Below are 115,343 nucleotides of genomic sequence, written 5' to 3'. Positions count from 1 at the left end.
AACCTCTTCTACACCAAAAGATTCAATCATCTTGTAAACCCGTGCATGAGCTGTCATCGCCGGCGTCGGGTCTTTCTTGAGTATCTCAATATACTCTCTAAAAGTGCCGCTCCAGGCCAGACGGTTGTTTTCCGCCCGGTACTCCGCAACGCGTTCAAAAATATTCATGCTCGGTTCCTCCCATGACTGCGTAATGACTATCCTCCACTCCGGATGATTATGGCTACACTCGTCACGCCTTTCAGGATATGATGCAATCCCCTTAAAAAAAGTGTAATACATACCTATGCAGATTGATTTCAGAATTGACCTATTTTTTGTGACAGGTCTCTCTGCTTTATCGAAAAAACCAAGGGATACACTGTGCTAAAATATACAACAACGACGCGGACCTGACGCATTATGGTACAATATAAGCTCGGAATAATGGGATAAAGGAGCGGGAGAAATCATGGCGGTTCGGCATGAGACGGAGCTGTACGCTCCGGTGAAAGCCTTTTTTGAGAGCTTGGGATATGAAGTCAAAGGAGAGGTGCGCAACTGCGATTTGGTGGGTATCAAGCCAGGGCAACAGACACCACTGATTGTAGAGATCAAAAAGACGTTTAACCTGGCGCTTGTGCTGCAAGGCATGCAGCGTTTGAAACTAAGCAGCAATGTATATGTGGCTGTAGAACGGAATCGTGCCAAAAAAGGGGCCGTGAATCAGCGCTGGAACGAACTGGTGGGACTGTGCCGCCAGTTAGGACTTGGCTTGCTTACCGTCACCCATTTCAAAACGAAGCCGCCGCTCGTTGAGGTACTGTGTAACCCTGCGCTACCTAGCGACAATACCCGCAATGCAGCAGCGGTACGCCCGGGCTCGCGCAAGGAAAAGCTACTGCGGGAATTTCACGCACGCAGCGGTGACCACAATACTGGCGGCAGCACCCGACGCAAGCTGGTCACTGCCTATCGGGAAAAAGCGCTGCGCGTAGCGGCAATCTTGCAGAGCTTGGGGGAAGCCGCTCCGGCGCAGCTCGCTCGCATAGCAGCCGTCAGCACAGCTGCTGCCGTGCTTCAGCATAACTACTACGGCTGGTTTGAGCGCGTATCCCGCGGCCGCTATCGACTGACTCCGTTTGGCGAAGCTGCCCTAAATGAGTATGCGGCAGTACTGCAAGAACATGGCATTAAAACGGCCGCTGGAATGGACGCAGAGCTTGACGAGGATAGTGGACAGCGCCAGATTGCGGAAGCGCCAATCACTTACTCCACCGTTGCTGCGGAAACGGAGGATGACTGACATGGGGCGATGGTTTTTTCTAGCTCCGTGCAGTAAATTCACTAATCGTCTCACCGATCAGATTCATGCCCATAAGCAATTGCTCACGGCCCGGATGGCTAAAATTGAGGCGAATATGGGACGCGCCTTCACTACCAACCGCACATAGCGCACCTGGCATAAAGGCTACGCCTTTGGGTAACGCCGCCTTTAGCAGCAATGCGCTGTCCAGCCCCTCGGGCAACTGCACCCATACATACATGCCACCGGACGGAATATGATACGTCACGTCTTTCCAAAACGGACGCTTGAGCAACTCCAAGATTAATTGAAGTCGAGTCGAATATTCCTTGTTCAGCATCGCTAAGTGCTCGTGCCATTGAAAACGCGAGCTGGTCAACAATTGGAACAGCAGCCGTTGGTTCATCGTACTGGATTGCATATCAGCCAACTGCTTCAAGGCGTACATTCCTTCAATCAGCGGCGCAGGACCAGCAGCCCAACCCGTTCTCAGCGCAGGAGCAACGGTTTTATTGAACGAACCGATATAGAGCACTTGACCGCCCTGACCCGCATGATCCAGCGCAAATAGTGAGGGGTAAGTCTCTGCGAATTTTCGACTCTGACCATGCGGACTCTTGTCATGGGACTCATTTTTTTGCTTCAAATGCAATTCACCATAAGAATCGTCCTCAACTACCAGTACCTCATGATGCCTACACAGGTCCAAAATTTCCTGCCGCCTTGCCGCGCTCCACAAGGAGCCCGTGGGGTTCGTAAACGTTGGCGTGGCAAAAAAAAGCTTGGGTCGATAACGGATCATTAAAGCTTCAAGCTTATCAGGAATGACACCTTCCCCATCTGATTCTACAGGAACGATCTGTGCACCCTGCATAGATAGTACTTGTAAACATCCAGGAGATGTAGGATTTTCGACCAATACCGGATCACGCTCATCCACCATCAGCCTTATGATCAGGTCAATGGCCTGCTGACTACCTGTCGTGAGAAGGATTTGACCTGGTGGTACTCTTACTCCTTTACGCTGTTCCCACTCACCCGCAAGCCATGCTCGCAAAGGGAAATAGCCCTCCGGTTCACCATACTGGAGGGCATCAGGGCCGGAGCCAAACACATCATGGGCCGCTTCTTCCAGCAACTTCACCGGAAACAGCTCTTGTGCAGGCAATTCTTCAGCCAGAGATATAAAGGAGTGTCTTCTCGCATTTTCCCGGATATGACGCACTGGAGAAGCCAACATCGCAGCCGTTCGTGAAGCAAAGGAATATTGCATGAACATCCTCCTTCTCCTGAAAAATAGGTCATGATCTCCGGGCTGACGCATCAGGCATATAGCTGCTTCCTCTGACGCGCATATAAGGCATAACGTTCAATCGCCTGCGCCCGGCTGGACACGCCTAATTTTGCATAAATTTTACGTAGATAATTATCAATGGAGCGCCGGCTAACTTCGATCTCGATAGCAATTTTGTCATATGTAATTCCTTGTACAATACGTTCCATAATAAACACTTCGGTTTGTGTCAATTCGTCAAAAGGCTCGGATGCCATTAACGGCATAAAGGGCCAGTTTCCATACCGAATCCAATCCATCGGCAAGGAAGCAAATCCTTCGCGTAAACCGTTGATCAGATGGATTAACTGGCTCGGTGATGCCTGTTTGGATAACATTCCATTTGCTCCGAGCGAAATTAGCTGCTGAAACAAAGTAATATTATCCTCATCCGTCATAATAACAATATGGCTGTCCGGAGACAAGGCCCGCATTTGTGTCAAAAATGGTTCCGCCGTTCCCTCAGGCAACCTGTAGTCCATTAAAACGATTTCTGGTCGAATGGAGCAAGCCAGCTCCAAGCCTTCCGTTCCGGAGGAAGACATCCCTCTGACAAGCAAATCCTGCTGGTCTTCCAAAATAAGCTTTGTTCCCAGCATACTTGTAGGATGGATATCTATGATGACCACCTGCCATACTTTTCTCATATCTAAACCTCCTGATTTTACAAAAAAATACATAGTGAATAGCGAAAATAATCCTAAAATTGGTGATTGCATATGTAGAAATTGCGCGAATGTGAACGTATAGGAAGCGAAAAACGTTTAAGGAAATTGTATCCTAGGACTTCCTTCCGATGCAATCTCTTTTTCCAATATTTTTATACGACTATTTCGCTTTTGCGAAATAAATAGGCCCATGATAGAATTGGAACTGCAAATAAAGACTGGAAATTTGACTTTACACGGGAGTTGAAAATCGTATGCAAGCTTCACCTGAACGTCCTTCTGCCGAAGCTCGGCGGAGCAATTCAAGAAAGGGGTTACCCATAAAGGCTTTTCTGCTATTTTGGTTCATTCTTATTATACTAGGTGCTCTAGCAACCTATCTGTATAGCAATCACTTGAAGCAGCAAATGCTAAACGAGATGCAAACCCATACAGACCAACAGATTCAAGCACTCAATTCTGACTATGAAAAGCAACTGACTGCTCTTTCCAAGGAAGTTAGCGGATTGCAAGGCAAAGTCCAGTCCTTCAATGAACTACTGACCTTTACGAAGGATAATGCAAACAATAAGACCGATAACAGCAATAAATTGTATACCCAATTAAACGAAGTTAAGCAGCAACTTAATACACTTCAGAAAAAAATGGACTTGCTAAAATGAATGTAGACGCAAAACAAGTGAACCGGTTCTTTATGTTGGCCCTTGCTCCTTTTATCGGTTTGTTGGGGTGTATTTTGTTAGTGCATCCCTCATTGAGCTTTCCTGGGTCTACTTCTTCAAGTCTGCAAAAAGCTGAAGTCACTCTACAAACGCAATCAGTAGGCAAGCAGCTTGATGAAGCCAAGCAAAAGGCAACGTACACCTTATCTACAATTCGCCGGACTTCTGAGCTCTACAAGCAAACGACCCAAACGATGAATCAGCTTGTCGTGACTGCCTCTACGCAGTCCAAGCGGCCCGCGGTCATCTATGATCGACGCATCACCGCCAAACTGGGAGTTCCCTATGAGCGGGTAGATAGCAACCGGATTACCATTGAATTGTTTAAGGTAAACCCGGGAATTTATCATGGCTACGCTATGAAGGTCAAACTTAAAGATCCTACTGCTATGAAAATGTCTTTGGGAAGTGACAAATTGGGTGGCTCCGAAACCACCATGCGTGCAGTCTTGAGACACGGAGCTATTGCAGGCATCAATGCAGGCGGCTTTGCGGATGGAGACGGCAAACGCTATCCATTAAGCACTACTGTCTTGAATGGCCACTACCTTACTGGCTTTCAGTCCAGTTTTAAGGATTTATCCTTCGTCGGATTGAGTAACGATGGCAAGCTTATCGGTGGCAAATTTTACAGTCAAGGTGCACTTGACAGCTTAAAGCCTACCTTTGGGGCTACCTTCGTTCCCGTCCTGCTGCAAAGGGGACAAAAAATGCCTATTCCTGACAAATGGAAAGTCTCCCCCAAGCGGGCCCCACGTACGGTCATTGGCAACTATAAAGATGATCAGTTGCTCATTATTGTCGTAGACGGCTACAATGAAAGCGGGGGTTCGGGCGCGACGCTCGAAGAACTGCAAGGAAAAATGTACAATCTAGGTGTTCAAGATGCCTATAATTTGGACGGAGGCGGTTCCTCGTCGCTTATACTTAACGGTCGAGTCGTAAACAAACCGTCAGATGGTAATTTGCGTCCAGTCCCTACTCATTTTTTGTTCTATAAATAGTTATGTGTAGTCTGCTACCAAATTAAATATGCTTGCCGACGTACGTCTCTATCCGAAAAAAAGCATCACGAACGAATGTCGTGATGCTTTTGCCTCATTTAGGAGGAATACTGTGTCATTTCTGTCAGGCATTGAGCACAAATATAACGGTCTTTGAAATCGTTCACTTGTTCTACTGACCCGCAGAATACACATTTTGGACGGTAACGCTCCAAAATAATGTGGTCACCCTGAACCAAAATTTCGACAGGATCTCCCTCATTCATTTGATATCTTTTACGCAGTGACTTAGGCAAAACTATTCTCCCCAGCTGATCAACTTTACGTACCACACCGGCAGGTTTCATCGTGATCGTACACCTCTCCTATTGAGTAATAACTTACAATTTCTTACCATGCGAAAAACTAGGTACAAAGACACTATTCTTTATGTAGTATTCGCTGTCTTTTTGTCGAATCCTGCTGATCACAGGAAATTTTATTACATTTTTTCATAAAATCATGAACCATATCAAAGTATGGTACAGAATGTCTATAATATTTTTATCGACCGGAAAGCCAATTATTATTAGCCCTAGTTGAGAAATTTCGCAAATTTTTGACCATACAAGCTTGATTTAAGCTCCACTGTCATATACTTTTGAGCAATAAAAGTGAAACTTTTATTAGCAACTAAGGTCCTGGTTCTTTATTCGCATTTATACTTGTTCACCTGATGCTCTTTATGATAAATCCAGAAAATCCATTTGTCTCAGCGCTTCATATACGATAATTGCAGCGGAATTCGACAAGTTTAGAGATCTTACTTTATCAGACATAGGCATCTTGATACATGTATCTGGATTAGCAGCTAACAATTCAGGAGGCAAGCCTTTCGTTTCCTTACCAAATACCAAAAAATCTCCATCCTGAAATGCAATATCACTATACCGCTGATTTGCTTTGGTCGTCGCATAAAAAAAGCGACCTTCCTGATATTTCTCCTGCACTTCAGCAAAAGACTCGTGATATTCAATGTGGACAGCGTACCAATAATCAAGTCCGGCGCGTTTTAACGTGGCATCGTCGGTACGGAAGCCGAGTGGCTTCACCAAATGCAGATGAGTTCCGGTTGCAGCACACGTTCTGGCAATATTCCCTGTGTTGGCCGGGATTTCCGGCTCGACAAGCACAATATGTAATGGCATCTCGTTTCGTTCCCTTCATCATTAAATTCATCAGACAAATAACCTACAGTTTAACCAAAGTGTATACATTGAAAACATACACATTCTTCTATTTTAACAAAATCAGACAGATATGAACATCAAACGACAAAAATTTCAACCCACACCACTAAAAGCCTTCCCCTATACACATTCAGGGAAGGCTCTACATTTACTTTTTCGATTTCAAATATCGTGTATCGAAATATATGTCGACGTAATCAACTGTTACGTTGCTTGAATCCGTCCATAAACTCGGCTAATGCTTGACAGTTCTCCAATGGAACAGCATTGTAGATCGAGGCGCGAAGCCCTCCTACGCTGCGATGTCCCTTCAGTCCGATGAACCCGGCCTGTTCGGATTCCTTAATAAATTGTTTTTCCAGATCCCCATTCGCAAGGCGGAAGGTTACATTCATAATAGAGCGATCAGCGCTGTCCACACAACCACGATAGAAGCCTTCGCTACTGTCAATACGGTCGTATAGCAAAGCAGCCTTCTGCTGGTTCACACGCTCAATACCTTCCAAACCGCCTTCTTCCTGAATCCATTTCAGCACTTCATTCACCATGTATATGGCAAAAGATGGGGGGGTATTGTAGAGAGAGTTATTTTTTTCATATGTGCTATAACGCAACATGGTAGGAATATTGTCCGGTGAGGAAGTCAGCAACTCTTCACGGGCAATCACGACCGTCACACCAGAAGGTCCCAGATTTTTTTGTGCGCCAGCATAAATCAATCCAAATTGAGTAACATCAAAAGGCTTGCAAAAAATATCACTGGACATGTCCACAATCAATGGTACGGAACCCGTATCCGGAAATTGCTTAAATTGTGTACCTTCAATCGTTTCGTTGGACGTCATATGCACATAAGCAGTATTCTCAGGCAAGTCCAAGGAATCCACATTCGGAAGACGCATGTACTTCTCATCAGCAGAGGATGCAGCAATATGAGCCTTGCCCAGTAGCTTGGCTTCTTTATATGCCTTGTCCGACCAGCTACCTGTCATTACATAGCTCCCAGTCTGTCCTTCGCGCAAGAAATTTAAAGGCAGCATTGCAAACTGCGTACTTGCGCCCCCTTGTAGGAATAACACCTTGTAGCCCTGTGGATTGCCCAGCAGAGATAACAGACGTTCCTGCGCCTCATTATGAACAGATTCATACACAGCTCCACGGTGTGACATTTCCATGATCGACATCCCTGTTCCCTGGAAATCTACGAATTCAGCTTGTACACGTTCCAGTACTTTGAGCGGCAATGCCGCTGGTCCTGCATTAAAATTGTAGGCTCTCTTACTCAACAAATTCCCATCCCTTCTCTACTCTGGTGTGGATATTATCGCTATGATAGCAGTATTCATAAATGCGTTCAAGACTTGTATAAAAATGTTTTCAATTTCATTTATGATGTGACAGAGTTGTGAATGTTAACATATTTAACATCTTTATTCTGTGATTTTCACTTTAATATTAAAAGGTCCCCGGCATAAGACCGGAGACCTATTTTGAATAACAAGTGTTACCCGTAAGCTAATGTTTTTTATTCAAAGCAGCTATGCTATCGACTTATTAGCAGTCGAAATACAGGCTGTATTCGTGTGGATGAACACGGATGTTCACCGATTTAGCTTCAGAACGTTTGAGCTCTACATAGTTATCAATAAAGTCCTTCGTAAATACGCCGCCTTCAGTCAAGAATTCGTAGTCAGCTTCCAGAGCGTCCAGAGCCTCATCCAATGAACCAGGTACGCTACGGATTTTACCTTTTTCAGCATCAGACAGCTCGTAGATGTTGCTGTCAAGTGGACCATATCCCAATTCGATTGGGTTCAGTTTGCGCTTGATGCCATCCAGACCCGCCATCAGCATTGCTGAGAAGGCAAGGTAAGGGTTAGCCGTGGAGTCCGGTGTACGGAACTCGATCCGACAGCCTTTAGGAGTAACAGCTGCTACTGGAATACGTACAGCCGCAGAACGGTTACCTTTGGAGAATACCAGGTTAACTGGTGCTTCGTAGCCAGGAACGAGACGTTTGAACGAGTTGGTGCTTGGGTTGGTCAAAGCGATCAACGCAGGTGCGTGGTACAGAATACCGCCAATGTAATGAAGAGCCATTTCGCTCAGATTAGCATAACCACCTTTTTCGTAGAACAAAGGAGTGTCCCCATCGAAAATAGATTGGTGAACGTGCATACCGCTTCCGTTATCCCCAAAAATCGGTTTCGGCATGAATGTTGCCACTTTACCATATTGACGAGCTGTGTTGTGTACAATGTATTTATAAACGAGCAGGTTATCTGCTGTTTTCTTGAGTGTATCAAAACGGAAGTTGATTTCCGCTTGGCCTGCCGTAGCTACCTCATGGTGATGGCGCTCAATTCTCAGACCTGCTTCTTCAAGCAAACGGCACATTTCGCTACGGATATCTTGTTGGGTGTCTACTGGCGCTACAGGTACATATCCGCCCTTCACTCCCACTTTAAAGCCCAGGTTGCCGCCTTCTTCCTTACGGTTCGTGTTCCAAGCTGCTTCCTCGGAATCTACGAAGAAGGAGGAGCTGTTCATGCCGCTTTCGTAGCGTACATCATCAAAGATGAAAAACTCGGACTCAGGTGCAAAAAATGCTGCTGTGCCCACTCCTGCCGATTGCAGAAATGCCTCAGCCTTTTTTGCGATGCCGCGAGGATCGCGGTCGTATTTTTCGCCGTCTGGCGTAGCAATGTCACACAGGATATTCAGTGTAGGATGCTGAGTGAAAGGGTCGATAAAAACCGCTTCTGGATCGGGCAGCATAACCATGTCGGATTCCTCAATGCCACGATAGCCGGGAATGGAAGAACCGTCGAAAGCAACACCGTTAACAAATGTCTCTTCATCTACTTCGGAAGCTGGCAATGAAATATGGTGAGCACGACCAGACAAATCTACAAAACGAAAATCTACCCACTCAATATTATTTTCCTGAATTGTTTTCAATACGTTTTCAACGGACATGTCTTCTTCCTCCCAATTTTTCCGAACATTAAGTCTTATACAACCCTGAAATGTTCATGATCGAATGTTTTTTTCTGTCGTCATTATAAATCTCAAACATGACACGGGTCAATAGCTATGTAAGGTATTTTTTAAACTAATGTTAGATATGCTTACGCCCCTGATAACATTTGAATAGCACAAAAAGCCCGAAACATCGGGCTTTTAGGCAATTTAAATCTCATTACTGCGTTGCAGCAAAACTTTTATGCATTAATGTTAAACATTGGTTTTAAGCAATGGTAGTAGGCGTGTGAAATGTTTTCCCCACAGCAGGAGCCAATATTTCCAAATCTTTTAGCAAATCTGAAAATTGATCTGGGAACAGGGATTGTACGCCGTCACCCGTCATCGAGTTGTCAGGGTCTGTATGCATCTCAATAATTAAACCATCCGCTCCGGCAGCGACCGAAGCCTTCGTCATAGGAACAACCAGTTCACGTCTACCTGTGCCATGGCTAGGATCGGAAATGACCGGCAAATGGCTCAACTGTTGCAAAACAGGGATCGCGGACAAGTCGAGCGTATTTCTAGTGTAGGTTTCGAATGTACGAATACCGCGCTCACACAACATAACATTCGGATTGCCGCCTGCCAAGATGTACTCAGCAGCATTCAAGAACTCATCATAAGTCGAGCTGAAACCGCGCTTGAGCAATACTGGCTTGCCGCAAGTACCCAACTTACGCAGCAGATCGAAGTTTTGCATATTACGTGTACCTACTTGCAGGATATCGGCATATTCCGCACAAATGTCTACGTATTCAGGTGTCATAACCTCTGTGATGGTCAGGAGGTCGTGCTTTTGGCCTGCCTCAGCCATCATGATCAAACCTTCTACACCAGTTCCCTGGAAGCTGTAAGGCCCTGTACGCGGCTTAAAAGCACCTCCACGGAGAACTTGCGCCCCTGCTGCTTTGACCAATCCCGCAATTTCATCTATCTGTGCAGCAGACTCAACGGCACATGGTCCACCCATAATGACAAGCTCGCCCCCGCCGATATTTACACCTTTAATAGAGATAACCGTATTTTCCGGATGAAAATCACGGCTAGCCAATTTGTAGGACTTCGATATTTTAACCACATTTTCTACGCCTTTCATTTGACGCAGATGTTCAGCCAGCTTGGGCTCTACGCTACCAATCAGTCCGATGATCGTGCGATCCGATCCCCGTGATACATGAGCCTGCAATCCTTCTTTCTCAATAACTTCAACAATAGCTTGAACTTGCTCTTCAGGTGTTTGAACACCAGCGATAACGATCATTTCTTTCTTCCTCTCTATGAAACATATTTTATTAACCAGTAATAGATTGATATTATGACACTTAGACGCTTGTTCGCTTTTAAGCTTTTATTCGTTAAAGCAACTATACCTGTTTTAGCTATACTCGTCAAGGTTTAATTATCCCGAATTATTCAATATTCAAACTTAGTGAAGCTACCGGATAATATCTATAAATTTAAACGATTGAAAAGCCGCTATCCGGATGGTTGTATCCGAATAACGGCTGTAATCAATTGCATACTATTTCATCGTTTTTGACTTCTCTCGTACAGGAGGCAGCAGTTTTTTCATATCTATGGTTCGCTGAATCTCCCACGTATCCGGGTTAGCCGCATCATACTGCTCCAAATACGTAATAACCTCTTTGGTAATCAGTGTCGGCGTTGAAGCCCCAGAAGTCACAGCCACTTTGGCTACGCCCTCAAGCCACTCTCTCTTCAGCTCGGTTACATCAGAAATACGATAAGCTGTTGTACCAGCAATTTCCTCCGACACCTGAGCCAATCGGTTTGAATTGTTACTGCGTGGATCACCGACAACGATCACCAGGTCCGCCTGTCCAGCTTGCTCAGCTACCGCTTCCTGACGTACCTGCGTCGCCAAACAGATTTCATTGTGTATCTCAGCACCCGGGAACTTCTCCAGCAGCTTCTTCATAATGTGCTTGATGTCCCATTGGCTCATGGTCGTCTGATTCGTGATAAGGATTTTGCCAGCTGGCAACGTAAGGCTGTCGATCTCTTCTTCCTTTTCAATCAGATGAACATGGTCAGGAGCAATACCGATAGCTCCCTCCGGCTCTGGATGATTCTTTTTGCCAATATAAACAATCTGGTAGCCTTCGGCAGACTTCTCCCGAATCAGATCATGCGTTTTTGTGACGTCAGGGCAAGTCGCGTCTACCGTAGTCAGCCCCTTGTCTCGTGCCAGCTTGCGAACCTCTGGTGATACGCCATGAGCAGTAAAGATAACAGTGCCGCTCTCTACCTGGCTTAAAATCTCCATACGGTTCGGACCGTCCAGTGTAATAATCCCTTCGTCTTCAAAGGAATTCGTGACATGACTGTTATGCACGATCATGCCCAATATATAAATAGGCCGGGGTAAGTCCAGATTTCTGGCTGCCTGACGAGCCAATACCATGGCATCGACTACGCCGTAGCAGTAACCCCGGGGCGAAATTCTGAGTACTTCCAAAATGAGCCCCCGCTTTCTTCGACACAGTATACAGCTCCGATAACTCGGTAGCTGTGGGCATCCAAGCCTTTACCGGCCAATTCTATGATGTAGTTGCCTTCCTATTATAGCCTATTCCAAAGGCGCGGAAAAGCTGACCGGAAGCCAGATGACAAATGTCGTTCCTTCTCCTTGACGCGTAACCACTTCCACAGACCCGTGATGTTCATCAATAATCCACTTGGCAATAGACAGCCCCAACCCAATTCCCTCTGTCACCCCGCGCGACTCATCTGCCCGGTAAAAGCGGTCAAAAATAAAGGGAACCTCACTCTTGTCCATTCCAATGCCCGTATCGCTGATCCGTAGCCCCACCTGTCCTTGATAAACAACGGCATCAAATCGGACCGTGCCTTCAGGTGTGTATTTGAATGCATTATCAATGAAAATGAATAGCATTTGCTGTAAATAATCCTTGCTCCCATCCATATAAATACCATTCAGCAACGAAAAATCTCCCACATTCCATTCGGCCGTTCGCTCTAAAAACTGAGCACGACGGGCAACCTCACTTACAAGGGGTTCCAGCGCAACGGGAGTCTTATCGAACGTTTTCCCTGTGTCTGCTCTCGCAAGTGACAACATATCACTCACCAAACGACTCATCCGTTTGCCTTCATCTGCCATGTCATTTAATGCCTCCATAGAAAGCTCACGAATCATCTCTTCATCCATATTCGGTCGCTCTCCTGGTTCGGTAGTCCACATTTTGAGCAAAAAATCAACGTTGCCACGGATCGTCGTTAGCGGCGTACGAAGCTCATGGGAAGCATCAGCCACAAAACGGCGCTGTGCACCGTACGCATCTTCCAACTCCTTGTAAAACACCTCTGTACGCCCCAGCATGTTGTTAACTGTCCCGATTAATTGTCCAATTTCATCTGGTGGTCCGTCATATTCAATCCGAACACTCAAATCATTACTGGATTGAATCTGATTTGCCCCCTCAATTACCTTGACCAGCGGCTTCATAGACTTGCGAGCCAGAAAGAGACCTGAAGTCGCAGCAGCAAGTAATGCAAACAACGAACCATATACAAGCACATTTTGCAACCTGTTCATGAGTCGATCCTGAGAGCCCGTGAATTGTCCTACCTGTAGCAACCCGACTACCAAGCCCAACTCCTCGGACTTAATGGGCTGTTGGTAAATCATAAAGGTATCCCCATTTACGTTCACACGCCGGATTCCCTCATTTTGAACTGCTCCTGTCGCTGTAGATGGAACAGGGAAGGTGATATTGAGGTCTTTCATGTTTTGGGTGGTTTTGGTAACACCTGATGTATAATTGTAAATTTGTACATATAGCTGTGAATCATCAATTCCACGTTCTTGCACTAAACCCAAATCCAGATTGGGGACTTCAAATAACCCCCCTTTAATTGTAAGCAGTAGCTGCTTGTTAATCCGTGGCGCCTGAGTCGTAAGCTGACTTTTTACTTCATTGTATGTGTAATAATAAACCAGTCCGTAAATAGCCAGACCAAAAATGACAAGCACTATAGCCAAGATGCTCGAATACCAAGCTGTCAGCCGCCACCGAATAGACATATTACACATCACCTCTTAAAATGTAGCCAGCTCCCCGAATTGTACGAATGAGACGTTTACCGCCATCCTGCTCCGTTTTTTGTCGTAGCATGGCAATATATACTTCGAGCACATTCGATTCTCCGCTATAGTCATAGCCCCAAATTTTGTCCATAATCAGATCACGCGACAGAACACGCTTCGGGTTTTGCATGAACAAATGGAGCAGTTCAAATTCTTTGGCCGTCAGTTCCAAGCGTTTGCCGCCACGAACCACTTCACGGGATTCGTTATCCAGTTGTAAATCCTCGAAGGTAAGTCTATTTCCGTTATTGCCCTGTTGTTCGGTTTTACGCCGCAAAAGCGCTCGCACTCGTGCCAGCAACTCCTCCAGAGCAAACGGCTTGACGAGATAATCATCGGCCCCTAGATCCAAGCCTTTAACCCGATTCTCAACCTCATCCTTGGCTGTAAGCATTAGGACAGGTACCGTGCTCCCCCCCTCCCGCATGCGACGGCATACCTCAAAACCATCGACTTGCGGCATCATTACATCCAGCACGACTACATCAGGCTCAGCTGTCAGCATTTTATTTAATCCCTCTGCTCCATTGGCGGCTGTCAGCACTTCATAGCCTTCAAATGCCAGCCCTCTGCGCAGCATGGAAACAATTTTTTCATCGTCATCAATGATCAAAATAGTAGAACGCATACACGATCGAACTCCTTTATCTCTTCTTTTCCCTCTATTGTAGCAGGAGTACACGCGCGTAGCATCTTGCTACTTCATACAGCAAGAAACGGAAGGGATCTTCCTTCCGTTTCTTGCGTGCACATGTTCATTTTTGTAAAGTTATCATCTTATTGCTGGAGCGTCGAGCTAAAGTCATTTTTGTTGCCAATTTTCAGTTGAACATCTTTTTTCTGCCCAGCTCGTTCGATGTTAAGCGTCAGTGCTGTACCCACTTTTTGTTTTTGAATGAACTGGATCAGCTCTTGTGATGTGCTATAAGGCGTGCCATTGGCTCCGATAATCACATCGTAAGGACGCAGATCAGCCTGATAAGCTGGTGATTTGTATATAATATCCCGCACAACCGAGCCTTCGGTCAGGGTTGTTCCCAGTTCTTTGGCTACTTCAGGACTCAAATTTAACAGACTTGCACCAATGAAAGGTACAGGTTCTTTAGGGATAGGCTGGTTATTTTTCAGCTTATCGACGACTTCCAAAATCGTATTGGACGGAATCGCAAACCCGATTCCCTGTGCGTCTGCACTAACAGCTACGTTCATACCGATAACTTGCCCTTGCAGATTTAACAGCGGTCCGCCAGAGTTACCAGGGTTAATGGACGCATCCGTCTGAATGAGATGCTTGTATTGCGTCGGTTTTCCAGTTGATTCACTATTAATGGTGATCGTACGTTCTTTCGCACTTAGCACCCCGGCTGTTACCGAATGCTCAAAGCCTTCAGGGTTGCCAATTGCGACCATCCACTCGCCGACTTTAGCGTTATCGGAGTCACCCAAAGTTACTGTCGGAAAGTTATTTTTGCCTTCAATTTTAAGTACCGCCAAATCAAGATCAGCATTTTTGCCCAAGACTTTGGCTTCGTAAGGCTTATTAGTTCCCTCTACTGTAACCTGAACCACACTCGCCCCTTCAACAACATGGTTATTGGTTAGGACGTAACCCGATTTATCAAAAATAAAACCGGAACCAATACCAAGCGGAGTCAGCTGTCCGCTGTTGCTACCTTCATTTTCATTACTGTTACTGCTACTGCCACTGTCACCATACTGATTACCGAAAAAGTATTGATACAGCGGGTCATTGTAATAAGGGCTGCTTTGTCTGCCGCTGCTGCCACTGGTTTGTTTGGCAAGCGTTTCGATTTTGACGACTGCCGGTCCAGCCTTAGCCACAACAGATTGAACATCAGCGGTACCTGAAGGCATCACAGCCGGAACTGCGCTTGGAGTCGAACTGGTTGTTCCCGAATTAGTCGTTTCTCCGCTTTCAGCTGCCGCCGAAGTCAACGCCGTCTCGGGTGTGAACATATTTGTTCGGTCAGCTGTATACATCAATACCGTAATGACCAGCATCCCGGCCAAAAAAGATAAGAAAATTGTTTTCACCTGCGACTTGGGCTTATTCGGTTTGAATTGCCAGTTGCCGCCATTTCGACCCGAACCATTCTGTTGCTCAGGCATAGCACGATGGTATGAGGGAGGAAGGGGTCTTACTGCCTGCGGTGGCGTGATCTCAACATCTTTTTCCACCGACTGCCCTTCCTTACGTTGTCCGTCCGATTGAACTGAAGAAAAAGGGCCGTAAGAATAATAATATGAGGAACCGTTCGAATCGTTTTGCCGAGTTACGTTATCGGTATCAACCTGATCGTTGTCGTTCCGGCGTCCGGAGTTATTATTTTTAAATTCGTCCATTGTATATCTCCTCCCAAACCCTATGCTTCAAGGTGGTGTTGTTTAACTGACTTTATTTTGCACTTTAAACCTTAATTCCACCTTAAAAACAATTAAAAAGGAGATAAAACCTTAGACCTATTTGTACCTAACCACTTTTACTCAAAACGAAATGCCCCGGATATAATCCGGAGCATTATCGATTGTATATGCTTTTTTATTTCGTGTTAAAGTTTTCGTCGAACTTTTCATTCGGTGTTTGAGCATTGTTTTGAATTTTGTTGCGACTAGAGTTTTGAACTTTTTGTGCTACTGCACCTGTACCGCCTTGATCTGTTGCAAATTCTTCATCATACTTCTCATTTGGTGTCTGGAAGTTGTCTTGAATTTTATTTTGTTCAGACTGCTTTACCTTTTGTGAAACAACACCTACCGTATTGTCTTGTGCAAATTCCGCTTTGAACTGATTTCCTGTGCTTGCATTGAAGCCTTTGTTCGTGAAAGAACTTCCGCCTTGATTTGGCATAATTCTCAACCTCCCAGTATGTTTTGTGGGATAAACTCATCCCGCAACATAGTATGTGATGTTGGAAAAAACAATATTCAAGGATTATATGGAAGCATCCAGTGTCGCGGTCGGAATGGTTTTATGCGTTTCTATCGCCTTTTGGAGCGATTTCACCATCTTTTCCGTACATTTTCCGTTACCTTTTTTTATAATTTGAACATCCACATCTTTCTTGCCCCATTCAGAATACACCTGCCGGGTTGTTTTAAAATACAAATCAATTTTATTGCCCTTAATCGCAGAACCTGTATCTGCTACAATCCCGTATCCATAACCAGGAATGTACAATATGCTTCCCAAAGGAAACGTTTTGGGATCAGCCGCAATCGTAGACAGCGTGTTCTTGTCACGACGCACTTTTACACCGGAATACGTAATACCGTAACCGGGATGACTTGGCCGTTTGCCAGTCGATTCATAGCCTGCTGTATATCCTGTTGCTGTGACCGTCATGGTCGTAATAACCTGCTCTTCACGTGGAGCTAAAACAGGTGTGGACTGCCATTTCTTATGCTGGACCGGTTCTTTGTGACCGTAAACTTCATTACCGGGCAATACCAGACAGGTTGCGATTAGCACGGTTCCCAAAATCCGTTTCCATACCAACATGGATCTCATAAAAAACCTCCCCTTGAGGCAAAGGCTTTCCAGAAATCCATTGGTTTATACGAACAGATTATTATTTTTGAACATCCTGACCTGGATAAAATCTGCTCAGCTTCACTTTATCTTCAAAAATATGCAGGAGTGTCCGCACTATGGGGGTGTGCTCATCGTCTGTATGCAATATAATGGAAGCAGGAGAAATCGAAATAAGGGTGCTCACGATTCGATCCTCGACCTCCATTTCCAGTTCAATGCCTGGCATCTCGACAATGATGTCATCTGCATCGGGAGTCGGTATCGGCACCATGGCACTATCCAGAATCGTAAAATTATGTCCGCCTTGGTGAAGTACGTGTACGAGCGGAACTTTGCTTTCCTGAAAAAAAACAAAATATTTAAGCAACCCCATAAATTCTTCGTATTGCCGATCTGCCCAGAATTCTTCCATGGCATAGTCGACGATTTCTTCAAGCTCTTTTTTATACGCATGGAGCCTAAATTGAATCAGTCCTTCCAAATTGATCACACGAAGCTCCTTAAAATCCTTCTCCAGGAGAGTGGTCAGCTTACCATGACGCTTCAAACGACCTCTCGGGCCATCATCGTTTAACAGTGAACGAATCATACTGCGAATTTGCTCTGTATCCTCTTTCTCCAGCAGCGAACAGGCTTTGGTGAGAATGAGATTAAGCAGCCCCCACTCCTTGACCTCGATAATATAATCCGCTATTGCCGAAGACATGATGCTGTATACACAGGGGAGAAAGCTTTCAAACGCCGAATTGCTTTCTGTGCCCTTGCAGGTCCATGCCACTTTGTTGTCCAGCTGTCTGAAAGTGAATCGAAATCCGCGCCGTGACATATGTAGTCCCTTTGTTCTACTTTTGACCACTTCGTAAAACCGGTCGGGTTCCTGATCTCCGTCTGTATTGGTCCACACTGTAAACAGTTCCATTGGCTCACTCCTTTCGATCACTGCTTTCAGTATATGGCGGCCTCTGAAGGGTTATACGAAGTGAACGACTGGAAACAGAAAGACATAGTCAAAAGAGGATGATCAGGTTTCAAAAAGCCGGTTGGCGTGTTATAAACAATTACTGTGGTATAGGAAAAAAACGAAAGACGTTTGAATATTTAGGGTGGGGTATGTTAAGGTTAAATTAATATGAATTTTTCACAAGAGGGAGGAGATAAGATGTCAACGATGCTGAACATGCTGCGTACATTCATGATCGTCATATTGAGCCTCGTTCAGATTTTGTCCCTTCCTGTGACGTTTCATGCGGAAGACACTACTCAATCCCTTCAGTTTACTGCGGGATCTTCTCTCCTGTCTCATGCTGATGTTTCCTCGTTAGAAACCGATTCTCACGGTCTGGAGCACCATCCCAAACCAGCTATACGCAAATCCTCCCCTTTACTTCATCTGGTGATCGCTGCGGCCAAATCACTTCCCTTTGTCATTTTGATGGCGTTTGTGCTGCTATTGAGCATCCCTAAACTACGTCTGCCTTTTATTCCTGTCATTTGCAAACTAAAGAAGCAATTGTACTTGTTCCCCATCAAATTTACCTCTAGTTATGTGGCTTAACCTCCCTTAAGCATGCACATCACTACATTTGCATGTCTATTTGTTAACCGTTCCCAATAAGTGTAATACGTTAAGTATATTTATCAGGTTTTCTATGTTAATTTATAAAATTTAATACAAAAAGAAAGTTTTCATGTCACTCCCAAAGCATGTGATTTATTTCCCATACCATTCATTTAAATAACGTATCGTACAGGAGGCTTTACAAATGGATATTCGAGAGTCTATTTTGCCAGGAATCGGGATTAAGTATCGAATAGATGCAGAGAGTGGCGACCGAATTGTCATTATTATTCATGATGATGGCAGGCGTGAGTTGTATCACTTTGATTACGAGGATTTGGAACAAAGTATTTCTATGACAACCCTGAATGATCAGGAAGCACGATTGGTAGCCTCCATCATCGGGGGTATGACATATAAGCCGAAACAGCTTGAAAGTGTAGAAATGACGTTTGACGATTTTATTATCGAATGGTATAGAGTGGAATCTCACTATGCAAGTGTTGGCAAATCCATCGGTGAGCTGGATATTAGACAAAATTCGGGAGCCACTGTTATTGCCATTGTGGAGAAAAAGGGAATGAAATATGTAAATCCTGGTCCTGAAGTGATTATTAACGATGATGCCATTGTAGTTGTTGTTGGGGAACGCGATCAGCAAAAACGCTTTAAACAAATCCTTATGAACGGAAGCGGGTGATTGGATGGATCATCTGGTATTTGAGGTTGGATTGGCTATTGCTCTCATCGCTGCAGCCGGACTTATTTCCTCCAAACTGCGCTTCTCGGTCATCCCTTTTTATATCCTGATCGGAATGGCAGTTGGACCGCATGCGATGGAGCTATGGCATTTTGATTTTCGCTTTATCGAAAGCGCCCCTTTTATTGATTTTATGGGAAGAATCGGAGTGCTGTTTCTTCTCTTCTACTTGGGTCTGGAGTTTTCAGTAGGTCGGTTAATTAAATCAGGCCGCTCCATTGCCGTGGGTGGCACCATTTATATTGGCATCAATTTCACACTGGGGCTGGCTCTTGGCTTCCTGAGCGGCTTTCCTGTAGCAGAAACACTGGTTATCGCCGGAATTACAACCATATCATCCAGTGCTATTGCTGCGAAGGTGCTGGTAGATCTCAAGCGGACTGCCAATGCTGAAACTGAAATGATTTTGGGCATTATTATGTTCGAGGATGTTTTCCTCGCCGTATACATCTCCATCCTCTCCGGATTGGTTCTTAGCGATTCATCCTCGCTCGGGGGTGTACTGCTATCAGCGCTAATCGCGCTTGGCTTTATGCTTGCAGTCATTATTATCGGTCGTAAGGCCGTCCCTCTGTTAAATCGGTTTCTCCGTATTCGCTCCAATGAGGTATTCGGACTTGTTGTTTTCGGCTCCCTGTTTCTGGTGGCTGGTTTTTCGGAAACGATTCATGTGGCGGAAGCTATCGGCGCCCTGTTAGTCGGTCTCGTACTGGCCGAAACGGAACATGCCAAACGGATCGAGCATTTAATTGTTCCTTTCCGCGATTTCTTTGGCGCTCTGTTCTTTTTCAGCTTTGGGCTATCCATTGATCCACTGTCCCTAGGAGGAAACGCGATATGGCTTGCGCTGGCAGCAGTCGTTCTCACGTTATTTGGGAACATTTGGGCAGGAATGTTGGCTGGGCGTACGGCCTCCTTATCTCCCAAAGCGTCAGCAAATATCGGCCTGACCATTGTGGCACGGGGTGAATTTTCGATTATCATGGCCAACTTGGGTAAAGAAGGTGGTTTACTTGATATTGTTCAACCTTTTGCAGCCATCTATGTACTCATACTGGCCATTCTTGGACCACTTCTCACAAAGCAGTCAAAACCTATTTTTAATATGTTAAACAAAATATTCAAGTTCAAGGACCCCCGCCTACGAAAAGAAGAAAGTAACTCGGCGTAACTGTAAAGCTGGATACGACAATCCATAGGAGGGAAGGCTATGCCGCACGCTATTAAACATGCCGAAACTCTATGAGGCGGCTTGTGAAGCCCGCTTCAGAAGATGCGAGCAGGTTCCCTGTCTTTTATACGGTGATTGGCGGAATTACGGCATCCGTCGGTCTGGAATTGTTTTTGCATCCGCATGATATGATCGCTGGAGGCGTCACGGGGATCTCCAGACTCATGTCGCTTTATACACAAGAGCATTTTGGGTTATTGCTATTCGTTTTGAACTTGCCACTCATGCTGCTGTATTCTTTATCCACTCACAAACCCATGCTGCTCCGTGCACTACCCGGCTTGTTCGCCTTTTCAGGCTCAGCCATCATTCTTTCGCCTTTTCCGGCAGTGAGCGGCCATCCGGTCGTATGTGCTTTGGGCGGCGGAATCTGTATCGGTCTTGGCGCAGGACTGGCAGCTCGTCACGGTGGTCTGCTTGATTCACTAGGACTTAACGAACCAGGCGATGGCCGTCCATCCACATTGTTGCTAACACACCGCAAGATTCCGTTAATACAGATTGTTATGCTATGTAACGGTCTGCTGCTCATTACAGCTGGCTTTGTGCTAGGCTGGGAGCCAGCTCTATATTCAGCCTTATCCTGCCTCGCCGCCTACGAAACGACCCGGCTGATGTTTACCGGTCTGACGCGTATGGTTTGTGTTGTCAGCAAGAAGCAGCCAACCGTCGAGGATGCTATATATCGCAGGTTGCGTATACACAGCACGCCTGTTGAAGGCTCTGCCCAGATAGAGGGCAAGATCAAAAGCGAATCTGAGGATAAAAAAGAACAAATGGTCATCGTTTACAGCGTTCATCTGTTGGATTTGCAGCGCTTTAAGGCAGTCATCCAAATGGCAGACCCGCAAGCTGAGATCATGTATATGAAACGATGGAAAGCATAGCAAAGTAACACATCAAAAAAACGCTTATCTGCACTAATCTATGTATAACGATTAGTACAGATAGGCGTTTTGTAATGAACACTATATTAACGGATATTAATTCTGCATGATAAAATCATGTTCAATACTGCTGGCACTGTCAAAAGTACGAATAATATCATAACGGGTATTACGCTGTGCCGGAATGTGACCCGTCTCGCGGATCAACTGTAAAATGGATTCAATGTTAACCTTATACGTTGCGCCTGCAGCGGAAACTACGTTTTCCTCAATCATGGTGCTACCAAAATCATCGCAACCGTAGTACAACGATTTTTTACCGATTTCAGGTCCCATAGTTACCCATGAGGATTGAATATGCTTGATGTTATCCAATACAAGACGACTGATCGCAACGGTCTTCAGATATTCCTCCGGCGTCTGACGTTCCTTCTTCAGGTTGGTATTGTCTGGCTGGAAGGTCCAAGGAATAAAGGCCAAAAATCCTTCAGAATTATATTTGTTTTCAATGCATTCGTCCTGAGCATCACGAACACGCAACAAATGCAGCGCACGCTCCTCCATCAACTCGCCAAAGCCAATAACCATCGTAGCAGTCGTGTTCATCCCAACCTTATGAGCCGTTTGCATGACATCCATCCAATCACGCCAAGAGCCTTTGAGACGGCTAATTTTGCGGCGTGTGCGGTCATCCAAAATTTCTCCACCTCCGCCCGGAAGCGAATCCAATCCAGCTTCATGAATGGCGCGGATTGTTTCTTCCATAGAAAGACCAGATTTCTCCTTCATTTTGTGAATTTCAGCTGGCGAGAAGGAGTGCATCGTAATATCGGGAAAACGCTCCTTGATACCTTTCAGCAAATCGGTATAATAACTGAACGGCAGATTCGGGTTCACACCGCCTTGCATTAGAATTTCGGTGCCACCTACTTCCTGCGTTTCCTTGATCTTCTGAAAGATCACCTCATCCGGCAAAACATAACCTTCATCAGAACCTGGTCTACGATAAAAAGCGCAGAAGCGACAGTATACGTCACACACGTTTGTATAGTTAATATTTCGTCCGATAACGAAGGTTTTAACGGGATCGGGATGCATGCGATTCATGACTTTATTCGCCGCATGACCGATTTTTTCTACCTCGTCTGATTCGAACAAAGCAACGGTATCCTCTAAATTCAGGCGTTCGCCGCGTAGGGCTTTATCTAAAATATGGTCGATTACACTCATGGTGTATCCTCCTTCGCTGTCACAGGGCGACGAAATGAACGACAGGACTTATGAACGAGAATGCTTTCACAAACCTGCGTTCGAACCCTGCCGTAATGTATGTTCATGACTAGCCTTGTATGTTGTCTGTGCTATTTAGCATAGTAAAACCTAATGATAATACTAACATATCTTTAGGTAAGGAACCATACTTATTCCCGCTTCTTTCTGCTTTTCACCTAGGAAAACAGGCAACTGCCAAGCTTATCTCAACGTTGCATATAGCCAAAAAATAAGAAAACAGAACTGAAAAGTGTCTTTTTTCACACTGTCGTTCATGTTATTTTATAGAAAACAGCAAGCCTCCTGAAATACTGGAAACTTGCTGTTTAGTACTGTACATATTTGCTCTCAGCGTGAAAACGACAAAGATGCTGCGGATGTGCTAACGCTCTAGCGCAGCGCCTCATCCAGATCACTGATCAGGTCGTCAATATCCTCCAAACCTACGGAGAAACGGAGTAGTCCGTTCGTAATCCCGCGCTCCAATCGTACACTATGGGGCATAGCCGCATGTGACATCATCGCCGGATACGACAAGATGCTTTCCACAGCTCCCAGACTCACCGCTACAATTGGAATACGTACGCGACTGAGGACTTCTTTTGCACGCTCACCAGAACCCACATCAAAAGATATCACTGCACCATAACCGCTGGATTGGCGCTCATGAACTTCACGCCCTGGATGATTCTCCAGACCCGGGTAGTATACCGCCTCAATGTCGTTGCGCTCGTTCAGCCAGTTAGCGAGCTTCGCTGCGCTCTTTTCGCTGTGAGCCATACGAGCCTCCAGTGTCTTCATACCGCGCATGAGCAACCATGACTCCTGCGGAGCCAACACGGTACCCAGTCCATTTTGGAGCTGCTTGATTTGTCTTCCCAACGATTCGGTACGTGCTACCGCAAGTCCTGCCAGCACATCGCTGTGTCCGCCCAGAAACTTGGTCGCACTGTGCAATACAATATCAACTCCCTGCTCAATCGGACGTTGATAATAAGGTGTCATAAAAGTATTATCCAATAACGTTAAAAGCCCGTTGTCCTGTGCCCAAGAAGTTATTCCTGCCACATCGGTAATTTTGAGTGTCGGATTGGACGGAGTTTCCATATATACAGCCCTTGTATTCTCCTGCAACGCATCTTTCACAAGGTTGAGGTCCGTCATGTCGACGAAGGTCGTTTCGATATTCATCCGTTTCAAAATGGAGGTCAGCAGTCGATATGTTCCTCCATATACGTCCTCGGAAACAATGACATGATCTCCAGCAGACAAGAGCATAAATGTAGTAGAGATGGCCGCCATACCTGATGCAAAGGCAAAACCGCACGCCCCGCCTTCTAATAAAGCGATATAATCCTCCAAAGCTTGTCGTGTCGGATTACCTGAACGGCTATAGTCATGCTGTGGAGGATTAAAAATATCGTGATGGTGGAAGGTAGAAGCTTGATAGATCGGGACGCTCGATGCCCCCGTAACGCTGTCAATTTCAGAGCCAAAATGCAGCAGCTTGGTAGCGAACTTCCGCTCTTTGTTCAGATCCTGCCCGATCCTCCTCGCATCCTCTATCATTGCAGCTCTCCTCCTTCTACTTCTTGACGTGCCGCTTCCAACGCCGAACGTAAATCTTCAATTAGGTCGTCTGTATGCTCAATGCCTACGGAGAAACGCAACAGCCTGTCATCTACCCCGACTGCATCCCGAATTTCTGCTGGTATGTCCGCATGTGTCTGCACAGCGGGATAGGTCATTAACGATTCCACACCGCCGAGACTTTCCGCAAACGCAATGAGCTTAATGTGACGAAGCAAAGGTTCCACATAACGAGCATCCTTTACTTTAAAGGAAAAGATACCCGTATTTCCGCTGGATTGTTTATTTTGAATCTCACGACCTGGATGGCCTTCTAGAGCTGGATAAAATACTTCCGCCACAGCCGGATGCGTCAGTAAATAGTTAGACAGCACTGTTGCATTATGCTCGTGTCGGTCCATACGCAGCGCTAACGTCTTCATGCCCTTCATTAACTGGTAGCAATCGCTTGGGGAAAGCACTGCCCCTATGGAATTGTGCAGGAATGCAATTTCAGCTGATAGCTCTTTGCCTTTGGTTACGATCAACCCTGCCAGCACATCGTTGTGTCCGCCCAAATATTTGGTTGCGCTATGTACCACAATATCCGCGCCCAGTTCCAATGGCCGCTGGAAATATGGCGTTAGCAGCGTATTATCTACAATGGTAAGCAACTGATGTTGTGATGCCCATTTAGCCACCGCTCGAATATCAGTAATCATCATTAACGGATTTGTAGGCGTTTCTATGAATACAGCTTTGGTATTCGGTCGACATGACTGTTCGAGCGCTTCAAGATCGTTCGTATCCACATAACTGGCTGTCACACCAAATTTAGACAAAATATGCTCCAGCAAACGATACGTCCCGCCATACAGATCCAGCGATACTATGAGATGATCTCCCTGTCCAAACAATGCAAATACCGTTTGCAGCGCCGCCATACCTGAGCTGCATGCAAAGCCTGCATCACCCGATTCAAGTGCAGCAGAAGCCTCTTCCAGTACCTTTCGCGTGGGATTGATCGTCCGAATGTAATCAAATCCTGTGCTTTGACCCAGACGGGGATGGCGGAACGCCGTAGATTGGTAAATCGGGTAATTAACAGCCCCGGTTACTGGCTCTTCTACTGAACCGATTTGTGCCAATCTACTTTCGATTTTCCACTGTTTCTCACTCATATGAATCCTCCTGTTAACTTCCATAGTGGGTGCTATAACCAATCCTGCAAAAATGGATGTCAAAGACTATACTGCTGCGCTACTGCAAGGTGATACTCTACAAAGGTAAACTACATGCTCCTTTTTTAAATCTGGGGCCCGATATCATAAGGTGTTTCTTGGTATACATAATAGTTCAGCCAATTCGAGAATAATAAATTGGCGTGCGCCCGCCAAATTGAGGGGGGGGTGCGCTCAGGATCATCATTAGGAAAATAATTTTTGGGGACTTCAATATCCATTCCTTTGGCTACATCGCGGTCGTATTCCCATTTCAGTGAAAGCGGGTCATATTCAGAATGCCCAGTTACAAAAATTTGTTTACCGTCAAGCGTGGCTACGAGGTACACTCCAGCTTCTTCGGATTCGGATAAAACTTCTAATTCGGCGATATGATCAATATCTTCCCGACGAACCTCCGTATGCCTGGAATGAGGAGCATAAAACAGTTCATCAAAGCCGCGTAACAATTTTACTTTAGGTTTAATCACGGTGTGTGGAAATACACCGAAGCATTTGTAGTCGAGCCCATATTTAGGGACATCGAAATGATGGTATAAGCCTGCCTGTGAGGCCCAACAGATATGCATGGTCGAAGTTACATTCGTTTTCGTCCATTCAAAGATTTGCCGGATTTCCTCCCAGTAGTTCACATCCTCAAACTCAAGCTGTTCAACCGGGGCTCCTGTAATGACCATGCCGTCAAAACGACTGTTCTTGATCTCGTCAAACGTTTTATAGAACATGTTCAAATATTCTTGCGATGTATTTTTGGATACATGAGACTTCATATGCACCAGCGTGACATCCACTTGCAACGGCGTATTGCCGACCAGGCGCAACAGTTGGGTTTCCGTCGTTTCCTTTGTAGGCATTAAATTCAAAATGGCGATACGCAACGGACGAATATCCTGATGATAAGCCAAGCTTTCATCCATTACGAAAATATTTTCGCCCTCCAGCACTTCCTTAGCAGGTAATGTGTCTGGGATTTTAATCGGCATGTAAACTCACTCCTTGTTCGGTAAGTTTTGCGAAAATCGTCTTGTTGAGATGCCGGGCATATAATAAAAAGACCTTTCTCTGGTTAGAGAAAGGTCATATTTGTATCCATATGCGCCTCTCTCATCTGTCAGGGCAACGCGCTTTGTACAAAGCGCGCGTCCTGCAAGAATTAGCACCGTGCGATTAAAATCGCCGGTTGCCGGGTATCATCGGGCTAGTCCCTCCACCTGCTCTTGATAAGATTTCGCTATATTCATTTTGGGTTCACAAAGTTCTTGTTGTTCACTTTAATGCATCGGCTGGGCTTCGTCAAGATGGGACTTGCAAATTTGTAACCTGCATTCACATTTTGTCTACCTTTTCCATAGGTTAAATCATATCCCTCCTATCGCTGAAGCTCTTGCCACTACTGTTGATTTTGCCCATGATTTTGCGCTTGAAAGGCCGTAGGCCGAGCGTTATACTATACAAGTGCTATTAGGCAAAAATATGGAGCAGTAGTGCAGACTTGAGTGTTTCCTGCGATACTGTGGCAATCTAAAAAAAGAACATTTGAGAGGTGAATCCGGAATGGAAGGCGACCCGAGTCCGAATAGGCGGCGATCCCTGAACAACAGCATAGGAATGACTTCAGCTTGCCGAAAGACGGGACGCCAGGCTCTGCATGCTCCAAAAGCCTCCGGCTTTTGATGAGAGTGCACGCTTACCCGCACCGGCTAACTGGCTAACTGAGTCCATTCCTTATGCTTAAGGTAAACGTATTTCCGTTACGGCGGAGCATAAGGAGTGACGTATATGAAAATCCGTTTGGTCAACAACGGGGTTTTTACCCCTGTCGAAGAAATTGAAATGGCGCTTACTGCACCGGCAGAAGGTTTTTATTGGATTGATGCCGATGTCGATGATTTGGCAGTGCTCCAGCCTTTATTTTCCATGCATGATCTTGCAGTAGAAGACTGTTTGAGTGAAGAAGAACAGCGTCCGAAGATTGAAATTTATGAAAGCCATTATTTTATCGTTGTAAATAGCATTCGTTTTGATGATGAAGAAATATTTTTGCGAGCTTTGAACATTTTTCTCGGCCGCCATTTTATCATTACGGTGACCAAGCAGAAAATCAATGAGCTTCGTACCCTCAAGCCTATGCTGTGGGAGCAAGAAGTCAGCCAGCCTGACCGTTTTATGTATCTGTTGGTCGACTTAATTGTTGACAACTATTTTCTGGTTGGTGACCGGATTGAGGTCCGCATTGAAAAGCTGGAAGAAGATATTCTAATGCATACGAAAAAGTCGCATTTGAACGAAATCATCGGCTTACGCAGTGAGATTCTGTGGCTGAAAAAAGTGTTGGGCCCGCAAAAAGAAGTCATCAATACCCTGAACAAGCGGGATTTGCGGCTCATCGACGATCAATTGCAAAAATATTTTAGCGACATTTATGAAAATGCTGTGAAAATTTCGGAGACTTTCGAAACTTACCGCGACTTGATGGGTAACCTTCGAGAAGCTTATCAATCCAGTATCGCCAACCGTGCCAATGAAATTATGCGTGTGTTTACAGCAATTACGACCGTATTTATGCCATTGACGGTCATTACCGGAATATATGGGATGAACTTCGATAATATGCCTGAGCTTCATACACGTTATGGCTATTTTGTCGTCATTGGTATTATGGTGGCATTAGGCGTCAGTATGTTCTGTATTTTCCGTAAGAAAGACTGGGTTTAAAAATAAAAGGGGAAAAAGTATCAAATTGGATACTTTTTTCTATTTTCAAGCTTGGTCATAAAAAGCAGCAGCCGTGTCCTGTGAGGAACTGGCTGCTGCTTTTTAGTATGTTGGACCCTGAATATACTTTAATACCCAGCTTTATCCAACTAGTTCTATATTATCCAACATGTCGGCCGGGTACCTGCTGATGACGAAACCGTATACGGATCAGACGCAGACGCTCATAAATCTGATCCAGTCCTGTTTCGGTTGCCTTTTCTTCCCCATACACTTTCAGCATGACGGGCTTGAGCAACGTATCCCCCAACTCTTCATAAGCAGACCAGATAGCTGCCTGCTCCGCCTCAGATACATTCACCAATTCCTTGTGGATCAGCTTGTCCATATCAATACCATCTCTATCCAAATGCTCCACAGCTTCAATCATCTCTCTACGATGCAAACCTGTCTTCATTCCGATATGCTCCAGTGAAAGACCGTCCGAAATGCCTTCAATAATCGTTCTAGTTAAGCTGAATTTGTTCAGCTCCTGCCTGTACTGGTTCTCTTTTTGCTTGTATAACCATGACAAAAAAACTTCTTCTTCCAGCGTCTCTGCTACCCAGTTCAACGGAAATGGCGTGGTGCGGTCATTTTGTGTCGTAATAGCCAATAGCTCCGTCCCATATTGCGACACCTTACCCTGACCCATACCAGGCAGCTCCAACAGTTCTTCTTCGGTATGGGGAAGATAAACGCTAATGAGTCGAAGCAATCGATTCGTAGCGATAAAATAAGGTGCTTTTCGTTCCGTTGCTGCTTTTTGCCGTCTCCACATCGTCAATTGCTCATACACTTCATCACGTGGAAACAAATCACTGTAGCAATACAGCTTTTGCAGCGTTTGTCCTCGTCCTGATGATCCTTCTTGCTCATGAAATACACCATGGATTAGGGGCCTGTAGCCCTCAGCCATTTTGAGCGCCAGCTCATGACGGTATACATGCAGTAATTCCTGCCACAAGCTTCCCTCATACCAAAGGTCGTCTATACTTTCATCCGGGACATGGTGTGTGCTCCAGCCTGCACTCCATTCCCCTTCATGCTGCCCAATCCATACCTGAGCAAAGTCCTCATAGCCCTGTTCATTCCGTTTGGACAAGCGATTTAAAAATACTATCTCCATGATTTCTTCCTCCCTCATATCGTTGAAAGACAGTCCCGCACAACACAAAAACGCAAAAAAAAGCACCTATCCTGCGTATTCGCAAGAAAGGTGCTTCCCTTTTTGAGCCGTACTATACTGTTGCCTATATAATAACCGTACCTTGGAGTGCCGTCAACCCTAAATTCTAATGATTCAGTTTTTCCTTTGCCAATGCCAGAGCACCGCACAATCCAGCATTATCACCCAATCCTGGAGATACGATATATTGCTCAATACCTGTTGTCAGACTCGAATGCTGCACGTATCCGTTCAAAAGTTTTTGTAGTTTGGTACGAATGAGCGGGAACAATTGGTCTTGCTTCATTACTCCCCCGCCCATAATAATTTTTTGCGGGGACAGGATTAATACATAGCTCATTAAAGCCTGTGCCAGATAGTACGCTTCCATTTCCCAGGCCGGGTGATCGACAGAAAGCTCATGTCCTTTAACCTTCCATCTTTTTTCGAGCGCAGGACCTGCTGCCAGACCCTCCAAACAATCTCCGTGATAAGGACATGTCCCCTCGTAAGTATCTTCTGGGTGACGACGTACCAGAATATGCCCCATTTCCGGGTGAGATAATCCATGTATCAGCTTTCCACCAACCAAAGCACCTGCCCCGATGCCTGTGCCTATCGTGATATACAGACAGTTGTCCAATCCTTTGGCGGCACCCCAAATAGACTCACCAAGTGCTGCTCCATTCACATCCGTATCAAACCCCATAGGCACATCAAAATGCTCTTTCAGTTTACCAATCAGATTGTAATTTCCCCAATGTGGCTTTGGCGTTGTTGTAATATAACCATATGTATCACTACCTTCGATAGGATCAATCGGCCCGAACGATCCTACGCCCAATGCTTCAATGCCCTTGCCTTCAAAAAATGCGATGACATTCTCCATTGTTTCTGCTGGTGTGGTTGTTGGAAAGCTCGCTCGTTCCAGTACCTCTCCACGTTCGTTGCCAATTCCACATACAAATTTGGTACCGCCTGCCTCAATTGCTCCCAATACTGTCATAGTTGCTGTTGTCCCCTTTCGATAATCCGGTTCTCTCTCCACTATATTCACCTGAAATGTACCTGAGGTCAATCCCCTAATCGCAATTGTATATAATCCTTCACAAGACGATATAACTCCGTTAACATAACGGTATACAAATAAGGACACTGACGCATCCAGCCTCAGCATCCCTATATAACTTACTTTACTTAAATTGTCGTACCAAGCCTAATAGCTTCATTATGATCCGGTTGCGACACCCATCAATGTACACAAGCTTTTCATTTCAAGCTGCTCAAACTTGTCTACAATTTGCACGTGATCCAACGTCAGCAGACAACTATCCAAAGCACATGCTACAGGTACACCACAGTGAATTTCAGCGAGTTTGCGTGAAAGATGCAGCATATCCAAATCACTCTCAATTTTTTTGCGGACCGATGGTGTTAATTGATCCAGATTCTCCAGAATGCCCTCAATAGAGTCGTATTCCTGCACCAGCTTGAGTGCCGTTTTCTCACCAATACCTCGTACTCCTGGATAATTATCGCTTGCATCCCCCATCAGGCCTTTAAGATCCACCACTTGGCGTGGCTTAAGTCCTTTTTCAGTCAGCAGGGTCTCCGGGGTATATACCATATAATTGCCGTGGCCTTTTTTCATAATAATGACCCGTGTCCGATCATCCACTAATTGAAGTAAATCATGATCTCCCGAGAGAATCATTACATCCATGTCCTCATTTTGCGAATAATGGCGTGCAAGCGTACCGATACAATCATCGGCTTCAAAGCCTTCCGCTCCAATGTTGGGAATGCCGAGGCTGTCCGTCACTTCACGAATCAATGTAAATTGGGGAATCAAATCATCGGGTGCGTCGGCTCGGTTTCCTTTATACGCAGCAAAATGTTCCCCACGGAATGTTGTTCCGCCCATGTCCCAGCAGCAAATAACATGAGTAGGGTTAAAGGTTTGGACTGCATCCCAAAAATATCGAATAAAACCATAGATGGCGTTCGTTGGCACCCCAGCTTTTGTACGACGGATATAACCGTTTGCGGCGGTTGCATAATAAGCGCGAAATAGCAGGGCCATGCCGTCAACCAGCATTACGGATTGTTCATTGCGTTGTGTCACAGATTGTATTGCTCCCATTCATCATAATATTTAACCCCCACAGTATAACATATCGTGGGGGTAAATTGGGCGTTATTGAGCTCCCCATGTGCCCTCAAATGTTTCCTCTTTGAACCCTACCGTTACTTTGTTACCGTCGGTTACAATCGGGCGTTTGATTAATCTTCCATTTGAGGATAAAAGCGAAATTTGCTCTTCACGGCTCATGTCTCCCAGCTTATCTTTCAGCTTTAACTCTTTGTACACCTCACCGCTAGTATTGAAAAACTTTTTCAGCTCCAGCCCGCTTTTGCGAATCAATTCTTCCAATTCCTCCGGGCCGGGCGGCTGTTCAAAAATAGGAATCAGTTCCGTCTCATGCCCCTTGTTTTGCAGCCATTTCACTGCATTACGGCAGGTACTGCATTTAGAATACTGATATACTTTCAGTTGGCTCATCGCTAGTTTAACCTCCATTTGGTTTTCTCTTAAAAGCTCCTGCATTTCAGCCATATCGTCAGGTAGAGGAGCATAGAACGTCAGCCGCTCCCCGGTTACAGGATGCTCCAAGGACAGCTCTGAAGCATGTAAGGCTTGTCGAGGCATCCTGACATCAAGCTGATCATATCGCTCACGTTGCGCAGCATCATCAGGTGTAATCCGGTACATTTTATCTCCGATCAACGGGCAGCCGATATAAGTCATATGCACTCGAATTTGGTGCGTACGCCCGGATTCCAACTTTAGTCCGATACGGCTTCCCCCGTTCCACACTTCCTCCAGCTTATACAGCGTAAGGGCAGGATAACCATCCGGAGTCACCATACGCAAATGCGGATCATCCGGGTTGCGGTCAATCGGTCCGTCTACCTTACCTTCCTGCAGCTCAGGGCGCCCATGCACCAGAGCCGTATAGCGCTTATCCACCGTTCCCGCAATCATCTGTTCAGAAATATGCTGGTGTACATATGGATTTTTGGCTACGACCAGCACCCCCGTCGTCTCCTGATCAAGACGATGAACAGGACGAAACCGGAACAGCTCCCCCTTGGTCTGCCAATAATGCACAACCCCGTTAGCCAGTGTTCCTGTGTAATGACCATGAGTCGGATGGACAATCATGCCCGCCGCCTTATTCACCACTAACAGATGTTCATCCTCAAACAATATCTCAAAAGGAATGGGTTCAGGTAAAATATCATCAGAACGCTCGCGCTCCATGCGAATTTCTACTCGATCCCCGGATTTCACCTTTACGCTGATGTACACACGCGTCCCGTTCAGCATAATACCTTGCTCGGTCAGCTTGAGTTTGGATATTAACTTTCGAGAAATGTTCATACGTTTTTGTAAAATAGTCTTCAACAGCATGCCCTCCTCCTCCGGAGGGATCGTATATACGATAGGTTCATAGTACAAGCTCATCACAAATTCCCGGTTGCCTCCTTATTTGCGGAACACTTTTTTGCTGCGCACATATTCGACATCGGGTACGCCCTGACGGACATTCGCTGTGCGAGCGACGGCAAAGAAATAATCGGAAAGGCGGTTTAAATACCGACGTACCGCCGGATTGATGTCCGTATGTTTACCTAGTGTAACCGCACGGCGTTCTGCGCGTCGGCAAACCGTACGGCATACATGAAGCGTTGAGGATAATGTGCTACCACCTGGTATAATAAAACGCTCCACCTTCGGATTTTCCTCCTGACATGCATCAATCCAACCTTCCAGACGCTCTGCCAGCTCGTCCTTCACCTTATATTTGCTTTCACTGATTTTAACAAATGCCAAATCCGAACCACAATCAAACAGCTCCTGCTGTATTTCTTCCAATTGAGTCCGAATATCCGCAAACTCTTCCCCTTCGGCAAAGCTGATGGCTTGTCCTACAAAGCTGTTCAGCTCGTCAATTGTTCCGTACGCTTCCACACGATCATCATCTTTGGACACTCGACCGCCGATCACAGAAGTTTGTCCTTCATCACCTGTTCTAGTATAGATTCCCATTCCATTTCATCCCCTTTATCATTCCGTAAGTGCTTTCAGCACCTTGATGGCTTCTTCCTTATTGCTTGTACGAGGCGGAACGGTAGCAAATAATGTTTTGGAGTTATATTTTAGCTCCTTAAACATCTTCATCTGCTCCACCGGAATTCCGAACAAATGAGTTTCCTTGCTCACATCTGTTCCTTCTTCCTCCTGCCCCTTCTTCTTAAATACGCCGCCCTCGAACACGCCCCGGGCATACGTCTTCTTGTCAAAAGCATCATCTAACGGCAGATTCGAACCATTCTGTCCATACAGCTTCATGTCCTCTTCCGGCAAAAGAAACAGATCATGTTCCCCGGCCGCATATTCTACAACCAGCTTCTGCTGGTTATACAGCGGACTGACTGAAATCTCAATAGTCGGAGCCTGTTCACCCAGCTTATCCTTAAGCTTTTGTGCCAGCTCCTCACGGATGACTGAAGCATCCCCTTTATCCATAATAAAAATGGAGAAGCTGTCCTTGTCCCGTCCCCCACATCCAGCCAATAATACAAGTGTCAGCATTCCGATGATCCACGGCGATAGCCTTTTTAGCCCCGCTCTCATATGTACGCCCCCTCTTCCATGCCATTAATATATCATAAGTTGTGAACGCAAAAAAAGAAGGCTCGACGGCCTTCTTCTTACATTTGGCTGACTTCACACGGTTAAACCTTGCATTCCGTACCATACAGCTTCATATATTCATTGATTTTCAAATCGAGCTTGCAGCTGATCTCAATGACAAGATCAGAGGTGAAGGACTGCTCTTTCTGAAACGTCCGCATCATCTCATTGCGCAGGAACAAAATTTCATCTTCCAGAGAAATGTCGTATCCTATTGAACTAGACGAATTAAATCCAACATATGACATGAGCATTCCTCCTACAATTGAAAAATTGAACTTCCTGCTATCGATTTCAAATTATAGCATAGAAATTTAGAAATAAAATACTATTTTTTATGAATTACCCATAAAAAAATAATTTTAACCTTCTTTTCTTACTTTTTCTACAAAATGACCAATCCGATCCAGTGCCTCCGTCAGCTGAGCAACAGAAGTCGCGTATGAGCAACGAAGATAGCCTTCGCCTCCCAAACCGAACACATTACCTGGTACAGCCGCAACTTTAGCCTCTGCCAAAAGACGCTGTGCAAATTCATCTGAGCTGAGTCCCGTGCTTTGAATACTAGGGAAAACGTAAAAAGCCCCTCTTGGCTCATGGCACTCCAGGCCGATTTCCCGAAACCCTTCAACCATCAGACGGCGACGCTGATTATAGGCTTCTACCATACGATCTTTCTCACCCAAACCATTCCGCAACCCTTCCAGTGCCGCAACTTGCCCCATAGAAGGCGCACACATTACGGTGTACTGATGGATTTTGAGCATAGCGGCAATCAGATCGGGATGTCCGCATGTATATCCAATACGCCAACCTGTCATGGCGAAGGCTTTGGAAAAACCACTGACGAGAATTGTACGATCCATCATACCAGGCATAGCCGCAAAACTGACGTGCTTCTCTCCATAATTCAATTCAGCATAAATTTCATCAGAAATGACGATCAAATCATGCTTTTCCACGACTTCGGCAATCGGAAGCCAATCTTCATAAGTCATCGTAGCCCCAGTTGGATTGCTCGGATAGCATAAAATCAGCACCTTGGATTTAGGTGTAATTTTTGCCTCCAGCGCCTCAGCCGTCAGCTTGAATTCATCCTTAGCAAAGGTTTCAATACCTACCGGAATCCCGCCTCCAATTGCAGTGATTGGAGAATATGAAATGTAGCACGGTTCGGGCACGAGAATTTCGTCGCCAGGTACAATTAACGCACGCAAAGCAAGATCAATCGCCTCGCTTCCCCCAACGGTCACGATAATCTCATTTTTAGGATCATAACGGACTTCAAATTGCTCATTCAGATAATCACTGATCGCTTCACGCAGTTCTGGCGTTCCCGCATTAGACGTATAGCTGGTAAAACCTCGCTCTAATGAATAGACACAGGCTTCCCGCATATGCCAAGGGGTTGTAAAATCCGGTTCGCCTACACCAAGGGTAATAATATCCTTGTTGCCACCCACCAAGTCAAAAAACTTACGAATACCCGAAGATGGGATCTCGCGCACCAACGGGGACAAATAGGAACTCATAGCTTTGTTACTGTCGGTAAATGCTTCTGTTTTGAGATTCATCATGATCTTCCTTTACGGCGAAATCATCAGACGATTATCTTCCTGATGGTCCTCAAAGATAATTCCGTCCTGCTTGTATTTTTTAAGCGTAAAATTAGTCTTGGTAGACAAGACCGAATCAATAGGCGACAGTTTCTCCGACACAAAGTTAGCGACCTCACGAAGATTGCGGCCTTCAACCTCTACCAGCAAATCGTATGCTCCGGACATGAGATAGACCGATTTAACTTGCGGATACAAATAAATCCGTTCTGCAATCCCTTCAAAGCCTCTTCCACGCTCGGGTGTAATTTGCACTTCGATCAAAGCGGTAACCTTTTCGTCGTCTACTTTGTCCCAATTAACTACAGCGGCATATTTGACAATCACGTGTTGGTCTTCGAGCTCTTTCATTGAGATGCGTACATCCTGCTCGTCAACCCCCAGCATAGTAGCCAATAAAGTCGGTGTTCTTCTTGCATCTTCTTTTAACAATTCCAGCACTTTTAATTTCAATTCATTCAGCTCTGTCATTCTACATAAGGCCTCCATCGAAAGAGATTACTATACATCATACAATACGCACTTTAAACCTGCAAAGAAAAACCGTCCACTCCGGTAAACCCGGCAGGTGGACGGCTGTTATGGGAATCTGCTTCAAAAACAGAAAATCCCGTTTACATATAATAAGGGTTGTTTTGATGTGTAGACTGGCCTTGCTGGTGCATAGATTGACCATATACTCCCGCGGATGTCGACTTTTGCTGAATGAACTGTTGGCATTCTTGTTGGGTCTTGCGAGCTTCTTGAATCTGTTTGTCCAAATCGATGCGCAGTGCTTTAGTTGGAGTGGCGTACATATTATTTTGGCTCATCAGATGATACAAATCACCTTGCAGACGCAATGTATCATTCGTAAGGTCGGTGAACATCTGACGCACAGACGGACAATTGGATTCTGTCGTCGCCGTTGTGTATTCGCGCACTGTACGTTTCATATCAGCAAGAATGGTATAGAGCAAATCTTCTTCGGGCATAAATGACATATTGTTTTGTGAATACATTCTGTCAAACCTCCTTTATTGGTAAATCCAAATTACTGCTGTGGTTGCATTGGAGCAAGCTGCTGATGCTGTTGAAGAGCATTAGAAAGCAGATTCAAGTGGTGCTCATGAGTTCTTGCCAGTTGTAAACAGGCTTGTTGGATGGCTGGGTGCTGAATAGACGCCGCTGTGGCCGCACATTGTTTGAGTAGTAGTTCTTCATTGGAGATGGAGTCCACGATGTACTCCAGCTCTTTGCCTGACAGGGGTTGCATGTTCGTAGATTGCATAATCTCTGTGCCTCCTTAAAAGTTTTGTTGCACGCTGGTTATCTTGTCCGTTTGGCGAAATACTATGTACACATAAGAAATACTACATATTGCCTATGAGGAGTGCTATTTTATATGGAGTTGATAAGCGGGAATACATATTGGCCGAATACATTGGAGCAGGCGCTGGATTTTCCGCCTTTGGCAGAGGATTTAAATTGTGATGTATTGATCATCGGGGGAGGGATGGGGGGGGCCATCTGCTCCCGGTTATTGGGAGAACGACAGGTAGACACCGTGGTTATTGACAAACGCAAACTGGTAACTGGAAGCTCTTCGGCCAATACTGGCCTGCTGCAATACAGCAATGACAAGACCTTAACCTCTTTCATCAATACGTTTGGTGAAACGAACGGTGTACTGTTTTACCGCATGTGCAAGGATGCACTAGATCAGTTAGATAAGCTGGCTGCCACACTGGATACAGACCCTTCCTTTATTCGGCGAAGCAGCCTGTACTATGCAAGTACACTAGAAGATGTACAGGTGCTTCAGGAAGAGTACAAACAGCTAACCCGGTTTGGATTTCCAGTGGAGTACTGGGATGAGCAACAAGTGGCTATCCGATTTCCTTTTCGAAAACCGGCAGCCTTGTACACACACGAAGATGCCGAGGTTAATCCATTTTTGTTTGCCCAAGGACTATTGCAATCCGCCAGCCGTCTCGGTGTACGCTTATATGAGCATACGGAAGCCAAGCATTTTGAATTCAATGAAAATGAAGTCGTTTGTCATACCAGCGGTGGAATGATCCGAGCGAAAAAAATCATTTTTGCAACGGGTTATGAAACACAAGAGATTAAAACTGATCGGGGAGCCGTTCTGCAAAGCTCTTATGCTATCGCCACCAATCCAATCGGAGATGCTCCCTTGTGGCATGAGCAGTGTCTGATCTGGGAAACGGCCCGTCCTTATCTATATATGCGCTCCACACCGGAAGGACGTATCATTATTGGTGGTTTGGATGAACCTGTATTGGACGCCAACCAACGTGAAATCAGGCTACTACACCAACAACAAAAGCTGCTGCAAGCACTACAGGAGCATTTTCCCAGTGTGCCATTTCAGATCGACTACGCTTGGGCGGCTGTATTCGGCTCCTCTCACGACGGCTTGCCGTATATTGGTCCACATCCGCGTTTTCCAAACTGCTATTTCTTGGAGGGTTACGGGGGAAATGGGACGGTTACGAATATGATGGCCGCACAGCTATTGGCTGATGAACTGACGGGCACACACCGACCTGAAATGGAGCTGTATTCTCTGACCCGTACGACCAAACCCTCGCCAGAAGCAACAAAACCAATGGTTTAACATATGAATACAAAAAGAACCTCCTTTCGCCTATATAAGTGAATTCTGAGGTTCTTTTTGTGTTGAATTTTCCTGTTACTCCGTTTGCTTGCGCCAGCGTTGTGCATGGGAATGAGAATTGCTTCGCTTTGTCTTCTGTTCCATCTTCAGCACATTTCGCATAAAAAACCAGCCGATCACTGGCATTAATGCAAGTCCAATCAACAACCAAATCATCGCTGTAGGAGCCTTGCTGATACTTAGGACGCCCAAGAAAATGAGTGTACCGGTCAACCGTCCTACCATTAAGCACAGTTCACGCAGTACAACCAGTTCCACTCTCTGATTCGCATCTCCTTCACTCGTACCCATTAAATCAAAACTCGCTGAGATCATAGGAATTAAATACAAGGGCAGGAATATAGCGGTGCCGATCCCCATAATCAGTAGCGTGATATACTCCATACGCCACAATAATGGTAACAGCGCAATCACCAACAATACAGCACCCAACAGCATACCAGCCGAGCGATAGTGTGGCTTGAGCCATTTTCCGACAGCCCAAAAGCTGAAAAATGAAACCGCCGAGGTGATAAGTGAAAACTGTGCCAGCTTCCATTCCTGTTGAGTAGCTACATACACGAGCAGCGTAATCAGGAAGGCAAAAACCCCTTCACGAATGCCCTGGGTAACAAGTGATAACGACAAGGGACGCCACATGCTCCCTTTTTGTGACAATCGTTGCTTAGGCTCCTTCCAATTGTAATTTCCTGTCGGCTTACGCTTGCGAAGAAAAAAACTAAGCACCACTCCTACGACATAAAAAGCTAAGGAAATACTGAATATTACTCGATAACCCGCATCATCCTCCATACGAGCAATAATCCAACCAGACAGCCAAGGACCCACGATACCGGAAAACGAACCCAGCAGACCGACCCATCCGTTAAAATGATCGCGACTTGCCTGATCTGTGACTTCGAAAAAAATGACATTAAACGCCAGCCAGAATAAACCTAATGCTGCACCCAATAACATTCCGAGCGGCCATATGTAGTTTACAGCCTGCGGTCCCGTATATAACACGATTAAATAAAACAGACCGGACAGTGCTGTCCCCACGCGCAGGGCATTCATTTTGTTATGTTCCTTGACCCATTTTCCAGCCACCCAGACCATAATTCCCAGCGCAATTTGTTGGCTGACATTAAACCAGCCAATCATCGCGTAATCCTGCCTGCTCTTCCATAAATATACGTTGAGAAATGTGCCTGACAATGCTGCTGCAAACACAAACAATCCATTCAAGCTTAATAGCAGAATGGATTGTCCGTTTAGGTTTGATTTCAATGCAGTTCCCCCTAACCGAAAAATCACCAATCAGCTTGTTTAAAGCCAGCTTGTTCAAAGATTTCTTCGATTAAGATGCCCGTATTGAGCTTGGGCCTATCCGGGGGATTGCTAATTAATTGTTGGAAATACCGCTGAGCTTCTCCAGCATCCGCAGTCGGTCATTCTCTGACAATGTGTGCTGGACATGAAAACAGCTAGGACACACATAAACATTCAAGACGAATGGCAAGTCCAGAACAGGTTTGCCGAGTGCTGGCGACATCGACGGTTCAAAGCCTTCTCTGGTTACGGTTTGCGAACCCGCATGCAGCATGTACTCTCCACATTGGGAACATTCAAGAACTTCATCTTGTCTGTCGAGTATTTGTTCAGCGCCTTGTTCATAAGCCATCAGATCCGCACCGCTTTCTTCAAATTTTTGCAAAGTATGCAGCACCGGCAGCTTATGAAGCTCATTATCCTGCAACAACGGTGCATCAACCGGTTTTTCAACTACGATTTCATCCTCTGCCTCATATAAAATATCCTGCTCTTCATCATCACCGAGCTGAATACTCAATGTACGATAACCCTTCAGGTCTTCTTTTCCATGAGCGTGAGGCGCCGGGGTTACAGAAGTCACATGATCATGTTTCGTCTCTTCATGTCCATGCTCACCGGCATGTCTATGAACAGGTGGAGAAACAGACTCATCTTCATCATCATCAGTGATGTCAGAGTAACCTTTCAGATCATTATGGCAATAGGGACACTCTTCCTCAGGGCCCAATTCTTCATCCCAAATAATTTCCATGTTACACCATGGACAAATAGTCATTTCCAAGCTTTATCATCCTTCCGTTCCAAGCGTATACCAAGCTCTAGTATACAGGATGTGTCAAGTTACACTGGCACCGATCACATAAGATAACGATATTGAAATAATCATGGAAAACAAGCCGACAGCACGGTTATCCTCTTTAATCTGTTGATCGATAGAAAATACCGGTGTCAGAAACTCAAAAAGAAAGTACGCCGCAAGTAGCAGTAAAAAGCCAACGAACGACCAAATCATCGTATCGTACACGCTCGATTTGGCTTCCATTGCAAAGCGGAGCACGTTGCAAATACCGAACATTTTCCCTCCCGTAGCCATGGCTACTGAAACATTGCCGCGCTTGATCTCTTCCCAGCATTTATAGCGGGTTACCAGCTCAAAACACGACAAAAATACAATTAACTCCAGCACCGCCACCGAGAAATAACCCAGCATCATCCCCAACGGATGTGACAGCAATTCATCAATCGCCATCTTCACTTCGTCCCTCCCGTTCTACCAAGCGTTCCCGGGCAAAGCCGCAACCCATAACTATTCCAATTCAGCAACGGTTACGCCTGTACCGCCTTCATTGTAATTACCGATACGGTAGCTTTTCACATGTTTATGCTTACGGAGGTACTCCTGAATACCGGTTCTCAGAATACCCGTACCTTTGCCATGAATAATGTGTACCTGACCCAGATTGGCCAGAAACGCTTCATCCATGAAGCGGTCCACTTCCATCAAGGCTTCCTCCACGTTCGCCCCCCGAAGATCAAGTTCACTTCGTACGTTATCATCCCGTGTCCGTTTAACGCCAGTGACTGGTTTTTGAACTCTTGGAGTCGTTGTTTGGGCAGGTTGCAGTAGTTCCAGATCATCCAAACTGACCTTCATCTTCATGATCCCCAGTTGAACCACAGCTTCCTTGGTACCGCACAGTTCAACCACGTGGCCTTTTTTATTCAGACTGTGAACGGATACTTCATCGCCAGCCATGATAGAACGAGTACGCGTAGCGGCCGGGCGTTTGACAGTACTTTTCTTGCGTTGCTTCGGTTCAGCCTCATCCAGTTCTCTGCGAGCTGCAATCAGCTTGTGCTCCTTAACCGAGGCCCCTTCTTCCTGAGCCAATTTACGCAAATCAGTAATGATTTTCTCAGCTTCGCTACGAGCCTTATCCACGAGAACTCTTGCTTCGTCCTCAGCTTTTTCCAGCATACGGTCCCGTTGGGACTCCAGCTTATCCAGCTCCATCTGATGACGGCTACGCAATGCTTCCATTTCTTTACGCAACTGCTCTGCTTTTTCCCGTTCTTGCTCAGCTGTCAAACGGTTCTGCTCCAGTGACGCAATCATGTGCTCAACGCGCTGGTCTTCTTCTGTTACCTCACCACGGGCATAGTCTAATATGCGCCCTGGCAATCCCAATCGCTCGGCAATGGCAAATGCGTTACTTCGTCCGGGGACACCGACCAGAAGGCGGTAAGTCGGGCTTAAGGTAGCGACATCAAACTCCATGCTTGCATTAATAATTCCTTTACGCTCATAGGCATACGCCTTCAATTCACTATAGTGAGTCGTCGCAACCATACGGCAACCCATGGCATGTATATGCTCCAAAATGGACACAGCCAAAGCCGAACCTTCCGCGGGGTCCGTTCCTGCCCCCACTTCGTCAAGCAATACAAGACTTTTGGGCGTCATATTTTTCAGGATGCTAATGATATTGGTCATGTGACTGGAAAATGTACTTAAGTTTTGCTCAATGCTCTGCTCGTCACCAATATCAGCATAGATTGCATCAAATACACACAGCTGGCTTTCATCCTCAACAGGTACAAACAGTCCAGACATCGCCATCAAACTAAGCAGGCCAATGGTTTTCAGGGTAACGGTTTTCCCCCCTGTGTTCGGTCCGGTAACGATAATGGAGGTGTATGAATTGCCCAGCTCCACATCTATGGGAACGACCTGCTCCAACGGAATTAGAGGATGTCTGCCTTTTTTCAGCTTCAAGTACCCTCGGTCATTCATTAAAGGCAAGGTTGCTTTCATTTCACGGGCGAGACGCGCTTTTGCAAAAATAAAATCAAGATTGCCCAAAATGTCCACATCATACAGCAACATATCCGCTTGTTCTGCGACAAGTGCGGTCAGCTTTTGTAAAATGACTTCAATTTCACGCTCTTCTCTCAGCCTTGTTTCCCTCAGCTTATTGTTCATGGCTACGATAGATTCAGGCTCGATAAACAATGTTGCACCTGACCCGGATTGATCATGAACAATTCCGCCAAAATAAGAACGGTATTCGGCCTTAACCGGGATCACAAACCGATCTCCACGAATCGTAATCAACTGATCTTGAAGCATTTTGGATACAGTTGAGGAACGAATCATGGAATCCAGCTTCTCACGAATACGCACTTCTCCCGAGCGTAGCTCCCGACGGATTTGTGAAAGCTCTGTGCTGGCAGAATCCAACACTTCTGCATTTTCGTCAATACAGCCTTTGATGGAGTTTTCTAAACCTCTCTGCTCCGAAAGCTGCTCACTCCAATACAGCAATGTTTCGACAGGATTTTCTTCATGCAAACTTGTCACGTATACTTGTATACGGCGTGCGGCCTGAACCGTTGTCCGAATGCCAAGCAACTCATGCGGGCTTAATGTTCCACCAATACGGGCACGCTTCACCGCCGGAGTGATATCCACTACTCCGTTAAATGAAGGCACTCCTTTGAGGCGATCAGCAGCATAGGCCTCATCCGTACCTTTCAGCATTTTCTTGATATGCTCCAAATCATCGCTGGGCTGTAGCCGAAGGGCTGTCTGTTGTCCCGTTGCCGTTTGGGCATAGTGACTTAGTTTATTTAGAATTTTTTGATATTCAAGGGTTTTGAAAATTTTAGAGTCCAACTTCACTACTCCTTTCACTTATATCTATATTATACCGAAAGCAGCAAACTTACGCTATTTGCCAACTCTGTTTTACACATAAGAAAGCTCTTCATGCCACACACTAACCTTTGTCTAACCCTGATTCAAAAAACAAAGGAGGTTATTCCGTGAGCATTCTCGGGCACATTGTACGTTTCATCGTTGCCGCTCTGGTGCTGATGGTCGTAAGCTGGATCGTTCCCGGATTTAGTGTAGGCGGCTTTTGGAGCGCGCTGATCCTAGCCATTGTCATTGCCTTGATTGGCTATATCGTCGAGGCGGTGTTTGGTCGACGCGTCTCCCCATTTGGACGCGGTATCGTAGGTTTTCTTGTGAGCGCTCTGGTGATCTGGGTCGCTCAATATGTCGTCGCTCATGTCAGTGTTTCCGTTCTGGGCGCATTGCTCGCTGCATTGGTTATCGGGATTATCGACCTGTTCATTCCGGTATCGACACCGTTTGAAGCCGGTCGCAAAAACGGGAATTAATTTCAGTAATCGCTTCTGGCAAAGCTGTCCCGAAGCAGAATTCATCTGCCAAAGGACAGCTTTTTGTCATTTACACCTCTGAGTGGATACAATAAACAAACAATCCCCGGCGATGAGCAGCCGGGGATTGCCTTACATGTATAATCCGTATCTACTGATCCTGTTCGATAAGTTCAATCCATTCATTATACTCAGTTTGAAGCTTGGTGTATTCTTCCTGTAATTGACGTAATTCCGTAGAAATCTTCTCCGTATTTTCCCGATCTACGTTCTGTTGTACTTGCAACAGACGAAGCTGATGCGCCGCCATTTCATATTTTTGACCCACTTCGTCCAATTCAGACTGCAAGGCCATTCGTTCCTGCTCTATGGACTGCTGTTCAGCCTTCGCCGTTTTGGCAGTTTCAACAGCCAAACGAATCTCCTCCTGAAGCTGTTCCTTTTGTTGAACCGTTACCGCTATTTCCCGCTCCCAAGAAGCAAATTCTTCCTTACGGGCAGCATCTTCAGCTTCCAAACGTTCCGCTTCAGCCTTCAACTGATCGTATTTAAGCTGCCATTCCAGGGATTCTTCCTCAGCACGTTCCAGTTCACTCCGCCGTTCTCGATTTTCCTGCTGGAGCTGCTTGATATTTTGCTCCAGCTGTCCAGCTCGGCTCTTCATGCTTCCATATTGCTCCTGAAGCGATTGATACGCCTTAGTTCCCTCTTGCTCTCGGACTTTGGCTTTCTCAAGCTCATCCTGCACGCGAATCAGCTCAGGTGAAAGCTCCTTGATTCTCGCTTCGAGTTGAACTAGCCGTTGCTGTTGTGAAGCAAATTTATCATTAATAGCTTCGAGCTCAGCCGCTGCGTGCTGTAATTGCACTTGTATTTCTTCCTTCTGCTCACGTGCTTCCAGCAGGGAGAGCTCCAGTTCATCAACTGCCACCTGGCGTTCTTCTGCAAGCTTCTTCCATGACTTCTCGCTTTCAGCTAGCGTAGCCAGCTCACTTTGCAACTTGCGAGAAGATACGTGAGCTTGCTCCAACAGCTTCTGCATCCGCCGCTGTTCTTCCTCCAGCTTAGACGTCTGCTGCTGCTTAGCCTTGGCTTCAGCTTCTAATTGATCATATCGACTTTGCAATTCTTCACGTGCAAGCGTATCTACCTGCTCTCGCTCTATCGCAGCCTGTCGCTGTGTTTCCAGCACAGACTCCAGCTCGGACTGTTGTTCCTTCAGTACTCTTGCTTGCTCTTGAGCCTCTCCCAGACGAGAAGAAAGCTCTGTACTGCCTGCCTGTACTTGTTCTAATTGTTCCTGAAGCTCCTCGACCCGAATCTCCTGCTCCAGTGCGGCTTCATCAGCTCGTTTCTGCGCTTCCTGATGCTGGAGCTTTTCCTCATTCAACGCCAATTCAGCCTGTTTACGTTCCTGCTCCAGCTGCTCATTCAGTCCGGAACACTTGGTTTGCCATTCGCTTACCTTCTTGCTATGCTCTTGCTGCAAAGCAGATCGCAGCTTGTCCAGTTCTGTGCGCTTTTGCTCCTGATGAGTCTTCTCTGCAGCTGACAGCTTGGCTTCTGCCTGTTTAGCCGCTTCAGATACTTCCTTCTTCATCTGCTCTTCTATCTGCCGGATACGCGCATTGGCCGCCTCCTGCTGCTCTTTCAGCTTGCGAGAAGCTTCTTGACGGGACTCCTCCAGTTCACGTTTAGCTTGTTTTTGTCCATTTTCAAGTTCAGCCGCCTTTTTCTCCTGCTGTTCCAGCTTTGCCCTCAATTGGGCAATCTCCTTGGCTGATACAGATTCGGTTTCCATCAGCTTCTTCTGCGTTGCTTCCTTTTCTTCCTTCAGTTGAATAAGAGATTGATGCATATCTGTATTTTTCTGCTGTTGTTCCCCTAGAGCTGTCTGGAGTTGCGCCAGATCTCCCCGGAGCTCTGCTCGTTCCGCTGCTAAGCGGTTCATATGACTCTGAATTTCCTGGATTTGTACAGCTTCTTCTGCCATATGAACCGCAGCCAGCACGGCAATTCGGGGCATATCCAGACGCGAATGAGCTTGAGAAATGCTGTGCATACGCTCATCCACGTAATTGGCAACCTGCTTCATATAATCGGTATTGCTGCCGACGAGTTTATAAGAAGTACCGTAGATCTCTACAGTGACGCGAGTACGATCTGGTGTAGTCACAATTATGCCCTCCTTCAATACTACTGTATGTTGATTCTAAGGTGTGTCCGGTACTATGGTAACCCGCCTTCCGTGAAGCGTTCAACCTTATTAGTCCGGCTTCCCCGCAGCGGGTAATTATCAGAGTAAGAGAGCTTCTATGATGATAGGCCAAAAAGCCGTATCGAACCTCTGTCACTAAGATTCGATACGGCTTCCCGCATTTCCTGCTACTTTCTCAATTCCGCTCCAAAAGTTTGTTCCAGAGACGTAACGACAGGAGTATGCGCCGCATTGATCTCTTCATCCGTCAACGTATGTTCCCAGTGACGATAGGTCAGAGAGATAGCTACGCTCTTCTTATCTTCACCAAGCTTACTGCCTGTAAATACATCAAACACTCGTGCATCCTGCAACAGCTCTCCGCCTGCAGCGTGAATAACACGAAGCAGTTCGCCTGCCTCAACGTCTTTATTGACCACGAGGGCAATGTCACGTTCCACGGATGGGAAGCGAGCCAGCTCTCTGAACTGAATATGAGAGTTTGCGTGTTCAATGACCTGTTGCAACGCAATTTCTGCAACATACGTATCGTTCAGCCCATAAGATTGTTGGAGCTCCGGATGAATCTGCCCAAGGGTACCGATCCGTTGAGAGCTTCCATTCACATCCAGCCATACCGAAGCGGAACGGCCCGGGTGGTAGCTTTGCGGTTGGTCAGCGACATAACGAATGCTGGCACTCAATCCGAAATAGTCAAACACCGTTTCAAGCGCGCCTTTAATATCAAAGAAATCAACCTTTTCAGCACCAATATTCCATTGTTTTTCACGGCGTACCCCAGTCAACAACAGACTCAGCACTTGAATTTCCTGCGGCTGGCGGGTTAATGTTTGTTCCTCTGTATAAAATACTGTTCCCATCTCGAAAATCGCCAGATTGTCTTGCTTCCGGTTCATGTTATACACCGCTGTATCCAGCATCTGCGGAATGATACTCGTACGCAAAACACTACGGTCTTCGCTCATAGGCATAGCCAAACGTACCGGATGGCTGCCTTCTGTCAAGGCATTAAATAACCCCGTACTTTGCGGATGTACAAAAGAGTAGCTGATCGTCTCCTGCCAGCCACCATGAGCCAGCAATCTGCGCAGGGAGCGGCGCAATGATTGTGATGCTGTCAAAGCTCCCGGAGTTGTAGGACCTTCAATCGGCGTGGTCGGGATATTGTCGTAACCATACAGACGAGCAACCTCTTCGATTAAGTCCACGTCAATGGTGATATCTCCACGGCGTGTAGGAACTTGAACTTCCAGTACCCCTTGCTCTGCGTCGCCACATCCGAAATGAAGTCTACCGAAAATCGTTTTCACCTCAAGCAGCGACAGTTCGGTTCCCAAATATCGGTTTATCTTATCTAGCGACAGCTTGATAATGCGGTTTTCAGCTTTTGCAGACGCAGATTCTACGATGCCCTGGTGTACAGTGCCTCCTGCATAACGCTGAATCAGCGCGGCTGCACGATTCACAGCAGGCACAACAGCGCCTGGATCAACCTCTTTTTCAAAACGCAGACTTGCTTCTGAACGCAGTCCAAGTTGACGAGACGTTTTGCGAACTGTACCGCCGTCAAACTTCGCAGATTCCAGCGCAATGCTGACCGTCGCATCCGTAACCTCGGAGTTGGCTCCACCCATCACGCCTGCCAATGCTATTGGTTTCACACCGTCTGTAATCAGCAGCATATGCGGCTCCAGCTTACGCTCCTGATCATCAAGTGTAATCAATGTTTCGCCTGCACGAGCGAGTCGAACTTCAATATTTCCATTTTCCAGCTTATCCGCATCAAAAGCATGCAACGGCTGACCGTATTCCAGCATGACGTAGTTCGTAATATCTACGATGTTGTTGATCGGACGAACACCTGCCGCCATCAGACGGTTTTGAATCCATAATGGGGAAGCCCCCACTTTTACACCTGTAATATAACGGGCCGCGTAGTGCGTACACAGTTCAGGAGTATCTACCTTCACAGACAGATGATCTGCCGCTGCATCGCTAATTTCCACCAGATCCTTAGCCGGATCAGCCAGAGAAATATCACGTCCCAGAATCGCACTCACTTCATATGCTGCTCCGTGCATGCTCAGGCAATCCGAACGATTGGGTGTCAGATCAAAATCCAGCACCTGATCATCCAGCGCCAGCAGCTTCGTAATTGGCATACCAATTTCAGCATCCTCAGGCAGCACCAAAATACCTTCTTGCAATTCCTTTGGAAGCAGCTTGTCATTCATGCCCAGTTCTTTGGCCGAGCAGATCATACCCATGGATACTACACCACGCAGCTTGGCCTTTTTAATGTGGAAATCTCCCGGCAACTTTGCACCTACAACTGCAACAGGAACCTTTTGACCTGCATCCACGTTTTTGGCACCGCACACGATTTGCAGATCTTCCTCCTGACCTGCATCGACAATACATACATTCAGCTTATCAGCATCAGGATGCTTTTCCTTGCTTTTAACATAGCCGACAACGACGCCAGTAATCCCTTGATTGCGCTGCTCGACCTCATCAATTTCTATGCCCGAACGGGTGATTTTCTCTGCCAGATCCTCCGCGCTTACCTGATCCAGCGATACATACTCGGACAGCCACTCGAATGATACTTTCATATGGGTTCACTTCCCTTGATATAGTTGTTTATTGACGCGCAAACTGTTTCAGGAACGACAGGTCACTGTTATAAAAATGACGAATATCATCGATACCGTATTTCAATATAGCAATCCGCTCTACACCCATACCGAATGCAAAGCCGCTGTACACCTCGGGATCAAAACCGCCCATCTCTAGCACTTTCGGATGGACCATGCCACAGCCCAAAATTTCAATCCACACGCGTTCGCCATTTTTCTTCACAAAAGTTACGTCTACTTCAGCACTCGGCTCTGTGAACGGAAAGAAGCTTGGGCGCAAACGGATTTCGGTCGATTCTCCGAACATTTCGCGTGCAAATTGAAGTAAGGTTCCTTTCAAATCACTCATGCGAATGTCTTTTCCAATGACAAGCCCTTCAATTTGGTGGAATTGAAAAGAATGTGTTGCATCGTCATCATCACGTCGGAAAACCGTACCCGGACAGATAACCTTAATAGGTGTTTCGCCCTTCATCGCTTCCATCGCGCGAATCTGAACTGGTGACGTATGGGTACGCATCAACAGATCCTCAGTCAGGTAAAATGAATCCTGCATATCGCGTGCGGGGTGATTTTTAGGCAGGTTCAATGCTTCGAAGTTATAATAATCCGTCTCAGCCTGTGGACCCTCAGCCACTCGATATCCCATGCCTGTAAAAATATCCTCGATTTGCTCAATCACTTTGTTGAGTGGGTGCAGTCCGCCTTGCGGCAGTGTGCGTCCAGGCAGCGTAACGTCGATCTTTTCCGCTTGCAAACGCTCATTCGTTTCCGCTTTCGTGAACTCGTCCTGCTTACGGTTAACGACTTCTTCAATCGCCTCGCGCACCTCATTGGCGACCTGTCCAACAACCGGACGCTCTTCCGCGCTCAGCTTGCCCATACCGCGCAAAATTTCAGTCAGTGCGCCCTTTTTCCCCGAGTATTTGACCCGTAGATCAGCCAGCTCCTTGGGTGTTGCCACCTTCTCCAATACTTCCAGTGCTTCTTCCTTCAAGGCCAGCAAATGTTCCTTCATTTGGATGGTTTCGCTCATCGCCTGTTCAGTCCCCTTTCTTCATATCCAGCTTTTCAGACAACAAAAAAAGGTCTTTCCTCCCGGTAAGGGACGAAAAGACCGTGGTACCACCCTCGTTAGACAATAAGCTCAGCTCACCCGGCGTTCTGCCTTACGGCACTAGTTACAGGTGATTGTTTATGCTGTGCATCATCGTCTCGCTCTGCACGTTGTAACGGTCGTGAACCGGTATCCCCTACTTGCACATTCGCCATTCACATGGCGCCTGAGGTTCAAGGAACTGCTCCGGAGCGAACTTCAACAGCCCAGTATTTGCAGAAACGCTCTCAATCCTACGACGCTTCCTCCCTGTTCAATCGGACACTGTCTACTCTTCTCCATCAAGACATTTTCAAAAATTCGAACTATTGTTCATTATTATATGCAAACTACCGCGCTTTGGCAAGCAGGGCATACGTTTCATTCCTTTAGATATCGAGATCATCCAACCGCTCCAGATTTGCACGAATGCGCCTAATTTCGCTCAACAACTTCTCATTTTCGCCATTCGTGCCCGTCATTCCCATCAACTCTGTAAGACGCAATTGTAATCGAAGCCGTTCCTCACGCCGTTCCTGATCTTCTGGCTCCCGTTGACGGCTCCGTTCATCTTCTTGCTTTTCGTCGGCTGTCCCCTCATAGATTTCATATCTGCCCCCCGGCTTCATATTGAGTAACCGAGTTGCCGTGCTCCTCACCAGCTCCCGATCATGTGAGACGAGCACCAGTGCTCCATCATAGTTACGCAAAGAATCCTCTACAATTTCACGGGTTTCAATGTCAAAATAATTCGTCGGTTCATCCAGCACCAGCAGATTGGCTCCACTAAAGTACAGACGCAGAAAAGCTACCCTGCATTTTTCTCCCATACTAAGTGTCCCGATCCTTTTAAACACGTCCTCTTTCGCAAAAAGAAAGCAGCCCAACACTGTTCTCGCTTCTGTTTGGGTCATCGTCGGAAGCGCAAGCAGACTGTCCAGCAACGTTTGATCCTCTGGGAGCTGCTCCAGCTCCTGTGAAAAATATCCGATGTTCAACTGTGGGTTGGCTGTGATTTTTCCTGTCTGCGGCTCCAGTTGACCTGTTAATAACCGAAGCAGTGTGGTTTTACCAATTCCATTGGGCCCCCGAACAGCCAGACGGTCTCCACGTGCAACGATCAGATTTAGATTTTTCACAATGATACGGTCGTCGTAGCTAAAGTCAACCTGCTCAGCACGCAGCAAATATTTTGCCTGAAACCCGCTGTCACTTAATTTCATGTGCAAAGACGGAGCTTCACGTGGTTGTTCTACCCTGTTAGCCTCCAGTCGCTCCAGTTCTTTTTCTTTCGCATGATAACGGGAGATATTTTTTTTAGCCTTGGCCTTATAGAAGCTCTGTGTAATAGCCACTTCGACTTTGGATGCGCTACGATGTGCCTGGTGAAACCATTCCCTGTAATTTCGAATCGTTTCCTCCAGTGCCTGTTTCGCCAGCTCCTGCTTTCGATAGCTGGCTTCCTGCTCTCGCAGTTCCCGCTCCTTTTGCGCTTTATATTCCTTATAGCCGCCTTTATAGCGCCCAATACCCGTTGATGCAAGCTCAACTATACTCGTAGCCACTCGATCCAAAAAGGCTCTGTCATGCGATACAAACAGCAGCGTTCCCGGATACGTGGACAGCCACTGCTCCAGCCAAAGCAAGCTTTCGGCATCCAAATGGTTGGTCGGCTCATCCAGCACCAGCAGCTTCGGCTGCCTGACCATCAGTCCGGCTAACCGCACTCTCGTCTTCTGTCCGCCACTCAGGTCACCATAAGCAATGGACCACGTCTGGGCAGGCATTCCCATTCGAGTGAGCGCCTTTTCCACCTCAGACTCCCAGGCAAAGCCTTGCAGGTGTTCGTATTCATCCATCAGCTCGCCGTAACGCTCCAGATGATGCTCCATATCCTTCCCAGCATCGGCTAGGTCAGCTTCCAGCTGTCCCAACGCTTGCTTGAGGAGCCAATGCCGAGGGCTGGCCTGCTGTGCGGCCTCCAGTGCGGTTCGAGACCAATCCACCGTATCCTGCTGCTTCAGCCAGCCCCGCTCTTCCAGTGGCAAATCATGCTCTACTTGACCAGAGGTTGGCACTTCATCTCCCAGCAATATTCGCAATAACGTCGTTTTACCTGCTCCATTTCTTCCAAACAGTGCGAGCCGTTCTCCTTCCATCACATCCAACGACACATTCTCAAATAAAGATGTCCCGTTCCAATCCTTTACTACATTGCGAATACGCAAAATCGTTCTCATACCGATCATCCTTTCCCAGCCCGGTTTTTTGACCCCGGAAGCAATAAAAAAAGCCGCAGAAGGCTGCGGCTTGCATACAAGGAATATAGAATGACTGTTATGAATCGTTTCAGAACATACGCTTATGAAAAATAACACCGTAAACGAATAAGCCAAATCCCGTTCCAGAATAAACGCATACGTCCCTACATTCATTTTCAGACACACTTCTCCCGTTGCAGCTTACAGCCGCCTGCCAGTAACTGTGCAGTTAAGTGGGAAAATCAGTGTGCTTACTTCATCGGACGTATGGTTACCTTCCTTTTCATGGGATAATTACTTGCGGTTAGTATAGCAGATCACAACACATTTGCAAATAACCCTCGTTATTTTCCAAATACCAAAGTTGTATTCGACGAGCCTGCATATTTCGTTACAAACTCTTTAGTATATTCAGGAGTCTGAACTTGATAGCTATAGTTCTTGCTTGGATTCCAGTTGGTTACACGCGATTTTTGATTGTTGATGGTGGGAAAACTCCCTTCATCTTTAAACTCGCCATTGCCTTTATCATCAAGAATACCGCCCTTTTCACTACCTTTTCCAAAGTAGTTGTACTCAGAATAGATTCTTGCATTCGTAGCAATGGTATAAGCAAGCTGAAAATTATTAATATAATTATTTTTAACATGGAAATATCCATATCTCATGAGTCCTGGACCACGTACAAGTAAGTTTTCAAAATAATTATTAGCGATCGTGATATGGGGCATGCCATCATAATTTTTATTGCCATCATCAGGATATCCCAAAATGAGACCATATTTATGATTAGCAAATTTGGAGTTACTAATGGTTACATAATCAGCCGATTGGCCTATGTACAAAAGTTTGTCCAGATCCGAGCCATTTGCATTATAACTGTGACCTGCAAACGTAACATGATCAATCCAATAATTTGTGCCCGCAGTAAGATAAAGTTGGATGTCATCGTTACCGTTAATGTTGGCACTGTGCTCAAAAGTTAAATTTTGAAAGATCACATTTCCCGAATTATTTGTTGTTTTCAAATGAATGTTAACCAGTTTGTTTTGCGCATAAGAACCAATGAGCGATTTGTTAGTACCAATGTTGACCACGGTTTTAGAGGAGGCAGAAATATTTTTTTCGATGACCAGAATTTTAGGAGTTGAATCCCCTAACTGGTTTTTCAAATCGTTTAGATTATTGATATAGATAATCTGACCGCCTTTTCCCCCTGTTGTGGCAGGCTTAGTAGCTCCATTTTCACTTTTAGCCTGTCCGGCAAAACCAGTCATTCCATTCGTCGACGTATTCGGAAAATCAGCAGCGGCGAACGTAGAACTTGCAGGGAAAGTAAGCAGCACCAAAGTTAATGCTAAAAACAGAAAAGAAATTTTCCTCATTGCAGCTACACCATCCTTTTTTAAGTTAAATCCCAACAATGCGACTATACTTATTTTTTAGTAAATGGTAAATAGTTCTTTTTATCTGTTTATTTATAGCATATAAGCTAAATGTTTTATATTTTATTTTGTGTGGCAATGTAAAAATAGTTCGTAAGAACGCAAAAAGCCGTGATACCCCATTGGCACCCCGGCTATAATGTATTTATCTACTCCAAACAAAACAAAAACCCTTGCGTCACAAGGGTTTCGAACTTCTTAAAATAGTAAGCGGGTGATGGGAATCGAACCCACGCTATCAGCTTGGAAGGCTGAAGTTCTACCATTGAACTACACCCGCATTTTATAATATCTCGATTCTTATGTATGGCACGCTTAACCTATCGTCAACCAGCTGAATCAGGATGTTATTTAGTATAACTTACCTTTCAGCAAAATGCAAGCATACTACATACTATCCTGAGCCAGCCAATTCATAGGTTCACGTAAAAACAATTTTTCAAAGATTTCTGCCGGAATGGGGCGACTAAAGTAATACCCCTGACCCTCATGACAATCTTGTGCCTGCAAAAAATGAAGCTGCTCCTCATTCTCTACCCCTTCAGCCGTAACCTTCAGCTTCAAATGGTGAGCCATGGAGGCAATAGTAGATACAATTGCTGCATTTTTGCTGTCGACCAGTACCTCATTTACAAAGGAACGATCAATTTTTAGACGATCAATCGGGAGATTCTTCAAATAATGCAATGAGCTATAGCCAGTTCCAAAATCATCAATACTGATTGCGACACCAATAGCCTTTATTTTTTTTAACTGTTCAAAGGCTCGATCCTTATCAAAGGTCATACTCTCGGTAATCTCCAGCTCTAGATAGCGTGCTTCAAGTTCCGTATAGGTCAAAATGCCCCGAATTACATCCACCAGCTTTTTTTGCTGAAATTGGCGCATGGATAAATTGACCGAAATCGGGATTGGTGGGTACCCAAGCTCCTGCCAATGCTTATTTTGCAGACAGGCCTCCCGTAACACCCATTCCCCCAAGGGCACAATTAAACCACTTTCTTCAGCCACCGGAATAAAATCGCCTGGCATCACCATCCCACGATGAGGATGATTCCAACGCACCAGCGCCTCCAAACTCGTTAGCTCGCCACTTTGCAGGTGGACACGAGGTTGATACACCAATGAAAATTCCTCATTTTCAAGCGCTCGCCGCAGATCATTTTCCAGCTGGAGTCTTTCATGCGCTCGCATCTGCATCGAACTAGCATACCGCTGAAAATTCACTCCCTGCTCTTTAGCACTATGTACAGCCGTATCCGCCTGCTGAATAAGCTGTTCACTCTGATTCGCATCCAACGGGTACAAAGCTATACCAACGCTCACCGTCACATGATAAGACTCACCATCAATATCGAAAGGCAGATCGAACAGCTTCACCATATCATCAATACGACTTCTCATAGCATCTGTATCTTCGTATCCCGTTAGAAGAAAGGCAAATTCATCTCCGCCCATGCTAAAGACAGCTTCCCCTTCATGGCTAAAATGCCCCAAGCGTTCGCCTACTGCATACAGCAAATAATTTCCTGCCATATGTCCAAGCGAATCATTAATCGCCTTGAAACGATCAATATTTAGAACTAAAAGTGCTACTGTCTCATCCGATTTCAATGATTTGCGCAATATTTTATCTAAACGTTGGGAAAGGCGGCGACGATTGGGGAGTCCTGTTATATCATCATTATAAGCAATGTGATTAAACTCAGATTCTGCTGCCTGCTTTTCACGATAAGGAACCAGAACCATCAACCGGACCAGCCCGCTCAACATGTTATAGAATGCTATCGCGTTGGTCAAAAGTCCCAATAGGTGATTAATATCGCTCATTTGCTCAGAAAATAAATAGAACAACTGACTCACAACACACAGTCCAATTCCACGAACCATAAGCAACATGCCCAACTCCGCCGGGCGGACTTTCCGATATTTTCGCACCCCGAAAATAAAAGTGAACACAAGTAGTAACATGACAGCCAGATTTAACGTCCAGCCCAGGTTGCCTATTTCGTATCGTATACGTAGATCCGGTAAGCCTGCACCAAATATCTTAATAACTCCTAGAATCAGCAAAGTGCAGCCTATCCCTGCCCACAAAGCCACTGTCTTGTATTCAGACTTCGTCTTGCTAAACGGGAGGAAACAAACACATAAGAGCAAGACAGAAGTAAAGGCACGATTTACAAACAGCAGCCATAACGAAATGCCCGGAGACAAAGCAAAGTCCGTCAGGCTTACGAAACTAAACGAAACAATATGAACAAGGTAAAGCAGACCAGCCACCAAAAACGTCGGGGCAATAAGAAGTCTCTGCAAGGATAACTGTTCCAGTAAAACGGACCAGGATTGATAAAAAATAGAAAAACAAATCGCAGCACAGGCAAACCCTATGATCGGATATAACAAGAAAAAAACATTATGGGAGTATATCTTATTCAAAGTTACGTGAAATAACTGAACCAAGACAAACAAAACTATCGCAGCAATGCCGATACCTATCGTTTTTTTTACTTCCAGCCGTATACTCATTCAGCCTCTTCAGCCCCCTGCATATCGGAGATTCCGATCATCTAAGACGTTTGACAGCTTTGGAAGCCGTTGTTTAAGTCTATAGTATCAAAAATAATGTTGTATTCTGGTATATAATAGCATTTAATCTGTGAAAGGTGAATCATTTTTTTGTCTTAAATTCATGAATTCATTTTCGCATTTACGCAAATAACCGAGCTTACAGCACCAAAAAAGCGCATCATCTTGTCAGATTATGCGCTTCAGATAACCTTTTCCAAAAAGGTGATACCTATACCCCAACGCTGCACAACATAAAAGAAATAGTATGTACAGGACCCCTCTGCGAAAACCTCCCCATATTAAACTACAGGAAGCGTGATTTTGAATTGTGTGCCACTTCCATGTTTACTGTCTACATGTATGAAACCTCCGTGATTTTTGATAATTCGATAGCTCACAGCCAATCCCAATCCGGTTCCACTTTCTTTTGTTGTAAAAAAAGGATCAAATAAACGCGTCAATGTATTGTGATCCATACCTAATCCGTTATCTTCAATACAAATGTGGACATAATTGCCCTCAAGCACTGTATGAATATCGATGCAGCCCTCTCGTTCCCCACCCATGCTTTCAATGGCATCCATTGCATTTTTAATCATATTGAGAATAACCTGCTTAATCTGCTTCACATCAATGGAAACCTTCATGAGCTCATCATTTTCGTCCAATGCAATCTGGCAACCCTTCATCAATGCTTCGCTTTCTGTCAGCATCACTACTTCTTTCAGCAGCCCCATCACAGATACAGCCGTTTTTTGCGGAGCCGAAGGCTTGGACGAATTTAAGAACTCATAAATAATGTCGTTCGCACGATCAATTTCTGTTAATATAATGCGGGCATACTCATCCCTGCCCAACTCCACCAAATGCGGTCGAAGCAATTGAATAAAGCCCCGGATTGCGGTAAGCGGGTTACGAATTTCATGAGCAATAGAGGCCGAGATGCGTCCCAGCATCGCCAGCTTATCGTTTTGATATGCTGTCTGCTCAATCTGCTTATAATCCGACACATCCTTGACGCTAAACAAAAAATTGCCATCCATCTGATCACCATAGGTTACTGTTATCAACCAATGCCGACCATACTCATCAATTAACTCATGATAGCGCTTTCTATGAAAGATAGTTTCTTTATAAATCCGCATGATTTTCTTCTTCTTAAACCGGCTTAACTCAGGATGGTGCAAAATTTGCATCAAATTGCGACCTGCTAGCGAACTCCGTGGTAGCTCCAGCAATTTCGCCATTTGCACGTTAATAAAGGTCAGTACCCCGTCACTGTCAAACAGCATGATACCACTATCCAGGTTCTCCAGCACATTTTCATACTTGTTATTGGCGATCTGTGTGGAAGGACAAGCTCCCACGGTATCAAGCAAGGCTTCTTGGAATTCACTGATCATGCCAGGCTTCCCCCTTGTTTCGGAATGACAAACTGGCCGTATCGGACGCGTAATAATCTTGAAGAAAAGAAAGGCATCTATCGACTACCCTTCAATGGTGTAGAAAACAGTTACACAGAAATCCGACCATCTCTTTCCAATTCCAGTCTTATTTTATGATAGACAAGATTAAGGATCGCAGTCAATCGGAAAAAGTGTCGAATCCAAATTTTTATCCTGTTTTCTTTCGTCATAATATCTGCGCAACATTACCAAAATGAAAAATGAAGTTAGGAACAAGCGCCCTACACACCAAAGAAGCTCTCCAGAATTGAGAGCTTCTTTGGTGTGTAGGATGTCAACTGCCGCTCTTATTATGTTGAAGCCGGGATCGTCTTTGGCTCATAACGGCCAGTCTTCTCTTAAGCTCTCCCTGCCATTTTTCATCATTCATCTGTTTGGCTACCATCAATAAATCCAGGGATATGTCAATTTGACGCTTCACAATTTCAAACGCATCTTCACTTTCACGATTCACACAATTTTCAAATATCGTATCATCGTCTTCCATGACATAATCCTGAAAATCAATCTCGCTTGCCCCATCTCCATGTGCATATTCAGCCAAGATTTCATACTCATTTTCGACTTTATAATGAACTTCAATGCGACGACATACCGGGCAAAACAGCAAAGGAACATTATGAACTTGGGTGCGGTAATGCTTCAGCGTTCCCTTGGTTCCTACCATGCTTGCTCCACAGCAATAACTCATCCGGGCTCAGCCTCCTCTGAACAAAACCTGTTCTGCCTTGCTTATCTTCTACAATACCTTATTCGCTTTCGTCAGGCAAAATTCCTCCAGAACACAACAACATTTCCATAATTATTTGTTACCTCACTCTGCGTTGCCTCATTAAACAGGCTGTCCTCACATTTTCCGCTGCACAGAGCAGGCAAGCAAGCCCCCAATAACGGTAGAGTAACCGCTAGTTGGGGGCTTGTTTGTTTAATTAATTTCAACTTGTGAAGCTTATATTACAGATTTTGATCGCCTGGTTTCCAGTTCATTGGGCACAAGCCACCGGATTGCAAAGCTTGCAGTACACGCAATGTTTCTTCTACACTGCGACCTACATCGTTGTGGTTAACCACTTGATATTTCAATTCGCCTTCTGGATCAATGATGAACAAGCCGCGCAATGCAACGCCTTCTTCTTCGATCAGAACGCCATAATCGCTTGCTGTTTTTTTCGTGATGTCAGAAGCCAATGGGAAGTTCAGTTTGCCTAGACCGTTGTTTTCTTTAGCTGTGTTGATCCATGCTTTGTGACTGTGCACGGAGTCTACACTGATACCCAGAATTTCAGTATCCAGCTCTTTGAATTGGTCAGCAGCATCGCTCAATGCTGTAATTTCCGTAGGGCACACAAAAGTGAAATCCAGTGGATAGAAGAAAAATACGAGCCACTTGCCACGGTAATCGGAAAGCTTCACCGAACCAAATTCTTGACCGTCTCCAGTCACTGTTTCCAATGCAAAATCAGGGGCGGGTCTTCCTACCAATCTTTCTGCCATAATATGAAATCCTCCTTTAAAATATGTAAGAAAAACACCACATGTGCTTTCCTCAATCATCTGTATTGTAATAAACAACAACTTACTTGATAAATGTTATCATTCGCTGAAATCAAAGTCAATATTGTAACCATTACTTTTTTATAATTATTTTAAACTAGCTTAAAAATTCATATTTTATTCACATTTTGAACCTTTGAATATACAAATAGCCCCTGATTGCTCAGGAGCTACTGTGCTAAACATTTGCCAAAAAGCCAGACTGTATAACCTTACTATATAATAGGAAGCTTTTTTTCAGAACGGGTGCATTTACGGAGCTTTTAGCGAATAGCTGCAGCGATCAGATCACCCATTTGAGTTGTCGAGATTGCTTGAGATTTATCCACCGCAATATCCGCCGTACGGTGCCCTGCATCCAGTACCTCAGCTACGGCTTTCTCAATGGCATCTGCTGCTTTCTCGTACCCGAAGGTAAGACGGAACATCAAAGCAACGGACAAAATCGTTGCAATGGGATTCGCCAGGCCTTGGCCTGCAATGTCAGGCGCAGAGCCATGTACCGGCTCGTATAGGCCGAAGCTGCCTTCTCCCAGTGATGCGGAGGAGAGCATGCCGATGGATCCAGTCAGCATAGCCGCTTCATCACTGAGAATGTCACCAAACATATTTTCCGTCACGATGACGTCGAAGCTAGATGGACGACGCAGCAATTGCATGGCGCAGTTATCAACCAATACATGCTCCAGCTCGACATCCGGGTAGTCTACAGCAACCCGGTTCACTACTTCACGCCATAAACGGGAAGTTTCCAGTACATTAGCCTTATCCACCGATGCAAGTTTTTTGCGACGTTTTTGTGCAATTTCGAAAGATTGGCGCACGATACGCTCTACTTCTGTTACATTATATGCGCAAGTATCAACTGCTTCCTCACCCTGAGGACTTTCTCGTCTGAACTTCTCGCCGAAATAAATGCCGCCCGTCAGTTCGCGCACCACGATCAGGTCCGTTCCTTCCAACACTTCCGGTTTCAATGTAGACGCGTCCTTGAGACAGTCAAAGACGACAGCAGGACGAAGATTCGAAAACAGACCGAGCTCTTTGCGAATGCCCAGCAGTCCGGTTTCAGGACGAAGTTCCTTTGGATTGTTGTCCCATTGTGGCCCTCCTACCGCTCCCAGCAGAACAGCATCTGCAGACTGACATACTGCCAGTGTTTCTTCCGGTAATGGTGTGCCCTTCTTATCAATGGCAATCCCGCCGAACAGCGCATGCTCCGTTTCAAATGAAAAGCCGAATACTTCTTCCGTACGTTTCAAAATTTTCTCTGCCTCTGCGACCACTTCAGGTCCAATTCCATCTCCCGCTATTACCGCAATTTTTTTAACGTCTGCCATCACGTACACTCCTCTTGTTATACAGCCATACAACCGTATTTTTCATACCTTCTTTGTAACATATATGGCAGGGCTTTGACCAAGATATAGAATCTATCAATTCAATAGGCACAGCCTATAAGCTGGTTTTTTCATCAGAAAAAAAGAAAACAGGACCGAAAAAACCCGATCCTGTAAACCCAACTCTTAAGTCTGCATAAAAACTAAGATTTATAATCTACGCGATTACTGTAATTTTTACGCTTGTCGATTAAACCATTCAGCGCATCCACGTAAGCCCGAGCACTTGCTTCCAGAATATCGGTGCTTACCCCGCGTCCCTGTACAGACAGTTCGTTTTGCGTCAGCACTACATGGACTTCACCCAGAGCGTCCTTACCATGGGTAACAGACTTGATGGAGTAATCTGAAAGTACAACGCTCTCACCGCTGGCTTGATCAATCGCATTATAGATCGCATCGACTGAACCATTTCCTTCAGCTTCTGTCTCAATAACCTGATCTTCATCGTTAACCAGACGCACTTGTGCGGAAGGCGTAGCCTTATTCCCGTAGGTAACAAAAATCGTTTCCAGCTTGAAGACTTCAGGTGCATCAGCCAATTTTTCTTCCAGCAATGCCAAAATATCATCGTCCGAAACTTCCTTTTTCTTATCAGCCAAATCCTTGAACTGCCCAAAGGCGCGATTCAGATCTTCTTCGTTCAATTCGTAGCCCAACTCGATCAAACGCTCACGGAAAGCATGACGACCTGAGTGCTTACCAAGTACCAGCTTGCTTTCTTTCAGACCGATACTTTCTGGTGTCATGATTTCATAAGTCGTTTTCTCTTTCAGCATGCCGTCTTGATGAATACCTGATTCGTGCGCAAAAGCGTTGGCTCCAACAATTGCCTTGTTGCCCGGCACTACCATCCCCGTCAAACGGCTAACCAAACGGCTCGTGCGCGCAATTTCAGACAATTGAAGAGACGTTTTGGCCTGGAAAAATTCCTGTCTCGTCTCCAGTGCCATGGCGATTTCCTCAATGGCCGTGTTTCCAGCACGTTCACCGATACCGTTAATGGTTCCCTCGATCTGATCCGCGCCGTTCAGGATGGCAGCAAGTGTATTAGCAGTAGCCATTCCCAGGTCATTGTGGCAATGTGCACTCAATTGAATCTTCTCCACATCGATTACATTTTCCTTAATATGTTTGAATATATTTCCATACTCATAGGGTGTCAAGTAACCTACCGTATCTGGAATATTGACGACAGAAGCTCCTTCTTGTACAGCCATGGTGACCATTTCAACCACAAAATCAAGCTCTGTACGGCCTGCATCTTCCAAGGAAAACTCCACTTTAGGCAAATATTTCAACCCATAGCGTATGGCAGCACGAGCAGTTTCCAAAACCTGTGCCTTCTCCATCCGCAGCTTATGTTGACGGTGAATAGGAGAGGTTGCCAAAAAGATATGGATACACGGGTCCTGAGCTCCCTTGAGTGCCTCGCGAACTGCATCAATATCCTGTTCCCTTGCACGCGAAAGACCAATCACCGTCGAATTTTTTACAGCTTTTGCTACTGCATTAACAGCTGCCAGATCACCCGGAGAAGCAGCCGGGAACCCAGCCTCCATACGATCAATTCCCAGCTTCTCCAACTGATGAGCGATCTCCACTTTTTCACGAGTGTTCAAGTTCACGCCAGGTGACTGTTCTCCGTCTCTCAACGTTGTGTCAAATATATATATTTTGCGCAACCTAACGCACCTCCTCAGGATTAGGACCCTTAAATTACAATGCGGCTCACGCAATAAGCAGGGCCGCATTGTAATTAATATTTATAAATAATGCATGTAGTCGAATTCATAGTACAAAAGATTATTACTTTTTGATCCAATGCATCATTTCACGCAATTGTCCGCCCACCACTTCAATCGGATGGTTAGCTTCATTACGACGAGTAGCCGTCAGGAATGCACGTCCAGATTGATTTTCAAGGATGAAGTCACGAGCAAATTTACCTTGTTGAATGTCAGTCAACACATCCTTCATGGCTTTCTTCGTATCTTCCGTTACCACACGTGGTCCAGTTACATAATCGCCATATTCCGCTGTATTACTGATGGAATCACGCATCGTTGCCAATCCACCTTCATACATCAAGTCAACGATCAGCTTAAGCTCATGCAAACATTCAAAGTATGCCATCTCAGGAGCATAACCTGCTTCAGTCAATGTTTCAAAGCCCGCTTTTACAAGTGCGCTCACGCCGCCACACAATACCGCCTGCTCACCGAACAGATCCGTCTCCGTTTCTTCACGGAAGGAGGTTTCAATTACGCCCGCACGTGTACAGCCAATGCCTTTTGCGTAAGCAAGTCCGATTTCTTTGGCCTGACCCGTTGCGTCCTGCTCAATTGCGATCAGCCCCGGTACTCCAAACCCTTCTACATAAGTACGACGTACCATATGTCCTGGGGATTTTGGAGCAACCAGCAATACATCGCTATCTTTAGGAGCTACGATTTGTCCAAAATGAACGTTAAAACCATGGGAGAACAAAAGAGCTGCGCCTTTTTTAAGGTTAGGTTCAATTTCATTTTTGTACACAGAAGCTTGAGTTTCATCAGGTAACAAAATTTGAACCACATCTGCACGGCTTGTTGCATCAGCTACGTTCAGAACTTCAAAACCGTCGTTTCTTGCGACATCAGCCGATTTGCCTTCACGCAAACCAATAACAACATTCACACCACTGTCACGCAAGTTTTGTGCTTGAGCATGCCCTTGGCTACCGTAACCGATAACGGCCACTGTCTTTCCTTTCAATACGCTGAGTTCTGCATCTTTTTCGTAGTACGTTGTAACTGCCATGGTTAATTTCCTCCTTTTAATTGGACCCTTCATAATGAGCGGGTACTCCAAGAGACTTTCCCTCGTGATTAGCATCTAAAAATCTCTTCGAGTCCCCGCTCTTATGCGGGCGGTTCTTTATTGATGTAATGCGCTATAAGCGGTAATTCGTTAAAGCTCCATATTAAGCATTGCCACGTATCATAGCTGTAACCCCGGTTCGAGTCAACTCCCGAATACCGTAAGGCTTCAACAACTCGATCATGGCATCAATTTTTTCTGTATCGCCAATGACCTGTACAATCAAACTCGTCGTTCCAACATCAATTACAGCTGCTCTGAATGTTTCTACCACGCCCATAATCTCTGGCCGTTGAGGCGGTTCTGCCTTTACCTTTATCATCGCCAATTCCCGGGCTACCATTGGTTTGGAACTGAGATCGATGACCTTGATCACATCAACCAGCTTGTAAAGCTGCTTTTCAATCTGCTCTAGGTTGTTCTCATCCCCTACAGTCACAATGACCATACGGGATAATCCAACTTCTTCCGATTGTCCCACAGTTATGCTCTCAATGTTAAAGCCGCGGCGACCGAACAGGCCGGACACACGTTGCAAAACGCCGGGTTGATCATTTACCAGTACAGCAATGGTATTTTTTGTTGTCATTTTACTCGTCCCCCATCAGCATTTGATCAATTGTCGAACCTTGCGTCACCATTGGATATACGTTCTCTTCCTTGCTGACTACAAACTCGACAACGACCGGTCCGGGTGTATCAAGCGCCTCCTGCCAAGCCCGACGTGCCTCTTCCTTATTCGTAGCACGCAGCCCTTTGACACCGTATGCTTCGGCAAGTTTCACAAAATCCGGACTTCCCGCCAGGTCAATGTGACTATACCGATTGTTATAGATCAATTCCTGCCATTGGCGAACCATTCCAAGCACCTGGTTGTTGATAATTACGATTTTAACCGGAATGTTATTGATTGCACAGATGGCTAATTCCTGCGAACACATCTGCATACCGCCGTCCCCGTTAATCGATATTACCAATCTGTCGGGATTGGCCATTTGAGCACCGATTGCAGAAGGGAAACCAAATCCCATCGTACCGAGTCCACCAGAGGTGACCCATGAGCGTGGCTGATTGAATTTGTAATACTGCGCTGCCCACATTTGATGCTGTCCCACGTCTGTCGTTACGATTGCACCACCCTTGGTCGTTTCATCCAGCAACTCAACAACCCATTGTGGTTTAAGCACCGTTTCAGAATCCTTATAAGAATAAGGTTTCTCATTCTTCCAATGCTGAATTTGCGCTCTCCATGCATCTGCCAGGTCCGCACGTTTCACATCCTGATTCAGCAATTCCAGCACTGCCTTCACGTCACCCACGATAGGAATATCCGCTGCAACATTTTTTCCAATTTCAGCAGGATCGATATCAATGTGGACGATTTTAGCTTGAGGAGCAAACCCATCCAACTTGCCTGTTACCCGATCATCGAAGCGGGCTCCGATACAGATCAACAGATCTGACTGTTGAATCGCCTGATTGGAGGTGTATGTTCCATGCATCCCCGGCATCCCCGTCCACAGTTCATGTCCACTTGGGAAACCACCCAATCCGAGCAATGTTGTCGTGATAGGAATTTCCGTTTTACGAACAAACTCGTAAAGTGCTTCATGTCCACCGGAGTATACAACTCCTCCACCTGCCAGAATGAATGGACGTTCTGCTTCGGAAATAGCTTGAGTTAGCTTGTCTAGTTGAATTTTGTTGGGCAACACTTTCGGGTTATAACCCCGCATGGTCACAGGTTCCGTTTGTGGGACAAACAACGTCTGGGCTGCAGAAATATCCTTCGGAATATCAATCAGTACCGGTCCCTTGCGCCCTGTGTTGGCAATATGAAATGCCTCATGGATGATTCGCGGTAGATCCTCTACATCTCTTACCAGATAGCTATGTTTCGTAATCGGCATTGTAATTCCCGTAATATCGGCTTCCTGGAAAGCATCCGTACCGATCAGGGAAGATACAACGTTACCCGTGATGACCACCAACGGCACCGAATCCATAAAAGCCGTCGCAATACCAGTTACCAGGTTTGTCGCGCCAGGTCCGGAAGTCGCAATACAGACGCCCACTTTACCGCTCGCCCGTGCATAACCATCTGCCGCATGAATAGCTCCTTGTTCGTGACGAGTGAGGACATGCTTGAAATCCTTAAAGCCATACATGGCATCATAGATATATAACACTGCACCACCAGGATATCCGAAGACACAATCTACTCCCTCCAGCAACAGGCTACGGAGTAAAATTTCCGAACCTGTAATCACTTCAGGCTTCATCCACTTTTCACGTAATTCATTGGTTGACCTAACTTCAGGAATTTGTGCACTCATTGGTCATCCTCCTTTACAAAATTTACATACATCTGACATTTGTAAAAACAAAAAAACCTTTCATCCCTAGAACAGACTTGCTGTTACTGAGGGACGAAAGGCTGTAGCTTCCGTGGTACCACCCGTGTTTGCCCGATATTTCGCAATATCGAACCTTGGCAGGTACAGAAATCACAAAGGATCTCCATATCTGGCGTCTGTAACGTAGACCGTACGATTTTCCCTAATAGGTGATTCAGCGCACCGTTAATGTCATCGGGCCCAAATACTTTTCAGGAAAACAGCTCCAAGGTGAGCTCGTTAAAAAGGGATTTTGGTGAAGCTTGCAGCTAATGCCTCACTCTCTGAACAAAAGAGCCCTAATCACTTCGTCCTCTTCATTGCCGTTGAGTTCATGTCATTCTTTCAAATGTTTAGACACATTATATGTCTCCCATCTGGGATAGTCAATACCCATATTTCATAAAAATTTATGTTTCTTTTCTGAAGCACCTCCGAATCGCACGCTTGTAAGAGGTACCCGCATATTATAAAAAAGACCACACGGTGAGACAGTACACTCCTCCAAAGCCACGTCTTATCTTGTTAAAAGGGTAGAAAAGGAGGCCCGTTTATGATTCGAAAACGCAGCTCTCAAGATGACAACATCATCTTTCGTCTAATCGAGCAAGAGCTTGTCCCCCTATCACATTTAAGCGCCCAGGAAATGGAACAAATACGCAAAGAATTACCCCGGCGCTTAAACCGGGGCATCACTTTTGTAGCTTGCAGACCGGATAATGCACAGGTTGTTGGCTTCATTCATGTTATGCTGCATGGCGAACTATTATACATTGATTTGATCGCAATCTCTTCGGCTCATCAAGGTATGCGATACGGAAAAAAACTGCTTGAGCATGCCGAACACTACGGACGACTGCGTCGCTGCAAGCGGGCTAAAGTGATGGTGGATGAAGACAATATCAGGGGGATCCACTTTTATCTGCGTCATCAATATCAAATGCTGCGATACGTAGCTTTGAGCCGATGCCACGAACTCGAAAAGTTACTGTAAAAAGTATCTTTTCGGGCTCAGGATTTTGTATGACTAAAATAAATTAGGGTAATACGGATATCCTACCCCGGGGTATCCCCCGTCTGTATACGGGCCTGGTTGCGGACCATATCCTGGTCCTCCATAGCCCGGACCGTAGCCACCATATCCCCCACCATAGGCACCAATGTATGGAGCTGTGCCGATGGCAAGCAAGTCAAACAGCACCAGAGGAATAATTGCCTTCGTGTTCACTTTTTTCTTGCGGTTTGGTTGAAGAACCAGTCGGTTACCCGAAATGCGAATCAGCTTGCCGCTGACCTGGGAACCATCCTTGCGAGTAGCAAAGATGACTTTGCCGACAAGCTTCTCCACCTGCTTTCTGGTTACTGCCTGTTTCATCGTATTTCCTCCTTCTTCTCAACGGATGGACAGATTGAACGGCTCCTTGATAGCTCATCACCACCACAAAATAGACCGGAGCTGACAGGGGCCGAGCGTCCCGTCCAATCTGCATAGCACAGTCTATTCCATTCATGCCAGTAGCGTATGTTTAAATGCCTGCACAATATAAAAAAATCTGATACCTGCATATGCAGATACCAGATTTTTTATAGACCCATGTACATTTTGCAAAACATACAGCATCAGTTGTTTATAAGTTTAACGCTTGCTTGGATCATAAAGTTGACCCAAAGCGGCCGGAGCGCGTGAACGTCCGACAGCCGCTACCAGTACAATAATCGTCAGGAGATACGGCAACATAAAAATAATTTCCTGGGGAATACTTTGTGACCATGCGAACAGCTGCACATAGTTGCGAATGGCTTGTGAAAAACCAAAAAACACTGCTGCGCCAAAAGCACCGAGCGGATTCCATTTACCGAAAATCATAGCGGCAATAGCAATATATCCCTGCCCCGAAACTGTATTGTGTGAGAACATGTTGGTTGTAGTCAGAGTGATTGTAGCTCCACCAATCCCAGCCAACGCCCCACTAATCATCACACCAATATAACGAAGACGATTTACTTTAATTCCCACGGTATCGGCCGCTCCTGGATGCTCCCCAACGGAACGCAAACGCAAGCCAAACGGTGTTTTATACAAGGTGAAATATCCAATAATAACCAATAGAATAGCTAGATATGTCGTTGGGTAAGCTTGGAAAAAGGCTTTTCCTGCAATCGGGATATCCACAAGGTAAGGGATGGATATTTCGTTGAAACCCTGAATCCGACCGGTGTCACCATCACCCTCAAATAAAAGCTTGACCATATACAGTGTACTACCTGCTGCCAGAAAATTAATAACTATACCACTTATTACCTGATCAGCTTTAAAGGTAATAGAGGCTACAGCATGAATTAGCGAAACCAGAATACCGAACACCGCAGCTGACAGCACACCTACCCAAGCCGCAGAGGTGCCTCCTAGTCCAGCTTGCTCGGCATAAAATCCGCCAACACCCGCTGCAAACGCTCCAAATACCATAAGTCCTTCCAATCCGAGGTTCGTCACACCGGATTTTTCTGAAAAAACCCCGCCGAGAGACGCAAAAATAATCGCCGTCGCAAAAACGAGCGTTGTATGGATTAATTCACCAAGTGTTAACCAACTCATTTTACAACACCTTCTCTTTCTTCCGCTTGGAGTAGAGCGGCTTCACAACCCAACGTACAATACCTTGGGCCGCAATGAAGAAAATAATCGAGCCAATGACAACCCGGATAATTTCGGGCGGTACATCTGCGCTAAAGCTCATCCCCGCAGAACCATACGTAAGCGTTCCGAACAAAACAGAACCGAGCAGCACACCAAATGGGTTATTCATCCCAATCAGAGCTACGGCGATACCGTCAAAACCGGTTCCTGGTGATCCTGCCATGACAGATTGGTAATGGAATACTCCCAGCACTTCAAAGGCCCCTGCTAATCCGGCAAAAACTCCACTAATGAACATCGCTTTTATAATATTACGATTTACATTCATACCTGCATAACGGGATGCATCCTGATTAAATCCGACAGCCCGCAGCTCATAGCCCTGCTTTGTTTTCCACATAAAAATGTAGAAAAAGACTGCTGCCAGCACAGCAATAACCGTACCCCAATGTACCCGAGCATTCCCCATCATCTGGGACAGCCATTCGATGGAAATTGAAGCAGAAGGCTGAATATCCACAGAACGATTCTCACCTTCCATAAGTGCGAACTGATTGATCACCAAATTAGCCAAATACAGGCCGATCCAGTTCATCATAATACATGTAATAACTTCATTCACGCCTCGTTTGGCCTTCAAATAGCCAGCAATCGCAGCCCACAGGCCTCCGAAAACTGCGCCTGCAATCACAGCCAAAGGTGCATGAATGATAGCTGGCAACCCATGGAGTTTAATGCCCACAATCGAAGCAGCTGTCATACCTACCAGAAACTGACCTTCGCCACCAATATTAAACAATCCGGCGCGGGCCGCAAAAGCAAATGCCAACCCCGTCAAAATCAGCGGAGTCATCTCGCGGATAGCCTCTCCAAAGTTATAAGAATCTCCGTATACACGGCTAAACAAAGCAGAATAGGCCACAATAGGGTCATACCCGCCAATCAGCATCACGATAGCACCCAGAAGGAGACCCAAAATAATAGAGACCAGCGCCAGTACAAAGGAGTCTTTTGTGAATATTTTCAATAGATTAGCCATTCTCTACTCCTTTCTTCACTGCACTTCCTGCCATCATCAGCCCCAGTTCCTGGTCATTCGTTTCTTCTGGCAGCACTTCCCCGACAATCTTGCCCTCATATATGACAGCAATTCGGTCGGATACATTCATAATCTCGTCCAGTTCAAAAGATATGAGCAACACAGCTTTACCTTGGTCCCTCTGCGCAATCAGTTGTTTCTGGACAAATTCAATAGCTCCAACATCCAGACCGCGTGTAGGCTGTGCTGCAATGAGAAGGTCCGGATTTTTATCAATTTCACGTGCAATGATAGCCTTCTGCTGGTTCCCACCAGATAATGCTCTTGCCTTCGTGTGAATATCCGGTGTTCTAACATCAAACTTTTCGATGAGACTTTTAGCCTGTTTCTCTATAGCATCTTTGTTCAAGAAGCCATTTTTACTGTAAGGCGCCTGGTAATACGTCTCCAGCACCATATTTTCACTCATAGAAAAATCCAGCACCAACCCATGCTTATGACGGTCCTCTGGTATATGTGAAACGCCTGCCTCTGAAATTTTGCGTGGTGACTGATTGGCCACCTCTTGTCCGAGCAAACGAATGCTCCCGCCATCCACCTTGCGTAAGCCTGTCAAAGCTTCGATCAGCTCACTCTGTCCATTACCATCTACTCCGGCAATCCCCAAAATCTCGCCCGCCTTGACCTGCAGGTTCAACTCATTTAGAACATGAATACCATCCTTGTTTTTAGAAATTACATTGTTCATTTCCAATACCGTTTGTCCTGGTTGCGCAAGCTGCTTGTCCACTTTAAAGGACACACGACGGCCCACCATTTTCTCAGCCAGCTCATTTGGTGTTGTTTCAGACGTCTTGACCGTATCAATAACCTGACCTCGGCGAATGATCGTAACGGTATCCGCAATTTGCATGATTTCTTTAAGTTTATGAGTAATAAGAATAATTGATTTGCCTTCAGCCACCAAACGTTTCATAATATCCAGCAACTCAGTGATCTCCTGTGGTGTCAGTACAGCTGTAGGCTCATCGAAAATCAGAATATCTGCACCGCGATAAAGCGTTTTAATAATTTCTACACGTTGCTGCATACCCACAGATATATCCTCAATTTTGGCATTCGGATTCACCTGAAGGCCGTACTGCTCAGACAACCGCTGTACTTCTGCGGCAGCCTTTTTATAATTGATTTTCAGACCCTTACGTGGCTCCGAGCCCAGGACAATATTTTCGGTAACGGTAAACGGCTGTACGAGTTTAAAATGCTGATGCACCATGCCAATCCCCAGATCAATCGCCTTATTTGGACTATCAATCTGTACAGGTTTACCTCCGATTTCAATGGTCCCTTCATCCGGCTGATACAGTCCGAAAAGAATATTCATAAGCGTAGATTTACCCGCGCCATTCTCACCCAAAAGGGCATGAATTTCTCCCTTATGCAGCTTGATGCTGATGGAGTCGTTGGCAACGATGCCGGGGAATCGTTTTGTAATTTGCTTTAACTCAACGACGGGGGTCGCTGCATCCATGAGATCACCCTTATACACTTTATAGTATGTGCTCCAATGAGCTGATTTTGCCCGTTATAATCCATATAACTCCAGACGTAAGAACAAGGCTAGTCTTATGAACCAGCCTTGTCGCCACCTCTATATTCTTCAATCCAAAACTTATTTCGAAGGAACTGTAATTTCGCCCTTAATAATTTTTTGCTTGTATTGTTCTACAATATCAAGCACGTCTTTAGGTACGTTTTTCGTTGAAGTGTCTGCCAAACCAATGCCATTATCCTTCAGAGCCAGTGTTTCGACACCGCCCTTAAATTTACCGTCAATTACTTCTTTAGATACGCGTTTTACAGCTTCATCTACACGTTTTACCATCGAAGTCAATGTTACGTCGTCACCAAATTCAAGCGATTGGTCTTTATCCACACCAATAACCCATACTTGCTGACCTTGTTGCTTACGTGCGAGTGCTTCGTTAAATACACCTGTACCAGATCCGCCAGCTGCATGGAAAATAATATCTGCACCGCTGTTATAGATCGTCGCAGCCGCTGCTTTACCCAGATCCGGCTTATCAAATGCACCTGTGTAGTTAACTTCCAATTTTGCATTTGGATTTACAGCTTTAATTCCTGCTTCGAATCCTTTTTCAAAACGTTTGATCAACGGGCTATCTTGTCCACCCACAAAACCAATTTTGTTTGTTTTGGTAAGCTTACCAGCTACAACCCCCACCAAGAAGGAACCTTCATTTTCAGCAAAAACAACCGATTTTACGTTAGGCGCATCCACGACACTGTCAATGATCGCCAAATTCTTGCTCGGGTTGTCTTTCGCTACTTGTCCAATCGCATTCGCCAGATTAAAACCGATTCCCCAAGTCAGGTTAAAATCACCCTTAACAAATTGGTTCAGGTTAGGAATATAATCTTGATCAGATTTACTTTGCAGGTATTTAACTTTAACGCCTGATTCTTTCTCAGTGGCTTGTAGTGCCTCCCAAGCAGATTGGTTAAACGATTTGTCGTTTACTCCACCCACATCTGTAACCATGCCGATTTGGACATTCGATGTTTTGGCAGAACCACCTGTGTCTCCACCATTTGCGTTGGACGCACCTTGATTTTTGTTACCGCAGCCTGCGAGAATGACCGAGATCGCCAGCAGCATAACCAAAGACATACTGAACATTTTCTTCATGCTGATACTGTTCCCCCTTAGTGTTAGATCCCTGGACTGTCTCTTTTCTTTGAACATGTACATGCTCATGCATGTCATTTACTGACGAGACAGATCGTACAGAAGACTTACTTTAGAGATTATACAATTATGATCGGCTAAAATCTAGACAATTAATAACCTTGGGTCAATTTTTTTTAAAACCTCAACAATGTAAGCGCTACAATCTTAAAAAAAACATACATTCTTCCATCCTACGTCATATTTATTCGTATTTTGGAGAAAACAAAGTCTTTTCCGTACCATTGAGTATGTACAAAAAAAGGCATCCCTACACAGCGTACTGCTTGGGATACCTCTTTACCACTTTCGTGGTTTCCACGCCTTCATTATGAATAATTAAGCGTTGATTTTGCCTTTAGCAACAGTTGCCAAAGAGTTGAATGCATTAATATCATTGACTGCAAGATCAGCCAAGATTTTGCGGTTAATGTCCACACCAGCCAATTTCAGGCCGTGCATCAATTTGCTGTAAGACAAACCGTTCAAACGAGCTGCTGCGTTGATACGCACGATCCACAGTCTGCGGAAGTTACGTTTCGTCTGACGACGGTCACGGTATGCGTAAACAAGCGATTTCATTACCTGCTCGTTAGCTGTTTTAAAAATGCGGTGTTTGGAACCAAAATAACCTTTAGCAAGCTTCAATACTTTTTTATGACGACGACGAACGACGAATCCGCCCTTTACTCTTGCCATATCAAATGACCTCCCAAATAATGTTTATACTTCATTCATTGCCGTGCTGTGCTATTTCAGGTTAGCAAGACCTTGTTTCAGACGCTTAACGTCCCCAGGTGCCATCTCAGGGTTAGTACCCAGAACGCGTTTTGCACGTTTGGATTTGTGGGAAAGCAAGTGGTTTTTGTAAGCTTTGTAACGCATTACTTTACCAGTACCGGTAATTTTGAAGCGGCCTTTAAGGCTGCTATGTGTTTTCATTTTAGGCATTGAACTTCCTCCTTAATTTGTCATTGACTCTTTGGAGCCAATATCATAATCATGCTGCGTCCTTCGAGCTTGGGTTGGCGCTCCACGGTACAAAGATCAGCAACTTCCAATTTCACACGTTCGAGAATTTTTTGACCCACGTTAGCATGAGTAATTTCACGACCGCGGAAACGAACGGAGCATTTCACCTTGTCCCCTTCATTCAGGAACTTCACCACATTGCGAAACTTGGTTTGGTAGTCATGTTCCTCGATGTTGGAACGGAACCATACCTCTTTGATGTCAACGATCTTCTGGTTTTTACGGGCTTCCTTTTCTTTCTTCTGTTGCTCATAGCGGAATTTTCCGTAATCCATAATCCGACACACGGGCGGCTTCGCTTGAGGCGCCACGTTCACGAGATCCAAGTTTGCGTCAATCGCCATTTGCAAAGCTTCACGCGTCGGTTTAATCCCGATTTGTTCACCGTTCGCACCAACTAGACGTACTTCTCTCACTCGAATCTCATCATTGATCATATGTTCCTTACTAATAACCCTCCACCTCCAGAACCTGTTATTGTTGTATTGTGTTTAAGCACAAAAAAGGGATGACGACTACACAGCCGACATCCCTGTCTGATACTCAATTCATCATGAAAGTTCAATTCACAAATCATTGGATCATGACCAGCCGGCAATACCGGGCAGGTGAGAAGTCGGACCTTCTACTTGTTAATCCATACTTTTCAATTAACACACTCAAATATCTTATCACGGTGCAATCGAGGTGTCAACACTTTAATAAAAATTGATGACACCGATCTCTAGTCCTATTCCACCGTCTAATTATCCTTGCTTGCTCTGAACCTCTTCTAGGCGAACGACACGCGTATGCTGGGTATGGCTCCATTGCTTGTTGTTTTGTGTGAAGAACGCATAGACCGTAATTGGATACCACGATATCGCATAGACCGGGAACAGCAATAAGTACAGATATACTTTTTTGAATGTGACCTTTTCCAAAATCATTGCGAGCACAAAAGTAGCAACATTCAAACCAATAGCTATAACACCGGTCCAAGCTGGTAACTGTACATAGATGTTCTCGATATTAGGTCCACCAAAGAAGGCGATATCTATCCACATAGCTACTGTCATCAAGAAGGTGAGCAGTACGATATACACGTTCAGACCATAAAGAGCCATATCGAATTTAATCAGGCTTCTATGCTTGATACTTTGCCACAGCAACGGGAAGAAATAACGACGAGCAACCGTGAAATGACCTTGCATCCAGCGCAGACGCTGTCTGGAGGAGGCTTTGAACGTCAACGGCTTTTCATCATATACCTTGGCATCGTAATTAAATCTTGGATATACGTTGCACTGCGTGCAGCGCATGGTGAATTCCAAATCCTCTACGAGACTTGTCGCACCCCAGCCCATTTCCTTAAGCAGATTTGTTTCAAAGCACATGCCTGTACCACCGAGGAAATTAGCCATGTTCAGATTGTGACGTGACAGCTGCCACAAACGGTTGATGTACCAATAAGATACCCCGTATGCCGCTGTAATCCAAGAATCCTCAGGATTCTTAGTATCAATGTACCCCTGGATAACACGGGCACCTGTACACAGATCATTGTTCATTTCACTCAAGAAATTGGTATGCGCCAAATTGTCAGCATCAAACATGACGATGGCATCATATTGGCGTGGCATAGCCCATAATTCCTTGAGCATCCACTCAATAGCGTAGCCTTTACCACGCAGATTCGGATTCGTACGTTCACAAGCATTCATGCCGTGAGCGCGAACGATGTCCGCAGTCTTATCTGTGCAGTTATCACAGATTACGAACACATCGTAAAGTTCCTTCGGATAATCAAGTTGCTTCAAATTTTCCATCAATGCTCCGACAACCTGTTCTTCATTGTGGGCAGCGACTAAAATGGCAAATGATTTTTCTGGAGCCGCGTGCTCTTTCCTTTTCTTCCGAACCAATCCGAACAAGGAGAATGCAAACTGATAGACTGCGATCACCGCCAGTATGACCTGGAGCGTCACAAAAATAGCGTCTAACATGATCTCTTGTTACCCCCTTTTTATACCCCTTAAAATCTTGCGTTTGTTTGTTTTCTATCTGTGTAGCGCAAGTTGCGGCGCTTTTCGCGCCTTTTCTGTAGTTTTTGACCCGACCCTTGCTTTCTTCATTGGCTGTGCGCAGCCTCCTTTTGGCTGACACAGGAACGCCATTACGATTTTCGTTGGTTTTCAATCTTTTGTCAAAGCCCTTAAACCGGTCTCAGCAGCAAAAAAACACAACAAACTCCCGTTTAAACCGGGAATGCAGCGCTGGACTTCTCATTCATGACGTTTAGGTCTTATTTTCATCCATTTGCTAACTTTTTATTTCTTTGGTCCCTCCTTTTTGTGGGCCAATTAGCAACCACTTCTAAACACTCTATCTTATTAGACGGATGAACGCAAAGAAAGTTATACAATACAGCTTATATTCCATTAACATTTTTGTGTAGAATTGAACCAAGTAAGTTATGAATATTTAGTGATTCTTGAAATGAACAGCGTTTAAAAATATGATGAGAGCAAGAGAATAATTACTTATGGTCTGATTATGTCAAAATGACTCAAAATATTTGCCGACTGACCTGAACCGGCAACCGGAGGAAACCAAATGCAACGTCTAGTCGTAAAACTTGTAAGTCTGGAGCAGCAGTTGTTCAAATGGATCAACGGACGCTTACACAACCGTTTTTTGAACTTCTGGCTTTATTATCTCACACATTTAGGCGGGGCTACCTTTACTATAGCCTCCACACTCCTTATTTGGTGGCTCGCTCCGAACCCGTGGAAAGATTCCGGTATGAAGGGAGCCATCGCTCTTGGGGTCAGTCACATCCCCGTAGCTATCGTTAAAAAGCTGTACCCGCGGATTCGCCCGTATTTAGCGCTACCAGGTACAAATACATTCCGCAACCCCTTGTCGGACCATTCTTTTCCCTCAGGGCACACGACCGCTATTTTTTCAGCTACCGTGCCTTTTATGCTACAGTCACCGATGCTAACACTGCTGCTGTTGCCTGTAGCGACAATTGTAGGTTTTTCTCGGATTTATCTAGGTCTCCACTACCCAACGGATGTACTTGCAGGAGCGGTGATCGGAACGTCTGCAGCAATAGGAACGGTTGCATTCTGGCCTTAAAGCCGATATGGTATGATTGAGAACATCCCAGCAGGAACAGGTGAAATGAGAGTGGCTAAAAAACGAGTGTTATTATTATCGGAAGGTTTCGGTGCCGGACATACTCAAGCTGCCTACGCGCTCTCAAGCAGTTTGCGGAAGCTTTCTCCGAATGTGCAGACAAGAGTGCTGGAGCTGGGGAGTTTTTTGAATCCAAGAATGGCCCCCCTTATTATTACAGCATACAAGAAGACTGTCGTATCGCAGCCTCGCCTAGTCGGATTGGTTTACCGTCATCAGTACAAAAAATCATTAAACCGTCTTACAACGCTCGCTTTGCACCGTCTGTTCTACACGCAGACCCGAAACATTCTCCGGCAGCTTCGTCCCGATTTGGTGGTATGTACTCATCCCATCCCAAGCGCGGTAATTTCACGTTTGAAGCGCTTAGGTTTACATGTTCCGCTTTGTACTGTTATTACAGACTACGATGCACATGGAACATGGATTAGTCCCGAGGTTGACCGGTACTTTGTATCTACGCCTGAAGTCATGCGTAAGCTGCGAGCACGCGGAGTACCCGTCTCGAAAATCCAGGTGACCGGTATTCCCGTTCATCCAAATTTTTGGGAACATCCTGGGCACGATGAAATTAGAGAACAATTTGGACTTAAACCCATCCCGACCGTACTCGTTATGGGTGGCGGCTGGGGCCTTATGAATGACGAAGTTATACATCGTTCGCTTACTCAGTGGAGAGAGAACATTCAATTTATTTTTTGTTTGGGGCATAATGATAAAATTCGTCGTAAAATGCAATTAGATCCCAGGTTTAATCATCCAAATATTCATATCTTCGGATTTACACGGGAAATCGACAAATTAATGGAGGTATCGAATCTGCTCATCACCAAACCCGGCGGAATGACATGCACCGAGGGATTGGCTAAAGGGATTCCGATGCTGTTTCACAAACCTCTCCCTGGACAGGAGGAGGAAAATTGTCAATACTTTACGGCTCAAGGCTACGGAGAACCGATTACTTCGCTGGATGTTGTCGTGAAATGGATGAACCGACTGCTACACGATTTTCCAGAAATCGTCCGTAAACGACAGGAGCACGTCCACAATGTAGCGCGATATTATCCTCTTCAGAGCGCACAGAGTATTTTGGATATACTGGAACCGAACAGGGTGCTTTCCTAAAAGGAAGCACCCTGTCTTATTTTATCCATTTGATCTTTTTTTTATTTCCCGTACTTTTCAAGGCGTGTTTTTCCGTACTCTTCCAAAGCATCTTGGCCGATCAGCACTTCGACTCGATGAATATTCATACCCTTGCCCATGAACTTTTGTTCATATTCCGTCATGACATGCTCCTCGTTGATCCCCTCACGATGAAGGTTTAACGAAATATTCGTCATTTGTAAACCGCTATCGGCAAACGAATTCAAAGAAAACTCAAATAGTGTCTCCGAATCAGTCTTAAAATGAATTTGTCCTTTGCTGTTCAAAAGCTGACGGTACTTGTCCAAAAAACGCGGATGCGTCAAACGACGACGTGCATGCTTGGCTTTAGGCCAAGGATCACTAAAATTTAGATAAATGCGTTCAATTTCTCCTGGTTCAAAAACATTCTCGATCTGTTCAATGTTTGCCAGTGCCAATTTAATATTAGGCGGCGTATCAACCTCTGAATTACTCCAGGCCAGACGGGACTTTTCTGTTGCACGGCGAACCAGCTCATCATACATATCAAAGCCAATATAGTTAACCTCTGGATTCCGGAAGCTCATTTGGCTTATAAATTGCCCTTTACCCATACCGAACTCTACATGAATGGGACGATCATTACCAAAAAGCTGTTGCCATTTCCCCTTATACTGTGCCGGCTCCAAGATGACTAGATCCTGCTGTTCTTCCAGACTTTCCCGTATTCCTTTTCTTCCGCGTAAACGCATGTTACTCCTCCATATACTCTGTTATCAAGGAAAAAGGAATTTCACCCCCGCTTGAAGATACGGAAATGAAATTCCTTTTTCAATATATTTGGATTGGGGTCCAACTAATTTAATTGTTCATAGTCTACCCCATCAGCAGGTGAAAAATCAATTGTCTTTTGGCAAGCCGCTCTGATTTTTTGACGTGCGGTCGTTCCAATCTGACGATCCTGCCCAAAACGGACACCAGTCAATGCCAACGCCTCATCAAAGGTTAACTCAACAGTAACTTTATCCATACGCGTCTTATCCTGCGCATTCATAAAAGATCACCTCACGGGTTATTTGTGATGGAACCGACGTGCACTTACCCTAAAACAGGCGTTAGAAACAGCATAGCTGCCTCCCTGAAGAATAATCATTAGCAACGGGATAACTTTTATCTTCAGGATCGAAAACAGTCCTTTTATTGTATGTCTGGTACCGCTTACAATATAACATATTGTGTAACCTTTTTCAATCCGCAACGCCGTGAAATCCGCACATTTTATTGACTTGTTCGGTCAAATGATTCCCAATGAAGACTAATTTTTGTTACAATAGGGTGATCGTAAAAAAAGGAGTACACCCATGAAAACAGATTTATTGCCTGCTCCTCTCCTGTGGGGAGATAAACGGTTCCACACTTGGAATTACGAAATGCGTGAGCAATTTCAAAATAAAGTGTTCAAAGTCATGCTAGATGCGGGTTTTACCTGTCCGAATCGCGATGGCTCCATCGCTAAAGGGGGCTGCACCTTTTGTAGCGCACGCGGATCGGGTGATTTTGCCGGGCGTCGTCGTGATGATCTGGTCACCCAGTTTAATACGATTCGGGATCGACAGCATCTAAAATGGCCAAACGCCAAATATATTGGCTATTTCCAAGCCTACACGAATACGTATGCCCCGGTTGAGGAACTGCGAGAATACTTTGAGGTAATTCTGGAGCAGCCCGGCGTTGTCGGTCTGTCCATCGCTACACGTCCTGATTGCCTGCCTGACGATGTAGTGGATTACCTTGCCGAGCTAAACGAACGCACGTACCTGTGGGTCGAAATGGGTCTGCAAACCGTCCATGAATCGACCTCAGAGCTGATTAACCGCGCTCATGATACTCAATGCTATCTGGAGGCGGTGGAAAAGTTGCGCAAGCGGAATATCCGCGTGTGCGCCCATATTATTTATGGTCTGCCCCAAGAGACGCATGAAATGATGCTTGATACGGGACGTGCAGTAGCGGCTATGGATGTGCAGGGTATCAAAATCCACCTGCTGCATCTCATGCGCAAAACGCCTATGGTCAAGCAGTATGAAGCGGGATTGCTACGCTTTCTGGAAAAGGACGAATACGTGAAGCTGATTGTTGATACGCTGGAGTTTTTACCTCCCGAAATGATTGTTCATCGGTTAACCGGAGATGCCCCACGCGATTTGCTAGTGGGACCCATGTGGTCGCTCAAAAAATGGGAAGTGCTCAATGCCATTGATCATGAACTGAAGTCACGCGAAACGTGGCAGGGAAAATACTGGAGGCAACCTTAAATGGGATTCCTATCCGTCCTGAGCTACGCTCATCAATTGGTGGCTACGCGGGTGCAGCCAGGCGATACTGCTATAGACGCTACCGTCGGTACAGGAGCAGATACGTTATTTCTGGCAAAAGCTGCTGGCAAACGGGGCCGTGTCTATGGCTTTGACATCCAGCAAGAAGCACTGCATTGCGCCCGTCGTCGACTGGAAGAAAACGCTTCACCTTCATTAGCAGAAGTATCGCTACTACTACAAGGTCATGAGCAAATGCGGGAGGCCGTTCCGGACATGCTGCATGGCAAAGTCGCTGCGGTCATGTTTAACCTCGGCTACTTGCCATCCGAAGGCGCCGATCCTACGGTCATCACGCATACGCATAGTACGCTCGTCGCACTGGATGCTGCCTTACAATTGCTGCGACCACGCGGCATTCTGACTGCCGTACTCTATCCAGGGCATGCTGGAGGAAGTGAAGAAGCAGATGCCGTTCTTCAATGGGCTTCTGCTCTCCCGGTCTCCAGCGGTCAAAGCATTATTTATCGTCAATTACAACGAGCCGCTTCACCTTACGTAGTGGCAGTTGAGAAGAAATAATGTCGGATTTTAAACTCAGGTTATGAGCGGCTTTTTTAGCCGCCTTACATATATCATTTTTTTAGCTCGTTTGGGCGCTATTCATCCCAGTTTATTGCCCATCAGCACGTTATTGATTTCCCTATTCTGTTAGATCACACTCATTTACTCATTATGGAGGAGAGAAATTATGCTAAAGCCATACCCGCTGCAATTTCAACCTGAGTTCAAAGAGAGAGTTTGGGGAGGACGGGCCTTAGAGCAATTTGGTCTAACCCCACCAGAAGGACATATCGGGGAAGGATGGATGATTGCCGATCATCCAAACGGAACAACAACGGTCATCAATGGTGAGCTGGCAGGCAAAGGACTGGATGAAATTCGCGAGACCTACGGGCAAGATTGGCTCGGGGCCAAGGGTGTATCGGAAAAAGGCGGACGATTCCCACTTTTGATCAAACTACTGGATTGTAATGATGACTTATCCGTTCAGGTGCATCCGACAGATGATTACAAAGGACTTCCAGCCGGAGAATTAGGAAAAACTGAAATGTGGTACGTGCTTGATGCCAAGCCGGATGCCAAGATTATTTATGGTCTGACCGAAGGTGTAACCCGCGAGAGTCTGCGTACAGCTCTTGAAAGTGGGGACATCCTCGGCAGTTTGCGCCAGGTTCCAGTCGAAGCAGGCGATACATTCTTCATCCCCGCTGGAACCGTACATGCACTGTGTGCAGGCGTTGTCGTTGCTGAAATCCAGCAAAATTCGGATACTACCTATCGCTTATATGACTATAATCGCCCCGGACTGGATGGCAAGCCTCGTGAGTTGCATATCGAGGATTCCCTCAATGTAACCTCCTACGCAGGTGCAGGCGCAACAACGATGAAAACGGACGGCTTACAGCCTGGAAAATGGCTCCAGCTGGCAGCCTGTGAGTATTTTGTTGTGGAAAAGGGTATCGTAGATGGAAGTTGGGCACTTTCTACAACGGAAGACAGCTTCACCATTCTCGTGATTTGTGAAGGCAGTGGGACCATAACATGGAACAATAATACCGAGTCTCTTTCCTGTAAAGCTGGAGATTGCTTCCTGTTGCCCGCTAACCTGAGCGGTTACACGCTGAATGACGGAATGACCGTACTTAGATCTTATCTTCCTTAAAGCTTAAAGGATGTGATGTCTAATTATGCGGGAATACACCTTCACCATCGCTGAAAATGACGGAACAGAGCTTTTTGCCTACCGCTGGCTGCCTGATCAGAATTTGCCCATTAAGGGGATTGTTCAAATTTCGCATGGTATGTGCGAGACGTCCTATCGGTACATCCGACTGGCCGAAAAGCTTACTGCTTGCGGTTACGGTGTGTATGCCAACGATCATATCGGTCACGGGCGCACGGCTGGTGATCCTGATAAGCTGGGTATGCCAGGAGCTAATGCGTTTAATCGAATGGCAAATGGCATGCTGGAGCTAGGCGAAATTGTGGCTAAGGAATTCCCTGAACAGTCTCGTTTTTTGCTGGGTCACAGCATGGGGTCCTTTTTAACCCAAAAAATTATGTATGACGATCGGCAGACGTATCATGGGTTTATTTTATCGGGAACCAACGGAAGACGTGGTCTTCTAAAACTCGGAGAGCAAGTTGCTCTACTGCAAGCCAAACTGCAAGGAATGGATCATCGCAGTATGTTGCTCAACGCTATGGTCTTTGGAGGCTTTAATCGTGCCTTTCGTCCGGTGCGCACAGCGTTCGACTGGCTGTCCCGTGATCCTGAGGAAGTAGATCAGTTCGTGCACGACCCATTATGTGGAGCTATTTGCACGACAGGCTTTTTTCTGGATTTTTTCAGGCTATTGCAAGAAATCCATTGGCCTTCCTCGCTGAAACATATCAATCCCAAACTGCCAGTTTATATTTTTGCCGGGGATCGTGATCCAGTGGGTTTGTTCGGTAAAGGCGTGTTGTCACTAGTGGAAATGTATCGAAGCCTAGAGCTTCAGGACATAGAGTATCGCCTCTATCCTGATGGTCGCCATGAGATGCTTCATGAAACAAACCGCGACGAGGTGATGAGTGACATCGTAGACTGGCTCGACCGTCATGTTAATACAGAGGTGACCTCTGTTTCCACATTGTCTGGAGCCTCCGATGAACCTGAACAATCAACCTCGTCCAAGTCATCAGCCTTGTGAGGAAATAAGAAAAGAAACCTTTAAAACCACGATTAAAGTGGGATTGAAGGTTTCTTTTCTTATTCCTTTTTATTTTCCATTTGGGTTAGTTTTAAAAATCACCATGCATTTCGTTCTCTCAGGGAAGTAATATGAGCTGTGTGATGTTTGCCATGCCAGGCATAGATACCGATGTTTCGTTCCAGGCGGATCGTCTGGCCCGATTCAGGATGAATAAACGATCGGTGTAGCTGATCCTCTCCCAACGATCGCAACACGGTCACCCACCGTTCATGCAGTCCTTCTAGCAATTGCAACGAGGGCTCCAGTGGAAGTTCCCTGGCGTCTGGTATTTCGGCCCAACGTCCCTCATCATATGGCTTGATCGTCGGTGTATCCTCCGTCAGCGCCAGTTTAAAACGGATATAGCTGTTCATATGGCTGTCTGCCACATGATGAACTACCTGCCTTATCGTCCAGCCCCCTTCACGATAAGGCGTATTTAGCTGCTGCTCATTCAGTCCTTCGACCGCCAGACGCAGCTGTGCAGGCAATTCAGCAATGTCGTGAATCCATGCGATAAGCTGTTCTTCTGTAATGGTGTCTGGAACAACGAATGATCCTATCGGATAGCGCAAGTCTTTGTCCAAAACAGTTCCCGCCCTTCTCTACATCTACTGACAGTAATGTCTGTAGCCTTATGTGATAACTATGCAGGAAAAAAAGCAGACTCGCAAGAGTCTGCTTTTGCCCAATTTATTTTATCCTTCTAGTAACAATGATTCCGGATCTTCCAGCAATTCTTTGACCGTTACTAGGAAACGAACTGCCTCACTACCATCAATAATCCGGTGATCGTAGGATAACGCGATATACATCATCGGACGATTTTCCATTCGTTCCTCGTCGATGGCAATCGGGCGAAGTTGGATTTTATGCATTCCCAAAATCCCCACTTGCGGCGTATTGAGAATTGGCGTAGACAGCAGGGAACCGAAAATACCTCCATTGGTTATGGTAAAAGTTCCTCCTTGCAAGTCGGCCAGAGAAAGCGAATTGGAGCGTGCTTTGCCAGCCAAATCTGCAATGCTCTTCTCGATCTCAGCAAAGCCAAGACGATCGGCATCCCGTACAACTGGCACAACCAAACCTTCCTTGGCAGATACAGCAATCCCAATATCATAGTATTTTTTCAGTACGATATCATCGCCATTAATTTCAGCGTTCACGGTAGGGAAGCGCTTGAGAGCACCAACCACTGCCTTCGTAAAGAAGGACATAAAACCCAAGCCTACATCATGTTTTTCCTTAAACTTATCTTTACGGCGTTTACGCACATCGAGAATGGCGGTCATATCTACTTCATTAAAAGTGGTCAGCATGGCAGCTGTTTGCTGTGCTTCAACAAGACGCTTAGCGATCGTCGCTCTGCGACGAGACATGCGCTGGCGTTCCACAGGCTTGCTGTACTCCGTTTGCGCTGGAGACGGAGGCGCAGGCTTGCTAGTAGCGGGAGACGCAGATATAGATGCTGCACGTGATACTTCAGCGCTGTTATGCGTTTTTACGTCCTCCTGGAATACACGTCCGAGCGGGTCCTTTCCCTGTACCTGCTCAAGATCAATCCCGCGCTCACGCGCTAACTTCCGTGCAGATGGTGATGCCGTCTGGCCATTTCCGTCGCTATTCGATGAAATAGGCGGTGCAGACTTTTCTTCTACTTTAACGCCGCCTCCTACGGAAGACGGTGAAGTCGCTACGGACGGTGCTTCAGGCGCTTGAGTCGCTGCAACTTCTCCAGCACCGGTTGAATCCGCACTACCACTGCCGCTTCCGATCAGACCAACAGCTTCACCAATGACCACAGTATCTCCCTCCTGACGAAGGATTTTCTGCACCACACCTGCTTCTTCCGCACTAATTTCCAGATTGACCTTATCGGTTTCCAACTCCAGCAGAACATCTCCCTGTCCTACGGAATCCCCTTCCTTCACAAGCCATTTGGAGATTGTTCCCTCCGTGATGGATTCTCCCATTGCCGGCACTATAATATCGCTCACAGCCGCTACCTCCCCAGTGTAATATTGTTTTTGGAATCCTGCTTCAACGCCGATTGAATAATTCGCTGTTGTTCTAGGCTGTGTACTTGCTGATAACCGCTGGCCGGGCTTGAACGATCTGGTCTGCCTGCGTAACGAATTTCTGCTCCCTGTGGCACAACATTCCGCAGACGAGGTTCAATGTAACTCCAAGCCCCCATATTTTTAGGTTCTTCCTGAGCCCATACGAACTCCTTAACATGCGGGAAGCGTCCGAAAATATTCCGAATTTCCTCTTCCGGGAAAGGGTATAACTGCTCCACACGAATAATATGCAGACGCTCTTCTGCCTCATTCTTATCCTTTTCCAATGCTTCTTCGAGATCAATGGCAATCTTGCCACTGCACAGTACAATGCGTTCTACACGATCCGGACGTGCACCCAGACCAGGCTGTTCCAACACAGGACGGAATGCTCCTTCGCTGAATTCAGAAGCAGGCGAAGCGACACGATTATTACGAATCAGGCTCTTCGGCGACATCATCACCAGCGGGCGGGCTTCCTCACTTTCGCTTAATGCAGCCTGACGGCGCAGCAGATGGAAATATTGGGAGGCACTGCTCAAATTAGCGACAGTCCAGTTATTTTGTGCGGACAACTGGAGAAAACGCTCCAGACGTGCGCTCGTATGCTCTGGTCCTTGTCCTTCGCTACCATGCGGCAGCAGCATCACCAGACTCGATTTCTGTCTCCATTTGGCACGGCCTGCGGAAATAAATTGGTCAAAAATAACCTGTGCACAGTTGGCAAAATCGCCGAATTGTGCTTCCCAAATCACTAACGTTTCAGGAGAATACACGTTATAGCCATATTCAAAGCCAAGGACAGATGCCTCAGACAATGGACTGTTATGAATACTGAACGAAGCACGTGCTTCCGGCAATGTATGCAACGGGCAATGTGTACGGCCTGTTTCAGGCTCATGCAGCACAAGGTTACGGTGAGCAAATGTAGCTCGCTCCGCATCTTGGCCTGTCATACGAATAGGCTTGCCGTCTGCGAGAATGGTAGCCAAAGCCAGCGTCTCCGCCAAACTCCAATCTACCTTTTCACCCTCGTTCAGAGCGGTTTTTCTACGCTGTAAAATTCGATCCAGCTTCGGATATACGTGAAAAGACTGTGGCCATTTGAGTAGGTTTTCATTGATTTGGCGCAGTTTTTTCAATTCCACTGCAGTACGTACCACAGAACTCTGATTCTTTTTCGCCTTCACAGGAGTAATCTCCGGCTCTTGTTCCGGTTGATTCTTCACCTGCTCATGCGCTTCCTTCAGTCTGTTTTGCACCTTTTCAATGAGGCCGGCATTAAACGCTTCGTCCACAATCCCCTGCTTCACCAGCTTTTGAGTATACAATTTGCTCACCGTCGGATGATTCTTCACCTTACGATATACCAGCGGTTGTGTTGTTTCCGGGTCATCGGATTCATTGTGACCATAACGACGGTAACCAATCAGATCAATCAGAAAATCCTTCTTGAAACGATTGCGATATTCGCCAGCCATACGAGCAGCTGCAATACAAGCTTCGGGATTATCCGCGTTCACATGCACAATTGGAATTTCATAGCCTTTAGCGAGATCACTGGCATAACGGGTCGAACGGGAATCAACACTCTCTGTCGTAAAGCCCAGACGATTATTCACAATAATATGAACTGAACCGCCATTGCGGAAGCCGCGCAAATTCGTGAAATTAAGTGATTCTGCCACGATACCTTCACCTGGGAAAGCAGCATCACCGTGCATAATAATGGTAGCTGCCTTGCTCACATCCAGCTTCGGATAACCAGCCTCACTGCGGTCTTCCTGTGCAGCTCGTGAAAATCCTTGTACCACCGGATTCACATATTCCAGGTGACTTGGGTTATTCGCCAATGTCAGACGGGCCTGCACCGCTCCCCCATCTTTTACAAAACGATCAGCACCCAGATGATATTTCACATCGCCAGTCCAGCCGTAGTTAATTCCTGTGGAACCTTCCGACGGAATCAAATCCTTATTCGGCGAATGATGAAATTCAGAGAAAATTTTACTGTAAGGCTTGCCCAGCACATGAGCTAGTACATTTAAACGGCCGCGATGCGCCATGCCCATCAGGACATGACTTGCTCCTGCATTTGTGGTTAGACGAATAATCTCGTCGAGAACAGGGACAAGCACATCATTACCCTCGATGGAAAAACGTTTCTGTCCGACAAATGTTTTATGCAAAAACTCTTCGAACTGTTCTACTTCTACCAATCTGCTCAGCAACGACTTGCGTTCCTGTGTGGTGAGGGGCTTGGAGGACCAGCCGGATTCTGCATAGCTGTTCAGCCAGCGGCGTTCCTCCTCGTTATGAATATGACTAAATTCATAGGCAATCGGACCTGTGTATGCTACACGTAACCGTTGAATGGCTTCCCATCCGTTAAGTGTTCCCGCAGGAGCGTTATCCCATATTAAAGAAGCTGGAAAAGCCTTCAAGTCTTGTTCAGTTAAACCGTAAGATGCTGGATTAAGCAAGCGTGTATCCTGCTCTGCATCCAGTTCCAACGGATCGATTTGGGCGGCTAAATGTCCGTATTCACGAATATTCCATACCATTTTACCCGCTGTAACCGCTTTCTGTAATGTATTCGAATCAAGATGCCCCAAAGCGCTTGTGGGGGGGCCTTGCAATTTGTTGTCTATCATGGAAGCAGCCGAGTATTCGGATTGTGGCGGCTCACCCCATTGATCAAATAGCTCGCGGTAAGCCGGGTCAACCGTTCCGGGGTCCGCTACATACTTTTCATACTGGTCCTGCACATAACCTAGATTAGGTCCGTAATACGCCTGCCAAGGTACCTGTCTGCTGCTCTCTTCCATTGTCATCTCGTTCCCTCCGTCAAATTTTGAAATTCATAGCTGGACGGAAATCATTTTCATTTTTTTTATTAATCTTCAATTTAAGTTGTTCACAATATGCTCACATTATATGAAATTCTTCATCAAAAGTCGAATTTCACAATTCTTATTCCTCTTCCATTGTATAAAGTTTTCTAGCTATGAGCATTTCCTTTTTCTCAACATATCCATGCGTAAATGAGATGAATCGGGCTAATCTGTAATCAAACACCTGGCAACTTAAATAACCAGCCGTCGAATATCAACTAACAGCTGGTTATTTAGTCTATGTTGCACCTCATAACGCCAAACGAGTTTGAATGCAACTTCCGAGTCCACCCCACTATGATTACCGTCAACAGCAGAATTTAAAAGGCACAAGGTCCGATACGATGCAAATTCAAACGTAAAGTGACATTAAAGTCACTTTTCTGTACAATATTCCTACTTTTCACTATTATTTTAATTAGGCATCTAAAAACCGCTTTGAAAGCGAAAGGGATGGAACTGTGACTGGATTAAAACAAGTACTCAGAAACAAGAATTATGTCAGGTTTTTTCTGGCAACCTTCGCCTCACAAATGGGAGGAATTATCGGGGTTACTGCATTCATGTTTTATTTGTTGAAACGGTTTACAAATCAGCCTTATTATGCAACGCTTGCCGAGTTAATGTATTCGCTTCCGATGCTGGTAGTATTTCTCGTAGTTGGAGTGCTGGCAGATCGGATGGACAGACAAAAAATTGCTGTTAATTGTGACTGGATCAGCGCTTTTTTATCCTTATGTTTGCTTATTTTTATTTGGGTCGATTCGATTCCTTTGATATTTGCCCTCCTGTTCATCCGTAGTGCTGCCTCCAAATTTTTCTTCCCGGCCGAAAGTGCCATTATACAGGGGATATTAAGCGAAGATGATTACACCATTGCCGCAGGCCTCAATCAAATGATGGGGAGTCTTTTCATGCTATTCGGAGGAACTCTCGGGGCTGTCGTTTACTGGCACTTTGGAATTACTGGAGCCATCCTAATTGATGCTGTTTCTTTTATTGTGTCCGCACTGCTTATTCGTTCCTGCAAAATTCCAAAGGAAGTACGCCTTCCGAACGGGGCACATCAATTTAAACAATTAAAATTCAAACTTGTCATGATCGATTTTAACCAAGGATTTCTTTACATATTACGCAACAGACTATTGCTTTGGTTGGTTTCAGGCTTTTTTATGTTCGGTATTTTAAATGGTGGTTTTAGCGTTTTACCGATGTTTATTCTTAAATATAAGCTAGCTCCAGGCAACTATGAGCAGTATATGGTATGGACGGGTATTATTTTTGGGGCTGGTGTGTTGCTTGGTACCCTAATCGCTTCTCTCATCTCTGCCAAGCTAAAACTACACCAAATGATTGCAGCGGGAGTTCTGGTAGCCGGAATGGGTATGTGCACACTTGGATTTGTTAACCACATCTATGCTTTCCTGATTATCAACTTTGTCATCGCACTGATACTTCCGTTCATTAACATTGGTATAGGAGGATGGCTTCCTCGTATTGTAGATCCTCAAATGATGGGACGTGTGCAAGGTTTGATTAATCCGTTAATGATGCTGTCCCAGTCTCTTACATTAGGTTTCATTGCTATAAGCTTTCCTTCATTTATTTCAATTGAAGTCTTGTTTTTATTAGTTGGGATCTGTACCGTTATTGTAGGAATATACTACACTATTGTGCTTCCCCGTTATGCTGATTACAATACTTCTTCCAAGACCCTTCAGGAAACTTTATAGGGAAACTGAAAAAGTCATACAGCAGACCATTCCGCCAGCGATTGCGATTGTTGAGTTGCCACTTCTGCCTCCGAATCCAGTTCAGAGGTGGCTTCATACATTCGTTGCATACGACTAGCTCGTCAAAACCCAGTAGAGACAAAGACTAATAGGGTATGTAATATTCAAAAAAAAAACGCCCGGCAGACGCATTAGCTGCATCAGCAGGACATTTTGATTGAAATCGGAGTAGCGGGATTCGAACCCACGACCTCACCCACCCCAAGGGTGCGCGCTACCTAGCTGCGCTATACCCCGATAACCCAGTGTATGTAGATCGATGCTGTTATTTACTATTATATTCTGGTCATAAAATCCTGTAAAGGGATTATTTTCACGTTAAGAGGTCAAAAACAGAGATCATAGGAGCTAACCATGCAAAGCAAAAAATTACTTATCCCCATTGCATTACTTCTTTTAATACAGTTAAGCGTTCCTATCTGCTATACCTTTGCACAGGATAACCTTGTCATAGATCATGAAACGAAAGAGAGATTCAAAGAACAGTATGGCTTGGAAGAACCTCAGTCACCTATATTAGAGCAGCAGCAAAACATTTTATTCGGAGGTGATTGGGGCTTTAGTCCTTCTGCCGATGCTGTGATGCTGGAATTGACCATATGGATTCGGAATCCGCTCATTTTCATCAGTCAACAACTGATATATTCGGTGAAATCATAAGCTTTATTTCGACAAGTTCCATGATATAAAGCATAAGAATCATTTATTTCGTAGCAAATTGTCTGCCACCTAAGGTCACTTCATCCTTCTTATTGAAAAGGTTTAATTCAATGGGGCCCCTACCATGTAGCCACAGCAGTTCATCGAATAAAAATGTCAGTCCATCCTTGGCGCGCAAGCGCTCGATGATCTCCGTGACAACTTGCATAAGCTCCCCTTGTACACCCGCTGCCAGTTGCAGACCTCCGCTCTCTCCATCCAGATAAAGATGCGTATGATATGATTGCTCCACCTTCTTCACATGTCGCACGCACAGTATGCCATTTTCGAGGTAAAAAAAGTATTGATGGTCATAAAGAACCCCTTCGTATATCTCATACATATGAGGTGAATCATACGGTCCCTGAACCATCGATACCCGTTCCAATCCCATTACCCATTCTGTCATACATCCTCGCTCCATTCCTTTGTCCAGTTATCACAGCTTAGTTCGATGAAATATTAACCTGTATTACAATTTATCCATTTTAAAACCACTTAAAATAATCTTGGAACGTTGTTATATGCATTTCACAAGGAAACTTCTATACGGTTTTTAAGCCACCTCACGCATTTATTTGTTTTAGGATTATCAAAATAGTGACTGTTGCTAATTTTAAAGCATTTTGATACTATGAAGGCATCAAATTAGTTAACTTATAATCTTGTTAACTAGATTACTTGATTACAAATATACACCTCTGTTTTATACATGCCAACTAGTTTACTTAATTACTTTTTGGAGGAATTGTTGTGATTAGATTTTCTCTTGATAAAATTATGAAGGATCGTGGACTCGAACAGAAAGATATTGTTTCTATTACGGGAATTAATAGGAATACGGTTAAAGCTTTGGCCTCCAACGCAAATGCCCGAATTGACTTTCCAACCTTGAATACACTTTGTAGAACCCTTGGCGTACTCCCTGGTGAACTGATCGAATACTTGCCAGAAGACGACGAAGAGAGCCGTTAACATGCTTAACGGCTCTCTGTTCTTTGTATAATATTTAAAATACTTTTTTACCGATCTTCCCGATCAATTAGATTTGACACCGTAATCCCTTTCTATTTCCTTAGTCAGACCAGTGACGCTAACATACGACTTGGGTTTCTGAATAATCCTTTTCTAACTCCAAAGCACTTTTACTTTGAATCTGTACATTCCCTAGATACCTTCCAAAATATCTATATGCAAAAAGGTGGTTGCATTAATTTATATCCATTTCAAAATCCCCTTCTTGCTTTGCTATCTTATTCGAAAAAAAATTCACGGTAACACCACCTGATACTAAGATCGTTAAAAGATCCGTAAAATATTGCTGTGGTGAAAATCTATAACATCTCTCTTCTTGATCCCATTCTTCCTCGAATCTTTTCAAGAAATAATGTGCGTTTTTCCAATGGATCGTGAACGGTCCTACTGTTCCAAAACCTCCACAGAGACAGTCCGATATACTGTCCAAGCTAAATCCATAGTACCCTCCGGGTCCATTAATCGCTTCACCAAGTGCTATGAAAAATGTTGTAAAATCAGATATGTATTCGCCGTCCAAGGTGTAGACTTCTCCTCGTTTATCCAGTCTAGCAAAATGATTAGATGCAGAATGTATTCTAGTCACGTTTAGCCACCCGGACCGTTCTTCTTTAGAAAAGCCTTGCCATATATTATTTTCAAGCGACTGAGCACCCTTTAAAAACTCCCATAATCTTAATTCCACAGGGGAGGGCTTCGTTTCAAGTATACCTGTTAACTCCAGATTGAAGTTTCCTTTATTGTAGTTTAGTTTATGGATTATGTAGGATTCAGGTAGGTGATAATGATAGCTTCCAATCACTTTTTCTTCATCATTTAAAATAGCAATGTACAAGTTGTGTACAGATTGTTTTGTCTTTATTATGTTTCCTATGAAATCCTCATTAAAGACAAATTGTTCAAAAATAACCTTTTCATACGTTTCGACAATGATATCACCCGTTAAGCCAACCACATCTCTACAATAACCAACCGTGAGCCCACTTTCATCGTCAATGACAGCAAATCTATATTTCATATCATATCTCCTCACAATAATTATAAGGAATGTAGCATTTAAGGAATCATTTTTAGCTTCTTAGATAGAATAATCAATTATTTTGAAGCCGATAAGGATTGAGATCCTCTACACTTTTTATTTTTTTTTAGATCTTCTGCAGGTATTGCAAAATAAATTTTCCCCTTTTCGGACTTAAATGTTAACGAAGCCTCATACTTCTTTTCAACAATCCACTGCTTTATTTCCAACATCTCTTGCAGATAGTGAGTGGCCGAAAAGTTACCTTTAATACAAATTGAAGCTTCTGAGGAGAGTTTTTGACTAACCATAGAATAGCTTGGAACCTCGTCATGGTAGGTTAAAGCATCCTGCCCCATACTAGATACATTTACGATGACTTCTGCATCTGATCCTGTAACTTGCTTTGTTTTTTGTGTTACAGCTTCTTTTAGCTCATCTCTCCACACAGAAGAGGCATAGTCATCCATCATTTGCCCATAATAGTCTTCTTCCACCAAAAAAGAAATCCCTAATCCAGAGATCACATTAGCTATAAATTTATCATTCTTAAGGTCATAATCTACTGAATCAATTTTCCAGTTCATAGTGTATGTTTTATGTAGGTAGTCAGTAACGTTGCTCCCAAATTTGACTCTTTCAATTGGACTTCCTGTTGTAATGGATACAACTATATATGCAATGACAATGATGATCACGAATAAAACAGCCTTTTTTACCACTCCAACCAAACCTCTCTAATAAAAGAATCATGTAAAAAGCTCTAAAGATTCCAGCAAGCTTTTCACCCACATCCTCTATAATCTTTACCGCTTCCTTTAAATCTCCACTTTCTATGACTTCTTCTAAACGCATTCTGTTCATAGTTTACCAGCCCACTTTATTACAATATATAGCAACTATGCAGTCTTAAATGTAATTCAATAATTTACATATGATAACAATCTGATGTCTCTTTTGTATATAGCGAACATTGTCGAAACCCTAAAGAGATATCCACTCATTGATTTAGAATAAACAAAATGTTATATTGTCTATAAAATAATCATCATTTAATCGAGGTGTTTGCTAAAATGGATCATTCCGAACTATTCTGGAATGCTGGTATCGAAGAACTGAAGCGTGGATATATTCGCCAAGGAGAGCAGGTCATTTGCTTGCTGGACGGACAGCGATTTGAGCAAGGCATCATATATCAGGATCAAGGGGTATTTTATGACGCGGAGAGGTACATGCGACTTCATATTGAGCGGACGTACGGTTCGGTCTTTGACTATTTGATCGGTCTGGACAAAAAGCTGACTGGACTGACGGATCATCAGAATCGGTTGCTTCAGTTATTTTATCAAGGCATGGGCGATGCGGACATTCAAAAGGAAACCGGAATCGGTAGCGCATCCACCATACGCAATCATCGCTTTGGTCTCAAAGAAAAAGAACGACAGGCCAAAGTATTTCTCACATTAATGGAGCTACTAAAGGAGAAAGATCGTCACGCTCCCGCCATTGTAGAAGTACCCATAGGAGCACGGATGGTGGACGAACGCTATAACATTACGGAAGACGAAAGACAAAAGGTACTCACGAAGTATTTTCCGAATGGTACAGACGGACGCCTTAAGACCTTTAAAATGCAAGAAAAGCATAAGCTGATTGTGCTGCGTGAAATTGCGAGCCGTTTTGTGAAGGGACAAATATATCATGAGAAGGATATCAATGCGATTTTACAGGAAGTGTATGACGATTATGTCACGGTGCGAAGATATATGATTGAATACAGTCTGTTGGATCGCAAACCGGATGGCAGTGAATATTGGTTGAAGGAATCTTGAAGCTAGGCGCTTATGAAATCAGCATTTTGCATAATTCGATTCCCAACGCTCGTAGGTACAATATATAGACGAACTAAAGCGTTTCGATCTATACATTGCTGATTTGAAAAGGCTCTTGGGATTTATGCAAAATGCTCAAATAGGAGGATTCGACAATGAATCGAAGAAAAGAACTGGTGCAGCAATACATGGAGATGAAGACAGAGGCAGGAATCTATTGCATTCGCAATACACGTAATGGGAAAATTTTCGTCTCTTCTACGCCGAATTTAAAGTCGCTGAATGGACGGCGTTTTGAGCTAAATATGGGTGGATTTAAGAATAAACAACTGCAACAGGAATGGAATGAGTATGGCGAAGATTCGTTTGAATTTGAAGTGCTGGACGTTTTGAAGAAAAAGGAATCCGCGTTCTTTGATGTCAAGGATGCACTAGCAAAGCTGGAGCAGACCTGGCTTGATCGACTCCAGCCTTACGGGGACAAAGGGTATTTGTAAATTACCAATCCACGGGATGCTCTTCCCGAAGGTATCCAAAAATAATAGCGTCGACAAATTGACCTTTTTCATAAAAATAGTCTCTCAGGTGACCCTCTTTAGTAAAGCCACTTTTGAGTAGCAGCCGTTTGGAGCCTTCGTTATCTGGATCAATGAAGGCTTCTATACGGTGAACCTGCGGCAAATGAAAGCCATAATCCACTACCACCGTCATCGCCTCTGTCATCAAACCTTGCCGCCAATATTCCGGTGCCAGCTCATAGCCGATTTCAATACGGGAGTGCTCCTTCTGCCAGTTATGAAATCCAATTGTACCCACGATCCGCTCAGGAGCTTTTTTTAATGTAATCCCCCAACGAAAGCCCTCTTGCTTCTCATATCTGGTTAGCATCGAACGAATAAATTTTTCGGCTTGCTCTACCTCTGTAAAGCTTTCCAAGTCATAATATTGTGTGACCTCATCCTTGGAGAAATAACCGAATACATCCTCCGCATCCCCTACTGTAAGCTGTCTTAAACGAAGCCGATCAGTTTCTAAAATCGGAAACGTTTCCATTGCCATGATCTATCTCCTCCTTCACATCGAAGAACCTTATCTTATCAGCCACCAGCCAATCCCAACTATCACTCCATTGATGAAGAATAATGCAATACATGCTCTCCACTTGCTGATTCCACTTGTTTGAAAAAAACCTGTCACTTTACTACGACACATGAACAACGTAAACAACAAATTCCAAATAATACGCATACCATATTTTACGTAGTATAAAGCAGGGTTTAACTGTACACCGCCCAACGTTGGAGGGACATCTGGAATAAACAGAATTGCACACGTATAACGCATGGTCTCATATGTAAAATAAAATACTGCCAGCCACCAAGCCCACTTCTTACCAAATAACATGCCGATACCGGCAGTCGTCCCTGCCAAACCGAGTAACGCGATAAATCCTTGAAACATGCCCCTACAAATGCCTACTAACGTAGCAGCCTCATTTAATGCATTAAGCGTCAATAGCTGGGTCACCAACAGAAGTGCTCCATTAAAGATCAATAAAATGGCTGAAATGCTTACACCTAAAGGTCGTTCGAAAACCACGTTGGTTACATAATCTTCTACTTCTTTTTTCGTATACAGATCTGACACTTCTTCTACTCTCCTAACCCAATTATATACATCCATTTTCGGGCGGGTTTAATAACAGTATGTTCTCGCCTCATTCCCATATATCGGCTTTTAGGAAAATATGGTTTAATCTTCCCTAAAATTCAGTTATCCGTAGGCTAATCATTATTATTCAGTGCAGCCATGCTGCTAATGATCATCCTCTATGGTGTCAAATTAGCGTCATGAGAATTTCTATCATCAACTGAATCCCAAATAGAGTAATATCTATCCTTATAATACCATTCCAAGAAGGAATCTGACAAATGAATGGACTACTACTAGCGCTTATGAATGTATACGCGTTATTTTCGTGGCCCTGTAACCTTCAGATGACTGGATATACTCTACCTCATAACCCATTCGGGCATCCAAAAGCCCTTCCATAAATGGAAGGCACGGACTGTAAATAAAACTCCCTCCGGGCCGAATGGCTCTAAGCAATTCCATATATTTGCGAGCGTACTCATGAATATTACCATCTGCCTTCAGATGATGATGTATAAAATGATTGGAGAATGCCATATGTGAAACGATCGTTCCCCATGTGCGTTCCCCAAAGGTGGTCTCTAACCAATCTCCTTGAGTGACCCAACCTTCTGTTTCAGCCAACCGATCTGTTCCGTAAGCCTCAATTCCACAGGCACGTAAATAAGTAACCAACCGTGCCTCAGATCCGCAACCAACATCTAGAACAGGCTCTTGCAAACGAGCAATGTCCAATCCTAGCAGATTGGCTTGCAACTCCGGCGTATATTCCTCACAAGGTATCCAAAAGGTATACTCACACTCTGCATACTTAGCAAACATTTCACGTCCGTTGGTACGAGTTAAAAAATCTCTCAAATGCCCGTAATGCTGCTGAAGCAGTAAGTCCAAGGTTGCTCTATCTATAAATTTCTTCTGGAACAGGTTCTCAATCCGGGTGAAAAGTCGATCATACAGCTCCGTAAGCTCCCTCACATGAGCTGTGTGAAAATGTAGATATTGATTGGTATTTACAAACTGGGACAGTATTTTAGCCGCTACATCCGTCACAAAAGCGTTATACATATGCTGGCGCTTCAAGCCTTGAAGCATGAGGATCAGTTCTGAGCTTCTCTGCGTCAGCCAGTACGTCATTTCCGTTGAAGGTCCTAACAGAACAGAACCCTCACGCATATAAAATAAACTCCGATGCTGATTGTACAGGAGTTGACCGTTAATAAGTTTATGAAGTTGAGCGACTGTCATTCTCGCTTCCTCCTTAAGATCCAGAACATTAAAGCCCTACCCAAGCCTAAACAATGTTATCTTTGGGTAGGGCCAGCTTATTTTCTAAGTATACCATGGCTATGGAAATAATGTTTTATTGCGAATCTTCCACCTGTACATAAGAGGATAAAGGAATATTCAGCTCACGTATTCCCTGAGCTACCAGCCGAGCTATTTGCTCCGCACCATATTCCTGAAAATGAGTATCATCCTTCACTCCATCAGGAAATGCAGGATACACCCCTGGCTCCACATGCAAAAATAACGGGAGTGTTCCTTCCAGTCCAAGTGTATCATAGTACGCTACGCTCAAGCGGCTAAGATCGACCAGTGCAACATTTGTCTCCGATGCTGTTTCCTTCATGGCCTGCACATATTCCGGGAAACTAATCCGAAACGAGGCACTTGCCGCATCATAATCCCGGCGGCCAACAGGAGTAATTAGCACAGGTGTTGCACCGCGTTGGATGGCTCCTTGAATGTAGGTTTTTAAGTAAACTTTGTAATCCGCGGGTGAAACATAACGCTCTTGGTTGTTGATCGCGGCATCATTATGCCCAAACTGAATGAGCAGATAATCTCCTGGACGGATATTGCGTAAAATATCATCTAACCGCCCTTGTACCAGAAAGGTTTTCGTGCTTCGTCCACCAATAGAACGGTTCACAAAAATAGGCTCATCTGTGAAGAACGGAGCAATCATTTGCCCCCAGCCCGCCTGAGGCTTCATCGCGGATTTATAGGTTTGAACCGTAGAATCTCCCGCAAGGTATACCGAAGGATGTTCTCCAGCCGTTCGAGCATCCTTTGGGGTAATAACCAAAGCGTTAATCTTCGCTTCATTACCTGAGAAATACAATTCGAGCTGACCGTCGATGAGTGCAAGTTCAAATCCAGCCTCGACAAATTGTCCTGCTGTTTTAGCAGTAGGTTCTACCTTGACGATGGACTCGGCTTTAACCGTAATGTCTGTGTTTCCGGCAGTATCTCCGGCAATCAGGGAAAGCGTGTAATCCGTCGGTGGTAAATTGACAACAAAGGATGATCCTTGAACACGAACAAAATCTGAGCGTATAGCATCACTTCCACCACGATCTTCTTCATTCACTTTGGAAAGATCGGTAAATCCATAGCCTCGCTCAGGCGTGTAAACATCATTGGCAGTGACTTGGGTGTAGCCGTCAGCTACCTTGCCGGGGCCAAAATCAAAACGAAGAGGTGCCACAAGCTGTTTTTCGGCTAATGCCTGCCCTGGGATAAGTATGGTTGCAAACAACAAGCTGAACCCTGCGCATAATCCAATCATCTTACCGAACAACCTGTGACGCTTTCCCTTTTGTTTCAAGCGCAACCCTCGCTTTTCAGATTATTTGAGTGGTTTGTCATCGTCTATACGTGTATTGATCCCCGCTAGCTTTTGACAGCCTTGGTCCAGCGCCCAGGATACCACAATGCCAACCGTGTACCTGATCAGATCCGCGGTCAGGAACCCTTTCCCAAGCACCAAGCCGCCCAGTGTCGTTGCCCGAATGTGGTTAATCCAGGGAGCCTGGTACATCTGGCTGAACTCAATGGCGAAGCAAAACAGCAAGCTGCCCCACAGGGCTACGGACAATTGACGATTCACCCCCAACATTCTCAGCCCAAAATAAATCATGCACGCCCACAAGGCATCCCCAAAGTGATTAGCAACGAATTCAGGCAACTGGGAGGAGAAAACTCGGCTTCCCAAACCCAACAAGATCGTGACCAGCACAGCAACTAGGTACGCAGCACGGGCCTTCCAGCGGAATTTCGCCTTTATTTCCCGATTGGCCTTCCTGCTGACGCTCTTACGAACGCTCCTCATGCTAAATCACCTGTCCTAATGCTGGGACATCTTCGCCAAGCTGCTGGAAATTCGTAAAGCATCCTCTTTTGGTTAGCGCTTGCAAGATTGCTGAACCTTTTGCTGATGACATATTGTATGCACACCAACTTGTCTGTATTTTTCATAAAATAATTAATCATAATGAGCCTCCGTAATATCGTACAAACCATCAGCAACTTCCAAACTGTTCATGTGAGGATACTAAAATTCAATACCACGCACCTTGGCAAAAACCATTTCGTGTGCCATGCTTCCCTCTTCATCATACTCGACGTTTCTTAAAATCCCCTCCAGTGTAAAACCTGCACGTTCCGCTACCTTGGCGCTGCGTGTGTTTCTGGAATCACAACGAATCTCCACCCGATTGGCATTCAAATGCTGTATGGCAAAATTCGTAATACCGTGCACGGCCTCTGTGATAATGCCTTTTCCGGTCCATGATGTTCTGAGCCAATACCCAATTTCAAATCTTCGTGCATCCCAATCAATACGATGCAGACCGCTGCTGGCTACAAATTCTCCCGAAACCGTATCAAATATATACAACATCATATCAGACCGATCCAGAAATTTAAGTCTGGCTTGGCGCGAACGGATTTCAGATTCCTCTGCCGTAGGAAGATTTCTTGCAAACGGAAGCCAAGGCCGCAGTTCATTCGCACTCTCTCGCATCGCCTCATTGACTGCCGCCCCATCCCCCCACTGCGGGGCGCGTATGGTCAATCGTTCCGTTTGGAATTGATCAGGGAACGATAAGAGAATCGGGTTCGGTTGCTGCTCCATACTCATGATGCACCCTCCTCCTTATTCGTTGAATAACTGCGACGATCCAGCCAACCTGTGATTTCACGCAAACTCCCAATCTGATAGTCCGGTACAATGCCCGTTTCCTGCCACGTCATAAAGCCTTCCAGCCAGATGGTATGCAATCCTGCACTTTGTGCACCACGAATATCATTTGTCGGGTGATCGCCTACATAACAGGCATGGTCGGGATCGACAATGTCCAGCTCATTCAGAGCCAACTCGAAAATTCGAGGATGAGGCTTCTGGATGTTGACGCCACCCGATACGATAATAGAATCCACATAATCCCTCAGCATAACTCGGTCGATTTTCGCTTGCTGCGTGCGGAGTGAGCCGTTGGTAATAATACCGAGCTTCAAGCCACGCGACCGCAGTTCGGACAATACTTCCTTGGCCCCGTCCATCAACACCGTAAACTTATGAAATTCACTATACCAAAAGCCCAGCATCTCTTGTACTGACGTATCGGGATTTTTCAGTTCCAAGTCTGTATGCAGCTCGGTATACAGTTCCCTCTTATCCCGGTATCCGTCCCGATCCGCCAATCGTATCTGTTCAACGACAGCCGCGCGGATCGCCGGTTCTTCTGCCACTATAAATCGTTCTATAAAGCGCTCTGTATATGCGGCAAACGCCTGTTTACGATGAATAAGAGTATTATCCAGATCAAAAATGATTGCTTCTATGGACATAAATAGCTCCCTTCCTTCATCCTCTTACACCGATTAGGCTGAAACAAACTGAATAATTCCTATTAGAAGTAAAAGAAAAAAAATAGACAAGAAAATAATGATCATGTACTTCAAGATTCTCTTGGAGGTCGACTTTTGTTCTAGTTTGGTCTCGATCTGGGTCAACCTTTCTTTGATTTCTTCCAAATCCTGCTCCACCTTCACATCATGCTCCCCTTCCTTCGTTTCGACTTATTCATCTTCCTGACACTCACTCACACAAGTTGCTCCAAAAACGCACTTTTTTTACGGCATTAAAATCAATTTGTTCATAAGGCTTCTCCCCAAATTCCAGCTTGAAATACTCCTGCAAACATTCCCCATACACGATAATATCCGTTTGATATACGGAAAATACCGGATTTCCTTCTTCAGATGGCTGCTCTGGGATATATCGATGTCCATTGATTGGGATTAGCTTGGGCACACGTAAAAACTCACGTTTACATATATCAACAGCTTCCGCCGAATCTGTCGGTTTTTCGCCCCATTCGGGAGGCCAGAATACATGCTGCTCTACATCAAAAATCATACCTTCCAGCGGCCAATTCAACCTTTGCCGGATTACACCCATCCGCTGTGGTGACGTATCTCTCCAAGGGATAAAGCTTTTACCGATGGGAAGAACACTCATCAGAAGCTCCCTCAAATCGGGCGGGAAGTGAATATCATACCTGCCTTCGACGTCGGTAATCTCCTGCGTGGATAAGCCTGGAGCTAGGGTCACATCGTGTTTACGTAATAAATCTATGATATAAGCGATATCCATCTCTTATCGACTCCTCAGCAACTACCTAGTTGACCGGATTGGTCAAGAGGCCTACCAGGCTTGTAACTTCAACTTCACCAACACGGCGCGGACCTTCCATGAAATATCCCCTTGTTCCTACCTGTATCCGATGTCGGTGTACCTTTTTCCTCATTTCTCCAAACAAAATCCACATTCTCGCTTGCCCTTCCCGCTGAACAGGACGACCAACATCCATAATCAGTTGACCATCTCCATCTTCAAACTCAGGATGTATGGCATAAATTCCCGTATTCCCGATGTCGTCACCCTCATAGGCAAAATCACAGCGATAACCCTGAATAGGCAGCTGTTTCCTGCCTCCTTCTTCCGGTGTGTAAAATCGATATTTTATTATAAAATCGTGCGGATGCTGTCTGCTATTTTCATAGGGGTTCCACATTTCATATCATCCCCTTAGGTCTTTTCCAAAAATATGTACTTCATTCTAGTGTAATCTAGCAGGAAAAGAAATCCAAGACCTATCCGCAATGCGTTGCTGAATAAGCTTGGATTATATGAGATTCATTTATTAGAATGTATGACTTCTATGCTTGCTGTCCGTTCACCTGAATATCTGCGGCTACTTGCTGCCCTAACCAAGCCCGCATGCGATTCCATGAAAAAACCTGCTCCGTATGAAATACACCGAATGGAAGTTCTGAACGGTACAGGGCGAGCGCTGCAAAGACGGCTGCCTTAGCGGTTAAATCAGACTGATGGTGACCCCTTAGCCGACATTCGACCTTCGTCTCCTTGCCATTGAGAGTTCCTCGAGCATCTACCTTGACCGCTACAGCATTCCCACCTATATGTACCTTGCTAAAGCTGCGAACCACTGCATCACGCACGGTTTGCTGTCGGAGTAGACCTGAAACTCCTATCGTCCGAAGCCCTGCTAGAAGCCGAGTGGTCAAGCGCGAATCGAAGCAAAGGCGTGTGCTAACCGTAGGAACTTTGAGCGTACGAGGAAGTGTCTGCTGATCTGAAAAAGGAAATCGATACGCCCGATGACGACCCACTCCTGCACCAAAATCTGCCACTATTCCGCCAGTAAAGCTTTTTCGAGTCACAAAACGTCCCTGTTCTATAACCTCCAAATCGGCATGAATCTGATCTACTGTCCACTCAATAGCAGCCTGACCGTGTCGATCTCCCAAACCCAGCATCAAAGATATATTCAACTCATCCGTCTGATCCATGAGCTGTGTCGCTTGCAGTGCCAACAGATTGGTCAGTCCCGGAGCTAATCCTACACTTAACAGGGCTGTGGCCTGATGAGCTCGGGCCTCCTGATGACACTGCTCCACCTGACTCAAAAAGTCCGCATTCGCGGTAATATCCATGTAATGCACCCCATGTCGAAGGCAGGCACGTACCAAGGCCGTATTGTCCTGATCCAAACACATGATTACCAATTTGGCTTGCTCTAATATCGACGGGTCCATCGGCTCATGAATATTAAGCTGCAAGGGCCGTATCTTACCATTCGATCGTTGGCTAAATTCAGTGGCCCGTTCCAGACTACGACCTGCGGCAAATACCTTGCCGGGAAACATTTCACTTAACTCTGTACATACAATTTTTCCAACATGGCCATACCCGCCAATGATGATGATGTTATCCTTTGTCATAAGCTGTCCCTCCCTCTTTAACTGCAAACCATGCATTTACTAAAAAGCACCATAATACCGGGTGATGTGGGTAAAGCCTGCATCTATCAACAGTTCCTGTATTGCCGCATTGGACACTGGGTTTGACTCACGACCGATGGAAGCAGCGAATCGTTCCCAATCCTCCAGTGAAATGCCCTGGCTCAGCATATGACCTTTCCACGCCTGCATTTGGATGGAAAAAGAAGGCTCCTGTGAATTCCCATTAATAGAAGCTAAACAAAAAGGCGCACCCGGCTTGAGTCGAGTAGATATCTGGCGTAGCAACGCCTGTTTACTTTCCAAGCTTTGAAGAAAATGAAGCACCAGCAGGCAGGTTGCAGCGTCATAGACCGGTTCTCTGCATGATTCTTCGCTGTGCTTTTCGCGCTGTTCTTCAGGCTGTTCTCCAGACAACTCTTCCAACGTACCTGCAACAAACGATATTTTTGAACTGATGCCCGCATGTGTTACACGCTTACGTGCCAAATCCAGCATGTGCTCAGAGGGATCAACTGCCGTAAAGGACCATGCATCATGGCGCCCTCCGAGCGTAATCAATTCCTGACCGCCTCCAGCTCCGACAATTAGCACATTTGGATCTATATTTCGAATATGAGTTTGTGCTTCAAGCTGTGCGGCTATCAAACCGTCTGTCATCTCGTACAAATGAGCATATCCAGGTATTTTTAAAGCAATCGTATCCGCGTACTTATGCACATTCGGATGATTCCAGCTCATAGGCTGGTTTGAGTCCGTATTTTCAATATGGGGTTGTTTCATATGGGCTTTCCTCCAAACATTTAGCCTTGATCTTCCCAGACCATTCGTTTATTGTAGATTTAATTAAGAATCATTCTCAATTATAAAGACAATACAAATATCCACCATCCCATAAATGCGGGATTTAATAATCGCGCTTGAGAATCTCCAGCTTTCACGATAGGAGTAAATGATGAACGCACACTACACACAATTTGCACAGCTTAAGGACGTCCGACAGCAAATCATTGATCTAGGAAAAAAAGACCCCTCATCCCTAACGTACAAGCACACCCTAATCGACCGCTTGCGTACTCAGGTTACTTTCGATGCGGCGTGCTGTACCTCGGTAGATCCGCGTACGCTGCTTTCCACAGGGGCATTTACAGAGTCGGGTGTGGAGGACATTCATAACAAACTGCTAGAATACGAATACCTGCACGACGATATGATGAAATATGATCAGTTGGTGCGGGAAGGACGGTCTGTAGCGACGCTACATGGGTCTACACAAGGCCAACCGGATCGGAGCACACGATATAGAGATGTTTTGCAACCCGCCGGATTCGGGGACGAGCTGCGTGTTCCGTTTATGTACAAAGGGAGCTGTTGGGGATTTCTTACGTTGTTCCGCCATCACGGAAAGCCTGTATTCAGCGTGGAAGAGCAACAACTGCTTGAAACGTTAGCGCCGTCCATAGCCTACCATCTGCGTCAGGCCAGTGTCGGTTTATCTTCAGCCCCTGTCATGATCACGGAAAATGAACTTGAGCCAGGAGTTCTAATGCTTTCCGATAAGCTAGAACCGATCTCGTCCAATACAGTAGCAATGCATTGGCTAAAGCTGCTTTGGCAGCAGGAGGGAATCCATGAAGACGGTCTTCCGGCTCCCGTCCGGGTGGTATGCTTGCGAGCGCTATCCACTGCCACTGCACCAGCACGACTATGTATCCCTTCCACAGACGCAGGAACCCCATGGGTAACCATCAGAGCCACCCTTCTGCAAAGCGGACAGAAGCATACGGGACAGAAGCAGCTAGCCGTATGGTTTGAGGCTGCTAAAGCAACTGACATGCTACCGCTTATGGCTGAGGTGTACTCATGGTCCAAACGAGAGAGACAAATTGTCCAACTCATTGTTCAGGGCTTTTCGACCAAGGAGCTGGCCAGCGCACTTCATATTACTGCCTACACGGTGCAGGATCACCTGAAAGCGATTTTCTTGAAAACAGATGTAAGCAGCCGTCGTGAGCTAGTATGGAAGGTATATTCCAGATTCAATTAACCTATGTAAAAAAGACAGATGACCCGATTAGGGAGCATCTGTCTTTGCATCACTGCTCTATTGGAATGCCAGAGCCTTATTTCTTCGAAGAGGAGTTCGTATCATCGTATGACACTGGTGAGGGCTTCGCAATCCATTCATCAGCCTCAGGCTCGATATCCACGCCATTTTCCAGCTTCGTTTTCTCCATCAAGGAATCTCCGTCCTCGTCCTTCTTGTTGCGGATTTTCGCTTCGTCTTGAGTGTGGTCGCTCATGTTGATTCCTCCTTTTTTAATTTCATCTGATGGTTGTACCTTACTCATAATTACCCATTGCTGTCCTGTACAAACCTCTACACGACCAGATGCCCTTTTTTCTCCGCGGGTTCAATGGTCGCCTCAATGCCAGCATTAAACTCCAGAAAGTCACTTTCTACTCCATCACTGAAAATAACTCCGTTTTCCGGCATCTGCGATGCAATCCGTAACGGTTTTTCGGCTGCTACCTGACCAAACACGAGATCCGCAGCAGTCGTTCGGCTGGGGAATGGTTCTCTCACCGTAAAATAAAGCGATGGCGAACTCCAGGTTGCACGATGATCATGACTCATTCCGTCTGCTGTCCCTTCCTGACTGAAGGCTGTACCTGGCATCAGCTGGCTTGGAGTCAGCGAGATTGGATGCCGTGTAGCACTGCCGACAATTCCGGCCGCTCCAGCCAGCACACTGGTCAGCCAGCCCGTCGCTCCCAATCCGGTTGAAACGATAATCCCGCTGGAGGATTGCTGCTCTACTTGATCCTCCAGCCTTAGCTCATATCTCGCGGAAACATGAGTTTTGCGTCCAATGAACAAATCATTTACAGCATACAAGGATTGGCCATCATTTAATCGGGCCTTAGCCAGCGTAACTTCCTTAATTGGCCGTCTATGCACGAATACATCCGGCACTACCCAGCGCAGGTCGGATACGGTAAACGGCAGCAATACCCCGTCCCAGCGCAATGGATCTGGATTCACGCCGATAAGCGGCTGCTCGGTCAAATATTTTAAGGTGTTGGCTACCAGCCCATCCTGACCCAGCACCACCACTGTATCCTGCTCACCAAAAATAAAGTTCGGCACATGCTCCCGCTCCACAATCTGAACACGACCCAAGGCCGTTAACTCCGACGTTGCCGTTGCCACCGCCCTGCGGTAATTTTCGTCCTCCAGCACATAATCACTGAAATCCGCACCCAGCCGTTCCATAAAGAAGCGAGCCTGCTGCACCGTATTGTATCGGACAATCAGTTCCTCCAGTCGCGTTTTACGCTTCACCAAAATGATCTTCTGCTCTGTCATTCGGCCGCTCATCGTGTTCTTCCTCCAGACCCTCTCGATCCTCCTGATCCGCTTGCTCCCGTATCTGACATGAGACCTTGCAGCAGATCCGGCGTAATATTCAGCTGACCGATTTTCCCTGCATTTTCTGCAAGCTCCTGGAATGCAATCGCAATTAGTTTATCCGGGCTCATATCCATGTTAGCCATAGCTTGAAGTACGTTCGGTTCAACATCCTGCAACGATTTCATGACGGCTGTCAGCTCATAGGCCTTGGCATCGGCTTCTGCCTTTTTATTCGTTACGGTCAGCTCAATCAGCTCGCGTTTTTTCTCCTCCAAGGCCGTGTCAAATCGTAGCTGCTCCTCTTTCATCTCACTTTGCTTTTGCTTTACGGAACGCTCGGCATCAAGTTGAGTTTCACGGATCTGCCTTTTTTTCGTCTCCACTGCAATCTCAGTGTTCAGCTCGTTTTCCTTCACACGCCGCTCTTGCTCAATAGATGCATTACGACGCTCATACAAAGCATGATCCGCGTTGCGAAGAATCTCTTCCCTCGCTTGAGCCTCCAGCGCTCTCATCGTCTCCTTATTAGGTAGAATCGCCAAAATCGACAGCCCCATAACCTCAATGCCGAGCTTTTCCATTTCCGTATGCTGAGCAATATCCTTCGTCATGTTTTGGGCCAGACGTTCACTGGACTGAACAGCTTCTTTGAGCGGGACACGCTCCAAATACTTTTTGGTAAGCACCTTGGCAATGTTAATCACCCGTTGGGCCAGCTTGCTCGGATCATCCGAAATGTAACGCCGTTCCTTCAAGTCATACGTATAGTTTAAAATCTGCGTCGTTCTCCGATAATCCACAATTCGATAAGTTAGTTGCCCCTGTACCGTCACCGCTTGAAAATCATTTGTCATGTCCTCAAACATGAACGGCGCATCAATAGAAGAGACGGGCACGACAACAACCGAGGTGGTCGGGGCGTAGTAATAAAAGGATAATCCAACACCCTCCCGAACCACCTTCCCGTTTTTCACCTTCATCACATATTCACTGGGCTGAAATTTAACAAAATTAAATCCAAACATAGCTGCTTCCCCGCTTTCTTTACAGTTTATATTATTTTGTTATTATCATTTTGTTATTATCAATAAAATAACACATATTCCCCATAATATCAATATGACATTTATAAAAAACAAAGGCCGTTTCCCCTCCGATACGCTCGGTTAGAGGAAACAGCCTGATTCGTTCTCTGCCTTCCTATGAAACTTTAAAGATCACGAAAATTGTATGGTATCATCAAAAGGCATTACATTTATCATCATTTCATGGGTCATATATGAGCAACAGTTGTATAAAGATATGATGACTCCCCGATTAGCGACGCACTGCATCGGCCTTGGGATGCAAGGAATCCGGCCTCATATCTGTCCAATGTGTGCTGATATAATCCATACATGCCTCACGGCTGTCTGTCGGGTGAACGACCTCCCATCCAGTCGGTACATGCTGGAAATCAGGCCAGAGTGAATACTGTCCTTCTCCATTCATCAGCACTAAATAACCACCTTCATTCTGCTCAAAAGGATTAATCATGGTTTGTTTTCCTCCTTGCGATTGTGATGTATTGATTTAGAAAGCCTGTATAGTTTTGCTGCCATCAGTTTTCCAATATGAGCCAAGGGTCCCGGCTGGCACAGATCCTTATGACGGCAATCCAGTTCATGCTGCTCTAGCTGTCCATCAATATAGGGAAGCCAGGTTTCCGGAGCAATTGGCTCAAACCAATCTGGGATAATTGTAGATCGGAAAAATAATATATCGCCTTTGTACCGTCTCGGAACGTACTCCCCCAAGATACGCACAGAATTTACATAAGTATCCTTGAGGTTTAAAATCGTCTCCTCGCTGAGGCTGGCCAAGGCGCTACCATCGCTTCGTAAGATATGCAGAGCGGTGGAAAGCCGCAAAGGCTCATCATTCAGACTATCCGGGTCATACCCCCCCAGAGCCAACAGAGCGATTAACGCTTCCTCCTCATCTGGTCCTCCCCGCAGCGGCAAATGGTTGCTTGGGTAGGAATCCAGCATGGTCAGAATCGCAATCGTCTCTCCTTCGTATTGAAGCTGTGTCGCTATTGCATGAGCTACATTCCCTCCCAAAGACCACCCCAACAGATGATACGGTCCTGTGGGCTGAATTGTGCGAATATGACGAATATAATCGGCTGCCATATCATCCAGTGTCTGCGGCAATTCCTCCTGTCGGGCGATCCCGCGAGCCTGTAAGCCATAAATCGGATAATCCTTGCCCATGGACTGGATCAAGCCCGCATAACACCAGCTTAATCCGCCTGCCGGGTGTACACAGAACAACGGAGCTTGCAATCCGCTTGTCCGCAAAGGCAGCAAAACGTCCAAAGCCCCTTGACTGGCACCTACGTTCAACTGCTCGGCTAGGCCAGCCACTGTTGGCGTTCCAAAAAGGTTGCCAATGCCCAACTCGATACCCAATGCCTCGCGGATTCTACTAATTAGCTTCACAGCCAGCAATGAATGACCGCCCAGATCAAAAAAGCCATCATCTATACCGATTCGCTCCATGCCAAGCGTCTCGGCAAACAAATCACACAGGATTTCCTCCTGTGGCGTTCGCGGTCCCCTTCCTCCACCCGCAGCCATCTGCATGGGAGCAGGTAATGCTTTACGATCCAGCTTGCCATTAGGTGTAAGCGGGAGATCGGATACCGTGACAAAAGCTGACGGTATCATATAATCAGGCAAGCTGACTCCTGCATGCAGTCGGAGTCTGGACGCTTGCGGTTCACCGCCAGGTACAGGAACAATATAGGCGACGAGTCGTTTGTCCCCCGGCTGATCTTCGCGGACAATGACCGCTGCCTGAGCCACATCATCATGCCGAACCAGCACCGCTTCAATTTCTCCCGGCTCCATGCGAAAACCACGTATTTTGACCTGCTGGTCAGCACGTCCGGCATACTCCAGCGAGCCGTCAGACCGCCAGCGGGCCAAATCACCTGTCCGATACATCCGGCTCCCCGGCAAACCATACGGATCGGCTACAAAACGCTCTGCCGTTAGAGCGGGTCTTCCCAAATAGCCTTGTGCCAATCCAGCACCGGCGACATATAAATCACCCGTTACACCCGGCGGGACAGGCTGAAGTCGATGATCCAGCACATACACTTGCAGGTCAGGGATGGGACACCCAATCAGACTGTTTGCTTTTTCAGCCACCATATCACGGTCCAACGCAATATAGCTGACATGTACAGTTGTCTCCGTAATCCCATACATATTCACCAAGGTAGGAGTATCGTCTGTATGACGCTCATACCATGCAGGCAGCCGGCCCAGTTCCAGAGCCTCACCACCAAATACGACATAACGCAACGCCAGCTTTTGTGAAAGGACAGGCTGTTCAAGATCAGCCTGCATCAGTTGATAAAATGCCGAAGGTGTCTGATTGAGCACCGTTACGCTCTCGTTCACCAGCAATTGCAGGAATTGCTCCGGAGAACGACTGACAGTATACGGCACAATGACAAGACGGCCTCCATGCAGCAACGGTCCCCAAATTTCCCATACTGAAAAATCAAACGCATAGGAGTGGAACAGAGTCCATACATCCGATGGACCAAAATGAAACCAGGGCTGCGTCGAATCAAACAAACGCGCGACATTTTGATGAGGAATAACTACTCCCTTTGGTTTTCCGGTAGAACCGGACGTATAAATAATATAAGCAGGATGAAGCGGCAACAAAGGCATCAGACGGTCCGCATCCACCGGGTTCCGGTCGGGATATGACTTCAGCTCCTTATTTGTCTGAGGATCCTCCAGTACAACCGGGAATACCGTGCTTGTTACCGGAATTGAGGATATTGTCACGTGAATGCTGGTAATCATCAGAGCAGGTGAAGCATCCTCTAGCATATATGCGAGACGGTCTGCCGGATAATCAGGATCTAGCGGCAAGTAGGCGGCTCCCGATTTAAGCACAGCCAGCAATGCAATAACCATATCCAGTGACCGAGGAAGCGCCAGCGCCACAATGCGATCTGGACCTGCACCACGCGCTATCAGCAGATGCGCCAGTCGATTGGCACGCGCGTTCAATTCCTCATAACTTAGCTGGTTGCCTTCGTATGAAACTGCAACAGCTCCCGGGGTACGGGCAGCCTGTTGTTCGAATAAAACAGGCAAGCTCGAGGTAGACGCTTGGTTAGGACAAGTGCTCGCGTTCGTGTCACCGTTCCACTTCACGAGAATTTCGTGTCGCTCCTCGGGTCCCAAAATATCCAGGGCCCCTATCGGTTGTTCTGTATTAGCCACCGCGGCCACCAATAGTCGCTCCAGCCGTACCTTCATAGCTTCTATCGTTTCTCTTTTAAATAAATCGGTGTTGTATTCGATCCATCCCTCGATTCCATCAGGTCGCCCGTCTGCGGTCCGACACTCGCGCAGCTCCACCGTCAGATCAAATTTCGCTGCACCCACGCTGGCCAATTGCAGTTGAGTTTCCACACCGGGCAACAGCAATTCGGGATCAGGGGTGTTTTGTAAAGCAAGCATAACTTGAAACAATGGATGTCTCGATCTGGAACGTGTAGGGTTCAGCATCTCTACAAGCCGCTCGAAGGGTACATCCTGATGTTCATACGCATCCAGACAAGTACGACGGACCCGTTCCAACAGCTCACGGAAAGTAGGGTCGCCCAATGTGTTGATACGAAGCACCAGCGTGTTGATAAACAAGCCCACGAGATGATCCAGTCCCTCTGCGTTACGTCCCGCTATCGGACTGCCCACCGGGATATCCGTCCCTGCACCCAATCGGGTTAGCAATGCGGCCAACCCGGCCTGCACCACCATAAACAGGCTGGCCCGACTTTCACGAGCCAAACGCAGCAACTGCTCATGCAATTCGGGAGCGATACGCAATACAACGGTATCTCCCCGGTAGCTGGCCTCGGAAGGGCGTGGATAGTCTGTAGGCAGATCTATTTGATCCGGTAGACCTTTCAATGCGTCGTGCCAATAAGCAAGCTGCTTGTTCATCAGGCTACCAGCCTCGTTCTCCCTTCCAAGCAGATCCTGCTGCCATAGCGCATAATCCGCATATTGTACAGGCAGCATCGGCAACACCGGTGCCATGCTTTCAGGATGTGCGGATTGTTCCGCATGTGCATTACGGTCGATGTGCGCAGCATAGGCTGTAGCCAAATCACGTGTGAGTGCATTCAGCGACCAGCCATCTCCGACAATATGGTGCAACGTCATAAGCAGCACATGCTGGTCAGCAGACAGCGTGAACAGTTCGGTTCGCAAAGCCGGCTCCACTGCAAGATCAAAGCAGTAACGTGACCCTTCAGCAAGCATGTGTGGCAGCTCTGCCTCACAAATTTTCGTCACACGGAGTACAGGCCAAGCTTGCTGCATTTCCAGAATGACCTGCTGCGCTACACCTTGCACATCTGGAAAAATCGTACGCAGCGTCTCATGGCGGGCCACGATGTCTCCTAAGGCAGCTTGAAGTGCCTCCACATTTACATCCCCCGACATACGGATAACGAGTGGGATATTATATGTAGGGCTTGGTCCCTCCATCCGATGCAGGAACCATAATCGGCTCTGGGCGAAGGAGAGAGGAATTCGTTGTGGACGTACGGCCGGAAGCAATGAGGGCCTTAAGCTCTGCCCTTGGTCCAGTCGTTCCGCAAAACTGGCAACCGTAGGAGTTTCAAACAGGCGGCCTATATTCAGTTCTACCCCGAATACCTCCCGGATTCTTGCCATCAAGCGTGCGCCAAGTAGCGAGTGACCGCCCAGATCAAAGAAACTGTCATCAATACCGACTATCGGTAGTGCCAGCACTTCTGCGAACAGGTCACACAACATGGCTTCCTGTGGTGTTCTGGGAGTACGGACGTGGAGAATCTTATCCATAACAGGAGCAGGCAATGCCTTACGGTCCAGCTTCCCATTAGGCATGAGCGGCAAGGCCCCCAGCATCACAAACGCTGAAGGTACCATATAATCGGGCAGACTCGCAGCGGCATATTCACGTAACGCCAGTGAATGCAAACGATGAGGCGATGAGCCCAAGTCCCCTCTTATACTTTGATATCCAAAAGGTTCGGCAGGCGCTTTTTGTTCGGATTGCTCACTTTGTCCCGATGACCTACCCGGCTCCTGCTGAATAGTCTCTGTCTCAGCTCCGGTAAGCACCGGCGTTGCTGCGGCAGCGATCGGTACGATATAGGCAACCAGCCGCTGATCGCCCTCTCGGTCCTCACGGACAATCACAGAAACCTGGGCTACATCGGAATGCCGCGCCAAAACGGCTTCAATTTCACCCAGTTCTACGCGGAAGCCGCGAATTTTAATCTGGTGGTCCGCACGCCCCCCGTATTCAAGAGATCCATCCAATCTCCAGCGGGCCAAATCTCCAGTTCGATACATGCGGCTCCCCGGAGGGCCAAACGGATTGGCTACAAAACGCTCCGCTGTCAAATCCGGGCGCCCATAATATCCCCGAGCCAACCCATCCCCGGCAATGTACAGGTCCCCTGTGACCCCTGCCGGAACTGCCTGAAGACTACCGTCAAGCACGTACACTTGCGTATTGCGGATAGGTCTGCCGATAGCCGGTGTTCCCGTGTCCCCTTTTTCGATGGAAGCTGCAGTAGACCAAATCGTCGTTTCGGTGGGACCGTACAGATTCGTAATGCGGCAATCCAGACGCTGGAGTGCATGCAGCAATTCCTCTGGAAGAGCCTCGCCTCCAACCAGCACCCGCAAGCCCCGAATAGCCTCTGCATGTTCTGTTGCCAGCACATGCCACAGCGTAGGCGTCGCCTGCATCAGGGTAGGCTGTGAACGGTTAATCAGCTCGGCCAAAGCAGACGGCTCCTGAACGGTTTCCTTCCGGGCAATAATCAGTTGCGCACCATTCAACAAGGGTAAATAGATTTCCAGTCCGGAGATATCAAAGGATATCGTCGTAACTGCCAGCAGTCGATCCTGCTCACACAACGTGAATTGATCCTGCATGGCAAGCAAAAAATTTGTCAGGCTCTTGAAAGTAATAACGACTCCCTTCGGCTTGCCCGTTGAGCCAGAGGTATAAATAATATACGCAGGATGGTCCGTGGATAAAGGCTGAACACGTTCACGATCCGTAGGATTCGTATCCGGGTAGGCTGATAGTTCATGATTATGTCCGTTCAAAACAGCCGCCGAATCCCCTTGGCCGCTTCCTCCATCCAAAAGCATACGTGGCACAGAAATGTCTGCCGGAATGCGGTCCGCTACCTGGGCATTGGTTAAAATGCAGACCGGAGACGCATGCTCCAGCACATAAGCAACACGATCCTGCGGATAATTAGGGTCCAGTGGAACATAAGCCGCGCCCGTTTTAAGCACAGCCAGCATCCCTATAACCATGTTGACGGAGCGAGGGAGCATCAGGGCAACGATCTGCTCAGGTCCTGTCCCATGAGCAATCAGCCAATGGGCCAATCGGTTCGCCCGCTTATTCAGCTCCTTATAGCTAAGCACCATGTCGTTGTCACATTCCACAGCTACAGCATCAGGTCTAAGTTCCGCCTGTAGCTGGAGCATTTCCTGTAAGGAAGCGACTGGCATCGGACTGGAAGAACGAGTCCAGCCCTTCAGTATAAGCTGACGCTCCGCAGGCAGCAGGAGGTCGAATTGTCCAACCGGCTGTTCTGGTTCCGAAGCTGCGACCTTTGTAAGCAACTGCAAGAAACGCTGTTGATGCTCTTCTATTTCCCGTTTGCTATACATAGCAGGGTTGGCATCCCAATCTATGCGCAATCCAGATCCGTCCGACCTGTCATAGACATTCAAGGACAGATCATCAACCGGGCCTGCCGACAGATTATGTGTAATTCCGCGAGAACCGTTAAAATTCAGCTCATAGTCAAATGGCATAATATTGACCAATGGACCAAACAATCTCCTGTTTTCACTAAGCAAGCGCAGATCACGCCGTAGCTCCTCATGCCTGTATTTTGCATGACGCCGTATCTCACCCAGCTCCTGTACCAATTGACGGAGCAATGTGGCTACCTTCATTCCTGGCTGAATCGACAAACGCAGCGGCAACAAATTCATCACCATACCCGGCACACGGAGCGAGGCTGAGCCTAATCGGTTCATCATTGGCAAGCCAAGTATAACGTCTTGTGCACCTGTGAACCGGTGAATATAAATAGCCATTGCCGCCAAAATTACATCCGGCCAGCTCACGTTGAGACGTTCCGCAGCCATCTGAAGACGTTCACGCTCCGCAGAGGTGACATGGGCTGTAACGCGTACGAAACCTCCAGCCATCGCTTCTTTCGAAGCTACATGCCCGGAGTTTCTCGTCGCATGGTCTCCCAAACTAGCCACCTCGAACCCATCGGCAAAGCGTTTGATCCAAAATTCACGCTCCTGTCCAAACTTCTCCGAGACGCGATAGACCGAATCTTCCTCCAATAGTTGGCTAAACCGCGGAAAGCAGCCCTCTTCGTCCAAGCGTCCTTCCGCCAAAGATGTGTACAGTTGAGCCACCCGCTGCGCTATGAGCGAAAAGCCAAAGCCATCCAATGCAATATGATGAACACGCTGATACCAGAAAAATTGATGATGACCTACCCGAAACAATGCCTGTGTAAACAGTGGCCCTTGGGTAAGATCAATCGGCTTCAGCAAATCATCCCTCATCCAGACTTCAGCAACTTTACGAGGGTCAGGAGCTGCGCTTACATCGATTTGGTGCAGCGTCCATTCCCCCGAAGGCATAATCATCTGCCAGGGTCCATCCTCATCCTCTCCGAACCGCAAATGCAGTGATTCAGCCTCTGCCATCGTGCGGCGAAGTGCTTCCTTAAAGCAAATGGGATCGACCGGCCCGTGAATTTCAACGTATTCACCGGTATTATAGGCCGGATTTTGCAAATCCATCTGTTGGGCAAACCAAATGCCCGCTTGCGCTCCCGACAAAGGAAGACGAATAGCCTGATGCTTGAGCATACATAAACCCTCCTTTAAAGGGAAAAATAGTCTAAATTAGGCATTGACTGCCTAGTTCGCGAAGACAATAGCTTCCACCA

General features: G+C 45.9%; 105 protein-coding genes, 2 tRNA genes, 2 pseudogenes and 1 riboswitch (2 of these 110 running past the window's edge). Of the genes and pseudogenes, 23 read left to right on the top strand and 86 right to left on the bottom strand.

Annotation, left to right across the window (positions count from 1 at the left end; genetic code table 11):
- Positions 1 to 168 carry the start of a PrkA family serine protein kinase gene (locus NSS94_RS08075; protein ID WP_029516521.1) on the bottom strand. It extends 1,728 nt beyond the left edge of the window, so only the first 168 of its 1,896 coding nucleotides appear in the window; the start codon lies at positions 166 to 168; its stop codon lies beyond the left edge, outside the window.
- Between the two features lie 283 nt (positions 169 to 451).
- Here NSS94_RS08075 and NSS94_RS08070 point away from each other — a divergent pair, with 283 nt between their 5' ends.
- Positions 452 to 1,285, top strand: a complete 834-nt coding sequence (locus tag NSS94_RS08070) for a DUF2161 domain-containing phosphodiesterase (RefSeq protein WP_341039131.1) — start codon at positions 452 to 454, stop codon at positions 1,283 to 1,285.
- 19 nt (positions 1,286 to 1,304) lie between these two features.
- On the opposite strand, the gene NSS94_RS08065 is transcribed toward NSS94_RS08070, so the two are convergent.
- Complete coding sequence (locus NSS94_RS08065; RefSeq protein WP_165145068.1) at positions 1,305 to 2,558, bottom strand: aminotransferase-like domain-containing protein; 1,254 nt, start codon at positions 2,556 to 2,558, stop codon at positions 1,305 to 1,307.
- 50 nt (positions 2,559 to 2,608) lie between these two features.
- A complete protein-coding gene (locus tag NSS94_RS08060) occupies positions 2,609 to 3,265 on the bottom strand; it encodes a response regulator transcription factor (protein ID WP_029516517.1) in 657 nt (218 codons plus the stop codon).
- 275 nt (positions 3,266 to 3,540) lie between these two features.
- Between NSS94_RS08060 and NSS94_RS08055 the strand changes: the two genes are divergently transcribed.
- Both NSS94_RS08055 and NSS94_RS08050 read left to right on the top strand, forming a co-directional pair.
- On the top strand, positions 3,541 to 3,948 hold the full coding sequence (locus tag NSS94_RS08055; protein WP_340884843.1) for a hypothetical protein: 408 nt from the start codon (positions 3,541 to 3,543) through the stop codon (positions 3,946 to 3,948).
- Entirely contained in the window at positions 3,945 to 5,012 is a 1,068-nt protein-coding gene (locus NSS94_RS08050) for a phosphodiester glycosidase family protein (protein WP_341039130.1), read from the top strand. Before NSS94_RS08055 ends, NSS94_RS08050 begins: the two co-directional genes overlap by 4 nt.
- 98 nt (positions 5,013 to 5,110) lie before the next feature.
- Here NSS94_RS08050 and NSS94_RS08045 read toward each other — a convergent pair whose 3' ends face one another.
- The 12 genes from NSS94_RS08045 to NSS94_RS07990 form a co-directional block, all read right to left on the bottom strand.
- Complete coding sequence (locus tag NSS94_RS08045) at positions 5,111 to 5,359, bottom strand: AbrB/MazE/SpoVT family DNA-binding domain-containing protein (RefSeq protein ID WP_013309439.1); 249 nt, start codon at positions 5,357 to 5,359, stop codon at positions 5,111 to 5,113.
- Between the two features lie 375 nt (positions 5,360 to 5,734).
- Positions 5,735 to 6,199: a tRNA (uridine(34)/cytosine(34)/5-carboxymethylaminomethyluridine(34)-2'-O)-methyltransferase TrmL gene (gene trmL, locus NSS94_RS08040; RefSeq protein ID WP_029516514.1), complete on the bottom strand. Its 465-nt coding sequence runs from the start codon at positions 6,197 to 6,199 to the stop codon at positions 5,735 to 5,737.
- Between the two features lie 239 nt (positions 6,200 to 6,438).
- A complete protein-coding gene (gene serC / locus NSS94_RS08035) occupies positions 6,439 to 7,530 on the bottom strand; it encodes a 3-phosphoserine/phosphohydroxythreonine transaminase (protein WP_029516513.1) in 1,092 nt (363 codons plus the stop codon).
- Between the two features lie 265 nt (positions 7,531 to 7,795).
- Positions 7,796 to 9,220: a type I glutamate--ammonia ligase gene (glnA, locus tag NSS94_RS08030; protein WP_061829159.1), complete on the bottom strand. Its 1,425-nt coding sequence runs from the start codon at positions 9,218 to 9,220 to the stop codon at positions 7,796 to 7,798.
- 271 nt (positions 9,221 to 9,491) lie between these two features.
- A complete protein-coding gene (gene aroF / locus NSS94_RS08025; RefSeq protein WP_340931754.1) occupies positions 9,492 to 10,529 on the bottom strand; it encodes a 3-deoxy-7-phosphoheptulonate synthase in 1,038 nt (345 codons plus the stop codon).
- A gap of 261 nt (positions 10,530 to 10,790) precedes the next feature.
- A complete protein-coding gene (locus NSS94_RS08020; protein WP_340931752.1) occupies positions 10,791 to 11,747 on the bottom strand; it encodes a 4-hydroxy-3-methylbut-2-enyl diphosphate reductase in 957 nt (318 codons plus the stop codon).
- A gap of 111 nt (positions 11,748 to 11,858) precedes the next feature.
- A complete protein-coding gene (locus tag NSS94_RS08015) occupies positions 11,859 to 13,337 on the bottom strand; it encodes a sensor histidine kinase (protein WP_341039129.1) in 1,479 nt (492 codons plus the stop codon).
- A 1-nt stretch (position 13,338) separates the two neighbouring features.
- Positions 13,339 to 14,028, bottom strand: a complete 690-nt coding sequence (locus NSS94_RS08010; protein ID WP_029516509.1) for a response regulator transcription factor — start codon at positions 14,026 to 14,028, stop codon at positions 13,339 to 13,341.
- Positions 14,029 to 14,177: 149 nt separating this feature from the next.
- Positions 14,178 to 15,764 carry a S1C family serine protease gene (locus tag NSS94_RS08005; RefSeq protein ID WP_341039128.1) on the bottom strand — a complete coding sequence of 529 codons (1,587 nt, stop codon included), beginning with the start codon at positions 15,762 to 15,764 and terminating at the stop codon, positions 14,178 to 14,180.
- 196 nt (positions 15,765 to 15,960) lie between these two features.
- Complete coding sequence (locus tag NSS94_RS08000; RefSeq protein ID WP_029516507.1) at positions 15,961 to 16,269, bottom strand: hypothetical protein; 309 nt, start codon at positions 16,267 to 16,269, stop codon at positions 15,961 to 15,963.
- Between the two features lie 84 nt (positions 16,270 to 16,353).
- On the bottom strand, positions 16,354 to 16,929 hold the full coding sequence (locus tag NSS94_RS07995) for a 3D domain-containing protein (protein ID WP_013309429.1): 576 nt from the start codon (positions 16,927 to 16,929) through the stop codon (positions 16,354 to 16,356).
- Positions 16,930 to 16,990: 61 nt separating this feature from the next.
- Positions 16,991 to 17,872 (bottom strand): putative sporulation protein YtxC, encoded by an 882-nt coding sequence (locus NSS94_RS07990; protein ID WP_029516506.1) that lies wholly within the window; start codon positions 17,870 to 17,872, stop codon positions 16,991 to 16,993.
- Positions 17,873 to 18,112: 240 nt separating this feature from the next.
- Here NSS94_RS07990 and NSS94_RS07985 point away from each other — a divergent pair, with 240 nt between their 5' ends.
- From NSS94_RS07985 to NSS94_RS07970, 4 genes are all read left to right on the top strand, one after another.
- On the top strand, positions 18,113 to 18,508 hold the full coding sequence (locus NSS94_RS07985) for a hypothetical protein (protein WP_029516505.1): 396 nt from the start codon (positions 18,113 to 18,115) through the stop codon (positions 18,506 to 18,508).
- Positions 18,509 to 18,716: 208 nt separating this feature from the next.
- On the top strand, positions 18,717 to 19,211 hold the full coding sequence (locus NSS94_RS07980; protein WP_029516504.1) for a cation:proton antiporter regulatory subunit: 495 nt from the start codon (positions 18,717 to 18,719) through the stop codon (positions 19,209 to 19,211).
- 4 nt (positions 19,212 to 19,215) lie between these two features.
- Complete coding sequence (locus NSS94_RS07975; RefSeq protein WP_341039127.1) at positions 19,216 to 20,442, top strand: cation:proton antiporter; 1,227 nt, start codon at positions 19,216 to 19,218, stop codon at positions 20,440 to 20,442.
- Between the two features lie 83 nt (positions 20,443 to 20,525).
- Positions 20,526 to 21,389: a YitT family protein gene (locus tag NSS94_RS07970; protein ID WP_029516503.1), complete on the top strand. Its 864-nt coding sequence runs from the start codon at positions 20,526 to 20,528 to the stop codon at positions 21,387 to 21,389.
- 96 nt (positions 21,390 to 21,485) lie between these two features.
- Here NSS94_RS07970 and mqnC read toward each other — a convergent pair whose 3' ends face one another.
- The 4 genes from mqnC to metA all read right to left on the bottom strand — a co-directional run bounded on the left by mqnC (position 21,486) and on the right by metA (position 26,454).
- Positions 21,486 to 22,619 carry a cyclic dehypoxanthinyl futalosine synthase gene (gene mqnC, locus NSS94_RS07965; protein WP_029516502.1) on the bottom strand — a complete coding sequence of 378 codons (1,134 nt, stop codon included), beginning with the start codon at positions 22,617 to 22,619 and terminating at the stop codon, positions 21,486 to 21,488.
- A gap of 432 nt (positions 22,620 to 23,051) precedes the next feature.
- Positions 23,052 to 24,230, bottom strand: a complete 1,179-nt coding sequence (locus tag NSS94_RS07960) for an aminotransferase class I/II-fold pyridoxal phosphate-dependent enzyme (RefSeq protein ID WP_069012829.1) — start codon at positions 24,228 to 24,230, stop codon at positions 23,052 to 23,054.
- A complete protein-coding gene (locus tag NSS94_RS07955; protein WP_341039126.1) occupies positions 24,227 to 25,411 on the bottom strand; it encodes a PLP-dependent transferase in 1,185 nt (394 codons plus the stop codon). Before NSS94_RS07955 ends, NSS94_RS07960 begins: the two co-directional genes overlap by 4 nt.
- A 125-nt stretch (positions 25,412 to 25,536) precedes the next feature.
- A complete protein-coding gene (gene metA, locus NSS94_RS07950; RefSeq protein ID WP_039269776.1) occupies positions 25,537 to 26,454 on the bottom strand; it encodes a homoserine O-acetyltransferase MetA in 918 nt (305 codons plus the stop codon).
- A 118-nt stretch (positions 26,455 to 26,572) separates the two neighbouring features.
- Positions 26,573 to 26,698: riboswitch (SAM riboswitch) on the bottom strand.
- Between the two features lie 552 nt (positions 26,699 to 27,250).
- Here metA and corA point away from each other — a divergent pair.
- Positions 27,251 to 28,186 carry a magnesium/cobalt transporter CorA gene (gene corA / locus NSS94_RS07945; RefSeq protein WP_023987788.1) on the top strand — a complete coding sequence of 312 codons (936 nt, stop codon included), beginning with the start codon at positions 27,251 to 27,253 and terminating at the stop codon, positions 28,184 to 28,186.
- A 160-nt stretch (positions 28,187 to 28,346) separates the two neighbouring features.
- On the opposite strand, the gene NSS94_RS07940 is transcribed toward corA, so the two are convergent.
- The 12 genes and pseudogenes from NSS94_RS07940 to NSS94_RS07885 all read right to left on the bottom strand — a co-directional run bounded on the left by NSS94_RS07940 (position 28,347) and on the right by NSS94_RS07885 (position 37,041).
- The gene (locus tag NSS94_RS07940) at positions 28,347 to 29,354 is read right to left on the bottom strand and encodes an HRDC domain-containing protein (protein ID WP_341039125.1); all 1,008 of its coding nucleotides are present in this window, start codon (positions 29,352 to 29,354) and stop codon (positions 28,347 to 28,349) included.
- Between the two features lie 166 nt (positions 29,355 to 29,520).
- Positions 29,521 to 30,399 (bottom strand): ROK family protein, encoded by an 879-nt coding sequence (locus NSS94_RS07935; RefSeq protein WP_069012832.1) that lies wholly within the window; start codon positions 30,397 to 30,399, stop codon positions 29,521 to 29,523.
- Positions 30,400 to 30,621: 222 nt separating this feature from the next.
- Entirely contained in the window at positions 30,622 to 31,518 is an 897-nt protein-coding gene (locus NSS94_RS07930; RefSeq protein WP_080710677.1) for a 5'-3' exonuclease, read from the bottom strand.
- 72 nt (positions 31,519 to 31,590) lie between these two features.
- On the bottom strand, positions 31,591 to 31,956 hold the full coding sequence (locus NSS94_RS07925; protein WP_141695545.1) for an arsenate reductase family protein: 366 nt from the start codon (positions 31,954 to 31,956) through the stop codon (positions 31,591 to 31,593).
- Between the two features lie 12 nt (positions 31,957 to 31,968).
- Positions 31,969 to 32,922 (bottom strand): annotated as a pseudogene (locus tag NSS94_RS07920) (RluA family pseudouridine synthase); the annotation flags it as partial.
- Positions 32,923 to 32,943: 21 nt separating this feature from the next.
- On the bottom strand, positions 32,944 to 33,507 hold the full coding sequence (locus NSS94_RS07915; protein ID WP_029516494.1) for a cob(I)yrinic acid a,c-diamide adenosyltransferase: 564 nt from the start codon (positions 33,505 to 33,507) through the stop codon (positions 32,944 to 32,946).
- 18 nt (positions 33,508 to 33,525) lie between these two features.
- The gene (locus tag NSS94_RS07910; RefSeq protein WP_069012834.1) at positions 33,526 to 34,095 is read right to left on the bottom strand and encodes a hypothetical protein; all 570 of its coding nucleotides are present in this window, start codon (positions 34,093 to 34,095) and stop codon (positions 33,526 to 33,528) included.
- 101 nt (positions 34,096 to 34,196) lie between these two features.
- Positions 34,197 to 34,403: an aspartyl-phosphate phosphatase Spo0E family protein gene (locus NSS94_RS07905; protein ID WP_069012835.1), complete on the bottom strand. Its 207-nt coding sequence runs from the start codon at positions 34,401 to 34,403 to the stop codon at positions 34,197 to 34,199.
- A gap of 114 nt (positions 34,404 to 34,517) precedes the next feature.
- Positions 34,518 to 35,729 carry an aminotransferase class I/II-fold pyridoxal phosphate-dependent enzyme gene (locus NSS94_RS07900; RefSeq protein ID WP_029516491.1) on the bottom strand — a complete coding sequence of 404 codons (1,212 nt, stop codon included), beginning with the start codon at positions 35,727 to 35,729 and terminating at the stop codon, positions 34,518 to 34,520.
- A 12-nt stretch (positions 35,730 to 35,741) separates the two neighbouring features.
- Positions 35,742 to 36,242, bottom strand: coding sequence for an Lrp/AsnC family transcriptional regulator (locus tag NSS94_RS07895; protein WP_069012836.1), 501 nt, complete (start codon positions 36,240 to 36,242; stop codon positions 35,742 to 35,744).
- Positions 36,243 to 36,385: 143 nt separating this feature from the next.
- The gene (locus NSS94_RS07890; RefSeq protein ID WP_069012837.1) at positions 36,386 to 36,772 is read right to left on the bottom strand and encodes a spore coat protein; all 387 of its coding nucleotides are present in this window, start codon (positions 36,770 to 36,772) and stop codon (positions 36,386 to 36,388) included.
- Positions 36,773 to 36,804: 32 nt separating this feature from the next.
- Complete coding sequence (locus NSS94_RS07885) at positions 36,805 to 37,041, bottom strand: hypothetical protein (RefSeq protein ID WP_013370103.1); 237 nt, start codon at positions 37,039 to 37,041, stop codon at positions 36,805 to 36,807.
- 114 nt (positions 37,042 to 37,155) lie between these two features.
- Here NSS94_RS07885 and NSS94_RS07880 point away from each other — a divergent pair, with 114 nt between their 5' ends.
- On the top strand, positions 37,156 to 38,394 hold the full coding sequence (locus tag NSS94_RS07880) for an NAD(P)/FAD-dependent oxidoreductase (RefSeq protein WP_341039124.1): 1,239 nt from the start codon (positions 37,156 to 37,158) through the stop codon (positions 38,392 to 38,394).
- A gap of 75 nt (positions 38,395 to 38,469) precedes the next feature.
- On the opposite strand, the gene NSS94_RS07875 is transcribed toward NSS94_RS07880, so the two are convergent.
- From NSS94_RS07875 to NSS94_RS07860, 4 genes are all read right to left on the bottom strand, one after another.
- On the bottom strand, positions 38,470 to 39,723 hold the full coding sequence (locus NSS94_RS07875) for an MFS transporter (RefSeq protein ID WP_069012839.1): 1,254 nt from the start codon (positions 39,721 to 39,723) through the stop codon (positions 38,470 to 38,472).
- A gap of 115 nt (positions 39,724 to 39,838) precedes the next feature.
- Positions 39,839 to 40,549 carry a hypothetical protein gene (locus tag NSS94_RS07870; RefSeq protein WP_069012840.1) on the bottom strand — a complete coding sequence of 237 codons (711 nt, stop codon included), beginning with the start codon at positions 40,547 to 40,549 and terminating at the stop codon, positions 39,839 to 39,841.
- Positions 40,550 to 40,603: 54 nt separating this feature from the next.
- Positions 40,604 to 41,017: a DUF350 domain-containing protein gene (locus tag NSS94_RS07865; RefSeq protein WP_013309402.1), complete on the bottom strand. Its 414-nt coding sequence runs from the start codon at positions 41,015 to 41,017 to the stop codon at positions 40,604 to 40,606.
- A gap of 57 nt (positions 41,018 to 41,074) precedes the next feature.
- Positions 41,075 to 43,444, bottom strand: a complete 2,370-nt coding sequence (locus NSS94_RS07860) for an endonuclease MutS2 (RefSeq protein ID WP_341039122.1) — start codon at positions 43,442 to 43,444, stop codon at positions 41,075 to 41,077.
- Between the two features lie 149 nt (positions 43,445 to 43,593).
- On the opposite strand from NSS94_RS07860, the gene NSS94_RS07855 reads away from it, so the two are divergent.
- Complete coding sequence (locus tag NSS94_RS07855; protein WP_029516484.1) at positions 43,594 to 43,953, top strand: phage holin family protein; 360 nt, start codon at positions 43,594 to 43,596, stop codon at positions 43,951 to 43,953.
- Between the two features lie 151 nt (positions 43,954 to 44,104).
- Here the strand turns inward: NSS94_RS07855 and zapA are convergent, their stop codons facing one another.
- The 15 genes from zapA to ilvB all read right to left on the bottom strand — a co-directional run bounded on the left by zapA (position 44,105) and on the right by ilvB (position 65,801).
- Positions 44,105 to 46,129: a cell division protein ZapA gene (zapA, locus tag NSS94_RS07850; RefSeq protein WP_341039121.1), complete on the bottom strand. Its 2,025-nt coding sequence runs from the start codon at positions 46,127 to 46,129 to the stop codon at positions 44,105 to 44,107.
- A 209-nt stretch (positions 46,130 to 46,338) separates the two neighbouring features.
- Entirely contained in the window at positions 46,339 to 48,786 is a 2,448-nt protein-coding gene (pheT, locus tag NSS94_RS07845) for a phenylalanine--tRNA ligase subunit beta (protein WP_029516482.1), read from the bottom strand.
- A 28-nt stretch (positions 48,787 to 48,814) separates the two neighbouring features.
- Positions 48,815 to 49,846 carry a phenylalanine--tRNA ligase subunit alpha gene (pheS, locus tag NSS94_RS07840; RefSeq protein WP_273041806.1) on the bottom strand — a complete coding sequence of 344 codons (1,032 nt, stop codon included), beginning with the start codon at positions 49,844 to 49,846 and terminating at the stop codon, positions 48,815 to 48,817.
- Between the two features lie 449 nt (positions 49,847 to 50,295).
- Positions 50,296 to 52,146: a ribosomal protection-like ABC-F family protein gene (abc-f, locus tag NSS94_RS07835; RefSeq protein ID WP_341040401.1), complete on the bottom strand. Its 1,851-nt coding sequence runs from the start codon at positions 52,144 to 52,146 to the stop codon at positions 50,296 to 50,298.
- Between the two features lie 365 nt (positions 52,147 to 52,511).
- Positions 52,512 to 53,552: a polysaccharide lyase family 1 protein gene (locus tag NSS94_RS07830; RefSeq protein WP_341040400.1), complete on the bottom strand. Its 1,041-nt coding sequence runs from the start codon at positions 53,550 to 53,552 to the stop codon at positions 52,512 to 52,514.
- 269 nt (positions 53,553 to 53,821) lie between these two features.
- Positions 53,822 to 53,892: transfer RNA gene (locus NSS94_RS07825), tRNA-Gly, on the bottom strand.
- A gap of 107 nt (positions 53,893 to 53,999) precedes the next feature.
- Positions 54,000 to 56,141, bottom strand: coding sequence for a bifunctional diguanylate cyclase/phosphodiesterase (locus NSS94_RS07820; protein ID WP_165145044.1), 2,142 nt, complete (start codon positions 56,139 to 56,141; stop codon positions 54,000 to 54,002).
- A 341-nt stretch (positions 56,142 to 56,482) separates the two neighbouring features.
- The gene (locus NSS94_RS07815) at positions 56,483 to 57,586 is read right to left on the bottom strand and encodes an ATP-binding protein (RefSeq protein ID WP_341039120.1); all 1,104 of its coding nucleotides are present in this window, start codon (positions 57,584 to 57,586) and stop codon (positions 56,483 to 56,485) included.
- A 337-nt stretch (positions 57,587 to 57,923) separates the two neighbouring features.
- A complete protein-coding gene (locus tag NSS94_RS07810; RefSeq protein WP_029516478.1) occupies positions 57,924 to 58,340 on the bottom strand; it encodes a hypothetical protein in 417 nt (138 codons plus the stop codon).
- 263 nt (positions 58,341 to 58,603) lie between these two features.
- Positions 58,604 to 59,143 (bottom strand): peroxiredoxin, encoded by a 540-nt coding sequence (locus NSS94_RS07805; protein WP_023987763.1) that lies wholly within the window; start codon positions 59,141 to 59,143, stop codon positions 58,604 to 58,606.
- Between the two features lie 323 nt (positions 59,144 to 59,466).
- On the bottom strand, positions 59,467 to 60,543 hold the full coding sequence (gene leuB, locus NSS94_RS07800) for a 3-isopropylmalate dehydrogenase (protein WP_029516477.1): 1,077 nt from the start codon (positions 60,541 to 60,543) through the stop codon (positions 59,467 to 59,469).
- 203 nt (positions 60,544 to 60,746) lie between these two features.
- Positions 60,747 to 62,288 (bottom strand): 2-isopropylmalate synthase, encoded by a 1,542-nt coding sequence (locus NSS94_RS07795; RefSeq protein ID WP_069012849.1) that lies wholly within the window; start codon positions 62,286 to 62,288, stop codon positions 60,747 to 60,749.
- 124 nt (positions 62,289 to 62,412) lie between these two features.
- Complete coding sequence (gene ilvC, locus NSS94_RS07790; protein ID WP_013309387.1) at positions 62,413 to 63,405, bottom strand: ketol-acid reductoisomerase; 993 nt, start codon at positions 63,403 to 63,405, stop codon at positions 62,413 to 62,415.
- Positions 63,406 to 63,568: 163 nt separating this feature from the next.
- The gene (gene ilvN, locus NSS94_RS07785) at positions 63,569 to 64,054 is read right to left on the bottom strand and encodes an acetolactate synthase small subunit (protein WP_023987760.1); all 486 of its coding nucleotides are present in this window, start codon (positions 64,052 to 64,054) and stop codon (positions 63,569 to 63,571) included.
- A 1-nt stretch (position 64,055) separates the two neighbouring features.
- The gene (gene ilvB / locus NSS94_RS07780; RefSeq protein WP_029516475.1) at positions 64,056 to 65,801 is read right to left on the bottom strand and encodes a biosynthetic-type acetolactate synthase large subunit; all 1,746 of its coding nucleotides are present in this window, start codon (positions 65,799 to 65,801) and stop codon (positions 64,056 to 64,058) included.
- Positions 65,802 to 66,414: 613 nt separating this feature from the next.
- On the opposite strand from ilvB, the gene NSS94_RS07775 reads away from it, so the two are divergent.
- Positions 66,415 to 66,855 carry a GNAT family N-acetyltransferase gene (locus tag NSS94_RS07775; protein WP_029516474.1) on the top strand — a complete coding sequence of 147 codons (441 nt, stop codon included), beginning with the start codon at positions 66,415 to 66,417 and terminating at the stop codon, positions 66,853 to 66,855.
- 33 nt (positions 66,856 to 66,888) lie between these two features.
- On the opposite strand, the gene NSS94_RS07770 is transcribed toward NSS94_RS07775, so the two are convergent.
- The 9 genes from NSS94_RS07770 to NSS94_RS07730 all read right to left on the bottom strand — a co-directional run bounded on the left by NSS94_RS07770 (position 66,889) and on the right by NSS94_RS07730 (position 75,304).
- Positions 66,889 to 67,236, bottom strand: coding sequence for a hypothetical protein (locus tag NSS94_RS07770; protein WP_023987757.1), 348 nt, complete (start codon positions 67,234 to 67,236; stop codon positions 66,889 to 66,891).
- A 261-nt stretch (positions 67,237 to 67,497) separates the two neighbouring features.
- Entirely contained in the window at positions 67,498 to 68,457 is a 960-nt protein-coding gene (locus NSS94_RS07765) for an ABC transporter permease (RefSeq protein ID WP_010349245.1), read from the bottom strand.
- A 1-nt stretch (position 68,458) separates the two neighbouring features.
- Positions 68,459 to 69,538, bottom strand: a complete 1,080-nt coding sequence (locus NSS94_RS07760; RefSeq protein ID WP_069012850.1) for an ABC transporter permease — start codon at positions 69,536 to 69,538, stop codon at positions 68,459 to 68,461.
- On the bottom strand, positions 69,531 to 71,069 hold the full coding sequence (locus NSS94_RS07755; RefSeq protein ID WP_029516472.1) for an ABC transporter ATP-binding protein: 1,539 nt from the start codon (positions 71,067 to 71,069) through the stop codon (positions 69,531 to 69,533). The genes NSS94_RS07760 and NSS94_RS07755 overlap by 8 nt, the downstream gene beginning before the upstream one ends.
- A 141-nt stretch (positions 71,070 to 71,210) precedes the next feature.
- The gene (locus NSS94_RS07750; protein WP_165145041.1) at positions 71,211 to 72,248 is read right to left on the bottom strand and encodes a BMP family lipoprotein; all 1,038 of its coding nucleotides are present in this window, start codon (positions 72,246 to 72,248) and stop codon (positions 71,211 to 71,213) included.
- A 378-nt stretch (positions 72,249 to 72,626) separates the two neighbouring features.
- Entirely contained in the window at positions 72,627 to 72,986 is a 360-nt protein-coding gene (rplT, locus tag NSS94_RS07745; RefSeq protein WP_007429517.1) for a 50S ribosomal protein L20, read from the bottom strand.
- 51 nt (positions 72,987 to 73,037) lie between these two features.
- Complete coding sequence (rpmI, locus tag NSS94_RS07740) at positions 73,038 to 73,238, bottom strand: 50S ribosomal protein L35 (RefSeq protein ID WP_013309379.1); 201 nt, start codon at positions 73,236 to 73,238, stop codon at positions 73,038 to 73,040.
- A 20-nt stretch (positions 73,239 to 73,258) separates the two neighbouring features.
- Positions 73,259 to 73,756, bottom strand: coding sequence for a translation initiation factor IF-3 (gene infC / locus NSS94_RS07735; protein WP_010349250.1), 498 nt, complete (start codon positions 73,754 to 73,756; stop codon positions 73,259 to 73,261).
- Between the two features lie 309 nt (positions 73,757 to 74,065).
- Positions 74,066 to 75,304, bottom strand: coding sequence for a glycosyltransferase family 2 protein (locus NSS94_RS07730; protein ID WP_029516470.1), 1,239 nt, complete (start codon positions 75,302 to 75,304; stop codon positions 74,066 to 74,068).
- Between the two features lie 610 nt (positions 75,305 to 75,914).
- On the opposite strand from NSS94_RS07730, the gene NSS94_RS07725 reads away from it, so the two are divergent.
- Both NSS94_RS07725 and NSS94_RS07720 read left to right on the top strand, forming a co-directional pair.
- Positions 75,915 to 76,442, top strand: a complete 528-nt coding sequence (locus NSS94_RS07725) for a phosphatase PAP2 family protein (RefSeq protein WP_029516469.1) — start codon at positions 75,915 to 75,917, stop codon at positions 76,440 to 76,442.
- 51 nt (positions 76,443 to 76,493) lie between these two features.
- Entirely contained in the window at positions 76,494 to 77,627 is a 1,134-nt protein-coding gene (locus tag NSS94_RS07720; protein ID WP_029516468.1) for an MGDG synthase family glycosyltransferase, read from the top strand.
- Positions 77,628 to 77,668: 41 nt separating this feature from the next.
- Here the strand turns inward: NSS94_RS07720 and trmB are convergent, their stop codons facing one another.
- Positions 77,669 to 78,382, bottom strand: a complete 714-nt coding sequence (gene trmB, locus NSS94_RS07715) for a tRNA (guanosine(46)-N7)-methyltransferase TrmB (protein ID WP_029516467.1) — start codon at positions 78,380 to 78,382, stop codon at positions 77,669 to 77,671.
- Positions 78,383 to 78,486: 104 nt separating this feature from the next.
- Positions 78,487 to 78,684 carry a hypothetical protein gene (locus NSS94_RS07710; RefSeq protein WP_013309373.1) on the bottom strand — a complete coding sequence of 66 codons (198 nt, stop codon included), beginning with the start codon at positions 78,682 to 78,684 and terminating at the stop codon, positions 78,487 to 78,489.
- Between the two features lie 307 nt (positions 78,685 to 78,991).
- Here NSS94_RS07710 and NSS94_RS07705 point away from each other — a divergent pair, with 307 nt between their 5' ends.
- The 4 genes from NSS94_RS07705 to NSS94_RS07690 all read left to right on the top strand — a co-directional run bounded on the left by NSS94_RS07705 (position 78,992) and on the right by NSS94_RS07690 (position 82,704).
- Positions 78,992 to 79,945 carry a TIGR01212 family radical SAM protein gene (locus NSS94_RS07705; protein ID WP_029516466.1) on the top strand — a complete coding sequence of 318 codons (954 nt, stop codon included), beginning with the start codon at positions 78,992 to 78,994 and terminating at the stop codon, positions 79,943 to 79,945.
- The gene (locus tag NSS94_RS07700) at positions 79,946 to 80,527 is read left to right on the top strand and encodes a class I SAM-dependent methyltransferase (RefSeq protein WP_029516465.1); all 582 of its coding nucleotides are present in this window, start codon (positions 79,946 to 79,948) and stop codon (positions 80,525 to 80,527) included.
- Positions 80,528 to 80,696: 169 nt separating this feature from the next.
- Positions 80,697 to 81,671: a type I phosphomannose isomerase catalytic subunit gene (locus NSS94_RS07695; RefSeq protein WP_029516464.1), complete on the top strand. Its 975-nt coding sequence runs from the start codon at positions 80,697 to 80,699 to the stop codon at positions 81,669 to 81,671.
- A gap of 25 nt (positions 81,672 to 81,696) precedes the next feature.
- Entirely contained in the window at positions 81,697 to 82,704 is a 1,008-nt protein-coding gene (locus tag NSS94_RS07690) for an alpha/beta fold hydrolase (protein ID WP_203055906.1), read from the top strand.
- A gap of 98 nt (positions 82,705 to 82,802) precedes the next feature.
- Here the strand turns inward: NSS94_RS07690 and NSS94_RS07685 are convergent, their stop codons facing one another.
- The 3 genes from NSS94_RS07685 to NSS94_RS07675 form a co-directional block, all read right to left on the bottom strand.
- Complete coding sequence (locus tag NSS94_RS07685) at positions 82,803 to 83,333, bottom strand: YfiT family bacillithiol transferase (protein ID WP_029516462.1); 531 nt, start codon at positions 83,331 to 83,333, stop codon at positions 82,803 to 82,805.
- A gap of 111 nt (positions 83,334 to 83,444) precedes the next feature.
- Positions 83,445 to 84,743 carry a 2-oxoglutarate dehydrogenase complex dihydrolipoyllysine-residue succinyltransferase gene (gene odhB / locus NSS94_RS07680; protein WP_341039119.1) on the bottom strand — a complete coding sequence of 433 codons (1,299 nt, stop codon included), beginning with the start codon at positions 84,741 to 84,743 and terminating at the stop codon, positions 83,445 to 83,447.
- A 5-nt stretch (positions 84,744 to 84,748) separates the two neighbouring features.
- Positions 84,749 to 87,640: a 2-oxoglutarate dehydrogenase E1 component gene (locus tag NSS94_RS07675; RefSeq protein WP_340884812.1), complete on the bottom strand. Its 2,892-nt coding sequence runs from the start codon at positions 87,638 to 87,640 to the stop codon at positions 84,749 to 84,751.
- Between the two features lie 521 nt (positions 87,641 to 88,161).
- Between NSS94_RS07675 and NSS94_RS07670 the strand changes: the two genes are divergently transcribed.
- Positions 88,162 to 89,433 (top strand): MFS transporter, encoded by a 1,272-nt coding sequence (locus tag NSS94_RS07670; protein ID WP_341039118.1) that lies wholly within the window; start codon positions 88,162 to 88,164, stop codon positions 89,431 to 89,433.
- Positions 89,434 to 89,656: 223 nt separating this feature from the next.
- On the opposite strand, the gene NSS94_RS07665 is transcribed toward NSS94_RS07670, so the two are convergent.
- Positions 89,657 to 89,730, bottom strand: a tRNA-Pro gene (locus tag NSS94_RS07665).
- A 117-nt stretch (positions 89,731 to 89,847) separates the two neighbouring features.
- On the opposite strand from NSS94_RS07665, the gene NSS94_RS07660 reads away from it, so the two are divergent.
- Positions 89,848 to 90,153, top strand: a complete 306-nt coding sequence (locus NSS94_RS07660) for a hypothetical protein (protein ID WP_318626831.1) — start codon at positions 89,848 to 89,850, stop codon at positions 90,151 to 90,153.
- A 43-nt stretch (positions 90,154 to 90,196) separates the two neighbouring features.
- Here NSS94_RS07660 and NSS94_RS07655 read toward each other — a convergent pair whose 3' ends face one another.
- Positions 90,197 to 90,601 carry a hypothetical protein gene (locus NSS94_RS07655; RefSeq protein ID WP_341039117.1) on the bottom strand — a complete coding sequence of 135 codons (405 nt, stop codon included), beginning with the start codon at positions 90,599 to 90,601 and terminating at the stop codon, positions 90,197 to 90,199.
- A 344-nt stretch (positions 90,602 to 90,945) separates the two neighbouring features.
- Between NSS94_RS07655 and NSS94_RS07650 the strand changes: the two genes are divergently transcribed.
- A complete protein-coding gene (locus NSS94_RS07650) occupies positions 90,946 to 91,167 on the top strand; it encodes a helix-turn-helix domain-containing protein (RefSeq protein ID WP_010349271.1) in 222 nt (73 codons plus the stop codon).
- A gap of 235 nt (positions 91,168 to 91,402) precedes the next feature.
- On the opposite strand, the gene NSS94_RS07645 is transcribed toward NSS94_RS07650, so the two are convergent.
- From NSS94_RS07645 to NSS94_RS07635, 3 genes are all read right to left on the bottom strand, one after another.
- Positions 91,403 to 92,245, bottom strand: a complete 843-nt coding sequence (locus tag NSS94_RS07645) for a barstar family protein (RefSeq protein WP_341039116.1) — start codon at positions 92,243 to 92,245, stop codon at positions 91,403 to 91,405.
- A gap of 77 nt (positions 92,246 to 92,322) precedes the next feature.
- On the bottom strand, positions 92,323 to 92,832 hold the full coding sequence (locus NSS94_RS07640) for a hypothetical protein (RefSeq protein ID WP_341039115.1): 510 nt from the start codon (positions 92,830 to 92,832) through the stop codon (positions 92,323 to 92,325).
- A 52-nt stretch (positions 92,833 to 92,884) separates the two neighbouring features.
- A complete protein-coding gene (locus tag NSS94_RS07635) occupies positions 92,885 to 93,100 on the bottom strand; it encodes a hypothetical protein (protein ID WP_341039113.1) in 216 nt (71 codons plus the stop codon).
- Between the two features lie 218 nt (positions 93,101 to 93,318).
- Here NSS94_RS07635 and NSS94_RS07630 point away from each other — a divergent pair, with 218 nt between their 5' ends.
- Both NSS94_RS07630 and NSS94_RS07625 read left to right on the top strand, forming a co-directional pair.
- Positions 93,319 to 94,077, top strand: a complete 759-nt coding sequence (locus NSS94_RS07630; protein ID WP_029516451.1) for a DUF2087 domain-containing protein — start codon at positions 93,319 to 93,321, stop codon at positions 94,075 to 94,077.
- Between the two features lie 155 nt (positions 94,078 to 94,232).
- Positions 94,233 to 94,574 carry a GIY-YIG nuclease family protein gene (locus NSS94_RS07625; RefSeq protein ID WP_209949591.1) on the top strand — a complete coding sequence of 114 codons (342 nt, stop codon included), beginning with the start codon at positions 94,233 to 94,235 and terminating at the stop codon, positions 94,572 to 94,574.
- A 1-nt stretch (position 94,575) separates the two neighbouring features.
- On the opposite strand, the gene NSS94_RS07620 is transcribed toward NSS94_RS07625, so the two are convergent.
- The 11 genes and pseudogenes from NSS94_RS07620 to NSS94_RS07570 all read right to left on the bottom strand — a co-directional run bounded on the left by NSS94_RS07620 (position 94,576) and on the right by NSS94_RS07570 (position 103,626).
- A complete protein-coding gene (locus NSS94_RS07620; RefSeq protein ID WP_029516449.1) occupies positions 94,576 to 95,136 on the bottom strand; it encodes a GNAT family N-acetyltransferase in 561 nt (186 codons plus the stop codon).
- A 30-nt stretch (positions 95,137 to 95,166) separates the two neighbouring features.
- Complete coding sequence (locus NSS94_RS07615; RefSeq protein WP_029516448.1) at positions 95,167 to 95,724, bottom strand: hypothetical protein; 558 nt, start codon at positions 95,722 to 95,724, stop codon at positions 95,167 to 95,169.
- Between the two features lie 306 nt (positions 95,725 to 96,030).
- Entirely contained in the window at positions 96,031 to 96,975 is a 945-nt protein-coding gene (locus tag NSS94_RS07610; RefSeq protein WP_341039112.1) for a class I SAM-dependent methyltransferase, read from the bottom strand.
- 115 nt (positions 96,976 to 97,090) lie between these two features.
- Positions 97,091 to 98,302 (bottom strand): rhamnogalacturonan acetylesterase, encoded by a 1,212-nt coding sequence (locus NSS94_RS07605; protein WP_209949683.1) that lies wholly within the window; start codon positions 98,300 to 98,302, stop codon positions 97,091 to 97,093.
- Positions 98,303 to 98,362: 60 nt separating this feature from the next.
- On the bottom strand, positions 98,363 to 98,845 hold the full coding sequence (locus NSS94_RS07600) for a ribosomal maturation YjgA family protein (protein ID WP_029516445.1): 483 nt from the start codon (positions 98,843 to 98,845) through the stop codon (positions 98,363 to 98,365).
- Between the two features lie 222 nt (positions 98,846 to 99,067).
- Positions 99,068 to 99,655, bottom strand: coding sequence for a GNAT family N-acetyltransferase (locus tag NSS94_RS07595; RefSeq protein WP_029516444.1), 588 nt, complete (start codon positions 99,653 to 99,655; stop codon positions 99,068 to 99,070).
- Positions 99,652 to 100,365: an HAD family hydrolase gene (locus NSS94_RS07590; RefSeq protein WP_029516443.1), complete on the bottom strand. Its 714-nt coding sequence runs from the start codon at positions 100,363 to 100,365 to the stop codon at positions 99,652 to 99,654. Before NSS94_RS07590 ends, NSS94_RS07595 begins: the two co-directional genes overlap by 4 nt.
- A gap of 250 nt (positions 100,366 to 100,615) precedes the next feature.
- Positions 100,616 to 101,173 carry a hypothetical protein gene (locus NSS94_RS07585; RefSeq protein WP_039269707.1) on the bottom strand — a complete coding sequence of 186 codons (558 nt, stop codon included), beginning with the start codon at positions 101,171 to 101,173 and terminating at the stop codon, positions 100,616 to 100,618.
- A gap of 25 nt (positions 101,174 to 101,198) precedes the next feature.
- Positions 101,199 to 101,594 carry a hypothetical protein gene (locus tag NSS94_RS07580; protein ID WP_029516441.1) on the bottom strand — a complete coding sequence of 132 codons (396 nt, stop codon included), beginning with the start codon at positions 101,592 to 101,594 and terminating at the stop codon, positions 101,199 to 101,201.
- 145 nt (positions 101,595 to 101,739) lie between these two features.
- A complete protein-coding gene (locus tag NSS94_RS07575; protein WP_340954851.1) occupies positions 101,740 to 102,825 on the bottom strand; it encodes a saccharopine dehydrogenase family protein in 1,086 nt (361 codons plus the stop codon).
- A pseudogene (locus NSS94_RS07570) lies at positions 102,812 to 103,626 on the bottom strand (class I SAM-dependent methyltransferase). The gene NSS94_RS07575 and the pseudogene NSS94_RS07570 overlap by 14 nt, the downstream one beginning before the upstream one ends.
- A gap of 172 nt (positions 103,627 to 103,798) precedes the next feature.
- On the opposite strand from NSS94_RS07570, the gene NSS94_RS07565 reads away from it, so the two are divergent.
- The gene (locus NSS94_RS07565) at positions 103,799 to 104,890 is read left to right on the top strand and encodes a LuxR C-terminal-related transcriptional regulator (RefSeq protein WP_341039111.1); all 1,092 of its coding nucleotides are present in this window, start codon (positions 103,799 to 103,801) and stop codon (positions 104,888 to 104,890) included.
- 76 nt (positions 104,891 to 104,966) lie between these two features.
- Here NSS94_RS07565 and NSS94_RS07560 read toward each other — a convergent pair whose 3' ends face one another.
- The 6 genes from NSS94_RS07560 to NSS94_RS07535 all read right to left on the bottom strand — a co-directional run.
- Positions 104,967 to 105,146, bottom strand: coding sequence for a hypothetical protein (locus NSS94_RS07560; protein ID WP_013309345.1), 180 nt, complete (start codon positions 105,144 to 105,146; stop codon positions 104,967 to 104,969).
- 77 nt (positions 105,147 to 105,223) lie between these two features.
- Positions 105,224 to 106,225, bottom strand: a complete 1,002-nt coding sequence (locus NSS94_RS07555) for a sugar kinase (RefSeq protein ID WP_341039110.1) — start codon at positions 106,223 to 106,225, stop codon at positions 105,224 to 105,226.
- Complete coding sequence (locus NSS94_RS07550; protein ID WP_029516438.1) at positions 106,222 to 107,283, bottom strand: SPFH domain-containing protein; 1,062 nt, start codon at positions 107,281 to 107,283, stop codon at positions 106,222 to 106,224. Before NSS94_RS07550 ends, NSS94_RS07555 begins: the two co-directional genes overlap by 4 nt.
- A 292-nt stretch (positions 107,284 to 107,575) precedes the next feature.
- A complete protein-coding gene (locus NSS94_RS07545) occupies positions 107,576 to 107,794 on the bottom strand; it encodes an MbtH family protein (protein ID WP_307348818.1) in 219 nt (72 codons plus the stop codon).
- Complete coding sequence (locus tag NSS94_RS07540; RefSeq protein ID WP_341039109.1) at positions 107,791 to 115,263, bottom strand: amino acid adenylation domain-containing protein; 7,473 nt, start codon at positions 115,261 to 115,263, stop codon at positions 107,791 to 107,793. Before NSS94_RS07540 ends, NSS94_RS07545 begins: the two co-directional genes overlap by 4 nt.
- Positions 115,264 to 115,277: 14 nt before the next feature.
- Positions 115,278 to 115,343 carry the final stretch of an isochorismatase family protein gene (locus tag NSS94_RS07535; RefSeq protein WP_341039108.1) on the bottom strand. 984 nt of this gene lie beyond the right edge of the window, so the window shows 66 of its 1,050 coding nt (coding positions 985-1,050); its start codon lies beyond the right edge, outside the window; it ends in the stop codon at positions 115,278 to 115,280.

This window comes from Paenibacillus sp. FSL L8-0644 (genome assembly GCF_038008165.1).
Lineage (GTDB): Bacteria > Bacillota > Bacilli > Paenibacillales > Paenibacillaceae > Paenibacillus > Paenibacillus polymyxa_D.
Note: the sequence above shows the minus strand (reverse complement) of the source record. Positions and strands in the feature narration are given on the sequence as shown.

Coding starts and splice junctions, on each gene's coding strand:
- NSS94_RS08070 (WP_341039131.1), top strand. CDS start 452: ATGGCGGTTCGGCATGAGACGGAGCTGTACGCTCCGGTGAAAGCCTTT.
- NSS94_RS08065 (WP_165145068.1), bottom strand. CDS start 2,558: ATGCAATATTCCTTTGCTTCACGAACGGCTGCGATGTTGGCTTCTCCA.
- NSS94_RS08060 (WP_029516517.1), bottom strand. CDS start 3,265: ATGAGAAAAGTATGGCAGGTGGTCATCATAGATATCCATCCTACAAGT.
- NSS94_RS08055 (WP_340884843.1), top strand. CDS start 3,541: ATGCAAGCTTCACCTGAACGTCCTTCTGCCGAAGCTCGGCGGAGCAAT.
- NSS94_RS08050 (WP_341039130.1), top strand. CDS start 3,945: ATGAATGTAGACGCAAAACAAGTGAACCGGTTCTTTATGTTGGCCCTT.
- NSS94_RS08045 (WP_013309439.1), bottom strand. CDS start 5,359: ATGAAACCTGCCGGTGTGGTACGTAAAGTTGATCAGCTGGGGAGAATA.
- trmL (WP_029516514.1), bottom strand. CDS start 6,199: ATGCCATTACATATTGTGCTTGTCGAGCCGGAAATCCCGGCCAACACA.
- glnA (WP_061829159.1), bottom strand. CDS start 9,220: ATGTCCGTTGAAAACGTATTGAAAACAATTCAGGAAAATAATATTGAG.
- aroF (WP_340931754.1), bottom strand. CDS start 10,529: ATGATCGTTATCGCTGGTGTTCAAACACCTGAAGAGCAAGTTCAAGCT.
- NSS94_RS08015 (WP_341039129.1), bottom strand. CDS start 13,337: ATGTCTATTCGGTGGCGGCTGACAGCTTGGTATTCGAGCATCTTGGCT.
- NSS94_RS08010 (WP_029516509.1), bottom strand. CDS start 14,028: ATGCGTTCTACTATTTTGATCATTGATGACGATGAAAAAATTGTTTCC.
- NSS94_RS08005 (WP_341039128.1), bottom strand. CDS start 15,764: ATGGACGAATTTAAAAATAATAACTCCGGACGCCGGAACGACAACGAT.
- NSS94_RS08000 (WP_029516507.1), bottom strand. CDS start 16,269: ATGCCAAATCAAGGCGGAAGTTCTTTCACGAACAAAGGCTTCAATGCA.
- NSS94_RS07995 (WP_013309429.1), bottom strand. CDS start 16,929: ATGAGATCCATGTTGGTATGGAAACGGATTTTGGGAACCGTGCTAATC.
- NSS94_RS07990 (WP_029516506.1), bottom strand. CDS start 17,872: ATGGAACTGTTTACAGTGTGGACCAATACAGACGGAGATCAGGAACCC.
- NSS94_RS07985 (WP_029516505.1), top strand. CDS start 18,113: ATGTCAACGATGCTGAACATGCTGCGTACATTCATGATCGTCATATTG.
- NSS94_RS07980 (WP_029516504.1), top strand. CDS start 18,717: ATGGATATTCGAGAGTCTATTTTGCCAGGAATCGGGATTAAGTATCGA.
- NSS94_RS07975 (WP_341039127.1), top strand. CDS start 19,216: ATGGATCATCTGGTATTTGAGGTTGGATTGGCTATTGCTCTCATCGCT.
- mqnC (WP_029516502.1), bottom strand. CDS start 22,619: ATGAGTGTAATCGACCATATTTTAGATAAAGCCCTACGCGGCGAACGC.
- NSS94_RS07960 (WP_069012829.1), bottom strand. CDS start 24,230: ATGATAGAGGATGCGAGGAGGATCGGGCAGGATCTGAACAAAGAGCGG.
- NSS94_RS07955 (WP_341039126.1), bottom strand. CDS start 25,411: ATGAGTGAGAAACAGTGGAAAATCGAAAGTAGATTGGCACAAATCGGT.
- metA (WP_039269776.1), bottom strand. CDS start 26,454: ATGCCGATTAAAATCCCAGACACATTACCTGCTAAGGAAGTGCTGGAG.
- corA (WP_023987788.1), top strand. CDS start 27,251: ATGAAAATCCGTTTGGTCAACAACGGGGTTTTTACCCCTGTCGAAGAA.
- NSS94_RS07940 (WP_341039125.1), bottom strand. CDS start 29,354: ATGGAGATAGTATTTTTAAATCGCTTGTCCAAACGGAATGAACAGGGC.
- NSS94_RS07935 (WP_069012832.1), bottom strand. CDS start 30,399: ATGACAGTATTGGGAGCAATTGAGGCAGGCGGTACCAAATTTGTATGT.
- NSS94_RS07925 (WP_141695545.1), bottom strand. CDS start 31,956: ATGAGCCAACTGAAAGTATATCAGTATTCTAAATGCAGTACCTGCCGT.
- NSS94_RS07915 (WP_029516494.1), bottom strand. CDS start 33,507: ATGGGAATCTATACTAGAACAGGTGATGAAGGACAAACTTCTGTGATC.
- NSS94_RS07910 (WP_069012834.1), bottom strand. CDS start 34,095: ATGAGAGCGGGGCTAAAAAGGCTATCGCCGTGGATCATCGGAATGCTG.
- NSS94_RS07905 (WP_069012835.1), bottom strand. CDS start 34,403: ATGTCATATGTTGGATTTAATTCGTCTAGTTCAATAGGATACGACATT.
- NSS94_RS07900 (WP_029516491.1), bottom strand. CDS start 35,729: ATGAATCTCAAAACAGAAGCATTTACCGACAGTAACAAAGCTATGAGT.
- NSS94_RS07895 (WP_069012836.1), bottom strand. CDS start 36,242: ATGACAGAGCTGAATGAATTGAAATTAAAAGTGCTGGAATTGTTAAAA.
- NSS94_RS07890 (WP_069012837.1), bottom strand. CDS start 36,772: ATGTATTCACAAAACAATATGTCATTTATGCCCGAAGAAGATTTGCTC.
- NSS94_RS07885 (WP_013370103.1), bottom strand. CDS start 37,041: ATGCAATCTACGAACATGCAACCCCTGTCAGGCAAAGAGCTGGAGTAC.
- NSS94_RS07880 (WP_341039124.1), top strand. CDS start 37,156: ATGGAGTTGATAAGCGGGAATACATATTGGCCGAATACATTGGAGCAG.
- NSS94_RS07865 (WP_013309402.1), bottom strand. CDS start 41,017: ATGGCGATTGATGAATTGCTGTCACATCCGTTGGGGATGATGCTGGGT.
- pheT (WP_029516482.1), bottom strand. CDS start 48,786: ATGAAAGTATCATTCGAGTGGCTGTCCGAGTATGTATCGCTGGATCAG.
- pheS (WP_273041806.1), bottom strand. CDS start 49,846: ATGAGCGAAACCATCCAAATGAAGGAACATTTGCTGGCCTTGAAGGAA.
- abc-f (WP_341040401.1), bottom strand. CDS start 52,146: ATGAGAACGATTTTGCGTATTCGCAATGTAGTAAAGGATTGGAACGGG.
- NSS94_RS07830 (WP_341040400.1), bottom strand. CDS start 53,552: ATGAGGAAAATTTCTTTTCTGTTTTTAGCATTAACTTTGGTGCTGCTT.
- NSS94_RS07820 (WP_165145044.1), bottom strand. CDS start 56,141: ATGAGTATACGGCTGGAAGTAAAAAAAACGATAGGTATCGGCATTGCT.
- NSS94_RS07815 (WP_341039120.1), bottom strand. CDS start 57,586: ATGATCAGTGAATTCCAAGAAGCCTTGCTTGATACCGTGGGAGCTTGT.
- NSS94_RS07810 (WP_029516478.1), bottom strand. CDS start 58,340: ATGAGTTATTGCTGTGGAGCAAGCATGGTAGGAACCAAGGGAACGCTG.
- NSS94_RS07805 (WP_023987763.1), bottom strand. CDS start 59,143: ATGGCAGAAAGATTGGTAGGAAGACCCGCCCCTGATTTTGCATTGGAA.
- leuB (WP_029516477.1), bottom strand. CDS start 60,543: ATGGCAGACGTTAAAAAAATTGCGGTAATAGCGGGAGATGGAATTGGA.
- ilvC (WP_013309387.1), bottom strand. CDS start 63,405: ATGGCAGTTACAACGTACTACGAAAAAGATGCAGAACTCAGCGTATTG.
- ilvN (WP_023987760.1), bottom strand. CDS start 64,054: ATGACAACAAAAAATACCATTGCTGTACTGGTAAATGATCAACCCGGC.
- ilvB (WP_029516475.1), bottom strand. CDS start 65,801: ATGAGTGCACAAATTCCTGAAGTTAGGTCAACCAATGAATTACGTGAA.
- NSS94_RS07775 (WP_029516474.1), top strand. CDS start 66,415: ATGATTCGAAAACGCAGCTCTCAAGATGACAACATCATCTTTCGTCTA.
- NSS94_RS07770 (WP_023987757.1), bottom strand. CDS start 67,236: ATGAAACAGGCAGTAACCAGAAAGCAGGTGGAGAAGCTTGTCGGCAAA.
- NSS94_RS07765 (WP_010349245.1), bottom strand. CDS start 68,457: ATGAGTTGGTTAACACTTGGTGAATTAATCCATACAACGCTCGTTTTT.
- NSS94_RS07760 (WP_069012850.1), bottom strand. CDS start 69,538: ATGGCTAATCTATTGAAAATATTCACAAAAGACTCCTTTGTACTGGCG.
- NSS94_RS07755 (WP_029516472.1), bottom strand. CDS start 71,069: ATGGATGCAGCGACCCCCGTCGTTGAGTTAAAGCAAATTACAAAACGA.
- NSS94_RS07750 (WP_165145041.1), bottom strand. CDS start 72,248: ATGAAGAAAATGTTCAGTATGTCTTTGGTTATGCTGCTGGCGATCTCG.
- rplT (WP_007429517.1), bottom strand. CDS start 72,986: ATGGCAAGAGTAAAGGGCGGATTCGTCGTTCGTCGTCGTCATAAAAAA.
- rpmI (WP_013309379.1), bottom strand. CDS start 73,238: ATGCCTAAAATGAAAACACATAGCAGCCTTAAAGGCCGCTTCAAAATT.
- infC (WP_010349250.1), bottom strand. CDS start 73,756: ATGATCAATGATGAGATTCGAGTGAGAGAAGTACGTCTAGTTGGTGCG.
- NSS94_RS07730 (WP_029516470.1), bottom strand. CDS start 75,304: ATGTTAGACGCTATTTTTGTGACGCTCCAGGTCATACTGGCGGTGATC.
- NSS94_RS07725 (WP_029516469.1), top strand. CDS start 75,915: ATGCAACGTCTAGTCGTAAAACTTGTAAGTCTGGAGCAGCAGTTGTTC.
- trmB (WP_029516467.1), bottom strand. CDS start 78,382: ATGCGTTTACGCGGAAGAAAAGGAATACGGGAAAGTCTGGAAGAACAG.
- NSS94_RS07710 (WP_013309373.1), bottom strand. CDS start 78,684: ATGAATGCGCAGGATAAGACGCGTATGGATAAAGTTACTGTTGAGTTA.
- NSS94_RS07705 (WP_029516466.1), top strand. CDS start 78,992: ATGAAAACAGATTTATTGCCTGCTCCTCTCCTGTGGGGAGATAAACGG.
- NSS94_RS07700 (WP_029516465.1), top strand. CDS start 79,946: ATGGGATTCCTATCCGTCCTGAGCTACGCTCATCAATTGGTGGCTACG.
- NSS94_RS07695 (WP_029516464.1), top strand. CDS start 80,697: ATGCTAAAGCCATACCCGCTGCAATTTCAACCTGAGTTCAAAGAGAGA.
- NSS94_RS07690 (WP_203055906.1), top strand. CDS start 81,697: ATGCGGGAATACACCTTCACCATCGCTGAAAATGACGGAACAGAGCTT.
- NSS94_RS07675 (WP_340884812.1), bottom strand. CDS start 87,640: ATGACAATGGAAGAGAGCAGCAGACAGGTACCTTGGCAGGCGTATTAC.
- NSS94_RS07660 (WP_318626831.1), top strand. CDS start 89,848: ATGCAAAGCAAAAAATTACTTATCCCCATTGCATTACTTCTTTTAATA.
- NSS94_RS07655 (WP_341039117.1), bottom strand. CDS start 90,601: ATGACAGAATGGGTAATGGGATTGGAACGGGTATCGATGGTTCAGGGA.
- NSS94_RS07645 (WP_341039116.1), bottom strand. CDS start 92,245: ATGAAATATAGATTTGCTGTCATTGACGATGAAAGTGGGCTCACGGTT.
- NSS94_RS07640 (WP_341039115.1), bottom strand. CDS start 92,832: ATGAACTGGAAAATTGATTCAGTAGATTATGACCTTAAGAATGATAAA.
- NSS94_RS07635 (WP_341039113.1), bottom strand. CDS start 93,100: ATGCGTTTAGAAGAAGTCATAGAAAGTGGAGATTTAAAGGAAGCGGTA.
- NSS94_RS07630 (WP_029516451.1), top strand. CDS start 93,319: ATGGATCATTCCGAACTATTCTGGAATGCTGGTATCGAAGAACTGAAG.
- NSS94_RS07625 (WP_209949591.1), top strand. CDS start 94,233: ATGAATCGAAGAAAAGAACTGGTGCAGCAATACATGGAGATGAAGACA.
- NSS94_RS07620 (WP_029516449.1), bottom strand. CDS start 95,136: ATGGCAATGGAAACGTTTCCGATTTTAGAAACTGATCGGCTTCGTTTA.
- NSS94_RS07610 (WP_341039112.1), bottom strand. CDS start 96,975: ATGACAGTCGCTCAACTTCATAAACTTATTAACGGTCAACTCCTGTAC.
- NSS94_RS07605 (WP_209949683.1), bottom strand. CDS start 98,302: ATGATTGGATTATGCGCAGGGTTCAGCTTGTTGTTTGCAACCATACTT.
- NSS94_RS07600 (WP_029516445.1), bottom strand. CDS start 98,845: ATGAGGAGCGTTCGTAAGAGCGTCAGCAGGAAGGCCAATCGGGAAATA.
- NSS94_RS07595 (WP_029516444.1), bottom strand. CDS start 99,655: ATGAGTATGGAGCAGCAACCGAACCCGATTCTCTTATCGTTCCCTGAT.
- NSS94_RS07590 (WP_029516443.1), bottom strand. CDS start 100,365: ATGTCCATAGAAGCAATCATTTTTGATCTGGATAATACTCTTATTCAT.
- NSS94_RS07585 (WP_039269707.1), bottom strand. CDS start 101,173: ATGGATATCGCTTATATCATAGATTTATTACGTAAACACGATGTGACC.
- NSS94_RS07580 (WP_029516441.1), bottom strand. CDS start 101,594: ATGTGGAACCCCTATGAAAATAGCAGACAGCATCCGCACGATTTTATA.
- NSS94_RS07575 (WP_340954851.1), bottom strand. CDS start 102,825: ATGACAAAGGATAACATCATCATCATTGGCGGGTATGGCCATGTTGGA.
- NSS94_RS07565 (WP_341039111.1), top strand. CDS start 103,799: ATGAACGCACACTACACACAATTTGCACAGCTTAAGGACGTCCGACAG.
- NSS94_RS07560 (WP_013309345.1), bottom strand. CDS start 105,146: ATGAGCGACCACACTCAAGACGAAGCGAAAATCCGCAACAAGAAGGAC.
- NSS94_RS07555 (WP_341039110.1), bottom strand. CDS start 106,225: ATGAGCGGCCGAATGACAGAGCAGAAGATCATTTTGGTGAAGCGTAAA.
- NSS94_RS07550 (WP_029516438.1), bottom strand. CDS start 107,283: ATGTTTGGATTTAATTTTGTTAAATTTCAGCCCAGTGAATATGTGATG.
- NSS94_RS07545 (WP_307348818.1), bottom strand. CDS start 107,794: ATGATTAATCCTTTTGAGCAGAATGAAGGTGGTTATTTAGTGCTGATG.
- NSS94_RS07540 (WP_341039109.1), bottom strand. CDS start 115,263: ATGCTCAAGCATCAGGCTATTCGTCTTCCTTTGTCGGGAGCGCAAGCG.